The sequence below is a fragment of the Pseudaminobacter soli (ex Zhang et al. 2022) genome (genome assembly GCF_014595955.1).
In the GTDB taxonomy this organism is placed as follows: domain Bacteria; phylum Pseudomonadota; class Alphaproteobacteria; order Rhizobiales; family Rhizobiaceae; genus Kumtagia; species Kumtagia pseudosoli.
In genome coordinates this window covers 1-115,343 of sequence record NZ_JABVCF010000015.1, presented here as the reverse complement: position 1 = coordinate 115,343, position 115,343 = coordinate 1, and the positions used below count along the sequence as shown (strand labels likewise).

General features: G+C 62.0%; 91 protein-coding genes, 1 pseudogene and 1 riboswitch (1 of these 93 running past the window's edge). Of the genes and pseudogenes, 65 read left to right on the top strand and 27 right to left on the bottom strand.

Features of this window, described 5'->3' with window-relative positions:
- The 3 genes in view from ggt to HUI96_RS24075 are tightly spaced (each overlapping or abutting the next) and all read right to left on the bottom strand, a layout consistent with a single transcriptional unit that may run on beyond the window.
- Positions 1-1,427 carry the 5' portion of a gamma-glutamyltransferase gene (gene ggt / locus HUI96_RS24085; protein WP_188257255.1) on the bottom strand. 163 nt of this gene lie to the left of the window's left edge, so 1,427 of the gene's 1,590 nt are visible here — the first part of the coding sequence; it begins with the start codon at positions 1,425-1,427; its stop codon lies off the left edge, out of view.
- On the bottom strand, positions 1,420-1,629 hold the full coding sequence (locus HUI96_RS24080) for a hypothetical protein (protein WP_188257254.1): 210 nt from the start codon (positions 1,627-1,629) through the stop codon (positions 1,420-1,422). The genes ggt and HUI96_RS24080 overlap by 8 nt, the downstream gene beginning before the upstream one ends.
- Positions 1,626-2,831 carry an ROK family transcriptional regulator gene (locus HUI96_RS24075; RefSeq protein WP_188257253.1) on the bottom strand — a complete coding sequence of 402 codons (1,206 nt, stop codon included), beginning with the start codon at positions 2,829-2,831 and terminating at the stop codon, positions 1,626-1,628. Before HUI96_RS24075 ends, HUI96_RS24080 begins: the two co-directional genes overlap by 4 nt.
- Before the next feature lie 234 nt (positions 2,832-3,065).
- Between HUI96_RS24075 and HUI96_RS24070 the strand changes: the two genes are divergently transcribed.
- The 17 genes from HUI96_RS24070 to HUI96_RS23990 all read left to right on the top strand — a co-directional run bounded on the left by HUI96_RS24070 (position 3,066) and on the right by HUI96_RS23990 (position 23,307).
- Entirely contained in the window at positions 3,066-4,571 is a 1,506-nt protein-coding gene (locus HUI96_RS24070; RefSeq protein WP_188257252.1) for an ABC transporter substrate-binding protein, read from the top strand.
- 68 nt (positions 4,572-4,639) lie between these two features.
- Positions 4,640-5,581 (top strand): ABC transporter permease, encoded by a 942-nt coding sequence (locus HUI96_RS24065; RefSeq protein WP_188257251.1) that lies wholly within the window; start codon positions 4,640-4,642, stop codon positions 5,579-5,581.
- Complete coding sequence (locus HUI96_RS24060) at positions 5,578-6,456, top strand: ABC transporter permease (RefSeq protein WP_188257250.1); 879 nt, start codon at positions 5,578-5,580, stop codon at positions 6,454-6,456. Before HUI96_RS24065 ends, HUI96_RS24060 begins: the two co-directional genes overlap by 4 nt.
- Positions 6,457-6,769: 313 nt before the next feature.
- Positions 6,770-7,327 (top strand): heme NO-binding domain-containing protein, encoded by a 558-nt coding sequence (locus HUI96_RS24055; RefSeq protein WP_188257249.1) that lies wholly within the window; start codon positions 6,770-6,772, stop codon positions 7,325-7,327.
- Complete coding sequence (locus HUI96_RS24050) at positions 7,320-9,053, top strand: response regulator (protein WP_188257248.1); 1,734 nt, start codon at positions 7,320-7,322, stop codon at positions 9,051-9,053. Before HUI96_RS24055 ends, HUI96_RS24050 begins: the two co-directional genes overlap by 8 nt.
- On the top strand, positions 9,050-9,418 hold the full coding sequence (locus HUI96_RS24045) for a response regulator (RefSeq protein WP_188257247.1): 369 nt from the start codon (positions 9,050-9,052) through the stop codon (positions 9,416-9,418). Before HUI96_RS24050 ends, HUI96_RS24045 begins: the two co-directional genes overlap by 4 nt.
- Before the next feature lie 32 nt (positions 9,419-9,450).
- On the top strand, positions 9,451-11,082 hold the full coding sequence (locus tag HUI96_RS24040; protein ID WP_188257246.1) for an adenylate/guanylate cyclase domain-containing protein: 1,632 nt from the start codon (positions 9,451-9,453) through the stop codon (positions 11,080-11,082).
- Between the two features lie 864 nt (positions 11,083-11,946).
- Positions 11,947-13,215: an O-antigen ligase family protein gene (locus HUI96_RS24035; protein WP_188257245.1), complete on the top strand. Its 1,269-nt coding sequence runs from the start codon at positions 11,947-11,949 to the stop codon at positions 13,213-13,215.
- 62 nt (positions 13,216-13,277) lie between these two features.
- Positions 13,278-14,087, top strand: a complete 810-nt coding sequence (locus HUI96_RS24030) for an AAA family ATPase (RefSeq protein WP_188257244.1) — start codon at positions 13,278-13,280, stop codon at positions 14,085-14,087.
- A gap of 89 nt (positions 14,088-14,176) precedes the next feature.
- The gene (locus HUI96_RS24025) at positions 14,177-15,115 is read left to right on the top strand and encodes a hypothetical protein (RefSeq protein WP_237684335.1); all 939 of its coding nucleotides are present in this window, start codon (positions 14,177-14,179) and stop codon (positions 15,113-15,115) included.
- 127 nt (positions 15,116-15,242) lie between these two features.
- Positions 15,243-17,423 carry a pyruvate kinase gene (locus tag HUI96_RS24020; protein ID WP_188257242.1) on the top strand — a complete coding sequence of 727 codons (2,181 nt, stop codon included), beginning with the start codon at positions 15,243-15,245 and terminating at the stop codon, positions 17,421-17,423.
- Between the two features lie 88 nt (positions 17,424-17,511).
- Positions 17,512-18,036, top strand: a complete 525-nt coding sequence (locus HUI96_RS24015) for an adenylyl-sulfate kinase (RefSeq protein ID WP_337918606.1) — start codon at positions 17,512-17,514, stop codon at positions 18,034-18,036.
- Positions 18,037-18,074: 38 nt separating this feature from the next.
- Positions 18,075-19,400 carry a cation:proton antiporter gene (locus HUI96_RS24010; RefSeq protein WP_188257241.1) on the top strand — a complete coding sequence of 442 codons (1,326 nt, stop codon included), beginning with the start codon at positions 18,075-18,077 and terminating at the stop codon, positions 19,398-19,400.
- Positions 19,378-20,532 (top strand): PqqD family protein, encoded by a 1,155-nt coding sequence (locus HUI96_RS24005; protein ID WP_188257240.1) that lies wholly within the window; start codon positions 19,378-19,380, stop codon positions 20,530-20,532. Before HUI96_RS24010 ends, HUI96_RS24005 begins: the two co-directional genes overlap by 23 nt.
- Complete coding sequence (locus HUI96_RS24000) at positions 20,529-21,530, top strand: nucleotidyltransferase family protein (protein ID WP_188257239.1); 1,002 nt, start codon at positions 20,529-20,531, stop codon at positions 21,528-21,530. The genes HUI96_RS24005 and HUI96_RS24000 overlap by 4 nt, the downstream gene beginning before the upstream one ends.
- 518 nt (positions 21,531-22,048) lie before the next feature.
- Positions 22,049-22,351: a hypothetical protein gene (locus HUI96_RS23995; protein WP_188257238.1), complete on the top strand. Its 303-nt coding sequence runs from the start codon at positions 22,049-22,051 to the stop codon at positions 22,349-22,351.
- A gap of 104 nt (positions 22,352-22,455) precedes the next feature.
- A complete protein-coding gene (locus HUI96_RS23990) occupies positions 22,456-23,307 on the top strand; it encodes a sugar transferase (protein ID WP_237684334.1) in 852 nt (283 codons plus the stop codon).
- Positions 23,308-23,811: 504 nt separating this feature from the next.
- Here HUI96_RS23990 and HUI96_RS23985 read toward each other — a convergent pair.
- The gene (locus HUI96_RS23985; protein WP_188257237.1) at positions 23,812-24,192 is read right to left on the bottom strand and encodes a hypothetical protein; all 381 of its coding nucleotides are present in this window, start codon (positions 24,190-24,192) and stop codon (positions 23,812-23,814) included.
- Between the two features lie 470 nt (positions 24,193-24,662).
- On the opposite strand from HUI96_RS23985, the gene HUI96_RS23980 reads away from it, so the two are divergent.
- The 10 genes from HUI96_RS23980 to HUI96_RS29945 all read left to right on the top strand — a co-directional run bounded on the left by HUI96_RS23980 (position 24,663) and on the right by HUI96_RS29945 (position 42,759).
- Entirely contained in the window at positions 24,663-26,762 is a 2,100-nt protein-coding gene (locus HUI96_RS23980) for a GumC family protein (RefSeq protein WP_188257236.1), read from the top strand.
- Between the two features lie 42 nt (positions 26,763-26,804).
- Positions 26,805-27,365 carry a transcription termination/antitermination protein NusG gene (gene nusG, locus HUI96_RS23975; protein WP_237684333.1) on the top strand — a complete coding sequence of 187 codons (561 nt, stop codon included), beginning with the start codon at positions 26,805-26,807 and terminating at the stop codon, positions 27,363-27,365.
- 229 nt (positions 27,366-27,594) lie between these two features.
- A complete protein-coding gene (locus tag HUI96_RS23970) occupies positions 27,595-29,424 on the top strand; it encodes a transposase (protein WP_337918605.1) in 1,830 nt (609 codons plus the stop codon).
- A 191-nt stretch (positions 29,425-29,615) separates the two neighbouring features.
- Entirely contained in the window at positions 29,616-30,767 is a 1,152-nt protein-coding gene (locus HUI96_RS23965) for a glycosyltransferase (protein ID WP_188257234.1), read from the top strand.
- A 257-nt stretch (positions 30,768-31,024) separates the two neighbouring features.
- The gene (locus HUI96_RS23960) at positions 31,025-32,278 is read left to right on the top strand and encodes a polysaccharide biosynthesis/export family protein (protein WP_237684331.1); all 1,254 of its coding nucleotides are present in this window, start codon (positions 31,025-31,027) and stop codon (positions 32,276-32,278) included.
- A 554-nt stretch (positions 32,279-32,832) separates the two neighbouring features.
- The gene (locus HUI96_RS23955) at positions 32,833-34,599 is read left to right on the top strand and encodes a type I secretion system permease/ATPase (protein WP_237684344.1); all 1,767 of its coding nucleotides are present in this window, start codon (positions 32,833-32,835) and stop codon (positions 34,597-34,599) included.
- Positions 34,600-34,628: 29 nt separating this feature from the next.
- Complete coding sequence (locus HUI96_RS23950) at positions 34,629-35,951, top strand: HlyD family type I secretion periplasmic adaptor subunit (protein WP_237684330.1); 1,323 nt, start codon at positions 34,629-34,631, stop codon at positions 35,949-35,951.
- Positions 35,952-36,025: 74 nt separating this feature from the next.
- The gene (locus HUI96_RS23945) at positions 36,026-36,904 is read left to right on the top strand and encodes a sulfotransferase family protein (protein WP_188257232.1); all 879 of its coding nucleotides are present in this window, start codon (positions 36,026-36,028) and stop codon (positions 36,902-36,904) included.
- A 113-nt stretch (positions 36,905-37,017) separates the two neighbouring features.
- Positions 37,018-38,538, top strand: coding sequence for a lipopolysaccharide biosynthesis protein (locus HUI96_RS23940; RefSeq protein WP_237684329.1), 1,521 nt, complete (start codon positions 37,018-37,020; stop codon positions 38,536-38,538).
- 171 nt (positions 38,539-38,709) lie between these two features.
- Complete coding sequence (locus HUI96_RS29945) at positions 38,710-42,759, top strand: putative Ig domain-containing protein (protein WP_273033211.1); 4,050 nt, start codon at positions 38,710-38,712, stop codon at positions 42,757-42,759.
- Positions 42,760-42,958: 199 nt separating this feature from the next.
- On the opposite strand, the gene HUI96_RS23930 is transcribed toward HUI96_RS29945, so the two are convergent.
- Positions 42,959-43,810, bottom strand: coding sequence for a LysR family transcriptional regulator (locus HUI96_RS23930; protein WP_188257231.1), 852 nt, complete (start codon positions 43,808-43,810; stop codon positions 42,959-42,961).
- 102 nt (positions 43,811-43,912) lie between these two features.
- Between HUI96_RS23930 and HUI96_RS23925 the strand changes: the two genes are divergently transcribed.
- The gene (locus HUI96_RS23925; RefSeq protein ID WP_188257230.1) at positions 43,913-44,842 is read left to right on the top strand and encodes an NAD(P)-dependent oxidoreductase; all 930 of its coding nucleotides are present in this window, start codon (positions 43,913-43,915) and stop codon (positions 44,840-44,842) included.
- A 264-nt stretch (positions 44,843-45,106) separates the two neighbouring features.
- Here HUI96_RS23925 and HUI96_RS23920 read toward each other — a convergent pair whose 3' ends face one another.
- The 5 genes from HUI96_RS23920 to HUI96_RS23900 form a co-directional block, all read right to left on the bottom strand.
- Positions 45,107-47,428, bottom strand: a complete 2,322-nt coding sequence (locus HUI96_RS23920; RefSeq protein ID WP_188257229.1) for a Tex family protein — start codon at positions 47,426-47,428, stop codon at positions 45,107-45,109.
- A 219-nt stretch (positions 47,429-47,647) separates the two neighbouring features.
- Entirely contained in the window at positions 47,648-49,237 is a 1,590-nt protein-coding gene (locus tag HUI96_RS23915) for a tetratricopeptide repeat protein (RefSeq protein WP_237684328.1), read from the bottom strand.
- Between the two features lie 119 nt (positions 49,238-49,356).
- Positions 49,357-50,757, bottom strand: a complete 1,401-nt coding sequence (locus HUI96_RS23910) for an HlyD family type I secretion periplasmic adaptor subunit (protein ID WP_188257227.1) — start codon at positions 50,755-50,757, stop codon at positions 49,357-49,359.
- Entirely contained in the window at positions 50,726-53,035 is a 2,310-nt protein-coding gene (locus tag HUI96_RS23905; protein ID WP_337918604.1) for a peptidase domain-containing ABC transporter, read from the bottom strand. The genes HUI96_RS23910 and HUI96_RS23905 overlap by 32 nt, the downstream gene beginning before the upstream one ends.
- A gap of 34 nt (positions 53,036-53,069) precedes the next feature.
- Positions 53,070-54,164 (bottom strand): TIGR03118 family protein, encoded by a 1,095-nt coding sequence (locus tag HUI96_RS23900; RefSeq protein ID WP_188257226.1) that lies wholly within the window; start codon positions 54,162-54,164, stop codon positions 53,070-53,072.
- Positions 54,165-54,846: 682 nt separating this feature from the next.
- Positions 54,847-55,038, top strand: a riboswitch (cobalamin riboswitch).
- A 150-nt stretch (positions 55,039-55,188) separates the two neighbouring features.
- Here HUI96_RS23900 and HUI96_RS23895 point away from each other — a divergent pair.
- The 4 genes and pseudogenes from HUI96_RS23895 to HUI96_RS29580 form a co-directional block, all read left to right on the top strand.
- On the top strand, positions 55,189-56,205 hold the full coding sequence (locus tag HUI96_RS23895; protein WP_188257225.1) for an ABC transporter substrate-binding protein: 1,017 nt from the start codon (positions 55,189-55,191) through the stop codon (positions 56,203-56,205).
- 47 nt (positions 56,206-56,252) lie between these two features.
- On the top strand, positions 56,253-57,254 hold the full coding sequence (locus tag HUI96_RS23890) for a FecCD family ABC transporter permease (protein ID WP_188257280.1): 1,002 nt from the start codon (positions 56,253-56,255) through the stop codon (positions 57,252-57,254).
- Positions 57,251-58,042 carry an ABC transporter ATP-binding protein gene (locus HUI96_RS23885; protein ID WP_188257224.1) on the top strand — a complete coding sequence of 264 codons (792 nt, stop codon included), beginning with the start codon at positions 57,251-57,253 and terminating at the stop codon, positions 58,040-58,042. Before HUI96_RS23890 ends, HUI96_RS23885 begins: the two co-directional genes overlap by 4 nt.
- Before the next feature lie 65 nt (positions 58,043-58,107).
- A pseudogene (locus tag HUI96_RS29580) lies at positions 58,108-58,356 on the top strand (transposase); the annotation flags it as partial.
- A 20-nt stretch (positions 58,357-58,376) separates the two neighbouring features.
- Here HUI96_RS29580 and HUI96_RS23875 read toward each other — a convergent pair.
- From HUI96_RS23875 to HUI96_RS23850, 7 genes are all read right to left on the bottom strand, one after another.
- A complete protein-coding gene (locus HUI96_RS23875) occupies positions 58,377-59,141 on the bottom strand; it encodes a slipin family protein (protein WP_188257223.1) in 765 nt (254 codons plus the stop codon).
- Positions 59,138-60,547 carry an NfeD family protein gene (locus HUI96_RS23870; protein WP_337918603.1) on the bottom strand — a complete coding sequence of 470 codons (1,410 nt, stop codon included), beginning with the start codon at positions 60,545-60,547 and terminating at the stop codon, positions 59,138-59,140. Before HUI96_RS23870 ends, HUI96_RS23875 begins: the two co-directional genes overlap by 4 nt.
- Before the next feature lie 295 nt (positions 60,548-60,842).
- Positions 60,843-61,856: a 2Fe-2S iron-sulfur cluster-binding protein gene (locus HUI96_RS23865; protein WP_188257222.1), complete on the bottom strand. Its 1,014-nt coding sequence runs from the start codon at positions 61,854-61,856 to the stop codon at positions 60,843-60,845.
- Positions 61,857-61,927: 71 nt separating this feature from the next.
- Positions 61,928-63,067: an aromatic ring-hydroxylating oxygenase subunit alpha gene (locus tag HUI96_RS23860; RefSeq protein WP_188257221.1), complete on the bottom strand. Its 1,140-nt coding sequence runs from the start codon at positions 63,065-63,067 to the stop codon at positions 61,928-61,930.
- A 219-nt stretch (positions 63,068-63,286) separates the two neighbouring features.
- Positions 63,287-64,711 carry a cytosine permease gene (locus tag HUI96_RS23855; protein ID WP_188257220.1) on the bottom strand — a complete coding sequence of 475 codons (1,425 nt, stop codon included), beginning with the start codon at positions 64,709-64,711 and terminating at the stop codon, positions 63,287-63,289.
- A complete protein-coding gene (locus HUI96_RS29140; RefSeq protein ID WP_210320301.1) occupies positions 64,708-64,884 on the bottom strand; it encodes a hypothetical protein in 177 nt (58 codons plus the stop codon). Before HUI96_RS29140 ends, HUI96_RS23855 begins: the two co-directional genes overlap by 4 nt.
- A 443-nt stretch (positions 64,885-65,327) precedes the next feature.
- The gene (locus tag HUI96_RS23850) at positions 65,328-66,110 is read right to left on the bottom strand and encodes a helix-turn-helix transcriptional regulator (protein WP_188257219.1); all 783 of its coding nucleotides are present in this window, start codon (positions 66,108-66,110) and stop codon (positions 65,328-65,330) included.
- A 15-nt stretch (positions 66,111-66,125) separates the two neighbouring features.
- On the opposite strand from HUI96_RS23850, the gene HUI96_RS23845 reads away from it, so the two are divergent.
- Positions 66,126-66,404: a hypothetical protein gene (locus HUI96_RS23845; RefSeq protein ID WP_188257218.1), complete on the top strand. Its 279-nt coding sequence runs from the start codon at positions 66,126-66,128 to the stop codon at positions 66,402-66,404.
- A gap of 152 nt (positions 66,405-66,556) precedes the next feature.
- Here HUI96_RS23845 and HUI96_RS23840 read toward each other — a convergent pair whose 3' ends face one another.
- Positions 66,557-67,948, bottom strand: a complete 1,392-nt coding sequence (locus tag HUI96_RS23840; RefSeq protein WP_188257217.1) for an NAD(P)-binding domain-containing protein — start codon at positions 67,946-67,948, stop codon at positions 66,557-66,559.
- A 548-nt stretch (positions 67,949-68,496) separates the two neighbouring features.
- On the opposite strand from HUI96_RS23840, the gene HUI96_RS23835 reads away from it, so the two are divergent.
- The gene (locus HUI96_RS23835; protein ID WP_188257216.1) at positions 68,497-69,237 is read left to right on the top strand and encodes an MBL fold metallo-hydrolase; all 741 of its coding nucleotides are present in this window, start codon (positions 68,497-68,499) and stop codon (positions 69,235-69,237) included.
- A 182-nt stretch (positions 69,238-69,419) separates the two neighbouring features.
- On the opposite strand, the gene glyA is transcribed toward HUI96_RS23835, so the two are convergent.
- Positions 69,420-70,724, bottom strand: a complete 1,305-nt coding sequence (gene glyA, locus HUI96_RS23830; RefSeq protein ID WP_188257215.1) for a serine hydroxymethyltransferase — start codon at positions 70,722-70,724, stop codon at positions 69,420-69,422.
- Between the two features lie 43 nt (positions 70,725-70,767).
- Positions 70,768-73,368 (bottom strand): phosphoenolpyruvate carboxylase, encoded by a 2,601-nt coding sequence (locus HUI96_RS23825; RefSeq protein WP_237684326.1) that lies wholly within the window; start codon positions 73,366-73,368, stop codon positions 70,768-70,770.
- 425 nt (positions 73,369-73,793) lie between these two features.
- Between HUI96_RS23825 and HUI96_RS23820 the strand changes: the two genes are divergently transcribed.
- From HUI96_RS23820 to HUI96_RS23785, 8 genes are all read left to right on the top strand, one after another.
- Positions 73,794-74,984, top strand: a complete 1,191-nt coding sequence (locus HUI96_RS23820; protein ID WP_188257213.1) for an aminotransferase class V-fold PLP-dependent enzyme — start codon at positions 73,794-73,796, stop codon at positions 74,982-74,984.
- 53 nt (positions 74,985-75,037) lie between these two features.
- Entirely contained in the window at positions 75,038-76,000 is a 963-nt protein-coding gene (locus HUI96_RS23815) for an HpcH/HpaI aldolase/citrate lyase family protein (protein WP_188257212.1), read from the top strand.
- A gap of 13 nt (positions 76,001-76,013) precedes the next feature.
- Positions 76,014-77,198, top strand: coding sequence for a malate--CoA ligase subunit beta (locus HUI96_RS23810; RefSeq protein ID WP_188257211.1), 1,185 nt, complete (start codon positions 76,014-76,016; stop codon positions 77,196-77,198).
- Between the two features lie 11 nt (positions 77,199-77,209).
- Complete coding sequence (gene sucD, locus HUI96_RS23805) at positions 77,210-78,109, top strand: succinate--CoA ligase subunit alpha (RefSeq protein ID WP_188257210.1); 900 nt, start codon at positions 77,210-77,212, stop codon at positions 78,107-78,109.
- A 51-nt stretch (positions 78,110-78,160) separates the two neighbouring features.
- Positions 78,161-79,138, top strand: coding sequence for a 2-hydroxyacid dehydrogenase (locus tag HUI96_RS23800; protein ID WP_188257209.1), 978 nt, complete (start codon positions 78,161-78,163; stop codon positions 79,136-79,138).
- Positions 79,138-80,439 carry a glycerate kinase type-2 family protein gene (locus HUI96_RS23795; protein ID WP_188257208.1) on the top strand — a complete coding sequence of 434 codons (1,302 nt, stop codon included), beginning with the start codon at positions 79,138-79,140 and terminating at the stop codon, positions 80,437-80,439. The genes HUI96_RS23800 and HUI96_RS23795 overlap by 1 nt, the downstream gene beginning before the upstream one ends.
- A gap of 120 nt (positions 80,440-80,559) precedes the next feature.
- On the top strand, positions 80,560-80,745 hold the full coding sequence (locus HUI96_RS23790; RefSeq protein WP_188257207.1) for a hypothetical protein: 186 nt from the start codon (positions 80,560-80,562) through the stop codon (positions 80,743-80,745).
- Positions 80,746-80,850: 105 nt separating this feature from the next.
- Positions 80,851-81,501 carry a response regulator transcription factor gene (locus HUI96_RS23785; RefSeq protein WP_188257206.1) on the top strand — a complete coding sequence of 217 codons (651 nt, stop codon included), beginning with the start codon at positions 80,851-80,853 and terminating at the stop codon, positions 81,499-81,501.
- A gap of 75 nt (positions 81,502-81,576) precedes the next feature.
- On the opposite strand, the gene guaD is transcribed toward HUI96_RS23785, so the two are convergent.
- The gene (gene guaD, locus HUI96_RS23780) at positions 81,577-82,971 is read right to left on the bottom strand and encodes a guanine deaminase (protein ID WP_237684325.1); all 1,395 of its coding nucleotides are present in this window, start codon (positions 82,969-82,971) and stop codon (positions 81,577-81,579) included.
- Between the two features lie 163 nt (positions 82,972-83,134).
- Here guaD and HUI96_RS23775 point away from each other — a divergent pair, with 163 nt between their 5' ends.
- Complete coding sequence (locus tag HUI96_RS23775; protein ID WP_188257205.1) at positions 83,135-84,490, top strand: uracil-xanthine permease family protein; 1,356 nt, start codon at positions 83,135-83,137, stop codon at positions 84,488-84,490.
- A 1,079-nt stretch (positions 84,491-85,569) separates the two neighbouring features.
- The gene (locus HUI96_RS23770) at positions 85,570-86,253 is read left to right on the top strand and encodes a TetR/AcrR family transcriptional regulator (RefSeq protein WP_188257204.1); all 684 of its coding nucleotides are present in this window, start codon (positions 85,570-85,572) and stop codon (positions 86,251-86,253) included.
- A gap of 16 nt (positions 86,254-86,269) precedes the next feature.
- Here HUI96_RS23770 and HUI96_RS23765 read toward each other — a convergent pair whose 3' ends face one another.
- The gene (locus HUI96_RS23765) at positions 86,270-87,895 is read right to left on the bottom strand and encodes an AMP-binding protein (RefSeq protein WP_188257203.1); all 1,626 of its coding nucleotides are present in this window, start codon (positions 87,893-87,895) and stop codon (positions 86,270-86,272) included.
- A gap of 186 nt (positions 87,896-88,081) precedes the next feature.
- Between HUI96_RS23765 and HUI96_RS23760 the strand changes: the two genes are divergently transcribed.
- From HUI96_RS23760 to HUI96_RS23710, 11 genes are all read left to right on the top strand, one after another.
- Positions 88,082-89,230 (top strand): ABC transporter substrate-binding protein, encoded by a 1,149-nt coding sequence (locus HUI96_RS23760; protein ID WP_188257202.1) that lies wholly within the window; start codon positions 88,082-88,084, stop codon positions 89,228-89,230.
- A gap of 93 nt (positions 89,231-89,323) precedes the next feature.
- Positions 89,324-90,196 (top strand): branched-chain amino acid ABC transporter permease, encoded by an 873-nt coding sequence (locus HUI96_RS23755; protein ID WP_188257201.1) that lies wholly within the window; start codon positions 89,324-89,326, stop codon positions 90,194-90,196.
- Positions 90,193-91,245 carry a branched-chain amino acid ABC transporter permease gene (locus tag HUI96_RS23750; RefSeq protein WP_188257200.1) on the top strand — a complete coding sequence of 351 codons (1,053 nt, stop codon included), beginning with the start codon at positions 90,193-90,195 and terminating at the stop codon, positions 91,243-91,245. The genes HUI96_RS23755 and HUI96_RS23750 overlap by 4 nt, the downstream gene beginning before the upstream one ends.
- Entirely contained in the window at positions 91,242-92,039 is a 798-nt protein-coding gene (locus tag HUI96_RS23745; protein ID WP_188257199.1) for an ABC transporter ATP-binding protein, read from the top strand. Before HUI96_RS23750 ends, HUI96_RS23745 begins: the two co-directional genes overlap by 4 nt.
- Positions 92,032-92,742: an ABC transporter ATP-binding protein gene (locus HUI96_RS23740; protein WP_188257198.1), complete on the top strand. Its 711-nt coding sequence runs from the start codon at positions 92,032-92,034 to the stop codon at positions 92,740-92,742. The genes HUI96_RS23745 and HUI96_RS23740 overlap by 8 nt, the downstream gene beginning before the upstream one ends.
- Positions 92,743-92,947: 205 nt before the next feature.
- The gene (locus HUI96_RS23735; protein ID WP_188257197.1) at positions 92,948-93,778 is read left to right on the top strand and encodes a putative hydro-lyase; all 831 of its coding nucleotides are present in this window, start codon (positions 92,948-92,950) and stop codon (positions 93,776-93,778) included.
- A gap of 39 nt (positions 93,779-93,817) precedes the next feature.
- Positions 93,818-94,849: a zinc-binding dehydrogenase gene (locus HUI96_RS23730; protein ID WP_188257196.1), complete on the top strand. Its 1,032-nt coding sequence runs from the start codon at positions 93,818-93,820 to the stop codon at positions 94,847-94,849.
- A gap of 69 nt (positions 94,850-94,918) precedes the next feature.
- The gene (locus tag HUI96_RS23725) at positions 94,919-96,148 is read left to right on the top strand and encodes a diaminopropionate ammonia-lyase (protein ID WP_188257195.1); all 1,230 of its coding nucleotides are present in this window, start codon (positions 94,919-94,921) and stop codon (positions 96,146-96,148) included.
- Positions 96,149-96,192: 44 nt separating this feature from the next.
- Positions 96,193-98,556 (top strand): xanthine dehydrogenase family protein molybdopterin-binding subunit, encoded by a 2,364-nt coding sequence (locus tag HUI96_RS23720; protein WP_188257194.1) that lies wholly within the window; start codon positions 96,193-96,195, stop codon positions 98,554-98,556.
- On the top strand, positions 98,553-99,392 hold the full coding sequence (locus HUI96_RS23715; RefSeq protein ID WP_188257193.1) for an FAD binding domain-containing protein: 840 nt from the start codon (positions 98,553-98,555) through the stop codon (positions 99,390-99,392). The genes HUI96_RS23720 and HUI96_RS23715 overlap by 4 nt, the downstream gene beginning before the upstream one ends.
- The gene (locus HUI96_RS23710) at positions 99,389-100,576 is read left to right on the top strand and encodes a xanthine dehydrogenase family Fe-S subunit (RefSeq protein WP_188257192.1); all 1,188 of its coding nucleotides are present in this window, start codon (positions 99,389-99,391) and stop codon (positions 100,574-100,576) included. The genes HUI96_RS23715 and HUI96_RS23710 overlap by 4 nt, the downstream gene beginning before the upstream one ends.
- Before the next feature lie 63 nt (positions 100,577-100,639).
- On the opposite strand, the gene HUI96_RS23705 is transcribed toward HUI96_RS23710, so the two are convergent.
- Positions 100,640-101,791 carry an ABC transporter substrate-binding protein gene (locus tag HUI96_RS23705; protein WP_188257191.1) on the bottom strand — a complete coding sequence of 384 codons (1,152 nt, stop codon included), beginning with the start codon at positions 101,789-101,791 and terminating at the stop codon, positions 100,640-100,642.
- A 314-nt stretch (positions 101,792-102,105) separates the two neighbouring features.
- On the opposite strand from HUI96_RS23705, the gene HUI96_RS23700 reads away from it, so the two are divergent.
- From HUI96_RS23700 to HUI96_RS23685, 4 genes are read left to right on the top strand one after another with little or no spacing between them, the layout of a single operon-like run.
- On the top strand, positions 102,106-103,893 hold the full coding sequence (locus tag HUI96_RS23700) for a hydantoinase B/oxoprolinase family protein (RefSeq protein WP_188257190.1): 1,788 nt from the start codon (positions 102,106-102,108) through the stop codon (positions 103,891-103,893).
- A gap of 28 nt (positions 103,894-103,921) precedes the next feature.
- Positions 103,922-106,030, top strand: coding sequence for a hydantoinase/oxoprolinase family protein (locus tag HUI96_RS23695; protein WP_188257189.1), 2,109 nt, complete (start codon positions 103,922-103,924; stop codon positions 106,028-106,030).
- Positions 106,031-106,060: 30 nt separating this feature from the next.
- Positions 106,061-107,008 carry a CoA transferase subunit A gene (locus HUI96_RS23690; RefSeq protein WP_188257188.1) on the top strand — a complete coding sequence of 316 codons (948 nt, stop codon included), beginning with the start codon at positions 106,061-106,063 and terminating at the stop codon, positions 107,006-107,008.
- 19 nt (positions 107,009-107,027) lie between these two features.
- Positions 107,028-107,798, top strand: coding sequence for a CoA-transferase subunit beta (locus HUI96_RS23685; protein ID WP_188257277.1), 771 nt, complete (start codon positions 107,028-107,030; stop codon positions 107,796-107,798).
- A 160-nt stretch (positions 107,799-107,958) separates the two neighbouring features.
- Here the strand turns inward: HUI96_RS23685 and HUI96_RS30320 are convergent, their stop codons facing one another.
- Positions 107,959-108,216, bottom strand: coding sequence for a DNA methyltransferase (locus tag HUI96_RS30320; RefSeq protein WP_188257187.1), 258 nt, complete (start codon positions 108,214-108,216; stop codon positions 107,959-107,961).
- 23 nt (positions 108,217-108,239) lie between these two features.
- Positions 108,240-108,449, bottom strand: a complete 210-nt coding sequence (locus tag HUI96_RS30315; protein WP_188257186.1) for a hypothetical protein — start codon at positions 108,447-108,449, stop codon at positions 108,240-108,242.
- A 359-nt stretch (positions 108,450-108,808) separates the two neighbouring features.
- On the opposite strand from HUI96_RS30315, the gene HUI96_RS23670 reads away from it, so the two are divergent.
- The 6 genes from HUI96_RS23670 (at position 108,809) to HUI96_RS23645 (ending at position 114,325) form a co-directional block, all read left to right on the top strand.
- Positions 108,809-110,092, top strand: a complete 1,284-nt coding sequence (locus HUI96_RS23670; RefSeq protein WP_188257185.1) for an ABC transporter substrate-binding protein — start codon at positions 108,809-108,811, stop codon at positions 110,090-110,092.
- 94 nt (positions 110,093-110,186) lie between these two features.
- Entirely contained in the window at positions 110,187-111,044 is an 858-nt protein-coding gene (locus HUI96_RS23665; protein ID WP_337918602.1) for a carbohydrate ABC transporter permease, read from the top strand.
- Between the two features lies 1 nt (position 111,045).
- Complete coding sequence (locus HUI96_RS23660) at positions 111,046-111,903, top strand: carbohydrate ABC transporter permease (protein ID WP_188257183.1); 858 nt, start codon at positions 111,046-111,048, stop codon at positions 111,901-111,903.
- Complete coding sequence (locus HUI96_RS23655; RefSeq protein ID WP_188257182.1) at positions 111,900-112,772, top strand: ROK family protein; 873 nt, start codon at positions 111,900-111,902, stop codon at positions 112,770-112,772. The genes HUI96_RS23660 and HUI96_RS23655 overlap by 4 nt, the downstream gene beginning before the upstream one ends.
- The gene (locus HUI96_RS23650) at positions 112,769-113,509 is read left to right on the top strand and encodes a GntR family transcriptional regulator (RefSeq protein ID WP_188257181.1); all 741 of its coding nucleotides are present in this window, start codon (positions 112,769-112,771) and stop codon (positions 113,507-113,509) included. Before HUI96_RS23655 ends, HUI96_RS23650 begins: the two co-directional genes overlap by 4 nt.
- 24 nt (positions 113,510-113,533) lie before the next feature.
- Positions 113,534-114,325 (top strand): sugar isomerase domain-containing protein, encoded by a 792-nt coding sequence (locus tag HUI96_RS23645; protein ID WP_188257180.1) that lies wholly within the window; start codon positions 113,534-113,536, stop codon positions 114,323-114,325.
- 133 nt (positions 114,326-114,458) lie between these two features.
- Here HUI96_RS23645 and HUI96_RS29575 read toward each other — a convergent pair whose 3' ends face one another.
- A complete protein-coding gene (locus HUI96_RS29575) occupies positions 114,459-114,902 on the bottom strand; it encodes a terminase gpA endonuclease subunit (RefSeq protein ID WP_337918608.1) in 444 nt (147 codons plus the stop codon).
- Complete coding sequence (locus HUI96_RS29570; protein ID WP_237684349.1) at positions 114,857-115,252, bottom strand: hypothetical protein; 396 nt, start codon at positions 115,250-115,252, stop codon at positions 114,857-114,859. Before HUI96_RS29570 ends, HUI96_RS29575 begins: the two co-directional genes overlap by 46 nt.
- Between the last annotated feature and the right edge of the window lie 91 nt (positions 115,253-115,343).

The window sequence follows — 115,343 nt, the reverse complement described above, 5'->3', positions numbered from 1 at the left end:
GTCGTCTCGAGGCTGATCGCGCCGTCAGTGAAGAAGCTGCGCGGCTGGTCCGAGGCGGCCTGGATGTCGAGCCCGCGGTCGAGCACCTGCGACAGGATATGGACGTGGCCGGTCGCCTGGTACTGGCCGCCCATGACGCCGAACGAGCCGACGGTGCGACCGTCCTTGCACACCAGCGCGGGGATGATCGTATGGAACGGCCGCTTGGCCGGCGCAATGGCGTTCGGATGCCCCCGTGAGAGCGAGAATCCGGTGCCGCGGTTCTGCATCAGCACGCCAGCCTTCTTTGCGTAGATGCCGCTGCCGAAGGCGAAGAACAGCGAGTTGATCAATGAGACCGCGTTGCCGTCTCGGTCTACGACGCTGACATAGACCGTGTCGCGGTGGACCGGCATGTCGGCGCGTGCGACCTGCGAGGCCTGGTCGCGGGAGATGCGTGAACGCAGCGTCTCGATGTTGGCGTCGGACAGCACCTCCTCGACGCTGACGGTCATGGCGGCGGGATCGGCGATCAGCGCGTCGCGCTGCCGATAGGCCTCCTTGGTGGATTCGGCCAGCAGGTGTATGCGATCGACCTCGGTCAGCGCCGGGTCGGCGAGATCGAAGCCGTCGAGCAGCCTGGCTACGATCAGTGCCGCCAGTCCCTGGCCGTTGGGCGGGGATTCCGCCAGCACGTGATCGCGGTAGCCGGCCGAGATCGGTCCGGTCGTCTCGCAGGCGAACGAGGCGAAATCGTCCGCGCTATGCAGTCCGCCCAGCGCTTTCAGCGTCGCCACCATGTCGTCGGCGACTTCTCCCTCGTAAAAGGCGTCGCGGCCCTCCTTGGCGATCCTGCGCAGCGTTCTGCCGAGCGTCGGGTTGCTCAGCCGGTCGCCGGTCACCGGCGACTGACCGCCGGGCAGGAACTGTGCGGCCGCATCGGCATGGGCGGCGACGCGGTTGGCGTAGCGCCGCCAGTCATGCGCCACGCGCGGCGTGATGGTGAAACCGTTTTCGGCGGCCTCGATCGCCGACGCCAGGATGCGGTCGAGTCCCAGCCGTCCGTGCTCAGTGTTCAGTCTGCACCAGGTGTCGACGGCGCCCGGAACCGTCACCGCATGCACGGAATTATCGGGGATCGCCGTCCAGCCCTTCGCCAGGTAGGCGTCCAGCGTCGCGGCCCGCGGCGACCGGCCCGATCCGTTGTAGGACACCATCTGGCCGCCGGCCGGCGCGTAGAGCGCGAAGCAGTCGCCGCCGATTCCGGTCATGTGCGGGTCGACAACGCATTGCAGCGCGACTGCGGCGATCGCCGCGTCGACGGCCGTGCCGCCGGCCTTCAGGACTTCGACCGCGGCCAGGGTCGCCTGCGGGTGCGAGGTTGCGGCCATGCCGTTCTCGGCGAGGGCCACCGATTTGCCGGGCACCATGAAATTGCGGTCATGCATGAGGTTTCTCGATCGTTGGGTTGTTGCGCTGGTCGGCCGCCGCCGCGCGGTTGCAGACGATGGTCACGTCGGAGTGCTTCTGCAGAAAAGGAGGCGGGGTTGTGCAGGCTGACTTCGCCTTCGAGGGGGCTGGCCAGCGCTTAGCCTTGACGTAGCGGAACAGCGGGAGCCGCTGCGGCACTGTCGCGGGCAGGGCGCTCATCCCCCTGCCTCCGCCGCGTCGGTACCCGGTAGGAGATCGTAGCCTGCGGTCTGGAACAGGTTTTCGTACAGCAGGTCGAGGCTGCTCGCGATGGTGCCGTAAAGCGCGGCGCGGCTGCCCAGCCGGCTGATCGTGCACTCGGGCGGCGTCGGCATGCAGAGCGGCAGAAAATGCCGGACGCGGTCGAGCAACTCGGTCCGCGCGCCGATGCTGCCGCCGAGCACCACGCGCTCAGGGTCGACGATCGCCGATACCGCCAGTATCGCTTCGGCAAGCGTGCGGGCCACCTCGTCGAGCGTGGCGCCGGCGATGCGGTCGCCGCCTTCGATGCGGTCGATGATCTGGCGGACGGTCAGGCCCGGCTGGCCGCCCGCACCTTCGTAGCGGTCACGGATCGCGGCGCTGCCGATCATCGTTTCGAGGACGCCGGAATGGAAGGTGCGGGCATCGTAGCCGCTCGCACCCACCGGCAGCGTCGCGATCTCGCCCGCCGCGCCGCGCGCGCCGCGCAGGATGCGGCGCTCGTTTATGATGCCCATTCCCACCCCGGTGCCGAGCGCGATGAACACGAAATTGTCGATGCCCTTGCCTTCGCCCATCCACAACTCGCCCTTGGCGGCCATGTTGACGTCGTTGCCGACCGCCACGTCGAAGGTCACCAGGGCTTCCAGTTCCTTGGCGAAGAAGGACCCTTCCAGGCCGGCGATGTTGGGCACCATGAACAGCCGCTTCGAGCGCAGGTCGAAAGCGCCGGGAATGCCCACGCTGCCGACCAGCACCCGGTCGGCCGGCAGCCCGGCGCGGCTGGCCAGCGTCGCATTGATGCGCGCCAACTGTTCGATAACGTGCCGTCCGCCCCTTGCGTCCGTCGGCTCGACCAGTTCCGAGACAATCCTGCCGCGCATGTCCGCCAGTGCCGCCTGGATCTTGGTGCCCCCGACATCGGCCCCGAAGACCAGCGCGCGGTCGGCGCATACCTCATAGATGGCCGCGCTGCGTCCAACCGCGCCCTGCGTCCGGCCGGCCATCTGCACCCAGCCGCCATCCTCGAGGTGACGGAAGACCTCCGACATCGTCTGCTTGGACAGTCCGGTCAGCCTCGCGAGTTCGGCGCGCGACACCGCGCCCCGGTCGAGCAGGATGCGGACGACCGTGCGGAGCGTGATCTGCCGGGACGTCGCAAGCGAGGATAGGTCGGCCATGAAGGGCGGAACTTAAATTAGTCAATGTATCGCACAAATGAGCCAACAAATCGTTCGGCGTCAAGCCGGTGGACTGTAAAATATACTGAGCTCTCCAGCGGAATCGAAACGGTTAGACTTCGGGGCCATGTTACATTCGTTCGCTATCTTTACAAAAAGATACGCGTGTGTTTGGCTGCCCGCGGAGGAGGAGACGGGTGCGTGGCGCATTCGTAAAAGGGAGGAAAACCAAACATGACGGTATCGACAAAGCTGACGATCCTGGCGGGGCTGATGGCGATCTCGATGGCATCGGCAAGCGCCGAGACGCTGCGCGTCGGCCTGCAGGACGACCCGGATACGTTGGATCCGGCGACCGGCGGCACCTATACCGGCCGCATCGTGTTCGCCGCACTATGCGACAAACTGGTCGACATCAACGAGAAGCTCGAGATTGTGCCCCAACTTGCAACCGAGTGGTCGTGGAACGACAGCAACACCGAATTGACGCTGAAGCTGCGCGAGGGCGTGACCTTCCACGACGGCACGCCGTTTGACGCCGCAGCCGTCAAGGCCAACATCGAGCGCATGCAGACGCTTAAGGAATCCAAGCGCCGCTCCGAACTGTCCCCCATCAAGCAGGTCGAGGTCGTCGATCCCACCACGGTAGTGCTGAAGCTCGAAACACCGTTTGCCCCGCTGCTCTCGGTCCTCACCGACCGCGCGGGGATGATGGTGTCGCCGTCGGCCGGGAGCTCGACCGACGAATTCTCTGCCAATCCCGTGTGTTCCGGTCCCTATCAGTTCGAGAGCCGCAGCGCGCGCGACAAGATCAGCATCAAGAAGTATCCCGGCTACTGGAACGCCGGCGAGATCGGCTACGACGCGATTGAATACCAGATCATTCCCGATTCCACCGTACGCCTGTCGCGCATCCAGGCCAGCGATCTCCAAGTGGCCGAGCGCATCGCACCCACTGATCTCGAGGCGATCCGTTCCAACGCCAATCTTGCGCTCCACACCTCGGCCGGCCTCGCTGTTTCGCACCTCTTCATCAATGTACGCCCGGACTCCAAGGGCGTGCTGGCCAACAAGCCGGAACTGCGCAAGGCGCTTGAGCTGTCGCTCGACCGCAACGCCATCAACAAGGTCGCCTTCAACGGTGAATTCACCGCCGACAACCAGATGATTCCTCCGTCCAGCGTCTATCACAGCGCCAAGCACCCGATGCCGGAGCGGGACGTCGATGCGGCCAAGAAGCTTATCGAGGAATCTGGCGTCTCGAATCCGACCGTTGAGATCACCTACGAGAACTCGCTGACCGACGGCCGCGTTGCGCAGATCATTCAGTCAATGGCGCAGGAGGCAGGCTTCACGGTCAATCTGCTTCCACTTGAGACGTCGTCCGCCATCGAGCGCTACCTTGCCGGCAATTTCGAGCTCTACATCGGCAACTGGAGCGGCCGCGCCGATCCGGACCCGACGCTCTACACCTTCTTCGGCACCGGCGGCTCCCAGAACCTGAATGGCTATTCGTCGCCGAAACTGGACGAGGTGCTGATCGCGGCGCGCAAGGAGCTCAACGCCGATCCACGCAAGGTTCTCTACGAGCAGGCGGCCGACATCTACCTGAACGATCGCCCGACCATTCCGCTGTACCACCCGACGTGGTTCTATGGCGCCCGGGCTTCGGTCAAGGGGATCTCGATCTATCCGGACGGTATCCTGCGCGTCACCGGCGTCAAGCCGGCATCGAACTAAGCCGACCGCCGCGCCCGATCGCCCGATCGGGCGCGGCCCCCGACAACTGCGGGCCCCTCCGGACCGACATGCTCAACTTCATCCTGCGGCGCATCCTGATCTCGGTCCCGACGCTCCTGTTCGTTTCGATCCTGGTCTTCGGCCTCTTGAAGCTACTGCCGGGTGATCCCGCCCTGGCGCTCGCCGGCCAGGAACCCGATCCTGCGGTGATCGAATTCCTGCGCGCCAAATACGGCCTCGATCAACCCTTCCCGGTGCAGTACGTGAAGTGGCTGGGCAGCATCCTGCAGGGCGATTTCGGCCTGTCGATCCGGACCCGGCTGCCGATCGGCGAGATGATCGTGCAGAAGCTGCCTGTCACCCTGCAACTGTCGCTCCAGGCCATGCTTATCGCCCTTCTCATCGGTATTCCGGCGGGCGTCTTCGCGGCGATCCGACGCGGCACCCCGGTCGACTATATCGTCAGCCTCATCGGGCTCGGCGGCCTGTCGATCCCGAGCTTCTGGCTCGGCATCATGCTGATCCTCCTCTTCGCGGTGTCGCTCGGCTGGCTCCCGAGCGGCGGCTATGTGGGCTTCTTCGAGTCGCCTCTCGACAATCTGCGCTACACCTTGATGCCGAGCCTCGTGCTCGGCACCGCGGCGGCGGCCATCGTTATGCGCCATACCCGCAGTTCGATGATCGCCGTCCTCAAGCAGGACTACGTGCGCACCGCACGCGCCAAGGGCCTGCGCGAGCGCATCGTGGTTACCCGCCATGCCCTGCGCAACGGCCTGATACCGGTCGTCACGACCAGCACGCTACACCTCGGCGAACTGCTGTCGGGCGCCGTGCTGACCGAACAGGTGTTCGGGATCCCCGGTTTCGGCAAGATGATCGTCGACGGCGTCTTCAGCCGCGACTATGCCGTGGTCCAGGCCGTGGTCCTGTGCTCGGCGCTGATCTTCCTGCTGCTCAGCCTGATCGCCGACATCGCCTATGTCATCCTGAGCCCGAGGCTGCGCTCATGAGCGGGCAGGCCTCCCCGACGCCAGCCGCGCACAGCGGAACGCGTCGCTCCGCCGTGCGTCGCGCCCTGTTGCACCCGAGTACAATGATTGGCGGCACGCTGGTCGCCTTCTTCGTACTGGTGGCGATTTTCGCCCCTCTCATCGCACCCTTCGACCCCAACGCGTCGGACTGGCTCGAGGTCAGGCAGGCGCCTTCGGCCCTGCACTGGTTCGGGACCGACGATCTCGGGCGCGACGTGCTCTCGCGCGTCATCTTCGGCGCTCGCGCGTCTCTAGCGGCCGGCATCATCGCCGTCATCATCGCCATTTCCATCGGCGTGCCGCTCGGTCTGGTTGCCGGCTATTTCGGCGGCGTCATCGACGCGGTGATATCACGCTTCACGGACGCTCTCCTGGCGGTGCCGTTCCTGGTCCTAGCCATCGCGCTGGCGGCGTTTCTCGGGCCTAGCCTGCAGAATGCGATGATAGCCATCGGCGTCTCGGCGATGCCGATCTTCATTAGGCTGACGCGCGGCCAGGTGCTGTCGATCAAGAACGAGGACTACATCACTGCGGTGCGCGCGCTCGGCGTGCGCGACCGCAACATCATCCTCGCGCATGTTCTGCCCAACGTGCTGGCGCCAATCGTCATTCAGGTCACCATCACCATGGCGGTCGCCGTCCTCGCCGAAGCCAGCCTTGCCTTTCTCGGGCTTGGCCAGCGCCCGCCAGCGCCGTCCTGGGGCAGCATGCTCGACATCGCTCGGCAATTCCTGACCGAGGCGCCTTGGATGGCGGTCTGGCCGGGACTGGCGATCATCGCCATCGTGCTCGGCTTCAACCTCCTGGGCGATGGCCTGAATGACACGTTCACGCCGCAGGCCGAGGACCACTGACGTCGGTGGGGCGACTTCCGATGCGCATATCCCAACTCGGTTGTCAGCAGTTGCTCCATAAGCTCCGATGAGTTGCTCGATAGGCGATCCGAACCCCACAATATCGACCGAGTTAACAATAGTTACAGAGCCGTATCGAGAAATCAGACCTATAAAGAGCGACAACTAACTTCTGACACGAAGCAGGCAGATTATAGCATCTCTTCTAAAAGAAGATGATCGGTGGCATCCTGCTCTCAATCCCGGAACGGAAACCTATCATTACGGACATGCAGAGATGAAATAATTTCTCGGAGCAACCGGCCGTCAGATCATGAAAGGAATTGTATTTACAGAATTTCTTGAAATGGTCGAGAGAGAGTTCTCTCCCGAAATCGCTGACCGATTGCTCGTAGGGACTGAACTTGCCTCATGTGGGATATACACCTCAGTCGGTACCTACGACCACGCTGAAATGATAGTACTCGTATCCCGCCTCAGCAGGGAAACAGGGATCGATTCTCACGATTTGATGATGGCGTTTGGCGAGTATTTGTTCAGAAGATTCAAGATTCTATATCCAAAGTATTTTGAAAGGATGAATTCTTCGTTCGCCTTCCTTACAAGGATAGAAGATTACATCCATGTTGAAGTGCACAAGCTTTACCCCGAGGCGGAATTACCAACTTTCACGTATGATGTGCCCCAGCCCGGACGTCTGGTTCTCACTTATCAGTCCACTCGACCGTTCGCGTCTCTTGCGGAGGGGTTGATCCGCGGGTGCCTCGCTCATTTCGGCGAGGATGCCGATATCCAAGTTGAAGACCTTTCTGACGGAGCGGGGACAGCGGCACGGTTCGTCATCACCCAACGAGATACTCTTCGTGAGTAATATCCAGCAATTAGAGCGTCGCCTGGAACGAGAGAGACAGGCTCGGAAGGCTGCAGAGGCCATCGCCGAGGAGAAGACGCGGGCGATTTACGAAGCGAACGTCAGTTTGCAGCAGCTCAACAACCGCCTGGAAGAGCTTGTGGAGCAGCGCACAGCCGAGCTTGCCGCGGCTCGTGACGAGGCCGTTAGGGCAAGCAAGGCGAAATCGGACTTCCTCGCCAGCATGAGCCACGAGCTCCGGACGCCGCTGAACGCGATCATCGGCTACAGCGAGATTCTCCTGGACGAGTCTGAGGATCAGGTCCAGCCTCAGGTCAGGCCCGATCTCGAAAAGATACGCGGCGCCGGCAGGCACCTGCTCGGCCTGATCAACGACATCCTTGACCTGTCCAAGATCGAGGCGGGCAAGATGGACTTGTTCCTCGAGACCTTTGATGTGGCCGCTCTGCTGGATGACGTACAGGCCACCGTCCGGCCTCTGATGGCAGAGAACGGCAACACTTTTGCGCTGCATCGCGAGACGCAACTGGGGATGCTGCGTTCGGACCAGACCAAGGTGCGGCAGATTTTGCTCAACCTGGTCAGCAACGCCGCGAAGTTCACGAAGGATGGGCAAATTACGCTCGCGGCAAGGCGAACGAGGTTGGGCGCCGGCTACGGGGTAGAGTTCGAGGTCTCGGACAGGGGGATCGGAATGACTCCGGAGCAGCTGAGCAGGCTTTTTCAGCCGTTCAGCCAAGCAGATGCATCAACGACCCGGAAGTACGGTGGTACAGGGCTAGGGCTGGCCATTACTCGGCATTTCTGCCGCATACTCGGCGGAGACGTAACCGTGGCCAGTGAATTCGGCGAGGGCTCGACCTTCAATGTCATCGTACCGGACAATGACTCCAATGCTGCTATCGCGGCTCCACAGCCGGTGTGGGAGCAGCGCGTCGTCGGCACAGTGCTGGTGGTGGAGGATGGCCGAGAGGGCGCAAAATCACTCGCCGAGCCGCTGACCCAGGAGGGCTATCGAGTGATTGCCGCTGCAGCCGGAGCGGATGGTTTGCGGCTGGCCCGAGAGCAGAAACCCGACGCCATCATCCTCGACGTGGTCAATCCGGAATTCGATGGGTGGACGATTTTGCGGTTGCTCAAGACCGATGCGGAACTCTGCGACATTCCGGTCATCCTTGTGACCGTATTGGGCGACCGCGACATGGGGTTTGCTCTCGGAGCCGCGGAGCACCTTACCAAACCCATCAATCCCAAAGAATTGCTGCGCCTCCTGGCCAGGGTGCAACGCCCCGAAATCACTCCGGACGTCCTTATCGTCGATGACGACCAGTCGACGCGCGGCATGCTCCGCCGGATGCTCGTCAAAGAGGGTTGGCGGGTGCGGGAGGCGGCCAATGGCGCCGAGGGTCTGGAGCAACTCGCGAGGGCAGTGCCTGCCGTGATGCTGCTTGACCTCATCATGCCCGAGGTGGACGGTTTTGAGGTCTTGCGGGCGGTACGCCAGACGGCAGCGTGGCGCGACATTCCAGTGGTCATCGTGACGTCCAAGGATCTCAGCAGAGACGAACTGGAATGGCTACGCGGACATGCCATGGATGTGTTCCAGAAAGGGGCCTACAGCCGCGCGGAACTCATCGCGGCCGTGCGCGCCATGGTCGATGCCGCGCGCCTCGCTTCCTCCAGAACAGTGCCGACTGACCGGGGGGAGGGTAAGGATGTCGCATGACGAAGATCCTGCTGGTCGAGGATAATGAGCTGAACAGGGATATGCTCTCCCGACGGTTGATCCGACATGGCTACGATGTTCTGGTCGCCTGCGACGGTGCCAGCGGCGTGGAATTGACCGGGACGGAGCAGCCGGATCTCGTACTCATGGACATGAGCTTGCCCGTGCTTGACGGATGGGAGGCGACCCAGCGCCTCAAGGCCAATCCAGAGACCCGGTCGATTCCTGTCATCGCTCTTACTGCTCACGCAATGACGGCGGACCGCGAGAGGGCGTTGGCTGCGGGCTGTGACGATTACGACACCAAGCCCATCGAGCTTTCCCGGCTCCTGGAGAAGATGGAGCGCCTGCTACATAGGCGGTGATCGCCGCGTCAGGGAGCAAGAAGGACCCAAGGATGGCGCGCACTATGGTGGATGCGGAGTTCGAGCGGCGCGCCGCCCTTGCGATCATATGGCAGGATCTCTTGATGCCGGTTCGCGCCATCCGCGGCTATCAGGAAATCATCGTCGAGGAGGGGCAACGCCTTCGGCTCGACGATGTGCTGCCGTACCTCCATCAGGTTCTTACCGCCGCCCGCGCACTCAGTGATCTCGTCGATCGGATCGTTGATATAAAGGCAGATGCGCAAGCAGGTTCTGATGACGGGGCTAGCTTCCAAGCCAGGCTCCGACACGATCTGCGCACATCGCTCAACGCCATCATCGGTTACAGCGAGATGGTCTTGGAGGATCTAGATGGCTCGAACGGTGCAGATGCATTGCGGGCCGACATTGAAAAGCTGCTGATCGCAGCGCGGCAGCTACTCAATCGAATCGACGCGATCGTGGACCTCAGCCGAGGAGATGCTGATCGCGGCGACATCGTCCGAAGCCACCCGGATGCTGCTGCCGAGGCGGCAATCGTCAGCCTCCTTCGTTCGCTGCGGCCAGGTAACGATCTTCCGAAGTACAATGAAGCCGGGCGCATACTGGTGGTGGATGACAATGCCACCAACCGGGATCTGCTGCGTCGGCGGTTGATGCACGAGGGTCACGAGGTCTTTAAAGCCTCCTCGGGCCGGGAAGCCATGTCGATCCTGAACCAGGACCGCTTCGACTTGATCCTGCTTGACCTGCTCATGCCCGACATGAACGGTATCGAGGTACTCGAGCAGCTAAAGCTGGATGAACGTTGGCACTCCATTCCGGTCATCATGATCTCGGGACTGAGTGAGACGGATGCCGTCATCCGCTGTATCGAGGCGGGCGCCGACGACTATCTGCCAAAACCCTTCGATCACGTCTTGCTGCGCGCCCGCATCAACACCTGTCTGGAGCGAAAGCGCTGGCACGACCGCGAGCAGTCGTACCTTGCCCAGTTGAAGGTGGAGAAGGACCGTTCGGAGGCTTTGCTTCGCAATATCCTTCCAGGCCCGGTAATGATGCGCCTCAATGCGGGCGAGACATTCATCGCCGACCGGTTCGAGAACGTTTCGATTCTTTTCGCCGATCTCGTCGAGTTCACGCCCACGGCGGCGCTGATGACACCGTCCCGGCTGGTGGATCGCCTTAACCGCGTGTTCTCCCACTTCGATAGGCTCGCCCTCCGGCTCGGGGTAGAGAAGATCAAGACGATCGGGGATGCCTATATGGCAGCGACAGGTCTGCCGGAGTCGCAGCCCGACCACACAGGGCTGATTGCGGAATTCGGACTTGGGATGCTGGCGGCATTGGAGCAGATCAACGGAACCGGCGAGCACAGCCCGCTCCAGATTCGAATTGGCATCCACACAGGGCCTGTGGTCGCAGGGATCATCGGTCACCACAAGTTCACCTATGATGTGTGGGGCGATACGGTGAATGTGGCAAGCCGGCTCGAGGCAGGCAGCCTGCCTGGCCGGATTCAGGTCTCGAAGGCGGCGCGTCAAGTTCTCGCTGGCCGTTACAACTTCGAATCTCGCGGGCGGATCAATCTGAAAGGAAGAGGGTCCATGGAAGCCTTCCTTTTGATCCCGCCAGATATCCAAGATTTGGATCAGCTTACTTAAGGGAGGCGGGCTGTCCCGGGGTGGCCGATCGGCCCGATCGGCTACGTCGTGCCGTCAACGCTGAGGCGAAAATCTGTTCGGTGGACTCCACGACTTCTGGTTCAATCCTGGACGAGAAGGAGAGGCTCAGATTGTAGGGCCATAGCTTGAACAGCGAGCCCGGCATCGCCACGATGAGGATGCTCAGGATCGCCACGACGACGACCGGAAGCAGGCTAGGTCGCGCGCCCGGCCCTTCGCCTACGCTGCGGCCGCGCTGGAGCAGGTGGCCGGCGACGCTGATTTGGGAATCCCGATTCAATAGGTCGGGTCTAACAAAATTTCTCCTGAAGACCGGCTCGGCCTCTTGAGTGCCGCCAACGTTCCCAAGCCGCCCGGCTACTGTCCGAACGTTGTAACCACGGTGATAAAGTATATACTTGAGCTAGGCAGCTCGGACATCATCGAATACTCAAGTAACATGATATTGGTTGGGTGTCTCTCTATTGGTTGGTGATATATTGTCGACTAAGTCCAGATGTAGAGGCAAATTTCAGTCTTATTACATTTCAAGTTTGATCAATATCCTGTAATATGTTCGCCGCTAGTCAGACTCCCGTTGAGGGGCTAAGAGCACATCAAACAGGATTTCGGGATGAGTTTCACCCGAACTGCGGCAGCCTTTCTCATGAGAAAGATACTCTGCGCTTTCCGTCCATACGGAATCCTGGCTTAGGAACTACCTCAATCGCGGTTTGATGGTTGGTATCGCATGTGGGCCGCGAGAGATATGAGCGCCCTGGGCATGTAACTCGGCGGCGCGTGAGTGACTCCCCGCAGTCGATCTTCGGTGTCTCCAGTAGCTTGGCGTCCACGGACCACCCTATGCTGCAAGCTTCCGTCCTCCTGCTCGTCGTGTCGATATGGTTCCCCGGTGCCACGCGGATTGCCGGAACTGATGGCTCGATTTCATTTTTCCTGGGTTTGTATTGCGCCGTGGTGAGCGTCGTCTTCTATGGCCAACTGACAACGCGCCTTCATCGGACCGAGGCTGCCTTTGCGACTGCCGTGCTGACGACATCTACCGCAATCATCGTTCTTTCGCTCTTATCTATGCTTCATGCCGATAATCCGATCAGGACCATGCGCGCGGTTTTTGCCCAGGTGTTTGGCTTCGCCCTGATTCCAGCGGTCTTGGTGATTTCAATGAGGCCTGACGGTTTTGAGGCAGTTGATAGGATTGTGTTGGCAGTCATCGTCATGAGCGTCGTGACATCCTGCCTCGTGATGCTCGGCATGGGCGACGCCAGATTCTCCGACCGGGCTGAAGGTTACTTCAAGCATGCGAACCAACTGGGCATTGCCTTGTCGGCCGGCCTGCCGCTTGTTGCTGCCGTGCTGGTCATCTCCCGCAAGTATCGGGTTCTTCTTTGGGGCTGCCTGGCTGCTGTCGTCCTCGGCCTGGTTAAGTCGGGCTCGAAAACCAACTTCATCGTTGGCATTTCAGGGCTTGGCATTTTCTTCGGGCTATACGGAATCTATCTCACAATAAGGAGACAGCGCCCGCTTTCGATAATTGCCGGAGTACTCACGGCTCCCTTGCTGCTTGGGGCAAGTGTCCTGACTTTGCAATTCCTAAATCCACGCGCCTACAGGCTGTTGACAGTCCAGCTTACCGGTGGCGAGGCGCATTCCATTGTGTCGCGAGAGCGACTGTGGTCGATTTCGATCGATTTGGGCCTCTTGCATCCGTTCACGGGAGTGGGCGCAGGACAGCCGGTGGGCGATATAGCCCCCCATAGTCACAACTTGCTTATTGAATACTTCAGAACGCTGGGGGTGCCCGGCCTCGCACTGATCATCGTCATGGTTCTGCTGGTCGCAACCTACCTGATCAGCGCGATCCTTCTCACGCTGAACGCCAAGGGGGCGAGCGAGCACACGGGGAAAGCCGATGTGATGGTTCTCGGATCAGCGGTATCCGTGCTGAACTATGTCGTCGCAAACCAGATGAGCGATTCCTTCGGTCCGTCGACCGCCCCGTTCTTTTGGCTGCCGCTGGCGCTGTTGATGTTCTACCGTGGCCTGCAGCGATCAGTCAGATCCGGCCTTGGTGCGAATGCTGAGCTGAAGATGCCAGCGGCGCATGCTTGAATGCTGAGCACCTGAGGAAGCCAGCCGTTTCGCTTTCTGGGAACCGCACGGACTCAAATCGAATGACTTTGCAGAAGCTTCTCGACCCTTTGACGGACGCCGAAGCGCGCGTCCAAACAAACGTTCGTTTTGTGGAATTCTTCGGCCTTCCCGGCATTGGAAAGACGACGGTCGCCAATCTGCTCGGCAACAAATTGCAACAGTGCAACCTAGCGGTAGACGAGGATCGATCTGCCTACGAGAAGCGAACCTTTGTTGGAAGGCAGCTTTATCGATTTGGCATCATCAGTTCGCGACTGGCGGATCGTGAGTTTCGCCGGCTAAGCGTGAGAATTGCACGGTTCGTTGCAGAGGGCGGACAAGCGACGGCGATCGATCTGGTCAGAGAGATATGGCACTTGTGCTATCTGTCGGCATATATCCTCGACAAGAGATCCAGCAGCGCCTCCATTCTCGTTCTGGATCAGGGACTGTTACAGGGGTTCTGGTCTGTATTCCTGAAGAGCAGACGCAGAAGAACCTCCGAGAATTGGCTCGACATTCTATCTTCCATCGGCGTGGATGACGTTGTCTTTCTGCATCTGCGCGGCGATATCGTCACTGCCCAGGGGCGTCTCCTCAAGAGAGGCGACCAATCCTCGCGTATGCAAAAGGCATCTCCCGATGGCGATCTTGAGGTCTGGGTTGCGGCAGATCGTGCATGCCGCGAGATGGCAGCCGACTTAAAAACAGGGACGCGAGCAGCAAATCGGGCAGGAGTGCTGGCGGCCGTCGACGTCGGGCCGTTGGCATCGCCCGACGAGGTGGCCGAGCGGGCGCTGAGGGGGCTGTTGCTCGCCTGCCGCGACAGGCTCCCGCCAGTAGGAGGCTAGGAATGGACCGTCGATCATTCATCCGCGTCGCTGGCCTTTGCCCTGTGTTCCCGCTGTTGCCGCAGCCTGCCCGGGCACGCAGCCAGTCGATGCCCGATCAGTCGGATGCCAACGGGAAAGGGGCGCGAATCGTTTTAAGCGGAGAGTACGGCTACAAACCATGGGTAGCTCGCGATCTCCCGATGGGAGCGACAATCGACGCGCAACATGCCTCCTTCATCGTCTCGAACAGCAGGAACAGCGATCCGGGACTCGTCTTGAGCTGCGAAGTCGGGACGCTGCCAACGAATTCCTATCCAGTGGTCATTCGCAACTGTCCTGGAGTGCGCTTCATCGGCGGACGCTTCGATGGCCAGGTGCCGCTGACGTCGGACTGGCGGCCAACATATTGCAATAGTGCGGCTCTTCTTGTCAGGGACGGAACGACTGGCGCAACAATCGAGGGGGTTCGGGCACGCCGCTGCTGGGACGGCATTCGCTTTGCCAATCGAGCCGATGGCTTTCGCCTGAAGGGAAGCTGGCTGAGCGAAATCAGGGATGACGCGGTCGAAAACGACTATCTCCTCAGCGGCGCCATTGAAGATTGCCTATTCGACGGCTGTTTCTCGGGGATCAGCCTGGATCCAGCGTCCAATAATCGGGACGGAATGGATCAGACGGTCGCGATCGACCGAACGCTGATCCGCATGCAGCCCTATCTCGCCAAGGGAGAATTTACCCACCAGGCGCCGATCAAGGCCACTGAGGTGTCTCCCAGCCTCAAAATCACTGGCTCGATCTTCGCGCTGGCCTCCGCAAAGATGCGCGGCTTTCCCCGGCTACGGCGAACTTGGCAAAAATTGATCGAAAGCCGCGACAACATGCTGCTGTGGCTCCCTGACGAGCCAATACCGTCGGAGCTTCCATTGCCGCCGCCCGGCTTTGGGCTGATGACGGGCGCTGACGCTCGTGCATGTTGGGCCGCGGCCCGCCGGCGGTGGGTCGCCTCGCATCCGGGTGTGAGCCGATTCCCGGACGAGACGCCGTGACCGGGCAGTTGGGCGGGGTCGACAGAACGCAACCCGTCACCGCAGCAACAACTCGCATGCCGCCCGCCGGAGTGCGCGCCGGCGCCGGCTGAATTTCAGAGCACATCACGAACCAAAGGTGGCTGCCATGAATGACAGGCAAGTCGAACTCCTGTGCACGCTGGGTCCGGCATCCCTCAATGACAGGGTCATCCACTGGCTGGAACGTGCCGGCACCTCGCTGTTGCGCCTCAATCTGTCACACACGAAGATCGAGGATCTCGAGCGGATCGTGAATTTCATCCAGAGGCGGACGTCCGTTCCGATTTGTCTCGATACAGAAGGTGCGCAAATCCGCACGGGCCCGCTGGCCGACGGCAAGGTCACGGTGCGGGAAAGCCGGTTCCTGACCGCCCGTGCGCGGCCGGCAGCGGGCGGCCAGTTCAGCATCAGCCTCTACCCGGCCTACATCGTCGGCAAACTGCAAGTCGGCGATTTCATCAGCATCGACTTCAATGCGGTCCTGGCTCAGGTCGTAGAGAAAGACGACGACGAAGTCGTGCTGAGAGTACTGAATGGCGGAGAGGTCGGTCAGAACAAGGCAGTCACCGTGCAACGCGAGATTGAGATGCCGCCCACGACCGAAAAGGATCTTGCGGCCATCTCGATCGGCGCCAGGATGGGCATCCGTCATTTCGCGCTTTCCTTCGCCCGTCGTGCGTCGGACGTCGACGCGATCCGGGCTCATGCCGGCGCCGGCGCAACCGTGATCTCCAAGATCGAGTGCCTGAGCGGCTTGCGCAATCTGGGTGCAATTGCCGAGAAATCGGATGCGATCCTGATCGACCGCGGCGACCTGTCTCGGGAAGTCCCGATCGAGCAGATCCCCGAGGTTCAGAAAAGTATCATTCAACAGGCCAAGGCGCATGGCGCCAAGGTCTATGTCGCGACCAACCTGCTCGAGTCGATGACCAGTGCGCCAACGCCGACGCGGGCGGAAGTCAACGATATCTACAACACCCTCGTGGACGGCGCCGATGGGCTTGTGCTCGCGGCAGAAACGGCCATCGGCCAATATCCAGTGAACTGTGCCAGGATGGTGGTGAAGGTCGTCCAGCAGTTCCAGCAGAATGTGAGTGGCGGCGCGCGCGCCATAGAAGTGCGCCCCTCAGACCTCACGTCCGGGATCGAGCCTCATGGTGGGCGCCTGGTCTCCCGAACGCTCGGACCGGCCGAGGATCTGGCAATCCAGGACATGCCCGTGATCACGGTCAGCGACGATGAATTGACCGACGTCGAACAGATCGCCCGCGGCACTTTCTCACCCCTGTGCGGTTTCATGGACAAAGCGTGCCTGGAGAGCGTGCTCGAACACAACCGGCTTCCTTCCGGCCTGGCCTGGACGATGCCGATCGTGCTGCCTGTGCCCAAGGAAAGCGCAAGCCGTTTTGCGACGGGCGACCGCGTTCTGCTTACAAGCACGAGCGGGTTGCCGCATTCCGTTCTCGACATATCCGAAACTCACCAGCTCGAGCCGGAGGTTCTGGCGCGCAAATGGTTCGGCACCGACTCGCGCGAGCATCCCGGCGTGGCCCGGGTGCTCGCGCGCGGCGGACACTTCCTGGCCGGTAACGTGACCCTCATCCAGCCGCTGCCTGTGCCGTACCGGCGCTACGACCTGACGCCGGTCCAACTGCGCATGCTCTTCGGGCACAAAGGCTGGAGCCGCGTGGTGGCCTTCCACGGGCGCAACCTGGTCCATCGCGGCCACGAGGCGATCCAGATCGCCGCCCTGGACCGCACCTACGCCGACGGCCTGTTGATCAGCCCGGTAATCGGACACGCCAAGAGCGGAGATTTCGTGCCGCATCTTATTCTCGACGGCTACCAGGCCATGCTGGACTACGGCATTTATCCTCCCGGCAAGGTGGTGCTCGCAAGCTTCATCACCTACCCGCGATTTGCCGGCCCTCGCGAGGCAGTCTTCACAGCCCTTTGCCGCAAGAACATGGGCTGCAGCCATTTCATCGTCGGGCGGGACCACACCGGCGTCGGAGGTTTTTACGGCGCGAACGCCAATAGGGAACTGTTCGACGAACTCGGCGATCTCGGCATAGAGCCGATCTTCTTCGATGCAGTCGGCTACGACACCCAGTCCGAGCGCTATGTCGACATCAACGCCTGCACGACTGCCAGGTCGATCAGCGGCACGGAGATCCGGCGAGCCTTGAAGGCCGGAGAGGCGCTGCCAAACTGGATGATGCGGTCCGAGGTGCAGGATGTGGTGCGCGCGGAGTTGATGATGAAACACGCCGTATTCCAGGATTAGGCCCAGGTGGGGATAGATGATGGTGAGCGGAGCGAAGCATTTCGGAACGGCACCCTTGCAAGACGTTGAGCTCCCGCGACCGGGAACCGTGCTATGGCTGCTCGGGCCAACCTCGGCCGGCAAGACGACCCTCGCGACCCGCGTCGTTGCCGACCTCCGCAAGGAGGGGATTCCCGCCATTCTGTTTGACGGGGATGAGGTTCGTGATTTCTTTGGAGCCGACTTCGGATTTGGCGCGGACAACCGTCTGCGCGTGGTCTCCATCCTGGTGCATCTTGCCAACAAGGCGGCGGACGCCGGCTTCCATGTCGTGGTCGCCGCCCTTACCGCTGGTCAGGATGCTCGCGAGCACGTTCGCGCGCACGTCAGAAACCTGACGATCGGCTATGTCGCCTGCTCCACGCAGACCTGCGCGCAAAGAGATCCGAAGGGGTTGTATGGCAAGGCGATGCGCGGCGAGATCGACACCCTCATCGGCTATAACAGTACCTATCAGCCGCCGGACAGACCGGACCTCGTCCTCGACACCGAATCGCATTCCCTGGACGAACTGGCAGCACGCATCGCCGCTTCCTACGGTTCCGGCCGACGGGCCGCGCCGCAGCCGGATTGATCCCAGCAACCTTCAGACGTGTCAGCAGAGTCAGGGCCATGACTGATTCCGAACTCGCGCGCTTCTTTCTGTCCCTCGTGCTGCTGCTTGCCGGCGCACTGTGCGGTGGTCACGTGTTCGAACGACTGAAGATGCCGCGGGTGATTGGCGAGATCGTCGGCGGGATCGTGCTCGGTCCGTCGGTACTGGGCCTGGTCTCGCCCGAAGCGCAGAAATGGCTGTTTTCCGGGTTTCCGGCGCAGGGTGCCCTGCTATCGGCCTTCTATTGGTTCGGCCTCGTGCTGCTGATGTTCACCGCCGGCTTCAAAATGCAGGCTGAAGGCGCGGAAGGATCGGGACGCATGGTCGCGGCGCAGGTCGTGGGTGGGCTCATGATTCCATTCGCGCTCGGCTATGCAGGCGCGTCGCTCTTTACGCAGGCACGGCTCGGCGACCCTTTGGCCTTCCAACTGGTGATGGGCATTGCGGTGGCCGTCACGTCGATCCCGGTCATCTCGCGCATTTTCCTCGACCTTGGCCTGATGAATACTCCTTTCGCGCGCAACGTCATTGGCGCCGCGACGATCCAGGATGTCATTCTCTGGACCGTGCTTGCCATCGCTACTGCAGTTCAGCACGGCGACTCGGCCGATGCGGCGGGCATCGGGCGTGTGATTGCAGTTACGCTCGCCTTCGTGCTTGTCGCGCTTTTCGTTGCGCCTGCAGTCGTGCGTGCGCTCCGTCGAAGGGTCTTCGGGAAATTCAGCGAAGCGTCGCTTACCGGATACACATTGCTGCTGTGCCTGGTCTTCGTCGCCACTGCCAGCCTCCTAAATGTCAATATCGTTTTCGCCGCGCTGGTGGCCGGTCTCGTCATGGCGCGGTTTTCCTCACGCCATCTCGCCGCGGTGCGACAACACATCGCCGACATTTCGATATGGTTCTTCGTGCCGATCTACTTCGCGCTCGTCGGCTTGCGGCTCGATCTGGCGCATCAGTTCGACGGCTCGCTCACGCTCTTCTTCATCGGTGCGAGCACTGCCGTAAAACTGCTGAGCTCAACCATTGCCGCCAGGTTTGCCGGCGTCGCCTGGGCTCGCGCTTTTGACTACGGCGTCGCCATGAACACGCGCGGCGGGCCTGGAATCGTGCTGGCAAGCGTGGCGTATGCTGCCGGCATCATCGACGAGCGCATGTTCACAGCGCTGGTGCTCGCCTCGATCCTGACCTCCCTGGCCACGGGCCTGTGGCTGCGCTGGCGGCTCGTGCGCAGTCCAAATGTGTTCGAACTCGCCGGCAATGTCGGCAGCACGGGCTACGAACGGCCATCTCGCCAACCCGCAAATGCAAGGACGACGATCAATGAAGCCGCAGCGGCTGACTGATCTAACTGGTGCGTCCTGCTCTGCCGAAGACGCACCGTTGGTGACCCAGGGTCGGTTGGTGCGCATCAGGGGGCAGAATATCCTGTTCAGCGCATCGCGGCGCGCCATCTTTGCGCTCAGCGACACCTCCGCAGACATCTGGCACGCGCTGGAAGACGGCCTGCCGCTCGAAGCAATCGCGGTCCGGATTGCGAACGACAGCGTTGACGCGCACGAGGCGCGCGGCCAGGTCGAGGTCGCGCTCTCGGACTGGGAGCGGCTTGACCTGATCCGGCCGCGTGCCCCCTCCCAAATTCCATCGCACGGGCATGTAAGCCAATTGGTTGCGGTGCGCGGGCTTTGTGTACGCATCGTCTATCCCGCTGCCCTGGCCTTTCCCACGATGACGATATTTCGGCATCTCGAGGTTCGACGGGAACGAATAGCCGACATACGGATCGAGGTCGTCGAAGGCGGTGACAGGGTCCATCTGTTCCGGAATGGCGACTGGATCCACTCCTGCTCTCCCGACGAGCTGGCCACCGTGCTGAAGGGGCAGTTGTTGACGGATGCGCTCGAGCACGGCGCCTATGAGCTTGCGCTCCATGCGGCAGCCCTCATCAAGAACGACCGCATGCTGCTCCTTTGCGGCAGCCCGGGCGCCGGCAAGACGACGCTGACGCTCGCTCTGGCCCATGCGGGGTTCGGCTTTGCCGCGGACGACGTGACAGTCCTGGATTCAATGGGGCACGGCCTTGGCCTGCCGTTTGCTCCGGCCGTCAAGGCGGGAGCATGGCCACTTCTGGCGGAATACTGCCCCGATCTCGGTGCCGCTCCGGTCTTTCGCCGCCCAGACCGCAAACGCGTACGCTACGTTGTGCCGAGCGGGTTATCAGCCGCCACGTCCTCACCCACGCCGGTCGGCTGGATAGTCCTGCTGCGGCGTGACCATGACTCGCCTGCATGTCTGGAGCCCATAGACTCAGTCGGCGCCTTGCACGGTCTTCTCAACGGTGCGTTTGCGCCTGGCCGCGAACTGGGTGGCAGCGGGTTCGAGGCTTTGGCCCAGGTCATCGGATCGGCAGAGGCCTATTGCCTGACCTATTCCGGGCTCGACGACGCGGTAAGGCTGATCAGGAAAACGTGCCGATGATACGCGCTGGTAACGCGCTCGAGGCCTTGATCGCCGGACTTCGCGGCGGCCCTATTGCCACGCCTGATGTGCGAGCAGTGATTGCGCTGGCAAATCACACCTTGCTTACACCTGCATTGTTTTCATCTCTCGCGCGCACCGGCGAGATCGATCGGCTCCCGCAGGACGCGCGGGAGTACCTCTCGTTCATTCATGAATCCAATCGACAGCGGAACTTGCGCTTGCGTGCTCAGCTGAATGAGGCCGTCGCGGCCCTCAACCGCTGCGGCATCACTCCGGTCCTGCTCAAGGGGGCCGTTCCCCTGTTCCTATCCCCTGTCGACCGTCTTCCCAGCCGAATGGCGAGCGATCTGGACGTCAGTGTCGAGGCAGCCGACGAGCTGCGCGCCCGAGCCTGCCTCGAGAGGCTGGGTTATGTGCAGGTAACTGGCGCGCGCGGCATGGCGCGTCCGCAGGATGTCGGAATCCTGGAACTCCGTCAAAGTCGCGCCGGCGGCTTCGAGACCCCAAACCTGGTCGAGCGAAACGGCCTTCTGGCAAAGATCCCCTCGGTGCAGTCGCGTGCTTTGCACTGGATTCTGCATGATCTTCTCAAGGAGGGAGATTACTGGCGCGGAAGGATCGATCTCAGGCACCTTCATGATCTGGCGGAATTGGCAGAAGCCGAAGGCGTCGACTGGAAGGCACTGCGCGCATCGTTGCCGGATCAGACTGCACGCAATGCGCTCGATGCCCAACTCCTGGCCCTGCACCAATTCTTTGACATCAGGATCCCGGCGGAATGGGCAAGGCGCCCGATTGTTCGCCTTCAGCACTGGCGGCGCGTTTTCACGGCGAAGCATCCTGTCATGGGCGCTCCGTTGCGCCTGGCCGGGAACGTGGCGTGGGGTGTAAGGCGGGTTTCGCGCGGCGATGGTTTGACCCGGCGTAGGCCAGTCGATCTTGCACGCCGCATCGTCCGCACTTTATTTGATCTAGATATTCGAGCAAAGGTATAAAGAACAGTTCCTACTGTTATCATTAAATTTCACAGAATTGTTGCTTTTTTATCTGGAGTACATTACAATAATATGACAATGATTTATTGGAGGGAATCATGTCTGGTAAGGTTCGAGGCGGAAATAATGTTCCTGAATCCGAGGCGCGCCGCGATTTTATCAAGAAGACTGGGCGTTTCGCTGCAGTGACACCGCCAGCCATAACTCTGCTGCTCGGAACAAGCCTGAACTCGCGAGCAATCGCCAAGTCAGGCGGTTCGCGTCCCGGAAACGGATGGGGAGACAAGAACCACCACCACTCCGGACCTCCCGGCAAGAGCAAGCCCAACTCTCCCCCGGCCCCCCCTAAGAAGGGCAAATAGCGGCGTCAAAGTTGGTGGGCGCTACCCGGCTTGGATAGGCAGTGCGGTCGTAGCCGTTGGTGCTTTGTGAGGCACCATTAGCCGCTTTGCGGTTCGGCGGACGTGCGATCTTGGTGTTGAGATTCTGTCCGAGGAACTCAGAGAGGTGGCCGGGACATGCAGATGTTCAGCATCGGCGTTGCCGTGGAGAGACGGCAGCCATGCAGGCCGCTTCGAGCGTTTGCGGCGTCTGCTCGATGCTTGCCGACCAATAACCAGAACGCCGTCACTAATGTCGCGTTTGCGTTCGCGACGGTGGAAAACGGCGAGAACCCGCAAAGCATGTCCGAAAAGATCGACACGCTGGCAGCGTCGGTCAACCGATTCCGGCGACTTCGTTCATTGGAGCATGAGGCCCACTTTATCGAGGCAACCAGGCAGCAACTCGCTTTGGTGTTGAGCGCAAGGGATCGACGCTGAAGCGATGGCGAGCAGACCGAATGCAGACATGGCGAGTTGCCCTTTCTTTCGGGTGGGGAGCGCTGGGAAGCTAGGGAATGAATAGCCAAAAGGCGGACACCCCTATGATGACCAATGTCTTCGGCAGAGAAAGTCCCCGCAGAAATTTCAGCCTTACTCGGAAGGCGTCAAGCCGGGTGTCTAAGGACGTCAAGCCGCACTACGATCTGGGCGTGCGTCTTGGCTGGCGGAGTGCAACCCCGGCGGCGCTCCCAGCCGTCGACACGGCGGGCGAGACCACCCAGGCGACCGTGAGCGACCCGCATAATGCGGCAAGACAAACAGACACGGCGGCGCCGGCGCCGCTCGGTGGTCGGACCAAGAGGCTCGCGGATGTGGTGATCGCCCTGTGCGCTCTGGCACTGGCCTCTCCCATCATGCTCATGGTCTTCCTGCTGATAAGGGCGACAATGGGAGGTCCGGCCGTGTATGCGCACACTCGGGTCGGCTTCGATGGAAAGCCCTTCAGCTGCCGCAAGTTTCGAACGATGGTGGCCAATTCGGACGAGGTGCTGCGTGAGTTTCTTGCGCGCGATCCGGAGGCTGCCCGCCAGTGGGCAGAGATCAGAAAGCTCAAGAACGATCCCCGCATCACTTTCCTTGGCAAAATTCTGAGAAAGTCGAGCCTCGACGAACTTCCCCAGTTGTTCAATGTCCTCAGGGGTGAAATGAGCTGTGTCGGGCCGCGGCCAATCGTTGCCGACGAGCTCAGCCGTTATGAAGACTTTGTCGCAGACTATCTTGCTGCGAGGCCAGGTATCACCGGGCTGTGGCAGGTGACGGGAAGAAGCAGCACCGATTATTCGAGCCGCGTTGCGCTTGACAGCCAGTATGTGCGGAATTGGTCGCTATGGAGCGATCTCGTCATACTTTCCCGTACGGTCTTCGCGGTCGTGCGATTTGACGAAGCCTCGTAAGGCAATGCAAGCCACCTCATCGGTCTCCGTGGGCGAAGCGTTTCCACAAATTCGCAAGCACAGCTCCCACAAGGTAACCACATTGCAGGCCAAGCACGGGAACCAGAACCCTCGGGAGCAGCGGACCGTCGAACAGCAGGCCGGTCACAGCAATGGTGACGGCCGTGGCGGCCAATAGGGTGGGGGCGCGGAAACTCAACCCGAGTACGACGCCAAGCGCAAAGACCGAAACGACGTTCCAGAGCACGCTTCGCTAGCTCCCTCAGGGGGTTGGTGACTCGTTGCGAGGCACAGCACTGCAATGAAACACTTCACTTGCCAACTGAACAGGTTTTTTTCAGGTTTTCCGACGGCGGCATCGGTACCTTGCGCCCTCCGCGGCCGATTATCTGGCGCGATGCCGGCTTGCGCTGTGCCGCCCGCTTCGAGCGCGTCGGCACCGATCGTGTCGCGGCGCAGGTCGAAGAGCCGAACCTTAGTCGTCAGCCAACGGCCATATCACCTTCAGGTAGACCGTGCCGTCCGGGAGCGCCTTGCGCTAAAGGTCTGCCGTCGTTCCTCGGCAAGCTCCAGTTCTCGAATTGCAGATGTAATTGCTTCGAGGCGATCCTCGGTCTGCACCAATCGTTTACGGATGGTAATCGCGGCAAAGGTAACCAGCAAAGAATTCAGAATTGTGACAACGACCGCCCCTGCGAGGCTGTCGCTGCCGAACCGGATCCATGCGAGCGCGACGAAAAATACAGCAAGGGCGCCGTATCGCAGCAACTGCCCTCCATTCAGGAGGAAAACAGATGGCAACGCCGCCGCCAGGAGAAGTACAGCATTGGAGTTGCTCGCTATCCATTCGATGAACCTCGATCCGGATTCAATCATCGTCTCCATTCTACCCTCTATCTCTCTGGTTTAATAATGTTTCTGTCAGTAAATTTCATAGAAATCTAGATGCTATTTTAGTGCAACCCTGAGATGTTGATGAATATTTGCTGCTATCTTGTCGGTAAAGATTCCGTCTAGATCTCAGTTATTGACGGGGATAATTTGATATGTTATTGTAAATATTCTTAGGGGATCGTGGGAAATCAGAAGGTATATACACAAATATACCTTGAAGGCGACGCAGTCGCTCGTCTCTTCTGCACCACCCCAATGCTTGTGCGCGGGATTCCGGCCGGCTTGTTATAGTTGCCGTCTGCTGGCGAAATCTTCCAATCCGCGAACAAGAGACATGCAAAAATCGTGGCTCGCACGAGGACATCCTCTTCGGCTTGCGCGTGAACAGGCCTGGAAGTTCGGGGGCATCCGGGTGGGAGCAGGCCGGCACATCGTGATCCACCAGTCGGAAAGACGCAAAAATGCACGCTTCATCTGACAATGAGTTCAAAATACCGGGACATGAATCGCTCGACGTTCGAGATATACTTGATTTTATTCGTCGACGATGGAAGCTAATTTCGTTAATTGCAGCAAGCACCTTCCTTATGCTTGTTACAATTTCATATGCGATTCCTCCGCTGTACACATCATATGTGCAAATATTGCTTGATTCACCTAAAGATTATACGGCGCAACAGCAGGATTATAGTAACGCGGGAACTGGAGAAAACTCAACTTTCATTGAAAGTCAACTCGCAGTTCTGAGTTCAGCCGTGCTTCTTCAGAAGGTCGTCGATAGTAAAAATCTGGAGGAAGATCCCAATCTAGGCGCTGGAGCCCTGGAATGGCTCAAGAAAGCTGTGGGCGTTTCCCGCGTTAGCCTGTCAGACGTTCTTGAACTTTCCGTGACGTCCCGCGATCCAGAACAAGCAATGTCGCTCGCAGACGCAATCGCCGAGGCCTATGTCGCTGATCGAATAGAGTCCCGCTATGAGAGTGCCAAAAAAGCGGCCACCTGGCTCAGCGAACGGGCAGACGTTCTCCGATTGCAACTAAGCCAATCGGAAGATGATGTGGAGAAATTTCGCGCTGAGCACAACCTTCTGGCGACCAAGTCAGGAAGTGTGACCGAACAGCAGCTTTCTGAGCTGAATATCGCATTGATCAATGCGCGCGCAGAGCTCGCATCCCGACGTGCAAAATATCAGCAGGCGGAGAAGCTGGTTAGGACGGGGGGAGACGCTCAATCGATACCGGATGTATTGCAATCCGCTGTCGTCAGTGCGCTTCGAGCTCAGCAGGCTACGGTGACCCGACGGGTAGCCGACCTTTCGTTGCGATATGGCGAACGTCATCCGGAGGTGATGACCGCCCAAGCGGAGCTTCACGACATAGAGGCGCAGATCAGCGCCGAGGTCCAGCGTCTTGTCGGGAACCTGAAGAATGAAGCCGAAGCGGCCGAAGCCCGCGAAGCCGCTCTGACGCAGGCTCTGGCGTCGGTGTCCAGCCGGTCCGAGACCGAGGATCGGGTTGGCGTGCGGTTGCGTGATCTGGGAAGAATTGCTGCGGCGAACAAGGAACTCTTTGAGACATTCCTGTCACGCGCCAAAATTGCCGAAGAAAGATCGACGCTTCTTAGCAGCGGCGTGCGTGTGATCGCGCCGGCGAATGTTCCAGATGGCCCAAGCTTCCCGAACCGGCCACTTTTTGCGGCACTCGGTCTGGTCTTCGGCATTTTCCTTGGCGGCGGGGGTGCCCTGCTTCGCGAACTTTTCGCTTCCGGCTTTATGGCGACGCGCCAGGTGGAAGAGACGTTGGCCGTTCCGGTCCTTGCCTCCATGCCGAGAATGACGAACTGGTCAGGAACTGACAAGTCCCAAGCTCAACCGGTTGCCTATCTCGAGCGCAAGCCTCTCTCCAGATATAGCGAAGCCGTGCGGCGACTGCGCTTGGCGATCGAGAGGGTGCCGGAATCCGAGCGTCCACTACGCGTGATGTTGGTGACATCAGCGATGCCGGGCGAGGGAAAGACCACACTGGTGTTGAGCCTTGCCCGTTCCGCCGCGGCCGACAGCGAGCGGGTTCTGGTGATCGACGCCGACTTGCGGCTTTCGTCTGCGACAAACTTCTTTGGGATGACGGAGAAGGCCGGATTGGTCGATCTCCTGACCTTGCCGATACAGGCGAAAGACGCAATTCACCTGGACGAACGGTCGGGAATTTACGTCCTGCCTGCTGGTACAAGGACGATGAACCCGCCAGCCCTGCTTGCCTCGAAGCGAATGCGGGCGCTGCTCGAGAAGCTTCAGAAGACGTTCGATACAGTGATCATCGATGCACCGCCGGTGGGCCCGGCGGCCGACGCCTCGATCCTAGCGCCGTATGTCGACAGGGTGGTCTTTGTGGTGAAGTGGCGCGAAACCTCGCGCGAGGTCGTTGCCGAGGGAATTCGGCATCTCGGTGGCCGCTCCAAGATTGCCGGCATCGCGCTGACCATGGTCGACGAACCGAAGCTCCCGAAATATGGCCGTTACACGTCGCTCGAAGGCAGCGTCTCCAACACCTACTACCGCAATTAGGGAAATGTAGAGGCAGGCGCGGCTGGGGGATTGGAGGGGATGATGTTGATAGCTGACACACGCAACTCGGTATCGGAACCGCTTGAGGGATTTGACGATGGATGGAATGCGCGTTGGTACGCGGTCCAGACACGTCAGCATTCCGAGGACATGGCCGAGAGGCATCTGCTGGCGCAAGACTTTCGAACCTATCTGCCCAAGCGCAAGCGAACTGTTCGGCATGCGCGTAGGATCACAACCGTCTGCAGCGCGTATTTTGATGGCTATCTCTTCGTTTCATTGGACATCCAGAAACAGAGATGGCCTGCAATCAATTCGACCATCGGCGTGCGGCGGCTTCTGATGAGTGATGGCGCACCTATCCCGGCGCCCACCGGTGTCGTAGAAGCTTTCCTGCTGTCTACCGACAAAGATGGGATACTTCACCCAGAAAGATCGCTGCAATCCGGTCAAAAAGTTCGTGTATTGCACGGTCCATTCGCAGACCAACTTGGTATACTCGACCATGTTGACCGAGTTGGCGCGGTTAGAGTTCTTCTTCAAATCATGAATAGGTCGGTTCCAGTATATATTGATCGAGAAAAGCTAACGCAATCTGCGTAATACTGAGTACTTGTCTTTTTAATCCTCTTTGTCAGCATAGATCGGCATTGTCGGCAGCGCGGGATGGAGCAATTCACCCTCAGTGCGGCAGCTTGCCGAAAAGGAATAAGCCTCGCGCTGGCCGGGAAAGGGGAGGGGATGCTCCGGCTGCAGCTGATCGGCATCAGCCAGACCAGAATTCGAACAAGCATCTTTCCGGGCCAACCCCGACTGTTTCGAGCGCAAATGAATGGCATTCAAGAACGGGATGTCCTTGGAACGCAATTCGAGACCTAAGCCCGGGGGGACAAATCAAGGCGGGCGCCGGCATCAGAGCGGCTCACCTCGGCAGCAGCGCCGTAATTGGTCTACCGAGGCCAAGGCAGGAATTGTGGCGGAAGCGCTAATGCCGGGCGTAAATGTTTCAGCGATCGCGCGGGCGCATGGGATAGCTCCGCAGCAGGTATTCGCGTGGCGACGCAGGGCTGTTCAGGAGGGCACGGTCCCTGGGAACCCGGAAAGCCGGGAGAACGCCAGCCCGCTTCAAGCAGACGCAAACGCGCCTCTCAGCACTTCCCTAACCGTCCTTTCGCTGCCGGTCGCGGCCGCGCTGTTTCAAGCACTGGACGAGGCTGGCGTGCGATACGGAATAGTCCGGAACCTCGCGACCCTGCCGGATGCGCTCGCCGGACGCGACGATGTAGATCTGCTTGTGGACAAGCAGGACTATCCGGCGTTTTGCGCGATCGTGAACCGGTTCCATGGTCTCCGCGGCGTGAGCCTGTCCTGCCATGACAATGTTTGTGCCGGCCGCGAAGACTGGTTCGTGCCCGACTTTTCGTGTGGCGGATATCTTCATCTCGACACACATATCGGGGTGCGTGTCGGCTGGAAGTTCCGCAAGCGCTATCTGGCATTCGACTATTCGGCCATCACCGGCTGGCAGCGGACTTCCGTGAACGGAGTGTCCGTCCCTGTCGTTTCTCCCGAAGACGAGATCCGGATCGCCATTGCCCGCTTTGCTTTCCGCGCCTGGGCACTTCCCTGGAGGCGGTGGGTCGCCATATCAGGTGACTGGAAGGATCAGCTTGCAAAACTGCCTGCCGTGCCCGGCGAGCAAGGTGTGCATGTCGCGGAATGCAGGTTTGGCCGCACCGGCATGGTGAGTTGCAGAATCCGCCAGGAAGGGGACGGCCTTGCCGTTGACCGCCGAGATCTCACTAGGCTGCGGCATTCGATCCGGCAAATGTCAGGGTTCACCGGAAGTGGCGGGATTGCGGATCCGGCTGTCCATCTCGTCCGCAAGATTTCGTATCGTGCCGTGAGCGTTCTGGGGCGCCTGATGCCCCGTGCCGTTCCGGCGAAAAGGCGGCTTGGATCGGGCGGAATCGTGGTGGCCTTGGTCGGCCCGGACGGGCTGGGAAAGAGCACTCAGGTCGATCGGCTGACGAAGCTGTTCCGCTGGAAGTTCGGCTGTGCGAAGGCATATCTCGGGACCGGAGAAGGCACCGGATGGTGGCTTCGCAAGGTGCTGCAACGTCTTGTTTTCCGCCACAGGCGTCAGCTCAAGGCCGCAGCGGTCCAGAGCGACAACGAGGCGGCATCCCAGCGACGTGGGGCAAAGCAGGGAATTCTTGGGGCCGGGCTGGCGGTCTGGGGCGTTCTGATTGCGATTGAGAGATATGCCGTCGTCAAGCGTGCCCATCGATGGGCGACACGCGGCCTGATCGTCATTTGCGACCGGTGGCCGCAAGCGCGGCGCAGCGGCTATCTCGACGGCCCAATGATCCCCCCAAAGCTGTCTTTAGTCCGCGGCCTGGCACCGCTGGCCCGGCTCGAACAGAAACTCTACCAAAAAATGGAAGAATTCCGGCCACATCTGACACTTCACCTCGTTTCCGATCATGCCGTGTCCGACAGCCGGAAGCCGGGAGAGATCAGCAAGGAAGCATTCGATGCGCGGTTGTCGCTGATGGCGGAGTTGCGGGCCTTGGACAAGGACATCCGCGTCGTTGATGCGAGTTCCGGCATAGAGGCGGTCAACCGAGAGCTGTTCAGGCGGATCTGGTTGTCCTTGTAGGAAAGGGCAGAGGTTCAGCCGCCGATCTTCATCCCCACGACGTAACGGCGAGGCGTTCGGCCGTCCCGAACCCTTCCATGGACGAGCCGGTCCCGGTGACGGGGAAGACCAATCCTGAAGACAGTTGCGGTTCCGCTTCCGGCCTCTCCAGCCCGGATTCACGATCTGTCGGTATCACGAGACCCAGTCTCATGAAAATCGTCCATGTTCTGACTCGACTGCTTCGGGCGGGCTCCGAGGAGAACACGTTGTCGTGCTGCTTCGCTCAAGTGCGAAACGGCCACGAGGTAACGCTGGTTCACGGTCGGGAGTATGACCCGATTTTGAGAGCGTCCATTACCGGGGTCCTTCGGGTGGTAACGCTCGACGCGCTCGTTCACCCGTTATCACCGCCCCATGACATTTCGGCCTTTGGGCAACTGAAAGGCCTCATGCGCGAAAGGCGGCCTGACATCGTGCATACCCATCAAAGCAAAGCCGGCATCATTGGCCGCCTCGCCGCCGGGCAAGCGAGTATTCCAGGCATCATCCATGGCGTGCACATCCTGCCGTTCGTGCATGTTGGCAATGTGCGGAAGATGACATTCCTGGCCGCTGAACGTCTGGCGGCGAGACCCACGCAAGCTTTCATTCATGTCAGCCAGGCGATGCGCGACATCTGTCTGGCCCATCAAATCGGCAGCCCCGATCAGCACCATATCGTCCACTCCGGTTTCGATCTGTCCCGATTCTCGCAAGCCCGCTGGCCGGAGGAACCGCATCGGCTCCTAGAGACGGCAGCCGGTGCGCCAAAGCCGCCAGTGGTCCTGATGCTGGCTGCGCTGGAACCAAGAAAGCGCCATATCGAGTTGATCGAAGCATTCACGCAGGTGGTCGACCGGATTCCGAACGTGCGGCTGCTCCTGGCCGGCGAGGGCCCGGCGCGACCCGCCGTGGAGCAGGCGATCGCACGGTCGCCCGTGGCGCGCAGCATTCGTCTGATTGGCTATCATTCCCAGCCCGAACGCCTGATCAGCCTGGCTGACGTCTGTGTGCTGACGTCGATGCGGGAGGGATTGCCTCGCGTCGTGATGCAGTACCTGGCGGGCGGCCGCCCCTGTGTCGCATCGCGTTTGCCCGGAATCGAAGAGGTTGTGCGGCATGGGGTCAATGGAATCCTGACGCCGGCAGACGACGTGAGTGCCGCGGCGGCGGCCATCGCCGATCTTCTCGAGAACGAGACATTTCGCGCCCGGCTGGCCGACGGCGCAAGGCGCACCGACCTTTCGTCCTGGGGGTTGGACGCGATGTGCGAACACGTCGAGATGGTTTACCGGTCGGTGCTCGCGTCGAGGCTCCAGTGAGTCCTCCTTCACGAGACACCGCGACCGCAAGCACGGCAGATCTTCCCGAGGCGCGACCTTGATCGCCCTCATTCATGACGATGCACTTTGAAGAGCGCCCCTTCGACCAACACTACTCATGCGTGGCAGCCGGAGTACGAGGGATGAACCGTTGTTCCGATCAGAATCTCCTGTCCGCGTCTTGGTGCCGATGGTTGTTTGCAAGGCTTCGGGATGCGTCCAGTTGTGCGTGCGCAATCTGCAGCAGTCTCGTTGTATTGCTTGCCTTGCTCACCGCCGACATTTCCTATGCCGAGGGGTACACTCTCGACACCGGCGACGTCCTTCGCGTCTCCGTGCTCGGTGAGCCGTCCTATCCGTTGGAAGTCGTCATCGACGATGCGGGCTCGATATCGCTTCCCCTATTGGGCGAGATTCCGGCACGCGGCTTCACTCCCGGTGCTCTTTCCCAGGCCATTCAGCTGGCATTTCAGCAGCAGAAGCTGATCCTGGAACCCTTCGTGAAAGTCGAGATTGGCCAGCATCGGCCGTTCTTCATTGCCGGAGCCGTGGCGAATCCCGGATCGTACCCGTTTCAGCCGGGAATTACCGTTCGCCATGCCCTTGCCATAGCCGGCGGTTTCCGGCCCAGCGCGACGAGGGGGGGCGTACCGGCCCTGGAAATCGCGGATCTGCGCAGTTCGCGCGCAAACCTGACGCTCGAGGAATATCGGCTGAACGTTCAACTGGCCCGTCTGAATGCCGAAAATCGGCAGGACAAGTCCTTTGTTGCCCCATCTGACCCGCCGATCGAACTTGGCCCAAGCCTGATCCGAGAGATCGTCGCGTCCGAGCAGGCGCAACTGGAGGCGCGACTGGCCGCGTTCAAGGACGAGATTTCCTATTTCGAGGCCTCGCTGGTTCGGGCCAGGAAAGAAGCAGACATGATCGCAGTGGCTCGGGAGGAGCGTGAAAAGACCGCGACCATCCAGCTCAAGGAACTGGAAGCCCTCCGAGCTATGCGGAAACAGGGCTTGATCACAAATACAAACATCCTGACGATGGAAAGGGCGCAGACCAGCTACCGCGCTGACCTTGCGCAGTCTGAGCTTCAGCAGACGCAGAAGCAGCAGGATATGATGAACCTGGAGAGTGAAATACGACGAAAGCGCCAGAGCCATGAAATCGAGCTGATCGCTAAGATCCAGGACACGCAAGTGGAGTTGGGAAAGGTTCAGAGCCAGATCAGGTCCGTGGCCGACAAGCTCCTGTTCCTCTTCTCTTACGGTGAACAGAGGACCTTTGACGATCTGCAAGGCTCCGTGCGGATTTCGATCTTCCGGCGCGACCAGAAATCGGCTCACACCCTCTTGGCCAGTGAAAATACGGAAGTGAAGCCAGGGGATGTGATCGAGGTCTCGGTTGAGGCGAACAAGGCGTTTTACGCTCCGGAGACACTCAATTCCTCAACCATGGCTGCTCCAGATGGAACCGGCCCGGGAATGCAGCCGAGTGCTGTTATCGGACAGTAGCTTAGGGCGCCCGGCAAAAGAACAACGTTTGCCCTCATAGCTTGATCGCAACACGCTGCCGACACCGGACGCAGGACCTTAATCCCGTGGACAGGAAATACTCGGTATCCATGGCGGCCAGGGCGAACCATCAGGCCCTCCGGCGTACGTTGTCGGCGCTCAACGGGGGCGCGCCTCGGGGGATTGCACGCCGGCTCCAGCGCCGTCGCCGCGCCTTCGGCCGATTGCGTATCGTTGGTGCGGTCCTGATCCTCGTCGTGCTGGCTCGTGCGGGAATTGAGTTTCTGCCGCGCTTCGTCGATTACGGAAGGCTGGCGTCGCCGAACTGGGTTTCAGCCGGCGTTCTGCCGGACTGGATCGGCATGCACGGTGGCGGCCGACCGGCCTTGGCAGCGGACCAGTCGCTCAGCCTGAGGCCCTATCGCCAGCTTTTGACTTCAGTGGACACTGTACCGGTCTGGCTATCAGCCGGAGCCGTAGGGCTGCTCCTCATGGCTGCCGATCGCCGGCCAAGACGGCGAGGCGGAGGCTACTCTGCGATCGGCTTGCCGCAACTGCGTGCCGAAGCCCCTGTCGCGGTCACCAAGCCGATCCCCGGTTCGGAACTGGCCGGCGCCTTGGGATCCTGCAAGGGAGCGCTGGCGGGCGTCGCGCTTTTCAGCGCGGCGAGCAACATCCTCATGCTGACGGGCGCCATGTATATGCTGCAGGTCTATGACCGCGTGCTGCCGAGCCGTAGCGTTCCGACCCTGGTCGGCATATCGATACTTGCAAGCGTCCTGTTCATCGGGCAGGCAGTGATCGACCTTGTGCGCGGCCGCATAATGACAAGGATCGGCGCCGAAATGGACGAGGCGGTCGGGGGGCGCGTATTCACCGCCATTACGCGGCTGCCATTGGTTGCTGGCCAGCAGGGGGACGGGCTGCAGCCGCAACGTGATCTCGACATTATCCGGACATTTCTCTCCAGCGCCGGACCCACCGCGCTCTTCGATCTGCCATGGTTGCCCTTCTATCTCGCGATCATATGGAGCTTCCATCCGACGCTCGGGGTGACTGCCGTTTGTGGGACTATCGTGCTGGTCACGCTGACGGCCGCAACCGAAGTCTTCACGCGCAAACCGATGGGAGGTGCGGTTTTGAGCAGCGTCCGGCGCAATAGCCTGGTCGAGGCGAGCCGCCGTAACGCCGAGGTGCTTGCCGCGATGGGCATGGGCAGGCGCCTGCACGACCATTGGCGGTATGCTAGCCGGCAGTATCTCGCCCAGCAACAGCGCGTCAGCGATATCGCGGGCGGCTTCGGCAGCGTTGCCAAGGTCCTGCGGCTGATGCTCCAGTCAGCAATGTTAGGGGTGGGCGCCTGGTTGGTGATCCATGGCGAAGCCACGGCCGGAATCATCATCGCCGGCTCGATTCTGTCGGGTCGCGCGCTCGCGCCCGTCGATCTTGCCATTGCCCATTGGCGCAATTTCGTAGGCGCACGCCAAAGCTGGCGCAGGTTGAGCCAATTGCTTGCCCGCCTGCCTCAGGATGCCCAACCAATGGCACTTCCGGCGCCCCGATCGAACTTGACGGTCGAGCGCATCACGCTCGGAGCGCCGGGCGCACAACGGATCATCGTGCAGGGCGTCGAGCTCCGTCTCGAGGCGGGCTCGGTACTGGGCATCATCGGACCAAGCGGCTCCGGCAAATCGAGCCTCGTTCGCGGGCTGGTCGGCGCCTGGCGGCCGCTGGCGGGCCGCATCAAGCTCGATGGTGCCGCGCTCGATCAGTGGTCGTCAGAGCGCCTCGGCCGATATGTCGGCTATCTGCCCCAAGATGTCGAATTGTTTGCGGGGACAGTTGCCGCCAACATCGCCCGCTTCGATCCGGAGCCAGACGCAAACGCCATTGTTGCTGCCGCGCGCTCAGCGGGCATCCACGACCTGATTGTCAGTCTCGGCAATGGCTACGAGACACAGATCGGCGAGGGCGGAGCAGCGCTTTCCGCCGGGCAGCGCCAGCGTGTCGCCCTCGCGCGCGCGCTCTACGGCGACCCCTTCCTGGTGGTCCTCGACGAGCCGAACTCCAATCTTGACATCGAAGGCGACATCGCGCTTGGCGCGGCAATCCTCGGGGTCAAGGCACGCGGAGGAATCGTGGTTATGGTGGCGCACCGGCAGAACATCCTCACTGCCGCGGACTTTGTCCTGTCGATGAAGGACGGGCAGATGAGCATGTTCGGCCCGAGGGAGCGTGTACTGCCGCAGATCTTCAATGCCTCGGTCGCAATGCCGAGGGGCCGAGACACGGTCCCAAGTTCGGTCCAGCTAGCGAATTGAAGACGGTTGAGCCACGGGTAGCCACGACCTTGTCGACAGACATCGTCATGAACTGGACGCCTCCCAGCCGGCACTCCATCCGTCGCAATCTGCTGGGCGGGACGAGCGTCATCGCGCTGCTTTTCGGCCTGATTGGAATCTGGGCGGGGACGGTAGACATTTCGGGAGCGATCATTGCGCATGGCGCGGTGGTCGTCGAGACCAGCGAAAAGGTGGTGCAGCATCCGACCGGCGGCATCATCGTCAAGATATTCGTGCGCGACGGCGACCACGTGGAGGCCGGAGATCTGCTGGTGCAACTCAGCGACACGATTGCGCGCGCCAACCTCGCCTTCGTGACGAAGAGTCTGGACGAGCTTTATGTGCGCAAATCCCGCCTCCAGGCCGAGCGCGACGGAGTGGAGCCGATGACGCTTCCTCCGATGCTGGTCTCCCGGATGAACGAGCCTGAGGTCGCGGCCATGGTTGCCAGCGAGGAGCGGCTGTTCAAGCTCCGCCGGATCGCACTGTCCGGCAACAAGGCCCGGCTTCGCGAGCGCATGGACCAGTTCCAGAAGCAGATCGAAGGCTATTCAGCTCAAGAGTTCGCCAAGACCCAGGAGATCCGGCTGATTCACAGCGAACTCGACGGCCTCCGAACTCTCTTTGAGAAGAAGCTTACACCCATGTCCACGGTGACGGCCAACGAACGCGAGGCGACCCGTATCATCGGCGAGCGGGCACAGCTTGGTTCAAGCATCGCCCAGGCAAGGGGTGCAATTGCCGAAGTCGAACTCCAGATTCTGCAACTCGACAAGGAATTCGCGAGCGACACCGGCAGGGAACTGCGCGAAGTCGAGGGTAAGATCGCCGAGTTCGAGGAGCGCAGGGTTACCGCGGAAGACCAGTTGTCACGCGTCAACATTCGCGCTCCCGCCAGCGGCACCATTCATCAGTCGATAGTCCACACCGTGAACGGAGTGATCGGCGCAGGGGAGCCGATCATGCTGATCGTGCCCGACACCGATACCCTTACGGTCGAAGTGAAGGTCGCTCCGCAGGACATCGACCAGCTTCTGATCGGCCAACGCGCCCTGCTTCGCTTCGCCGCCTTCAACCAGCGCACCACGCCCGAGGTAGCCGGCGTCGTGTCCATGATCGCGGCCGATGTCACGCGCGACCAGCGCACCAACGAGAGCTACTATGTGGCGCGCCTTGCTCTCACCAAGAAGGAGGTGGCGAGCCTTGGGCCTGTCACACTCATCCCTGGCATGCCGGTGGAAGCATTCATCAAGACCCAAGATCGCAAAGTGATTTCCTATCTGATGAAGCCTCTGACCGACCAGATGATGCGCGCATTCCGCGACGATTAGTTCGGGATCGCCGCGGTTAGTCACATCCACTGCATTTCCAACCCGAGTTCACGTGTCTGAGATGGATGGTCGAGATGACGGCAGCAAAGCTCAAGCCGCCGATTTTCCTGATAGGAAACTATCGGTCCGGCACCACCATCACCCAAAAGCTGATTGGGCTGCATCCGAGCATCGTGACCTGGTACGAACCAAGGACTCTGTGGCTATATGCCGACCCGGCCCGACGCCATGACGAATTCGGCGAACGCGATGCCACGGAAAAGGTCGTCCGCTACATCCGTAAGCGGTTCCTCAGTTTCCAATCCGCGAATGGCGGTCAGCAGATCATGGAGAATACACCATCGAACGTCCTACGGGTTCCCTACGTCCACAAGATCTTTCCGGAGGCGATATTTCTCTACATTACGAGAAATCCGTTCTCCTTCATCAGTTCCATGGAGATCAAGTGGCAGCGGACCAAAACGTTGCGTGGGCTGAAGAGGACCCTTCAAGCAACGCCGGTGACTCAGCTTCACCACTATGCGGGGAACTTCATCAAGCAGTTGCTGGTCAAGAGGGTTCTTCGAAGGAACTACATACCGATCTATGGGCCGCGATACATTGGGATCAATGAAGACCTGAAGAAACTCGGCACACTGAGGGTGATTGCGCGTCAGTGGGCGCGCGGTAACCGAAGCGCGCGCGAGGACCTGGCAAGGCTCGGAGAGGGCCGCGTCCTGACGATACGCTATGAGGATCTGATGCAGGATCCCGAGCCGGTCTTGCGGCGCATCTATGACCATTGTGGGCTCGAGTGCAGCGACCAAATCGTCCGCGCTGCCAAGCAGATGGTCGACCCCACTCGGCAGGAGAAATGGCTCCGCCTTGATCCGGAGAAGCTCAAGGCCATCCTGCCTGAGATCCAGGAGGAGATGCGGTTCTACGGCTATGAGGTCCCGCCGGCTCTTCGATGACGCTAGCGCGGACCGGCCACCTTGGGCGGCGGTACGCATTTCATCCAGTTCAGTGGCAGGTGGGAAGTTGCGGCGGCCAACTGCCTGGATCGGCCGAGCGGAAGGAGCATAGCATGACCGACAGCCGACGCGGCTTGGCAAAACGCAGTGTCGTGGGCATGTTCTGGACGGCCCTGTCCATGGGCGTGCTGGCCGTGGCGGAGCTCATTGCGCTCCTCGTTCTGGCCCGGCTCCTGTCGCCCCACGAACTCGGCCTGTATGCCGCGGCCCTGGTCATCATCAAGCTTTCGGCTATCTTCGAGGGCCTTGGCGTTGCCCCCGCGATCGTACAGCGGCCCGTGCTCGAGGAGCGCCATCTGCGGGTCGGGTTCACCCTGTCGCTCCTCCTTAGCGTCGTCGCCGCCGCGCTGGTCTGGACTTTGGCGCCCACCATCGCGCAGGCAATACGGCTTGCCGAACTGGCACCGGTGGTGCGCGCCGCCTGCGTCGTGCTCCTTTGCGAAGGGCTTTCCACGGTGGCGCTGGCCACGGCCCAGCGCGCGCTGCGCTTCCGCTGGCTCGCAGCCATCGACGCAGCCGCCTTTGCCGTCGGCTTCGTCATCGCCGGGACGACGCTGGCCTGGCTCGGCTTCGGCATCTGGGCGCTCGTCGGCGCGCTGGTGACTCAGTACGCGCTGCGCACGTCAGTGCTGCTCCTCGGCCAACCGCACCCCAAGCGCCTCATGCTGGAGCGGCGCGCGATCGGCGAATTGCTCTATTTCGGCGGCGGCTTCACCCTTGCCCGGATCTGCAACTACCTTGCTGCCCAAGTCGACAGGCTTGTCGTGGGGCGCTGGCTCGGCGCCGAGGCGCTGGGCATCTACTCCTTGTCCTCGCAACTCATGACGACGCCGGCCGTCATTGTCGGGCAGGTTCTCGACCGCGTGCTGTTCCCGACCATGGCGCTGGTTCAGGAGGAGCCCGTACGCCTCGCCCGGGCCTACCGAAGCGCTGTGGCGGGCTGCGCGCTGCTCGTCCTGCCGGCCAGCGTGGTCGTGGCAATCGTGGCGCCAGAAGTCGTGCGGGTGCTGCTCGGACGGGGATGGGAGGAGGCCATCGTCCCGCTCCAGGTCCTGGCGTTCGGGATGCTGTTCAGGACGAGCTACAAGCTCAGCGATTCCGTGTCGCGTGCCACCGGCACAGTCTACGCCAGGGCCTGGCGGCAGGCCATCTTCACTGGCGGCGTCGCCATAGGCTCGATCGTAGGACAGCACTGGGGCGTGGCCGGCGTGGCGCTTGGCGTTGTCGTGGCCATTGCGGCCAACTTCCTGCTCATGGCGCAACTGAGCCTCCGCGTCACCGAGATGCGCTGGTCGGAATTCGGCACGGCACACCTGCCCGGCATGGCGCTCGCAGGCGTAATCGGAGCGGCCGTCTGGGTACTGACCGATCAACTGCGCGAATTCCAAGTGCCGCCGCTCGCCCTGCTCATCTACGTGGCATCGGTGGCGAGTGCCGGAGGACTCCTGCTGACCTGGCTCATGCCGTCGCTGTTCCTTGGCCGGGACGGGCGGTCGCTGCTGCGAATAGTCGCGGAGTTGGTCCCTGTCGGGTTTCAACTGGGTCCTCTGCGATTGAGGACGCGGCCTGACTAGCAGCCGGTTGCTGGCGCCTCGTCGGTAAACGGTCCCTTACGGCCATTGGCAGAGAGCTGCCCGCAAGCTTGCCGTCCTCGGCGTCTCCCCCGACCGGATTTCGAACGGCTGGCGCGGGTCGAGACTACATCGAGTTTCTGAGCCCAGAAAGTTGCGGAAAGGAGATCCAAGATGACCCGACTGCCTTGGCCTCCCGCCAGCGGGAGCAGCGCGAACCATCTCAAGACGGAGACTAGCCTCGACTTGGATACGGTCGACAGTGGGCTGACCGACAATTGGTCCCTGCCGATCGAAACCGCCGTTCCCGACGCCGCCGCGCGTTCCCATGCCTACGGCATGCTGCCTGGGACGACGTCGGACGAGAGCGGTGTCCACGGCACGTCCGCCACGACCTCAGATCATGCCGACATCCTGGTCGTGGGAGCCGGCGAGGACAATCACGCGCGGGGCCCGGGATCGGCCGTGAGCAGTGACCGCGGCTTCGTATCCTCCAGGAGCACCCTCGCCGATGCGGCATCCGCAGGTGATGTCGGCGGCGGAACCTTGTCCGACACCATGACTGCGAATGCCTCGGGTCTCGGGCATTACATGGGAACGAGTCAGGGGTCCAACGCTGACGTCACGCCTCCGCCAGTCATGACGGCCAAGGTGGACGCCGCGGCCGCCGCAAGCGGGCCCCTTTCCGCCAGCCCCACCCCGATGATTGTCGAGCGCCGCGTGGCGAGTGCCGGCGACGACGTCGAGCAGAGGACGACATCGGGTGGGATGTCCGCCAACGTCACCGATCTGGAACTGGGCTATGACGGCACGCTGGCCCACACTGTCGGGCTTCGCTTCACCGGCGTCGACATCCCACAGGGCGCCATCATCACCAATGCCTATATCCAGTTCCGCACCGACGAGCCCGGCTCTGTCGCAACCTCGCTGCTGATCCAGGGTGAAGACGCCGATGACGCCAATCCCTTCACCGCGGCCAAATTCGACGTGTCGGCGCGCGCCAGGACGGATGCGTCGGCGGCCTGGACACCCGATCCGTGGATCAAGGTGGGCGATGCCGGCCTCGCCCAGCGCACCCCGGACCTGACGGCGATCGTGCAGGAGATCGTCAACCGCTCCGGCTGGGCAGCCCTCAACGACATGGCCTTCCTCGTCACCGGCACCGGGACGCGCACCGCCACGTCCTACGAAAAACTCGCCACTGGGGCGCCGCTGCTGCACATCGAGTACCAGATGCCCGGTCCGGCCGGCTCGCCAGTGGCCTTCAACGTGCCGGCCGATGCCGACGCGACCGCCAACCAGATCGCCGAACTCGCCACTGCGGGCACGACGCTGGGCATCATTGCTTCGGCCAGCGATCCGGACGCCGGCTCGACGGTCACCTACAGCATCGACGACGCGCGCTTCGCCATCAATTCCAGTACCGGCGTCATCACCCGCTCGGGCACCGGCACGCTCGACTTCGAGACCCAGACGTCGATCAACCTGACGGTGACGGCGACCTCGTCGGACGGGAGCCAGGCCAACCAGACCTTCACCCTCGGCATACTCGACAGCCCGGAACCGGTCGCCTTCAACCCCCAGCCGGATGCCGATGCGGCCACCAACCGGATCGCCCAGAACGCTGCTGCCGGAACCGCCGTCGGTATCACCGCCTCGGCCAGGGACCCCGATGCCGGTTCGACCGTCACCTACAGTATCAGCGACAACCGCTTCGTCATCGACCCATCCACCGGCGTCATCACCCGCTCGGCCACCGGCACCCTCAACGCCCAGACCGAGCCGACGGTCACCCTCAACGTCACCGCCACCTCTTCCGACGGAAGCACCGCCGCCCACGCATATAGCCTGAGCATCAGCGGCGCACCCAGCGCCACCCCGACGATCCTTGAGAAGCGGGTCGCCTCCAGCGCCGACGATGTGGAGCAGCGCGTGTCGTCGGGCGCGATGTCCTTCACCAGCTCCGACCTCGAGCTGACCTTTGATGGCAGCACGCAGCAGACCGTCGGCATGCGCTTTACCGGCCTCGACATCCCCAAGGGCGCGGTCATCACCAACGCCTATATCCAGTTCACTGTCGACACGGTGACCACCGGCGCCTCGCAGTTGCAGATTCGCGGCGAGGACGCCGACGATGCGGCCGCCTTCACCAGTGCCGCCTTCAATGCCTCGTCGCGCCCGCTCACCGACGCCTTGGTGAACTGGGCGCCACCGGACTGGAGCGTGCGCGGCGCGGCCGGCGCCGGCCAGCGCACGCCGGACCTGACCCAAATCGTGCAGGAGATCGTCAGCCGCGGCGGCTGGGCGCCAACCAACGACATGGTGTTCCTCGTCAGCGGCACCGGCACCCGCAACGCGCGCGCCTATGACAGCCGGCCCGACGCGGCGCCACTGCTGCATGTCGAGTATTACGTGCCCGGTGGGGGCAGCGGCAGTCCGGTTGCGTTCCACAACCCGGCCGATGCCAACCCCGCCGTCAACCAGATCGCCGAACTTGCCGCCGCCGGCACGGCCGTCGGGATCACCGCCGCGGCCAGCGATCCGGACGCCGGCTCGACGGTCACCTACAGCATCGACGACGCGCGCTTCGCCATCAATTCCAGCACCGGCGTCATCACCCGCTCGAGCACCGGCACGCTCGATTTCGAGACCCAGCCGTCGGTCAACCTGACCGTGACGGCGACCTCATCGGATGGCAGCAAGGCGAACCAGACCTACACCCTCGGCATCCTCGACAGCCCGGAACCGGTCGCCTTCAACCCCCAACCGGATGCCGATGCGGCCACCAACCGGATCGCCCAGAACGCCGCCGCCGGAACCGTCATCGGCATCACCGCTTCAGCCAGGGACCCGGACGCCGGTTCGACCGTCACCTACAGCATCGACGACGCGCGCTTTGCCATCAACCCCAGCACCGGCGTCATCACCCGCTCGGCCACCGGCACCCTAAACGCCCAGGCCGAGCCGACCGTCACCCTCAACGTCACCGCCACCTCCTCCGACGGAAGCACCGACAAGCATGCCTATACGGCCAGCGTCGTTCCGACATCGGGGCCACAGACTCTGTTCCGCTTCGCGATCTTCGGCGACTATGGCGATACCGATCTGTCGGGCGAAAAAGCCGTTTCGGCGCTCGTCCACAGTTGGAACGTTGATTTCGTCCTCACCGTGGGAGACAACGTCTATGCGCCGCAGTCCCTCGATGCTGCCATCGGCCAGCAGTACCACGACTACATCGGCAACTATCAGGGCGCGTACGGGAGCGGAAGCGCCATCAACCGCTTCTTCCCCTCGCTTGGCAATCACGAATACAGCGAAGGCAATGTTCCCGCCTACCTGAATTATTTCACACTGCCCGACAACGAGAGGTATTACGACTTCCAGGTTGGGCCGGTCCACCTGTTCGCTCTCAACAGCAACAAGGAGGAACCCGATGGTCGCAGTCCCACGTCGGTACAGGGCAAGTGGATGCAATCGGTCCTTGCGGATTCCGACGCAAGCTTCAACCTTGCCTATTACCACCACACGGCGTTCAACCCGAGCGGCGGCACTGGCACCATGGCATGGCCGTTCGAACAATGGGGCGTGGACGCGGTGTTTGCCGGCCACCAGCACAATTACTATCGGGAAAACAGGGACGACAACGGCGATGGTGTCGCTCTGCCCTACATCACCACGGGCCTTGGCGGCGGCGGCCGCACCGTCCCCAATGTCGGCGCGAACCTGGTGACGATCACCGACGCCGGCATGCTGATCGAGTTCTATACGGTCAGCAGTTTCAACGGCAGCACGGTAACCAGCCTCCTCAAGGATTCATATTTCATCCCGACGCCAGCCGGCCGTTCGCCAACCATCGTCGACGGGGCATATGTCATGAATGGCACCGCGGGCGCTGACTATCTGTGGGGTCTCGGCGCCAACGCCACGCTCAACGGCGGCCGCGGAAACGACATGCTGGTCGGTGGCCATGGCCGGAATCAGTTCGTGTTCCACTCCGGCGACGGTCAGGACACCATCGCCAATTTCGTGCCTGGCGCAAGCATCGGCGATGTCCTTGATCTCAGGGCATTCGGTATCGACAGCGCAAGCAGATTTGCGCAGGTCGCCACAAACCAGGGAGCCAATGTCGTGGCAGATCTGGGTGGCGGCGACCGGCTCACGCTGCTTGGTGTCCAGGTGGCGCAGTTCCACGACAACGACTTCCGAACCGACCTCCTGGTCTAGTCGGTGTCCTTGGCGCCGTAGCACGCGGGTCTCGGCATCTTGGGTGGAGGCGCGGGGCTCCCTCGGCTTCTTGCCGTTGCCGCGCTTTTCTGCGCGCGCCTGGCGCCGACGCTTGATCTCTGCAAGCGCCGACGATGGGGACAATTTTGTAATGTCATGCCGACAATGTCGTCGAGAGTGGAAGCGCGCCCGCGCCGGATCAGGCACCTAGAAGCTTCATGATGGAGACCTTCAACCGTTGAGCCGCCTTCGACAGACCGTCCGCACGCTCCAGCAGTTGGATGCAGGTGTTCGGGAGTTCCGGCAGTCCCGAGTCCTTGGGCAGTGCGATGAACCCGTGGGGAATCGTGCCTTCGGCCATGACGGTGACAGCCGTCCCCGAGCTAACCGCGCACTTGATCACTTCGCCGCTCGCGCTGTTCAGGAACTCGCGGAACTTCACGCCTTCGCGCCCCAGCGCGCCCATGGCGGCCGCTCGGAACACGCATCCTTCCGGATAGAAGGCCAATGGCCACGGCTTCGTTCTGTCGATGACGAAATCCTCGGCCGCGACCCACACTAGCCTCGGACAACTGAGCACGGTCGAGTGGCTTTTCTGGGTAGGAAGCGTCACGATCGCTAGGTCGAGGTTTCTCGCCTCGACCATATTAGCGAGCTTAGCGCTGAGCATCGACGTGATGCTGAGTTCGACGCCGGGAAGAGAGGTTTCGACCACTCTCATCAACCGCGACAGGATCGGTTGGACGTAGTCCTCGGCGACGCCGAGTTTGACGGTGCCCGTTATCTTGCCGCGCTTCATCCCGTCGAACAGCATGTCGTGGTGGTCGACGATGATCTGCACCTGGGGAAGAAGATCTCGGCCAGCCTGGCTCAATTCGACCAGATGGTAGCCTCGATCGAACAGCTTCCGACCGAGGGTCCCTTCCAGATTCTTTATGCGGAGCGACACGGTAGCCTGCGAGCAACCAAGGCGATCCGCCGCCCTGGAGAAATTCCTCTCCGTCGCGACGGACAGAAAGGAGCGCAGGAGCTTCATGTCGATATCGGCCATGCCCTATTAAGAATCCTAATTGTGGCGATAGATTCTTCTTGTTTTATCGATAGTCAGCAAACCGTCTAGGTTCCCGCACACCTGATAACTGCAGAGGTTGGAATGAAGGTCGGTTTCATCGGTCTCGGGACCATGGGCGGCAACGCCGCCAAGAATATCATCCGCGCGGGTTTCGAAACCTATGTCTTCGATCTGCGCCCGGAAGCGGCGACGGATCACATCGCCATGGGAGCGAAGTGGGTCGACAGCCCTCGCGACATGATTGGGCAGGTGGATTGTGTGGTATCCATGGTGTTCGGTCCGCCTCATCTGGATGCCGTCCTGAACGGGCCAGAAGGACTGCTGAAGGGCGATTGCCAGGGCAAGTTGTGGATCGACATGACGACCTCCTCGCCTCGGTTCATGCGTGAACTCGTCAAGCCATTCGTGGCGGCCGGGGGCAGGCCGGTTGATGCCCCGGTCACCGGTTCGGTCGACGCGGCGATCCGCGGTGACATGCCAATGTTCGTGGGCGGGGAAGATGCCGACGTGGAGGCCGCGCGTCCCGTTATCGAGGCGATGGGTGAACTCAGAAAAGTTGGCAAGTATGGCAACGGCTACGTCGCTAAACTGGTCAACAATCAGCTCTGGAAGGTGCATGCGGCGGCCATTGGCGAGGCCATGGTGTGCGCCAAGAAGGCTGGTCTCGAGCCGGATGTCTGGTGGGAGGTGATGAAGGGCGGGGCTGCGGACAGTTTCGTGATGCAGCACGATGTCCCGTCGATTTTCGCGGGTCACTACGATCCTTCCTTCCCGATCAAGCTATGCCTGAAGGACTTGGGCCTGATCAAGGAACTGCTCGAGGAAACTGGAACCCGCTCGGAAATGCTCGACGCCTGCTATGCGCGCTTCCGTGAAGCCGGCGATCGCTATGGCGCCGAAGCGGGCGAAATGACCGTCTGCAAAGTCGTGGAAGATGACGCGGGCGTCGAGCTACGCGTCAGCGGCGACTGGGTGGCTCCGTGGGAAGTGATCCATCAGGCAGCCGAATAGGCTCATATCAAAGCGGGGGATGCTGCGAGCGTTCCCCCTTGTCCCAACGTGGAACTTCACCGGATGCCCCGCGAGTGAGCGTCCATCCGGTTCCAATGGATCGCTCCTTCCCGCTTGTTTCTCGCCATACGTCGCTCGGCGGACAGGGTAGGGCAGAGGCGGCCGGATACGCGTCCCTTACACCAGGCGGACGCCGCGGGTCCACGGCGCTTTGGGCAACATCGCGTGAGCATTTGGAGGCCGCAGGTTGCCCTGCTCGGCAGCTCAACGCTTCCTCAGGGCCTCAGTAATCGCAGCACCCAAGGAGCCCTGCTGCGCAGACCGCTCCGGCCTGCTCTGACTATTCCGGGGCGGGTTCTGCTTTCCGTTGTCTCGCGGTGCGGGTTTGGCAGGAGCCGCGCTCGCGTCCCGGCGCATGGACAAGGAGATTCGCTTTCGCGCGATGTCGACATCGAGCACACGCACTTTGACGACGTCGCCGGCCTTCACCACCTCATGCGCGTCCTTCACAAACCGATCCGCCAATTGCGACACATGGACCAGCCCGTCCTGGTGCACGCCGATGTCGACGAACGCGCCGAAAGCCGCGACATTGGTGACCGTGCCTTCAAGGAGCATGCCCGGTTTGAGATCCTTGATGTCGTCCACACCTTCCGCGAAGGTCGCGGTCTTGAAGCCCGGACGTGGGTCGCGGCCGGGCTTCTCCAGTTCCGCGATGATGTCGCGCACCGTAGGTAAGCCGAAGCGCTCATCGACGAACATGCGCGGGTCGAGCGTCTTGAGGATCAAGCTGTCTCCCATCAGCGAGCGCACATCGCGGCCGCAGGCAGCGACGATCTTCTTCGCCACGCCATAGGCTTCCGGGTGCACGGCTGAAGCGTCCAGCGGCTCTAGGCCGTTGGGAACGCGCAGGAAGCCGGCGCACTGCTCGAAGGTGCGCTGACCGAGCCTTGGAACCTTGAGCAGTTCCTTACGGCTGGGAAACGGCCCGTTGGCGTTGCGGTGTTCCACGATCGCTTCCGCCAACGAGGTCCCGAGACCGGACACGCGCGCCAGAAGCGAGGCAGAAGCCGTATTGAGATCGACGCCGACCGCGTTCACCGCGTCTTCCACCACCGCATCCAGCGAACGGGCAAGGCGATACTGGTCGACGTCATGCTGGTATTGTCCAACGCCGATGGATTTCGGGTCTATCTTCACCAGTTCGGCCAGCGGGTCCTGGAGGCGACGTGCGATTGACACCGCACCACGCAGTGACACGTCGAGGTCCGGGAACTCGGCGGCGGCCGTTTCCGAGGCGGAATAGACCGACGCTCCTGCCTCGCTCACGATCACCTTGATTGGTTTCGGTGCGGGCATGTCGGAGAGCATCTCGGCCACCAGTTTCTCCGTTTCACGGCTGCCCGTGCCGTTGCCGATGGCAACCAGTTCGACATTGTGCCGGCGGATCAGGCCGGCAAGCTCCGCCTGGGTACCTCTTACGTCATTCCTTGGTGGGAACGGATAGACGGTCGTCGTCGCCACCAGCTTGCCGGTGCCGTCCACCACCGCGACCTTTACGCCCGTCCTGATGCCAGGATCGAGCCCCATCGTCGCACGGGAGCCGGCCGGCGCGGCCAGCAGAAGATCCTTCAAGTTGCGGGCAAAGACCTGGATCGCCTCTTCCTCGGCACGCTCGCGCAGGTCGCGCATCAGGTCGAGGGAAAGATGCAATGACAGCTTGACCCGCCATGTCCAGCCGACGACCTCCATCAGCCACCGGTCGCCCGGAAGCTCCCTGCCGATTGCATAGGTTTGCGCGACCATGCGCTCCACCGGCTTCACCGGCGAGGCGTCATCGGCATCCACCTCGATATCGAGAGACAGCACTTCTTCGTTACGGCCGCGCAGCATGGCGAGTGCACGGTGGCTAGGCACGCCCGACCAGCGCTCGACGTGGTCGAAATAGTCGGAGAACTTTGCGCCGGCTTCCTGCTTGCCCGCCACGACGCGCGACCGCAAGAAGGCCCGCTCCTTCATGTAAGTACGCAGTTGCCCGACGAGATCAGCGTTTTGCGCGAACTGCTCGGATAGAATATCACGCGCGCCTTCGAGCGCTGCTTTCGCATCCGGTATTTCATCGGTGAGATACGAAGCCGCGAGTTCCGCTGGTGCCGCTGCGCGGTTGGTCAGGATCGCCTCGGCCAGCGGTCCCAGCCCGCGTTCCCGCGCGATCTCGGCCTTTGTCCGACGCTTCGGCTTGTAAGGCAGGTAAATGTCTTCCAGTTCCGCCTTGGTGGTGGCGGCGGCAATCTTGGCCTCCAATTCATCCGTCAGCTTGCCCTGCTCGCGGATCGAAGCGAGGATCGTCGCGCGCCGCGCATCGAACTCACGCAGGTAGGCAAGCCGCTCGGCCAACAGGCGCAATTGCGTATCGTCGAGTCCGCCAGTCGCTTCCTTGCGGTAGCGTGCGACGAACGGAACCGTGGCATCCTCATCCAGGAGCACTATGGCGGCGGCCACCTGCTCCGGACGAGCGCCAATTTCCGACGCGATGGTCGACGCTATCCGTGCGGTCCCAAGGCTGGCTTGTGCTGTAGCGTTCATGCGCTCCTCGTCCGAAAAGATGAGTCGCGCACCATATTGAAGGCTGGACAGGATCGCCATTGCCCCTGACTGGGTCAAGGCGCTTCCCCACAACGACGGCGGGTTGGAAAATGCCTACCTCAGCGCTGGGTCGATTGGACCGGCCGAATTCGAGCTGAACCCGGTTGGGGGTGCCCTTGCTGCCATCACTGGGCTGCTCAGGCACCGCCCACGTAAATCCTAGCGATCGTCGCGCACGTTCTGTTGCGGGGAGTGGCCGACGATGTGCTGGGCAGCCTCGTGCCCTCGCTCTGCCGCGGCCTCGAACCAGCGCAATGCCGCAGCGTGGTCCGAAGCGACATCGAATCCGCCGTCCCTCATCATTCCGAGCGCGTACATGGCGCCGACGTGGCCCTTTGCGGCCGCCCTTTCGAACAGATCCAGCGCGGCACCATGATCCTTCGGGCCGCCGCGCCCGTTCACCATCATCTCCGCCAGGGCGGCTTCCGCATCGGCCATGCCGGCAGCCGCAGCGCGTGCAACCCAGGCACGGCCTAAACTCGGGTCGGCCTCGATTCCGCGCCCCTCGGAAAGCGCCCGACCATACCAATACTGTGCGCTCACGACTTCGCGCGCGGCCTGGTGCAGCCATTGGAGCGCCAATCGCTCCTCGCGGTCCATGCCGATGCCTTCCAGCAGGCAAACGCCCAAATGGGATGCAGCCAGCAGGTTTCCCGACGCGGCGGCCCGTTCGAGCCAGTCACGCGCCTTCGCGAGGTCTCCAGGATGGCTTGCCCCATCATTCAGCAGCAGGCTGGCAAGATCCACTTGTGCCGACCGATCGCCCGCTTCGGCGGCAATGCCAAGCCAATTCATTGCCTCCCTCGGGTCGCGCCCTACTCCTGTCCCCGACAGATAGAGCAGGCCCAGCGTCCGCGCTGCCGCAGCATGGCCCGCCTCTGCCGCGCGGCGATACCAGATCGCGGCTTCCGCATAGTTTGGAGGAAGCGCACCGGCTTCGGCGTAGATGTCGCCGATCAATGCAGCCGCGTCCGCATCGCCGGCCAGCGCTGCCCGGCGAAGCCAGGACTCGCCCTCGATCCGATCGGGTTCGACCCCCACCCCCCACATCAGCGCACGCCCCCAACTCGTCTGGGCCGAGCGATTACCAATTACGGCTGCTCGCCTGTAGAGTTGCACGGCCGCAGACTGGTCCCGTTCAATCCCCCATCCGCGTTCCGTGAGCATACCAAGCAGATAGATTGCTGGGGAAAGGCCCGCCTGGGCCGCGAGGCGGATGTAGTCGGCCGCCCGAACCTCATCGCCTTCACTGTCCCCCGATTGCACCAGCGACGATCCGTAGCCGTAGGCACCCTGCGGACAGCCGGCTTCGGCGGAAAGCTTGTACCAGTGTTGCGCCTCTTCAAGGTCGCGCATGGATTTCGGGCCGAAGGTGAGGACGTATCCCAGCAATGCCTGTCCATCGGCGGATCCGTGTTCTGCCGCACGACGCGCCCATTTCTCCGCTGCCGCGAAGTCTGGTTCAGGAGCCACATCGAACGAAAAGAGATCGAGCGGAGAACCGGAAGAGTCCTGCCTGTCGCAACATGGCGCGACGCCGTCGACATACAGCGCCGCAAGAATCCATTCGGCTTCGGCATGTCCTCGTGCAGCAGCGCGTTCGATCCAGCGGAATCCATCGGCGCGGCTCACCGGGACGCCAGCGCCATTCAAGTAGCACCGCCCGACCTGGTATTCAGCCTCCGCGCTACCTGCGCGTGCGGCACGGGCGAAGAGCCCGAAAGCCCTGATCGCCTGTCCTCCTGCCATCAGCCTCGTCGCGCGATGAAGCGCCATTGATGGCCACAAGCTGCCCACGACGCGATCAAGCAGCCGCGATCGCCTCGTTCTAGTGTCATTCGATGCTGCAGCAGCGCTCTCTGAAGGGGTCATGGCTCGCGCATCCCCTCGGACGCCACCGGCAGGATCCGGCCGAGGAGATAGGCGAGCACGGTGCCTTGGCCCACCTTGATGTCTGCAGTGACGGGCATGCCGGGCACGACATGGAAGCCGGCCGGAACGCCATGCAGGTTCACCTCATCAAGGGTGATGCGCGAGCGATAGAACGGCTCTGAACTGCCGGGACTCGCCGGAGCGGCGCCGGGGCGAGTTTTCACGTCATCCGTACCGACAAAGCTGTCGGCACTGACGGTGCGGACCGTCCCATGTGCCAACCCATATTGCGAGGCCGGAAAAGTGTCGAACTTGACCGCGACCGGAGCACCGGCCTGGACGAAACCATTGTCGTGCCCGGCGATGTTCACTTCCGCCTCGAGGGGCGCGTCGGCAGGAACCAGTGTGATGAGTTGCTCGCCCGACTGCAGCACCGACCCCACGGAAACCTTGGCGACCGTGAGAACGGTTGCATCCCGGTCAGCGCGCAGTTCGACCAGTTGGCGCCGGCGTTGCGCCTTGCTCAATTGCTCCCTGGCGTCGTTAAGCTTGTGTCTCTGTTCCGCCAACCTTTGCGAAACCTCGGCGCGCCAGTTCTGATCGTAGGCATCGCGCTCCGCCTGGGCTGCTTCGAGATCGTGGCGCGCACCTTCCGCGCTCTGCGCCGCGTTGGAAAGGCTGCGGGTGATTTCCAGTTGATTATCCAAGGCAGCCAGTGAATTGACTAGGCTGCCGACCTGCTTGCGCTCCAATTCCTTACGGATGGAGAGGATCTTGTCGGCCACCTTCTGTCTCGCCTGGAAGGTCTGCACATCTTCGGCGCTGCGCGTGAGGACAGCGTTTAGGCTATCGACGCGCTGCCGATACATCTCCTCCTTGAGCTTACGCTCCGACAACCGCTGGGCGGCAATCGCCGCCTGTAGCATCAGGTTCGCATCGGATCCGGCATAGGTGAACAAGCGACCGTCGGCCTCCGCCTGGAGACGCGCGACTTCCGCTTCCAGCATGGAAACCTGTGAGGCCAGACCGCCGACATCCGCGGCCGTGAAGGTGGAGTCGAGTTCGGCTAGGGTATCGCCTGCATGGACCTGTTGGCCTTCTGTGACGCCGATCGAGCGCACGATCGAGGTCTCCAGCGGCTGCACGACCGATATAGGCATCCGAGAGACGACCCGTCCACGAGCCGTCACCACTTTGTCGACCGGAATCAACCCCATCGCCAGGACCGAGATCGCGAGCATGAGCGCAATTGCCCAGACAGATCCACGTGCCAACCATGGGACCGGAGCAGTGACGATCGCCGCGGATGGAGATTGAAACTCCAGGAGCGCCCGGTCGGCCGCATCCTTTGTACCAATGACCGGCCTACCGGCTTCCGACAAAGGCAGGAGCGACATGGATGTGACCCTGGTGGTCTTGAGAGCGGTTCTGCTGCGACCAAAGCTGGCGGTAAATGGCGCAGCGGTCGAGGAGAACGTCGTGAGGAGCGATGTCGACTGCTCTTCCGTTGTCCAACACAAGGATCTGATCGCTATCGACCAAAGATGACAGCCGGTGCGAGACGATCACCATGGTCCGGCCGCTAGCGATGCGAAGCAGATTGGCGTTCAGCAGCGCCTCGCTCTCCGGATCGAGTGCGTTCGTGGCTTCGTCCAGGATCAGAATGCGCGGATCGGTGATCAAGGCACGAGCGATTGCCAGCCGCTGCCGCTGGCCGCCCGAAAGATTCGGCGAACCTTCCTCGATCAGCGACTCGTAGCCGTTCGGCATCCGCTCGATGAACTCCTCGGCACCGGCGAGGCGAGATGCGTTCACGACATCGCTAAGGACCAGCCCAGAGCGGCCGGCGATGATGTTGTCACGGATCGAACCCCGGAAGAGGAAATTCTCTTGCAAGACTACGCCGAAGCTCTGCCGGAGATGGCGCAGATTGATCTCCCGCACGTCGTTGCCGTCGATCTTCAGAGAACCGGTGTAATCCCGGTTTATCCCCTGCAGGAGCCGGGTCAGCGTCGACTTTCCAGACCCGCTGCGCCCGACGATGCCCAGCATCGTGCCGGCCGGTATTTCGAAGGCGACGCGATCGAGGGCGGGAAGTCGGGTGCCAGCATAGGTGAAGCTTACATCCTCGAAAGAGACCGCACCTGCGAACCGGGGTCGCAATCCTCCGGATACCGCATCCGCCTCCGGCGGCCGGTTGAGCACCGAGGCGGCCTCGACGATTGCGAGAGCCACTCCCTCGTAATCCTCGATGAGGCGCGCAAGTGCCACCAAGGGCTGCGCCACCCGCATGCTGAGCATCATGAAGGCGAACAGCGCGCCGACCGCGTAGCCCGTGCTGTCCTCGAGCGCCATGTAAGCGCCAATCAGCACAAGCCCGATAGACATGAACCGCTCGAGCGGGGTGATGAGGGTCTGGGGCCAATTTGCCAGCTTGCCGAAGGCCAGGCGCGACGTCCCGACATCGGCGACCCGATCGTCCCACAAAGCGTTCCGCTGCGGTTCAAGCGCCAGAGACTTTATCGTCTTGATACCGAACACGGTCTCGCCGAGCACGGAAGCCTTCTCGGTCTCAGCGAAGATCACCTCGGCAAAGCTGCTGCGCATCGGGCGCAGAAAGGCCAGGATGACAAGCATGATCAAGGCCGAGCAGGCCAGCACCAATCCGGCGAGGAAGGGGTTGAGGAAGAACAGGAAGGGCAGAAGCACGACCAGGGTCATGAGATCCAGGAACGTGGTCAGAAGCTTGCCTGTAAGGAATTCCCGAACTTTGTAGACCTGAGCGATCTTGTGCATGGTCTCGCCGGCCGGATGGCGCTCGAAATAGTCGAGCGGCAGTCGCAGCAAGCGGTTGAAGACGTGGAGATTGAGCTTGGCATCAAGCCGCGTGCCCACGATCAACACGATCAGCCGCCGGGCATAGCCGAGGAATGTCTCGAACACCGTTGCTATGGCAAGGAGCGCCCCAAGAAGGACAAGCGTCGAATAGCTGTGGTGGGTCAGCACCCTGTCCACGACCGTCATGACCAGCAAGGGCGGGAAGATCGTCAGAAAGCTCAATGTCAGCGAGGCTACCCCTATGTCCCGGAGCAATCGCCGCTCCCGCAAGACGAGAGAAGCCAGCCAGCCAAGCGTGAACGGCGCCTCGGCCGACGATCGAGCACGTTTGCTCCGCAACAGCAGAGCATCGCCCGACCAGACCTGCTCCAGGCGCAATTGATCGACGGCGATGGCCTCCGCGCCTGCAGGCCAATCCGGACTTTTGACGCCGACGAGATTTCGTGCCGGGTCTGCCCCAACCATCAGGGCGGCCCCGCCGTCCCTTAGGAACAGGACGACAGGACCGGTTTCGCGGAGACCAATGAGATCTCGCCAGCGCAACCGCACCGCCTTTGCCCACAGACCCGCATCCTGGAGCCATGCGGACAACGCCGCGGCGGACGGCGCCGCCGCCTCACGGTTACCGGCATAGTCGCGGGGATCGAGCTCTATGCCGTGAAAATGGGCCGCTGCGATCACGGCCCGAAGACGCGGTTGAAGCCCGTCCCGGGCCGATCGGACGTGCTGACTGGAAGCAGCCGCCGCCAATTGTTCCGGCTCCGCGGTGAAGGCGGAGCCTTCAAGCTGCGGAACCTGGCTCCCCGCGTCCGAACGCCGTCGGGCGAAGAACGCCACGAGAGATACTCCTTACATGAGCCTCTTCGTGATGTCAGCCAAACGAATGCGAACCGTGTACCGCTACTGTCGGGTGTTTGTGATCGTTGATTGCGCTCAATGTGCCGAAGAGACCATGCTCCTCGTTCTCTACGCCAGCGGTGAAGTAGATCTTCTTCGGGTTGCCGTTCGGCCGGCTACTGCCGGGAACGAGCGCCCACAGGTCGCCGATCGTTATCGGCTTACCATCGGCCCCGCGCAGCTTGCCCTCGAACTTGTCGGTCTTCCGATCGAAGGCATTGATCGTGCCGTCACCGAAATTCCCGACCAGAAGATCACGCGAGAACTTTCCAAAGTCCTTCGGCGCGGTCGCGAGCCCCCACGGAGAATTGAGCGGTCCGCGGGATGCCACGCGGTTCAGCAAATTCCCCTTGAGATCGAATTCGTCGACGAAGCCGTTCCCGGCGCCGGCGACATCGTCCTTCTTGTCGGCATCCTGCAAGGCGAAGCTGACGAACAGCCGGTTGTCGAGAACCTGCACGTTGAAGGGCGCAAAGCCCTTTGGGAGATGACGGTCGGTGAAACGTCGCACCAAGTCGAAATTCTGGTCGTAGGCCTCCACCTTCCCGCTTCTGAAATTGGCGGCATAGAGCCTGGCACCGTGCTTGGTGTCAGCAATCGCAAGCCCCTTGTACACGGCCCCTTCACCGCCGTTGGAGTTGTCGACAGCCAATACGGAACTGCCGCTGTTCACATTCGGGTTCCAGCCCGAGATCGTCCCGTCTTCCGTTGCGAACATGAAGACCGACGAACCTGTCTTGCCTCCGCTGGAAATTTTGAAGCCGTGTCCTGATTTGTTGAACACCTGTCCGGTCGGGCTCGACGGCTCCGTTTGTCCTGGAGGCGCGGCAATCGTGATGGCAGTATGACCGGCCACCGTCTGGGGATTTCCCCTACCGTCATAGATCGTCGTCACGCCTGTGCCGTTATCCGACACCCAGAACCGATTAGGGGCGGGCGTTGAGACTCCCCAGGGATTGATGAGGTTCGGGTCGATCACCGGTGCTTGGACAAACCCGTCCGAGACGAGGTTCGTCTGGGCGAAGGTTGTCTTTTGCGCATGGGGGCGAGAATGAGCAACGGTATCCATTGAACTTCTCCTGTTGTCTTGGCCGCATGACGCAGAACTGATCGCTCTGCCGCCTTTCGAGAGGCGTCATGCGGCGCCCGCAGGGCGGGTCCATTGGTCCTTGGCAGGCGGTGTGCTTCAATCCCTAGCTCGTCCGAAGTTTGCATCCTTCGGTGGCGCTGGCGGCCGGTCGCGGCCAAGGGAGAATCCGCGACCAAATTTGACAATGCTACAGAGATCAAGGCGCTGCATTGACGAGGATCAATGTACTGGCTGGCGCGATACTCGGCTCGGCCGCGGCGCTGGCCGCGTGGGATCGATGGTCGAGCACCCGCGCTTGCAGCAGGGGCGGTCCTGGTCGGTCGCAGTAGGTTGAACGTCTGCAATTTTCGTCGCGGAGCCAGAAACTGCCAGACCGCTTTGCGGCCCAGATACGAATCGAGGGTTGGCGACGACCGCGCCTGGCCGGTGCGAATCCTTCATCCAGGAGCGGATCGATCATGGAGTCCTTGCGCCAATTCGAAAAGCTCATCCTTTGGGAAAGTACATTTCCCGGACGCTAGAAGGCGGCTTCGTGATCTCGCCAAAGACCTGCACAGCAAATTGGATGCGCGGAACAACCGGCTCTGCTGGAGCCTCCTCGTTTACCTAAGGCGATTGTCCGGCGCTTGGCGCATGCGGCTTGATCCGATCGGCGCAATTGGCTACGAACCCCAACGTCGGTTTCCGCAAGGAAGTAACAGGGAATTCGCCGCGGCTTGCCGCGAACCGAAACTGCCCCCGCAACTGTAGGCGGCCAGTCCCTCTCGAACATGCCACTGGGCTGCACTCCCGGGAAGGCCGAGAGAGACGATGACCCGTCAGTCAGGAGACCTACCGACGTCCGTAACTCAACAAGCCGGCGGGGCGTCCGGGGGGGTGTCGATGATGCAAGGCACGTTTGGTGCGCAATAGGTCCACGTTCTTTCGGGCGTGTCGCCGGTCATTGCCGTCCTGACTCGTACCTCCGAAGTCTGGCTAACTACCGATCGGAGATCTGTGCACCATGACCGTTTCACCTGTTGCCCTGGCCGTGGGCAGTCTGGGGCTTCTCACCGCCGTCGCGGCGGCTGAGCCAACGAAATACCCCCTTGCCCTCGAAAACTGCGGAGAGACGCTCACCTTCCAAAACGCGCCTGCCTCGACCGTGACGGTCGGCCAGGCTGCTACCGAAGTGCTCTATTCGCTGGGGCTCGGAGACAGGGTGACCGGTACCTCGGTCTGGTTCAACGAGGTCCTGCCCGAGTTCAAGGAGGTCAACGACAAGGTGGAGCGGCTCGCAGACAACGACCCGAGCTTCGAGAGCGTCGTGGCCAAGAAGCCGGAACTGGTGACAGTGCAGTTCATCTGGCACGTCGGTCCGGACGGGATTGTCGCCAGCCGTACGCAGTTCCACGACGTCGGCATCCCGACCTATGTCCTGCCCGCCGACTGCGTCGCCAAGGATAACACGATCGGCGTCGATGGCACGCGCAGTGAGCTGTTCTCGACCAGGACCATTCATCAGGGCGTGCGCGAACTGGCAGAGATCTTCGACGTCCAGGACAAGGGCGAGGAACTGGTCGCCAGCCTCACCGAACGCGAGAATGCGGCGATCGAGGAGGCCAAAGCGCTCAATCTCGAGGGTGTCTCGGCCGTGTTCTGGTTTTCCAGCGCCGAAATGGACATCGACCCGTATGTGGCCGGCCGCAAGGGCGCTCCCGCCTACATGATGGACAAGCTCGGCATCAGGAACGTCGTCGAATCCGATGAGGAGTGGCCGGTGGTCGGCTGGGAGACGATCGCCAAGGCGAACCCGACGCTGATCGTTATCGCCAAGATGGATCGCCGCCGCTTTCCCGCCGACGATTACGAGAAGAAGCTGGAGTTCCTGAAATCCGATCCGGTGGCCAGCCAGATGGATGCGGTGAAGAACAGCCGCATCGTCGTGATGGATGCGCATGCCATGGGTGCGACCATCCGCACGGTCGCCGGCATCGAGATGCTGTCCAAGTCGCTCAAGGGCTGCGGATTGGCCAAGTGAGCGGCACGTCTTCGCAAGCCATCCACGTCTCCCGTCTCGGCCGGGGGATGCTGGGAATCATGGCGCTGGCCGTCGCGGTGCTCGCAGGCACCTGCATAGGCGAGACGCCGATCGCGGTCGGTACAGTGCTGCAGACACTGTCCAACAAGATCCTCGGCTCGACCTACGCCATCGACCCGATCGACATGGGGATCATCTGGAACTATCGCCTGCCGCGCGCGATCGTCGCGGCCTGCTGCGGATCGGGCCTTGCGATCTCCGGCATGGTCCTACAATCGCTGCTGCGCAACGCGCTTGCCGATCCTTACCTCCTTGGCATCTCCGCGGGCGCCTCGACGGGCGCGGTGGCGGTGACCGTCGCCGGGCTCGGCGCCGGCGCGATCTCGATGTCGCTCGGCGCCTTCGCCGGTGCGGTCGCCGCGTTCCTGATGGTGGCCGTGTTGGCGCGGGCGGCGGGCGGCGGCGCGACGCTGCATGGCACCACGCAGATCGTGCTTGCTGGCATTGCCGGCTCGCAGCTCTTCAATGCCCTGACCTCCTTCATCATCACCAAGTCGGCCAATGCCGAACAGGCGCGCGGCATCATGTTCTGGCTGCTCGGAAACCTGAGCGGCGCGCGCTGGCCGGACGTCTGGCTGGCGGTCCCTATCGCGCTTGTCGGACTGTCGGCCTGCATCTGGTACGCCCGGGCGCTCGATGCCTTCGCCTTCGGTGCGGAGTCGGCATCATCGCTGGGCGTTCCGGTGCGCCGGGTGCAGATCGTGCTGATCGGCCTCACCGCACTGGTGACGGCCGTCATGGTCAGCATCGTCGGGTCGATCGGGTTTGTCGGACTGGTCATCCCGCATGCGGCACGGTTCCTGGTCGGCGTACGCCACGGCAGGCTCGGGCCGGCGGCTGCACTCATCGGCGCTGCATTCCTTATCGCGGCGGACGTTCTGTCGCGCACCATCATACCGGGGCAGGTCCTGCCGATCGGCGTCATCACCGCGCTTGTCGGCGCGCCGGCCTTCGCGCTGATCCTTCTCCGCGGTCGTCGCGCCCCATGATCCTGGAGGCGCGCAATCTCGGCTGGTCGGCGCGCGGCAAGCCGATCGTGACGGCCGTGGACCTTGTCGTGAACGCGGGGGAAACACTCGGCCTTGTCGGTCCGAACGGCTCCGGAAAATCCACCTTGATGAAGCTGCTGGCCGGCATTCGGCAGCCGACCTCGGGCAGTGTGCTTGTCAAAGGCAAAGCCTTGGAAGCAATGCCGCGACGTGAGGCGGCGCAACTGATTGCCTTTCTCGAGCAGCAGTCCGAAACAACAGAGGCGATCACCGTTAGGGACGCGGTAGAACTCGGCCGAACACCGTGGCTGACGCCACTGCAGCCCTGGTCCGCCGAGGACGATCGGATCGTGGCACAGGCGCTCGCCGATGCCGACATGTCCGGGTTCGAGCGGCGCTCCTGGACCACGTTGTCCGGCGGCGAACGTCAGCGCGCGCACCTAGCCCGCGCGCTCGCGCAGCGCCCAAAAATCCTGCTTCTCGACGAGCCGACGAACCACCTCGACATCCAGCATCAGCTCTCGATCCTCGACCTCGTCGCCAGCTTGCCCGTCACGTCCGTGGTCGCTCTGCACGATCTCAACCAGGCGCTTTCCTGCGACCGGATCGGCGTGATGTCGGGCGGAAGGCTGGTCGCGGTGGGTGCGCCGCACGATGTGCTGACGGCCGAGCGCGTCAGTTCGGTTTTCGGCGTCCGCGCCAGCATCATCACCGATCCCGCCGATGGCGCGAGGATCTTCCGGTTCCATCCCGCTTCTTCTGGCTGCAGCGCCCGCGGTCAATGTTGAGACACATGAGGTCAAGATGCTGAACCGCAATGCGTCCGGTACGATGGTGTACGAGCCCCGCCAAGGCCCCGGACAGCAAATGGCCCACGCTCACCTTCCTGGCTGCCCTGCGCCATGACCGCATCGACGCGCCCTGCGTCGTCGACGGCCGATCAACGGAACCAGCTTTGCAGCCTGGGTGGAGCAGTTCCTCGCATCTGCTCTCCAACCGGGCGACGTCGTGGTGATGGACAATCTCGGCTCCCACAAGGGGCCCTCGATCCGCCGTGCCATCCGGGGGGGCGGACGCCAAGCTCTTCTACCTGACGCCATACAAGATCTTTCGAAAGTGAACTCACTTCGTATCGCGAGGTGTCTTGTCGAATAGACCGAGCAGGTCGATGGGCAGCGGAAACACGACGGTCGACGAGCGTTCGCCGGAGATGTCGTGCAGCGCCTCGAAATAGCGCAACTGCATCGCCTGCGGCTCCTTGGCCAGCATCTTGCCGGCCTCGACCAGCTTTTGCGCCGCCTGCTGTTCGCCGTCGGCATTGATGACCTTGGCGCGGCGCAGTCGCTCGGCCTCGGCCTGCTTGGCAATCGCCCGGATCATGCTTTCATTGAGGTCGACATGCTTAATCTCGACATTCGTCACCTTGATGCCCCAGGCATCGGTCTGCTGGTCGAGAATCTCCTGGATGTCTGCATTGAGCTTATCGCGTTCGGCCAGCATCTCATCGAGTTCATGCTTGCCGAGCACCGAGCGCACCGTCGTCTGCGCAAGCTGGCTGGTCGCAGCCATGTAGTCCTCAACCTTGATGATCGCCCGTTCGGGATCGACGATGCGGAAATAAAGCACCGCATTGACCTTCACCGACACGTTGTCGCGCGAGATCACGTCCTGCGGCGGCACGTCCTGCACCACCACGCGGAGATCAACCCTTACCATCTGCTGGACGAAGGGAATGAGGATGATCAGCCCCGGTCCCTTCACGCCCGTGAAGCGGCCGAGCGTGAACACGACGCCGCGCTCATATTCCCTCAGGATGCGGATGGTGGCGAACAGGAACAGGGCAACAACCGCAGCGAGTACCAGGTAGGCCACATAGGCAATGGTCATTGCGGTCCTCCATTGCTTGTTTGTCGCGTCGCTCGGCGTCGGATCAGCAGGACGAGATCCTTGACACCCACCACCTCGGCGCTGTCTCCAGGACCAAGAGGTTCGTCGGCTTTCGCCCGCCAGCGCTCGCCCTGCGCGAACACATGGCCTTGATCGCCCGACCAGTCGATGACCTCGACCGGCAACCCGTTCATCGCCTGCGCGCCGACCCGCGAGGGCCTCTTGCGCGCCGCCCACAGATAGCTGCCCGACAGCAATGCCAAGCCAAGCGTCAAGGCGGCGGCAATGCTGATGACGACCCACGACATTTCATATCCAGGACCCTGCACCCTGAGCAGCATGGCAGCCCCCAGGAGGAACGCCGCGACACCTCCGAGGCCAAGCACCGCCGTCGGGTTGAAGGCCTCCATGACGAGGAAGGCGATGCCGAGCAGCATCAGCGCCAGGCCGGCATAGTTGATCGGCAGAAGATCCAGCGCATAAAGCGCAAGCAACAGGGCCAGGGTGCCGACGACACCAGGCGCCACCATGCCGGGGCTCGAAAACTCGAAGACGAGGCCGTAGACGCCCACCAGCAACAGGATGATTGCGACATTCGGGTCGGTGATGATGGACAAGAGCCGGATCAGCCCGCCGGCTTCCAGCGTCTCGACCGTCAGGTCGTTCGTCGCCAGCACGTCCTGCCTGCCGGCCACCTCGACCGTGCGCCCGTTTGCCTGTTGCAGCAGATCGGCGGGATCCTTGGCAATGATCTCGATGACGTGCTGCTGCAGGGCAGCAGTGGCGGAGAGACTGGCCGCCTCACGCACCGCCTTTTCCGCCCAGTCAGCGTTGCGCCCGCGCAGTTCGGCCAATGACCGGATAAAGGCAACCGCATCATTGGTCACCTTGGCCGTCATCGCGTCGCTCGACGGATTGGGCTCGGTCGCGTTCTTCTGGTTTTCGCCGTTGCCGCCCTTGTCGCCGCCGCCGCCAGGCAAGGGGGACGGCGGCCCGCCAAGTTCGACCGGCGTCGCAGCACCCAGATTGGTGCCCGGCGCCATAGCAGCCAGATGGGTTGCATAGAGGATATAGGTGCCGGCGCTTGCCGCATGGGCGCCTGACGGCGCGACATAGCCGATGACGGGAATTGGCGATGCCACGATATCGGCGATCATCTCGCGCATGGAGGTGGCCAGCCCGCCTGGCGTGTTCAACTCGAGGATGACCACCTCGGCGTTGCGCGCAACCGCCGTCGCCAGGCCTTCCGTCAGTTGCCGTGCGCTGGCTGGGCCGATGGCCCCGTCGATGTCGATGGTCAACGCCAGCTTCGCCCGGCCGCTCGCCTTTTCGGTTGAGGAGAGGGGAGCAAAGGCCGCAGCGGCCACGAGAGCCACAGCAAGAAGGGCCATACGCGCGATTTTCACGCTCAAAGCTCCATATACAGAGATATGGGCTCGATTTTGCCGAATTCCATGACGCGTCACTTGCCTGCCCCAAGCGGGCTGACGCGTCTCGTCACGCCCCACCGAAGCAGCCATCGACTGGAGTTGGAGACTCGTTGACAGCTAAAGGCTCAATTGGTCGCGCGACATGGGTAGAGGGCAGAGGACTGGAGTCTAACCTTTTTTCCTGGTCAAATATCCAGCTTGGCTCAGAAGATGGCCCAATTGTTCCAGGCAGACGGCATTGCGGCCGGGGCGGTCGTGTTCTGATGCCGCATCAACTCGCGATTTTTTCCTCCTGGCTAACGAAGGAGTCCGCATGGCAATTCTCGGGCAAGGTGCCCATCCGCGTGACGAACCTCTGACAGGCGCTCACCAGTCCCGGTGGGCCGCAGGTATACACTTTGGCTGAGCGGAAGTTCAGGGAGATATTTTCCATGAATTCGAGGACATTCCCCCGATATTGAGCATATCCGCTGACCGGATCGTATATCACCGGATAGAACGTGAAATTCGAGTGCTCTTCGGACATGCGCCTCAGCAATTCGCCGAAATATAAATCGCCCTCCTGCCTTACCGAAAAGAAGAGCTTTATCTCGCGTCCGGGCAGTGTCGCCAGGCACTCCCGCAGGATGGACATCGCGGGGGCCAATCCGGTCCCGCCGACGACAAGAATGATCGGTCCCGAGTGTTCCTTGCGCAGATAGGCGTTGCCGAAGGGTCCATTGAGCAGGAAGTGATCGCCGACCCTACTGCGCTCGAATATGTGCGAGCTGACATGTCCCCCCTGGCGGGAGCGGACGTGGAACTCCAGCTCAAGCGAACCAGGTCGACTGGCGAAGGAATACTCGCGTGGCGGCAGGCCGGGCAGTGTCAGCATGGCAAACTGTCCGGCCGCGAATTGTAGTGCCGTACCATCGCGCGCGACGGCCCGTACGACTGCAATGTCGTGAGTGGCGTGCTCGATATGCGAGATCCTGCATTCCACCTTTCGTGGCGTGTATTCGAGAGCATCGTCCTCGAGAAACGCCACTTCGCAATTGGAAACAGGACTGGCGCGGCAGGCCAGGATGATGCCGGCCGCCCGTTCTATCTCGCTTAACGCAAGCGCGTCGTAGGCCCGGTGCTTGACATCACCCGAAAGAAGTTCGGTCTTGCAGGCAGAACAGGTGCCTGAACGGCACGCATAAGGATAATCCAGCCCCGCCTTCAGCGCTGCATCCAGAATGGATTGGCCATCCTTCACATCGATCGCGCAGTCGAACTGACGTATCGAGACCTTATGGGCCATATGGTCGTCCCAATTTGTCGCGGGTTGAGATACTGGCGGCGAGCGCCGCCGGCATGTCGAGCAATCGTCTGTCAGCGGTTTGCGGTCATTGCCTTGTAGTAGATCGACTGGAAATGATGGATGCCGTGCTCGCTGTTGGAGGTGCGATCATTGTCTATGACCAGCCGGCCCTGGCTGTAGGCCTTCGAATGAAGACCGCGCTGGACGCTTTCGACCAAGCCGATATCCTCCGGCTGAAGAACGTTCTTGATGTAGTCCATCGCCGCGACCTCCTCCTCGTTGGGGGTCTCGTCTTCAAGGAAGAAGTCCCAGTGCTCGAAGGTCGTCTCCGGGCCAGTCGGCATGATGTGCATGAAGGACAGGTTTCGGCGGCCGGGGAAGGCGTTGAAGGTCAGGTTCGGCCACAGGAACCAGGCGGCATACATCAGCTGATTGCCCTTCTTGCTGGCGTCGAACTTGTAGGCTGAGTTGTCTTCGCGCGCCGGCGCAATGTGGCTCGAACAGATGCCGTAGTTTTTCGTCCGGTAGATCCCGTGGTCGAAAAGCTCGACCAGCGCCGGATGGGCGGGCGGGCAGTGGTAGCACTCCTGGAAATTCTCGACGACATTCTTCCAGTTGGCCTTGATTTCAAAAGTGAGCCGGCCAGCGAACTTCAAGGTTTCGGGGGTATCGACATAGCGGCGCACGTCATCCCCGAAGCCCCCCGACTGCTCGACGAGCGGAACCGCATCGAGATCAAGGTTGATCCACACGAAGCCGAGGAAGATCTCCACCTTGACAGGCTTGAGGCAGAACTCCTCCTTGGCAAAACCGTCCACCGTCTCCAGGATCGAGTTTGACCGCAGGCTGCCATCCAGGTCGTAGGTCCAGGCGTGATAGGGGCAGACGATCATCCGCGTCTTGCCCTCGCCACTCAGGAGTTGGTGGGCGCGGTGGGAACAGACATTGTGGAACGCGCGGATCTCGCCATCGCGACCGCGCACGATGGCGATGTTCTGGTCGCCGACCCGTGTTGTCGTGTAGGAGCCCGGTGCCTCAAGCTGATTGGCGGCACACACAAAATTCCAGGCTTTGTAGAAAATCGCCTCCTTTTCGACCTCAAAGATCTCTGGGTCGTAATAAAGATTGCCGGGAAGAGTGTAGGAGCGGCTCGCATCATCGGGGTTGAAGCGTTCCAATCCGAAGAGTTCCTGATCGTTTTTCTTCAACATTGGGTTCTCCTCCTGTTCAAGTTTGTGGGCCGGGGAAGCGGGCGGCGCGCCTCTGCGCTGTCTGAAGTGTGGGTGCATTGCCGGACCCGTCGCAATGGTGCCCTTTGGCACCAACGAACGGGCTGTAGAAGGTGATGTGATTGAGGCGCCGCGCCCGGGTATCGGTCCGGACGCGGCGGGATGTCGGATAATCTCAGCGCCCGAGAAGCGCTCGGCGCCCTAGCGGGCCCGCTTGGCCTCGGGGTTGATGTCGCCGAACAATCTCATGCCCAGATAATAGACCACAGCGCCGACCAGCGCCGACGGTAGCGTAGCCGTCGTATACTGGACCATTTCCAGGTTCGGGACGAACGAGACAGGGTCGAGCAGCGCGATATAGGTCAGGGCTCCCAAGACCAATGCCACTATTCCAGGCGGATTGATGCCGCCCTTGTACCAGTAGCATGATCGCTGATCGTGCCTGAACAGGGAGGGAACATGAAGCGTATCGATGCGCCTGAAGGCGAACCAGTCGACAATCTGCACCCCGACCAGCGGCGCGATGAAGATGCCGATGAAGGCCATGAACGTACCGATGTTGTCGTAGAAGGCGCTCGGGAAAAAGATGTCCACGATGAACATCGGCAGCAGAACCAGGAATGTCTTCAGCGGCCAGGACAGGAGCTTGTTCAATATCGGCACCTGACCGACACCGAGCGCCGCTGCGTGAGAGGCAACGACCGCAGACCCGAGATTCGCCATGATAACGAAAAGCAGCACCCCGACACCGGCCACAGGGCCGGCAACTTCCACGATCCAGATCGCCGGATCCGGTTGGCCTACGATTAGGCCCGAATAGAGACCGATCAGACCGATGGCGGCCCAGCCAAATCCGAGCGATCCCATGGATGGATAGACCGCCCTGCCGGCTTTATTCACCAGCCTGAACATGCTGCCCATATAGGCCCACCAACCGATCGATGAGACCAGCAACACCTCCATTGCAATCGTGTAGTTCATGAGGCGCCCTTGCGGAAGCGGAGCAAGTGGCTTCGCCTCGACTATGGCTGCCAGGCCATAGGTTTGAAACAGCAGAACGTACATCCACGTCCCGATGATGAATATTCCGGCTGCCACGATCACGCCGGTATATTTCAACCCCTCTGCTCCGAGCAGCAAAAGCACCCAGATACTGAAGGTGGCAAGCACCGAAGCGACGATCGCCACGCTGCCGTGCATGTCTCCCGTTATGAGTCCCAGTTGTAGCAATGTCGAGGAAACGGCACGTCCAAGGAAGATGATGAGGACGCAATTCCAGCCAATCAGGGTCAGGTATTGGATGAACAGGGCGAAGGCCGAACCGCGCGTGCCCAACTGCGGTTTGGTCGTACTGACAGTCTCCAGGCCATATTTGGTGACAGCCGGAATTTGAGCCAGACTGACCAGGAATTGGGAGATCAGACCTCCCGCCAGCATCGCGGCGGTGCCTGCGCGAGCATCTACATAATTGGCCGCGAAGCCCCCAACAACGAAAGACCAGGTTGCCACACCCGCTGTGAGCGATACCGCTCCAGCATGCCAGCCTCCCCAGGTGCGTTGAGCCAATGGCACCGGCCAACTTTCCACCGACTGATCGATCACATCGCCGGAAATGCCGCCTTTCATGCCCATCCCCAGATCAGCAGGAGTGCAGGTGCCACAATGCCGCTAAGACATAGAACGATCACATCCTTGCGCGTGAGCGGCTCGCCTGTGGGCATGAACTCCAGCAAGTCGATTCTATCGTCCGGACTCTCCGTAATGGCATCCGCCGTGAAATCCATCTGAGTTGCTTGCATTGGCTTCCCCTTGTTGTCGTGAATTGGGCTCACCTGCTGGCGTGTAAACGTTTCGCAGCCGCCCGTTCCGAAGCGGCTTGAAAGGCGCTTACGAGCCGGATCCGGCGGATACCGAGCCTCCTTTCTGAATCTGGCGCCGGTGCTGACGGCTATCGGCGGTCGAGGCCGGCAGGGTCTTGCGCTAGGGAACTCTCGGCAGTCCCGAGTAGTGCCGCAATAGTGCCGGATGGCACTACGCTCGGTCGGGAAAGTTCCAGTCCGCCAAGACCTGCAACAGCAGCGCTCGACGAAGATCGACGCTTTCTTTCACAATGTCGGACTATCAGTCGGGCGTGCCGGATACGGATCAGGTCTGCAGGTGATGGCGTTTCGGAAGGCCGGAGCGGCACGTGTCGGGGTGAAAGAGCACCGTTTCGCCGCGGTAGCCTGGCTGTCGAGGTTCCTTAGCGTGAATTGCGTTCGCCGGCCTCGAGCCGTGCCTTCAACTGACTGGTGAAGGGCATGACCGCGGAGATCATCGCGCGTTCGGACGTCACGCCGAACTTACGATACATGCGCAAACGGCAGTTCTTGATCGAACCCTTGGCGATTCCGAGCCTTTGGGCGATCGCGCCGGTGCTCAGCCCCTCAAGGGTGAAAAGCATGATGTCGCGTTCGCGCGGTGTGAGTTGATCGATTACTGCCGATGCAGCCTCGCCATTCTTCGCATCGGCGAAGCTGGTCTCCTCGGCGGCATAGATCAGTACGCCGCCGGGAGCTATCGGGTTCATCTCGTCCAGGGGAAGCAGGCGAAACGGTAATGCGATGTTGGCAACGATTTCGGCGGCATCGTGAGAAGAAGTTGCGTCCAGCAATGCCATCATACGGCGATCACGTGCCTCGAGCTCCCTCCAGCCCGGCGTGGAAAAGACGATCCGCCCCGAACGGTCGAGCACGCTGATGGCGCAATCTTCAATTGCGCGCCGATCCGCCATTTCGTGCGAGAGGTTGGCAAAGAGCAAACGCATATGGGTTTGGTGAAAGTCGAGCATGGCCGGGAACAGCCGCTGGACCTGATTGACATCGTCGCAGCTGAAGCAGCGATCGCGCCTTTCGAGAAAAAGGGAAATGCAGGATGCGCCTGGCACGGGCAGGAAGACGGCCAACTCGTCCGTGAACTCGGCCTTACGCCTGAATTCCTGGGCATAGAAATCCCGATCGATCGCCAGCGGCAACGCGGCGTCCATCGTTTCAACCCTCGCATGCGAATTGCTGCGCCAGGAACAGAGATAGGGGTCGCCCGAGTTGGGCTTCATCTGGAGATAGTAGTCGACCAGGGTGGCTTCTATGGCCTTGGTGTAGAGGACGTCCGGCTCCGAACCGGCACGATAACGAACTATCCAGCCCATGTCGTGCGGCAGTACGGCGCCGACGAGTTCGAGAAGGCGAAGGTGAAAATTGGGTTCGCCGATATCCCTTGCCAGATTGGTGAGCGCGACGAGGGTCTGTTCTTCATCAATCATCCCAGGTTCCTCGGCTAAGCGGGGATCCCAACATCTGAAAGGCGAACATGGCCACTCGAAGCTCGACCTCCAAAGCGGAGTTTGACAGCTTCTTTGAACGGGTCAACTCCTCGCATGAATATGCTTCCCCGAAAATCTCGAATGATTTCGGGGAGGTACGGAAAGCAGCGTCAACAAACCTCCTTCTGGTTGCCGTGGACCAGTTTTGCTTCAGCGGGCCTGAGAAGCTGCAGGTACGCCTCCATGGAATCGTCGAGGGCTTTGAGCCAGGGGGTATGGTGTTTGGGGGCCATGGTGCCGGTGAGTACGGAGCGGTAACCGTGGTTGCGGAAGCCCATAATGTCCTCCATCTTGTGGTGCTCCCACTCCATGAAGGTCTCGTTGACCTTGTCGATATCGAAGGAGGGGTAGTCAGTCCTGTCGATCAGCTCCTTCACATAGTCGCCCTGGAACCAGATCATCTGCTCGGCGTTCTCCAGTCCTTCCTCGCGCTCGCGCCAGGCCTGGCTGTGGGCGGCCATCTCGACCTGCGACGGCAGCGCGATGCGGCCCAGCATGACGTCGCGCGCGAACCAGGCCTGCGCGTCGAACATGTTGAAGGTGTAGAACTGGTCCTGCATGCCGAGATAGAACAGCTTCGGGTTCTTCTCCGAAACGACGCCCTCGTAGAGTCCGAGCGGCCACAGCCGGTTGTCGGTCTTCAGCCGCAGGTCCTCGGTCAGGAAAGGGAAGTAGTGCAGGTAGCCCGTGCACATTATGATGGCGTCGAAGTCGCGTGAGCTGCCATCCTTGAAGTGGCAGGTCTTGCCTTCCACCCGCATCAACAGCGGCTTCTCTTCCCAGTTCTCCGGCCATTTGAAGCCCATCGGCTTGGTGCGGTAACTGTTGGCGATGAAGCGGGCGCCGTACTTGTAGCATTGCGAGCCGATGTCCTCGGCCGAGTAGCTGCGGCCGATCAAAAGCACGTCCTTGTCCTTGAACTCCAGCGCGTCGCGGAAGTCGTGCGAATGCATGACGCGGCCGCCGAACTTCTCGATGCCCTCGAAATGCGGCACGTTCGGCGTCGAGAAATGGCCCGAGGCGACGACGACATGGTCGAATTCCTCGGCATAGACCACGTCCTTGGTGCGGTCGTGCACGGTGACGGTGAACCTGCCGGTGGCCTCCGAATAGGTGACCATGCGCACGGCGGTGTTGAAGCGCACCCATTTGCGCACGTCCGCCTTCTCCACCCGCCCCTTGATATAGTCCCACAGCACGGCGCGCGGCGGATAGGAGGCGATCGGCCGGCCGAAATGCTCCTCAAAGGAATAGTCTGCGAACTCCAGGCATTCCTTCGGCCCGTTCGACCACAGATAACGGTACATCGAGCCATGCACCGGATCACCGTGCTCGTCGGTGCCGGTGCGCCAGGTGTAGTTCCACAGGCCGCCCCAGTCCGACTGCTTCTCGAAGCAGACAATTTCCGGGATGTCTGCGCCCTTCTTCGCGGCGGATTGAAATGCTCTCAGTTGTGCAAGACCCGACGGGCCCGCGCCGATGACTGCTACCCTTTTGTCCATACAGTCTCCTCCGAAGTCTTTTCTCGCGTGAAAAGGCTTAGAGGAGGCGACTTGGCAATAATGCCATTGGTCACCACAGCGCCTCGACAAGGCGTCTGGAACCGCTCGTGACACCAGCGATAGGGTTGGCTGAAGGTCAGCCCGGCAAACCCTCCAGCGCGATGCGGATCTTCTGTCCCGCACCATATTGCCTGCGCATGGCACTGCAGCCGATCTCGTCTCTTCGGGCTGACGCCGGACACGCGGAGCATATGCCTTTTGGCACCATCGCTCCCGAAGTGCCGGGGGTATAAAGCTCAACAAATCATAAGAATGCGAGGCCGCGATGAATTCCCTAGTCCCTGATTACGGGAGGCTAACGGATTAGCCGGCGCGATCATACACCCTGCCTTTTAATCCGACGGCAAGATCAGACAACGAGAGAAGCGCGACAGTCTTTCGCCCGTGGAATCACCGAACCGCGGCCGCGAACCTGCCGGAGCCGGGCAGCTATATTTCGAAGGGCCCCGCCAATTTCAAGTTCTCGCATCATGTAGGGAGAAGCATTCGTGCAAAAGCCGGTCGCTGAATTCTGGTACGGCATCGAGGCCTGCCATCACAATGTCCTGCGTTTGCGCGAGACTTGGATCGACCCCTATCTCGCAGGAAACATCTGGCTCGTTCGGGGTTCGGAGCGTGATCTCGTCATCGACGCCGGAACCGGCATCGTGTCGCCGCGTCTGGTAATCGATTCCATGGTCAACAAGCCGGTCCTCGCGGTGGCATGCGCCTGCTACTACGATCACGCGGGCGGACTTCATTATTTCGCAGAGCGAGGATGTCATCGCTTGGATGCAGACCAGATCGCGAATCCTACCGATGAATCATCTGTCGTTTCGACCTACGTCAGTGAGGCTATGCTAACTGCTCTGCCCTACGATGGGTTTGAGGCCGCGAACTATCGCATGCAGGGTGCTCCGCCGACTGTATGCTTCGATGACGGCGACATCATCGATTTGGGAGATCGACGGCTGGAAGTTCTCCACGTCCCGGGAGTGACGCCGGGTAGTATGGTGCTTTGGGAAGCCGCGACTGGCAGTCTGTTCACCTGCGACACACTTTACGATGATCCTGTGCTGGAGCGAGATTTTGCGGTTGGCGACCCGATCACATTTGCCGACACTCTAGAGCGGCTTCGCGGATTGCCGGTCAATACGGTGTTCGCCGGGCATTATCAGTCTTTCGGACGCGAAAGGATGCTGGAACTCATCGATCGCATTCTTCGTGCGAAGCGCGCTCAAATTCAGTGAATTTGCCTCCAAGCTCAGGAGGAGCGGCTGCATCAGGCAAACGAGCGTTCAGGCATCTCGCTTCCCCGGTTAAGCTCCGCGCAAGAACCCTAAGTTCGCTTGAGGCATGTCCGGCGGCAAATCGTGCCGGACGCAGCCTACGTCCCGATCTTCAGGCAGTGCCTGCACTCCAGTGACGGGAACTAGTCGTAGATTGGGAACCGGGCGACCAATTCGCGTGCTTCTTCGCGAACGCTTGCCTCGGTTGCGGCGTTGCCTTCCTCGCCGTGAGCCGCCAGCCCGTCGATCACCCGCATCGTCATGCGGCCCACCTGACGGAACTCGTCGGTGAGGAAGCCGCGTGTCGTGCAGGCGGGCGTGCCAAGCCGAATGCCCGAGGTGACCATCGGTCCCTGCGGGTCGAACGGAATGCCGTTCTTGTTGCAGGTAATGTGGGCCCGACCGAGGGCCGCTTCCACAGCCTTGCCGGTAAGGTTCTTGCGACGCAGGTCGACCAGCATCAGATGCGTGTCCGTACCGCCCGAAACGATGTCGACGCCGCCGTCGGCGAGTGTTTCGGCCAGCACTTTGGCATTGGCGACGATGTTGGCGGCATAGACCTTGAAGTCGGGGGCCAGCGCCTCGCCAAATGCGACCGCCTTGGCAGCGATGATATGCATCAGCGGTCCGCCCTGCAGGCCGGGAAACACCGCCGAATTGATTTTCTTGCCGATCTCCTCGTCATTGGACAGCACCATGCCACCGCGCGGGCCGCGCAAGGTCTTGTGGGTTGTGGTGGTCACGACATGGGCGTGCTCAAGCGGGTTGGGATGGACGCCGCCGGCGACCAGACCGGCGAAATGCGCCATGTCGACGAACAGCTTGGCGCCAACCTCGTCGGCGATTTCGCGGAACGCCTTGAAGTCGATGATGCGCGGATAGGCCGAGCCGCCGGCGAGAATCACCTTCGGTTGATGCTTTCGCGCCAGGTCGCGCACTTCGTCGAGGTCGATGCGATGAGTGTCAGGTTGGACTCCATAGGAAACGACGTTGAACCACTTGCCGGACTGGTTGACCGGCGCCCCATGCGTGAGATGCCCGCCCGCAGCGAGGTTGAGACCGAGGAACGTGTCGCCCGGCTGCATCAGCGCCATGAACACTGACTGGTTGGCCTGGCTGCCGGAGTTGGGCTGGACGTTTGCGAAGGTGCAGCCGAACAACGCCTTGGCGCGCTCACGCGCCAGATCCTCGACCTCGTCGACGAACTGGCAGCCGCCATAGTAGCGGCGGCCGGGATAGCCTTCCGCATATTTGTTTGTCAGCACCGAGCCCTGCGCCTCGAGAACCGCCTTGGAGACGATGTTTTCGGAGGCGATCAACTCGATCTCGTCGCGCTGGCGATTGAGTTCGCGCTGCATGGCATCGCTGACGGCGGGATCCGCGTGCGCCACTCCGGTGCGGAAGAAACGATGTGCGCCGCCGATGCCAGGTCTGGTGGTAATATTCATGAGGCTCCTCCCTTGGGCGCCATGCGGCGCCATGAATTGTCGTTTACCCAGTCCAGCCGAGGCCGGCGGAAATGCAGTTGATGGACAGCAGAAGCGCAGTGACCGCCCGGTTGGATTTTGCGGCCGCGCCGTCCTGCGCCCGGACCTCGCGCAGGAGCTGAACCTGCAGCCGATGTATGCTGTCCATCTGCGGGCGGATGCGGTCGAAATGCCGCTTGAAGGCAGGGAAACGCTCCGAAAGCTTCGCGCCGCCATTGACCTGGGCGATCATCTTCCGGGTCAGCGCAAATTCCGCGGCGATCTTGCGATAGATACGGTCGCTCGCCTGGCAATCCTGCACCAGACCGGCATAGAGCGCGCCGATTTCCATATCAGTCTGGTAAAGCCCCTTGTCGACCTCGTCGACGATGAGACGGAAGAAGCGCGAACGCTCGAACATCTGCCTCAGCAATTCCAGCCCGGCGTCGCCTCGAACATTGACGAACGAATTGAGCGCACTGCCGATGCCGTACCAGTTGGTCAGAAGGTGACGGTTCTGGCTCCAGGCAAAAACCCACGGGATGGCGCGGAGATCGGAGATGTCGCGGCAACCGAAACGGCGCGCCGGGCGCGAACCGATCTTGAGCAGCGACAATTCCTCGACCGGGCTTGCCTGGTTGAAATAGTCGATGAAGCCCGGCTCATTGATGAGGCCGGAATAGGAGGCCTGGGACATGCCGGTCAGCGCTTCCAGCGCCTCGCTGAACTCGGGGTTGTCCTTGAGCTCCGCTTCGTTCGGCGACTTGACGCTATGGGCAAAGACACTCGCGGCGAGGATTTCGAGTTGGTAGTGCCCGGTGCCGCGGTTGGCGAATTTCGACGACACCACCTCGCCCTGCTCGGTGACGCGCATGGCGCCGCCCACCGTGCCGGCAGGCTGGGCGGCGATCGCCCGGCCGGTCGGTGCACCGCCGCGGCTCACCGAACCGCCACGGCCATGGAAGAAGCTGATCTTGACCTTGCGCTTTCGGCCGAGGGCGGCAATCCGCCTCTGCGCCTTGTTTAGCTCCCAGTTCGAGGCGAGGAAGCCACCGTCCTTGTTGGAGTCGGAATAGCCGAGCATGACTTCCTGCCGGTTGCCGAAATCGCGCACCGAGCGGCGCACGATGGAGACGCTGAACAGTTGGTCGAGGATGTCTGGCGCAGCGCGCAGATCGGCAATGGTCTCGAACAGCGGCACGACGCGGAGCGCAACGGTTCCGCTGCCGTCCATCGCCGTCGCCAGACCGGAATATTGCGCAAGCAGGTAGACGGCCAGAAGGTCATCGCTCGACCGGGTCATCGAGAGGATGAAGGCGCCGATGCCGCCGTCGTTCGGTCCAGCCGACGCTTTGCGGATGACGTCGAACAGGTCGAGAAGCTCCTGCGCTTCTTCGGAGAGAGCCAGCCGGTCGACCTCCAACTGTTCGCCGGAATTCAGCGCCGCTCGGATACGCGATGTCCATTGCGGTGTGTCGGGCGCGGGTGCGCCGGCCGGGTCGGCGAGCTTGAAAAGCTCGGCCAGAACGCGATTGACGACGGTGGAGTTCTGGCGAATGTCGAGCGAAACGGTGCGGAAGCCGAAAGTCTCGACCTGTTGACGCAGGGGCCGGACGAAACGCTTGGCGATCTGCTTGCCGCCGATCTGGACCAGCACGTCTTCAAGCTCACGGAGGTCGGCCAGAAGGGCGTCCGAACGGGCATAGGGCTTGGCCGACGCCTCGCCGCGCATCGCCTCCAGGCGGTCGAGCATCGCGGCCGCGAACTGGCGCAGCGGCTCGTTGGGATTGCGCGCAACGATCTCCGAGGCGTTGCCGCTGCGATGCAGCGCTTGACCAAGCGCCTTGGTGAAGGCTTCCGGGAGGTCGACAACCTTGGCGCTGACGCTGAGCACTGTGACCAGCCGGCGCACCTGCTGGACATACCAGCCGATGATCGCCTGGCGGCACTCGTTGAGCGCATAGGCGGTGGTCCTTGCCGTCACATTCGGATTGCCGTCACGGTCACCGCCGATCCATGACGCATAGCGCATGAAGGACGGCACCCTGAGATCATATTCCGGGTAGTGGCGTGCCAAGGCTTCTTCGACGCTGTCATAGAGCTTGGGCGTCGCCTCGAAGATCACCTCGCGGAAGAAGTGCAGCCCCCACGCAATCTCGCGTTCGACCGACGGCCGTTCGAGCCGCAGTTCGCCCGTCATCCACAAAAGCTCGATTTCGCTCTTGAGGTCGTCGATGAGGCGCTCGCGCTCGCGCGGCGCCCAGCGCTGCTGTTCGAGTTCGGTCAGCTTGCGGTAGATTCGGCGATGGATCTCGAGAACGGTGACCCGCTTGGCTTCGGTCGGATGCGCGGTCATGGTCGGTCCGACGCAGAGGTCATCCAGGGTGGCCTGGATCTGCTCGGCCGGGTAGCCGCCGGCTGCTATTTCACTCATGACATTGGAGAAGGAGCCGACCACCTCGTCGGCACCGCCCATCTGCTCAAGCTCACGGCGTGAGCGCATGGCAAGCAACTCATTGGCAATGGCGATGAGTTGGAACCAGATGCCGGTCGCTTGCAGCGCTGCGATGCGCTGTTCGCTGGCCAGCGCATCGAGGCTCACCCGGCCGGAAAGCACCTCCGCCATATTGGGCTCACGTTCGCTGACAACGGCCAGAAGCAGCCTGAAAAGCAGGCTGCGGACGTCTTCGCGAAAGCTGAGTGGTCTGCTTTCCTCCAAGCGACACCCATTCATCCCGTGTTGTCCGGAATCTCGAACCGCTGAGGCGGCCATCCGAAACCCCGTTTTCAGAAGAGCAAGCAGACCGGTTTTGCGCGCCGGTGAAAACGCCCGGACGGGTAGAATTCCCGTTTCGTTCGGGTGGCTCCGGCGGGTAGGATCGACCTATCCGGAAGTGACTGTCTTTCCCCTTCCAGGCAGCTTCCTCAAACCCTCGGTGGTAGCGGTTTCTATCTGGAAAGGTGTTGTGAGAGATTGGCGCAATCCCGATCCTCCTCCCGTACGCCAAAGGTGGGCATCTCGCCCGCCGCAGTCTTCGGGAGGATTTTTCTATGGCCGGCTTCACCCACCTCTTCGTTCCGGGACCGACCAATGTTCCGGAGGTCGTCCGGCAGGCGATGAACATGCCGATGGAGGACATGCGCGCGCCGGATTATCCGAGCTTCACGCGCGGTCTCTTCACCGACCTGATGAAGGTGTTCCGCAACGAGACCGGCCGGGTCTTTATCTTCCCGTCCTCGGGCACGGGTGCCTGGGAATCGGCGATCGCCAACACGTTGAGCCCCGGTGATCGCGTGCTGATGTCGCGTTTCGGCCAGTTCTCACATCTGTGGGTCGACATGGCCGAGAGGTTCGGCCTCGATGTCGACGTGGTCGATGTCGAGTGGGGGAGGGGCGTTCCCGTCGAGATCTATGCCGAGCGCCTCGCCGCGGACAAGGAGCACCGCATCAAGGCGGTGTTCGTCACCCACAACGAGACGGCGACGGGCGTGACCAGCGACGTCGGCGCGGTACGTGCGGCGCTGAACGCCGCCAATCACCCGGCGCTTCTGTTTGTCGACGGCGTATCCTCGGTCGGCTCGATCGATTTCCGCCAGGAAGAGTGGGGTGTCGACTGTGCCGTGTCCGGTTCGCAGAAGGGCTTCATGCTGCCGCCCGGCCTCGGCTTCCTGTCGGTCAGCCAGAAGGCGCTGGCAGCCGCGAGGACGGCAAAGCACAATCGCTGCTACTTCTCCTTCGAGGACCAGATCCGGGCCAATGACACCGGCTACTTCCCCTACACGCCGGCGGTGCAGTTGCTGCGCGGCCTGCGGGCAGCGCTCGACCTGATCCAGGAGGAAGGCCTCGACAACATCTTCGAGCGCCACAACCGGCTTGCCACCGGTGTGCGCAAGGCGGCCGCGGCGTGGGGCCTCAAGCTCTGCGCTAAGGAAGCCAAGTGGCACTCCGACACCGTCAGCGCGATCCAGGTACCGGAGGGCATCGATAGCGCCGAGGTCGTTCGCCGCGCTTTTCACGGCTACCAGACCTCGCTCGGCGTCGGCCTCAACAAGGTCGCCGGCAAGGTGTTCCGCATCGGTCATCTCGGCTGGGTCAACGAGGTGATGATGTGCGGCGCCATCTCGGCGGCCGAAATGGCGCTGCGCGATTGCGGCGTGAAGGTCCAGCCGGGGTCGGGCGTCGGCGCAGCCCTCGAGCACTACCGCCTATCCACGCAGCCGGCCATCGCCAAGGCGGCCTGAGGCTCGGTGCCGCGTTTTGCCTGATGCGCGGCGCTCCAATGGGAGGAGAAATCATGAGCCACACCATCCACCACCTGCGCAAGCTGCGCCTGCAACGCAGCGAGCTCGCGGTGCCGGGCTCCAATCCGGATATGATCCGCAAGGCTGCGGACGGAGCCGCCGACTACATCTTCCTCGATATCGAGGACGCCGTCGCGCCGCCGGACAAGGAGCGGGCCCGCAGGAACATCATCGAAGCGCTCAACGGGATCGACTGGCGCGCCCGCGGCAAGACGATCTCGGTGCGCATCAACGGGCTCGACACCCACTACATGTACCGGGACGTGGTCGACGTGATGGAGCAGGCCGGCGACCGGCTGGACACCATCCTGGTGCCCAAGGTCGGCGTGCCGGCCGACCTCTATATGGTCGAGGCCATGGTCAACCAGATCGAGACCGCCAGGGGCTTCACGACACGCGTCGGCCTTGAAGCGCTGATCGAGACCGCGCTGGGCATGGCCAATGTGGAGGCGATCGCGGCCTATGGCGGCCGGCTCGAGGCCATGCATTTCGGTGTCGCCGACTATGCAGCGAGCTGCAAGGCGCGCACCGTCAACATCGGCGGCCTCAACCCCGATTATCCGGGCGACCAGTGGCATGCAGCGCTGTCGCGCATGACGGTCGCCTGCCGCGCCTACGGCCTGCGCGCCATCGACGGACCGTTCGGCGACTTCTCCGATCCGGATGCCTACATCGCTGCAGCCAAGCGCGCAGCGGCCCTCGGCATCGAAGGCAAGTGGGCCATCCACCCCTCGCAGATCGAGCTGGCGAACGCCGTGTTCTCGCCGCCGGAGAAGGAGGTCACCCGCGCCCGCCGCATCATCGAAGTGCTCAAGGAAGCCGAGGAGCAAGGCAAGGGGGCCGCCGCCCTGGATGGCAAGATGATCGACGCCGCATCCGAACGCATGGCGCGCAATGTGCTGGTCATGCACGAGGCGATCGAGTCGGCACGGTCGCGCACGGGCCTGCCAAACTGAGGAGGAGTTCGACATGGATATTCATGAATATCAGGCCAAAGAACTGCTCTCGCGCTATTCCGTGCAAATTCCCCGCGGCGGCCTCGCCTACAGCCCCGAGCAGGCGACCTACCGCGCCAGCGAGATCGGCGGCGGCAAGTGGGTGGTGAAGGCGCAGATCCATTCCGGTGCGCGCGGCAAGGCCGGCGGCATCCGCATCTGCAAGTCGGACAGCGAGGTGTCGCAAGCCGCCGAATCCATGCTCGGCCGCAAGCTGGTGACTCACCAGACCGGGCCGAAGGGCAAGCTGGTGTCGCGGCTCTACGTCGAGGAGACCGTCGACATCCGCCAGGAGCTTTATCTTGGCATGGTGCTCGACCGTAAGTCCGAACGGGTGATGATCGTGGCCTCCGCCTCCGGTGGCATGGAGATCGAGGAGATTGCGGAAAAGCAGCCCGACTCGATCATCCGCGCCATCGTCGATCCGGGCGCCGGCATGCAGCAGTTCCAGGCCCGCGAGATCGCCTTCGGGCTCGGGCTGGAAAACAGCCTGATCGGCAGAGCGGTGGACACGCTGCTCGGCTGCTACCGCGTGTTCCGCGATTTCGACGCCTCGATGCTCGAGATCAATCCGCTGGTCGTCACCAAGGACGGCAACCTGATCGCGCTCGACGCCAAGATGTCGTTCGACGAAAACGCGCTGTTCCGCCGCCCGGAGATCTCGGAGCTGCGCGACAAGTCGCAGGAAGACCCGCGCGAGACCTTCGCGAGCGACCGCGGCCTCTCTTATGTCGGGCTCGACGGCAACATCGGCTGCATCATCAACGGTGCCGGCCTCGCCATGGCCACCATGGACATGATCAAGCTGTCCGGAGGCGAGCCGGCGAATTTCCTCGACATCGGCGGCGGCGCCTCGCCCGAGCGCGTGGCCAAGGCTTTTCGCGCGGTGCTCGCCGACAAGAACGTCGAGACGATCCTGGTCAACATCTTCGCCGGCATCAACCGCTGCGACTGGGTGGCCGAGGGCGTCATCAAGGCGATCCGTGAGGTAGGCGTAAACGTGCCGCTGGTGGTCCGTCTTGCCGGCACCAATGTCGACGAGGGCAGGCGGATCCTCGCCGAGTCCGGGGAGAAGGTCATCGTCGCCGACACGCTGGCGGAAGCCGCCGAAAGGTCGGTCGAGGCAATGCGCGCCTTCGCCAAGTCAAAAAAGAACTGAGGGAGGCAGAAATGGCAGTTCTCTTGAATCGCAGGACGCGCGTCATCGTCCAGGGCCTCACCGGCAAGATCGGCTCGTTCCACGCCGACGACATGAAGCGCTACGGCACCAACGTGGTCGGCGGCGTCACCCCCGGCAAGGGCGGTCAGGTTCACCAGGGCATCCCGGTCTTCAACACGGTCAAGGGCGCGGTACGCGAGACCGGCGCCGAGGCATCGATCGTCTTCGTGCCGCCGCCCTTCGCGGCCGACTCGATCATGGAGGCCGCCGAAGCTGGTCTCAAGCTCTGCGTCTGCATCACCGACGGCATTCCCTCGCAGGACATGATGCGGGTCAAGCGTTACATGCTCCGCTTCCGCTACGAGGAACGCATGCGCCTGATCGGCCCGAACTGTGCCGGCGTCATCACTCCCGGCCAGGCGCTGATGGGCATCATGCCGGGCAACATCTACCTGCCGGGCCGTGTCGGCATCGTCGGCCGCTCCGGCACGCTGGGCTACGAGGCGGCCTCGCAGATGAAGGCACTCGGCATCGGTGTGTCCACCAGCGTCGGCATCGGCGGCGACCCGATCAATGGCTCGTCGTTCAAGGACATCCTCAAGCTGTTCGAAGACGATCCCGATACCGACGCCGTGGTGATGATCGGCGAGATCGGCGGTCCGCAGGAGGCCGAAGCCGCCGAATGGGCCAAGCATTCCATGCGCAAGCCGCTGATCGCCTATGTCGCCGGCCTTTCGGCGCCAAAGGGCAAGCGCATGGGCCACGCCGGTGCCATCATCTCGGCATTCGGCGAGTCGGCACAGGAGAAGGTCGAGATCCTCCGCGACGCCGGCGTGACGATCGTACCGACGCCGTCGGCATTTGGCACGACCGTCATGGGCGTGCTGGAGCAGCAGAAGAAGGCCGCCTGACCCGGCCTTCCGAAGCGGTGCCGAACGGCACCATCATACCAGACCGCGGAAATGAGAAAAATGAAACCACGCGTTATCGTCACGCGGCGCTGGCCGGCGGCCGTCGAACAAATCCTGGCGGAGCGGTTCGACGCCACCTTCAACGAGGGCGACGCGCCGCTGAGCCCGACCCAGCTCAAGGCCGCGTTCCTTAACTTCGACGCGATCCTGCCGACCGTCAGCGACAAGCTGCCGGCCGGCATCTTCCCGGATGCGGACATCCGTACCCGGCTGCTCGCCAATTTCGGCGTCGGCTTCAGCCATATCGACATCGACTTGGCCAAGGCCCGCGGTATCACCGTGACTATTACGCCGGGCGTGCTGACCGACTGCACCGCCGACATCGCGATGAGCCTGCTGCTCTCGGTGGCCCGCAGGACGGGGGAGGGCGAACGCCAGTTGCGCGCCGGCGGGTGGGCCGGCTGGTGCCCCACCCACATGATCGGCACCAAGGTGACCGGCAAGACACTCGGCATCATCGGCATGGGCCGCATCGGCAAGGCAATGGCCCGGCGGGCGCATTTCGGCTTCGGCATGGACGTCGTTTTCTACAACCGGTCCAAGGTCGATGACGGGGAAACCCGGGCGATGGGTGCCCGCCAACTCGCCAGCATCGACGACGTGCTGGCCGAGGCCGATTTCGTTTCGCTGCACTGCCCCGGCGGTGCAGAGAACCGTCATCTCATCAATGCCGAGCGGCTGGGCGCGATGAAGCGTGGGGCCTTCCTCATCAACACGGCCCGCGGCGACGTGGTCGACCAGAAGGCTCTGGTGGCCGCGCTTCGGGAAGGCAAGATCGCTGGTGCGGGTCTCGACGTCTATGACGGCGAGCCTGCCGTGCCGGCCGCACTGATCGAAACGGAGAATGTGGTGCTGCTGCCGCATCTTGGCAGCGCTTCCGAGGAAACACGCGTTGCGATGGGCATGAGGGCGGTCGAAAACCTCGTCGCGTTCTTCGAAGGGCGTCCCGTGCCGGACCGAGTGGTGTGATGGCCCTCGGCGGCTCGGCCTCGGATCTGCTCAAGCTTCGCGCGCAGGCAGTCGAACTGTTTCGGGAAGGCGTCGCCGCGTCCGATCCCGAGTCGGCAGTCGCCTCGGCCCTGAGAGCACGGATGGACACCATAGCTGCGGCTCGGCGCGTCATCCTCGTCGCTTTCGGCAAGGCGGCCTGCACGATGGCGCGGGCGGCCCTGCCTTTTGTCGGCGACAAGCTGCAGACGGCCTGTGTGGTGACCAATCGTGAAAACCTGGTCGAGGTCCCCGGCGTCGAGGTTATTGCCGGCGGCCATCCGCTGCCCGACGAGGGAAGCGTCCGAGGTGCCGACGCAATTGAAAGCGCCGCGCGTTCGGCAACGCCCGGCGACCTGCTGCTCGTTCTGGTCAGCGGCGGCGGTTCGGCGCTCACCTGCGCGCCGGTGCCCGGTGTTTCTCTCGCCGACAAGATCGCACTCAATCAAGCGCTGATCCGCAGCGGCGCCGACATTACTGAGGTAAACGCCGTCAGGCAGAAATTCTCGAGGCTGAAGGGCGGACGTCTCGCCCAGCTCGCTTCGGGCGCAAAAGTGCTGTCGCTGTTTCTCTCTGACGTGCCCGGCGACGATGTCGCCACCATCGCCAGCGGCCCCACCGCAAAACCCGTGACCTGCGCGGCGGACGCTACCGCCATCCTCGAGCGGTACGACCTCCTTGGGACTTTGCCCCCGACCCTGTGCGCGTATTTCAACGGCTCAGCCGCTCGGGCGGAGCCCGACGCCGCGTGCTTCGACCATGTCGAGAATGTCGTCATCGGCAGCAACGCGATCAGCCTGCAACGCGTGATGAGCAGCGCCGGCTCGCAATATGCCGTAGTCGTCAAGGCCGATGACTGGCTGGATGGCGACGTATCGGAGGCGGCCGCGATGCTCCACCGCCTGACTGTGTCCGCGGCGAGACGAGCCCCGGTCGCCATCGTCGCCGGAGGAGAACCGACGGTCAGGGTGCGTGGCAGCGGCAGGGGCGGGCGCAACCAGGAACTGGCGCTTCGCTTCGCGTTGCTAAATGAGCGGACCTCGATCAGAAGACCGTGGGTCTTTCTGAGCGGTGGCACCGACGGTCGGGACGGCCCGACTGATGCGGCGGGCGGCCTTGTCGATGCCGGCTCGACAAGCTGGATGCGGCAACTGGGCTGCAGTCCAGAAAGGTGTCTGAACAACAATGACTCCTACCACGCGCTGGCGCTTTCGGGCGACTTGTTGATGACAGGCCCGACCGGCACCAATGTCGCCGACCTGCAGATACTGTTGATGCAATAAGTTGGCGCCGTTCCGATGCCCTGACCGTCCGGTGCTTCAGTGCCGGCAAGGCGCACGTGCGGCGGGGCGCCTTGACGGCCGTCTGGCTCAGTCGTTTCTCCCACGAGGAAAAAAACATTCATGGCAGTTGAGTTCCGCGAGGGCTGTGCTAGCGTTCCCGCAGTGGCTGCCGTAATCCGACATCTTGCATTGTCGAACTACGGCATCAACCGCATCCACGGCGGTGCCAGCGGCAATTCGAGGCTGCTCGGCGGCGTCGACTATTTGATGGGACGCGGAGCAGGCGATCGCCATCGTGGCGGTTAAGGGCGGGGCGTGGCGATGAATGTTGCGCTGCTCATGGCAAACACGGTTTCCTTGGCCCGCCGCGCCGCGGACCGGGCGTTTCCCCTCGAAGGTTGTGATTGATCGATGCATGGCGGTCTCGTCAAAAACCCGTCGCGGCCCAAAAGACTGCTGATTGCGGAGCGCAATCAACTGGTGGTTTCGGCGTTGCGCGACATGATAAGCCGGGACGAACGATTTGACTTTGCTGCCGGCATCCACAGCGGCAAAGCGTTCCTGAAAGCCACGGAGGAGCCACAGGCAGGCTTTGACCTCGCAATCGTCGGCTGGAAACTATCCGATATGAACGCCGCCGAACTGCTGGTCGAACTTCGTCGTCGGGAGAGCACGACGCGTGTGGTCATCTTCTGTGCTGATCATGACGTAGGTATCCTGAAGCAGTGCGTGCGCCTCGGTGCACATGGTTTCTGCTATCAGTTCGACGATCTTGGCATTCTGTTCGACACTCTTGCTGCAGTCGCAAATGGCCGCATCTGCATACCCTACATGGATGTCTCGAAGATCAATGAAACGCCACTGTCTGCCTTGACGACGCGCGAACTGGAACTGCTCGCTGTGCTCGCCAACGGCTGGACCAATCTGCAGATTGCCACCAGGACGGGTATTTCGGAGAATACGGTCAAGTATCATCTGAAGAACTTGTACGACAAGCTCGGTGTCCGCAATCGTGCAATGGCGGTTGCGCTCTATGCAGCTACCAAACATGGACGGAGTTGAGTGTGACGACGGCTCGCCGAGGCGAGCGGGCCAAGGACTGAAAAGCGTTTCGGCTACTTTTCGACCGGCCATGAGCTAAACTTGTGCCGCATATACCAGCTTACCGTTCACCCAAGTCCGCATGACATTTGCGCGGTTCGCGTTCAGCACGATCTTCTGAAATACATCGTCCAGTCCGTCGAGCGTCGGCCAATGACGCAAATTGGAACCGGGCGCATCAAGGTCAATCAATATCGCGTCGAATTTGTAGCCGGGCTCGAACTTACCAATCGGCAGGCCGAGCGCCTCGCCGCCACCGGCAGTCGCCAGCCAGAACGCGTCGGCAACCCCGATGGCCGAATTCGCAACGCCCCGTTCGGCCGCCGCCAATGATGGGTCCACACCGCCCTCCCGTGCACGCGCGGCCGACAATGCGTGGCGGCAACCGTCAAGGATCGAGGGGCTGTGACCACCCGACACGTCGCTCCCCAGACCGACATGCACATTGCGGTCAAGCGCAGCGCGCAACGGGAAAACGGCACGGGCAAAGTAGACGTTGGACAAGGGGCAATGAGCGATTGCCGCGCCCGCCTTTCCGATCAAACTCAGATCTTCGTCGCTGACGAAATTGGAATGGGCAAGCACGGTGCTTTGCCGCAGCAGGCCGAAGCCCCTAAGAACCTCGGTATCAGTTTTGCCAAAGCGCGCCTCTACAAAGTCTCGCTCCCAATCGCTTTCCGAGCAATGCGTTTGGACGAGACAGCCGGTCTCCGCAGCAAGCTCGCCCAAGCCTTGGAGCAGCGCATCGGTGCAACTGGGGATGAATCTTGGCGTAATGATCGGCTGGACCAGCGCATTCGCGCCGCCAGAGAATTCCCTCACGCGTTGGATGAACGCCCTCATTTCGCTGACCGCAGTCGCCGCATCGCTGTCGCGGTAGATCTCCGGACACTGATCAGGATCATCCATTGCGACTTTGCCGACAAAGGCACGTTGGCCTTTTTGCTGGCAGATTTCGGCCAACGCCAGCGAAGCTTCCATGTGGATCGTCGCAAAATACACCGCGGTCGTCGTTCCATTTGCCAACAGGGCATCGACGAGGTCGCCGTAGACCTCGCGCGCGAAATCGATGTCGGCGTATTTGGCCTCGAGCGGAAAGGTGTATTTCTGAAGCCAGACTTCGAGCGGGACATCGAGCGCCTTCCCAAGCTGCGGCCATTGCGGAGCGTGGATGTGAAGGTCGACAAGACCCGGCAAGAGAAACTGGCTGTCGGCCAGTTCAGTCAGACGACCTTCACGGTCAGCCGCAGCCTTGATTTCGCCGAAGCGAGGCTCATTGTTCCGGACGATCTGGGAAATGCTCCCTGTCTCATCGACGGCAATCAGCACCTCGTCCAGTACTTCGAGCACACCGCGTTGCGGCGTGTGGAAGGCGGTGCCACAGATCCATTTGTCGTTCACCTTGCCCATCCTTTGCACAATGTCGTCCATGAATTGTTGCGACCCAGTATCGGACCGACGCTCTCTCTGCGACCCGCACTGCCGCTCACCTCGATGCAAAAATGTTGAAAGTCTTTCAAGGCAAGCCAAGGCTGGGTACCGCAAGGTCAGCCGGTTAGGTTAGAAACTGCACCATCGCGTTTTGGAGGGGGACATGGAGCATCAAGCATTCGAAGGGACACTTGTGTCGCAGCCGGACGATCCGTTGCCCGTTGGTCGCGCGGCGTTCCTGGGACTGCAGCACGTCCTGGCGATGGACGTTTATATCGTCCCCTTCATCATTGCTTCGGTACTCGCCTTCAGTTTTGCCGATTCAGCCGCCTTCATCCAATCGGCATTCGTTGCCGCAGGTGTGGCGACGCTGATCCAGTCGCAGGTCTTGATGCGCCTGCCGGTCGTGCAGGGTCCGTCCTACGTGCCAATCGGGGCCATACTGGCCATCGCCTTTGGCGCCGGTGGCGGCCTTGAAGGGCTCTCCGACGTCATCGGTGCCCTCATCCCGGGGGCGATCCTGATTGCGCTGCTCGGCTCGCCGACCAAGCTGTTCCACCGCATCGTTGGTCGCCTCGTGCCACCGATCGTTGGGGGTGCCATCATTATCGTCGTCGGTATTGCGCTTATGCCGGTCGCGCTCAAGGAGAGCGTCTTTGCGGTGCATGGGACAGGTACGGTCGGCGGCAATATCTTGCTTGCCACAGTGACAGCGGTTCTGCTCGTCGGCTGCATGATGGCTGGCATTCGAATGGGTGTGAAAGGCACATGGCTCCGGCTCTCCTCGGTCATCATCGCGCTTGTCGGCGGCTGCATCACGGCGAGTCTGATGGGGCAGTTCAGCCTGCGTGGCGTGGCTGAAGCCGGCTGGCTCACCTTGCCCCGAATCGCCTTCATTACCTTCGATGTCACGTTCTCCGTACCGGCAATCCTGACGATGGTGCTGGTCTATCTCGTGGTTCTGGCCGAGACGACTGGAACCTGGTTTGCCGTGGGTGCGGTGATCGACCGGCCGGTGACGGAAGACCAGTTGGATCGCGGCGCGACCGGGGAGGGACTGGGCTGCCTGATCAGCGCCCTTTTGTGCAGCACGCCGGTGACCGGCTATTCTTCCAATGCTGGCATTATCGCCATCACGGGCGTGGCCAGCCGCGCAGCTTTCGCCGCGGCCGGCATATTGCTCGTTTGCTTTGGGCTGGTTGGGAAGCTTGCGGCGCTGATCGCCGCGATCCCCGGGCCGGTGATCGGCGGTGTCTTCGCTGTGCTGTGCGCGGTGATCGCGATGAATGGCTTTCGTGTAGTGCGCAGCGCCCAACTCACCGAGCGCAACATGTTCGTGGTCGGGTTGCCGATCCTGATGGCTCTGTTCGCGACCTTGGTGCCGCCCGACTATGTGAAAGCTTTGCCGGACCTGGTGCAATATTTGCTTGGTTCGTCGATCGCTTTCGGGGCGGTCTGGGCGATCCTGCTCAACCAGATCCTGCCGGCTGATGCGCGCTCGGCAGGCACACCGCGCTGAGCCGGCAGCAGCAATCGCCAACACTCTGCCGGCGCTACCTGGTCAAGTCCGAGACGGAAACTCGATTCGGGAGCATGGGCGCGGTCATTGTCGCCCGAGATCTTGTGGCGGCGATTTGGGGCGCGTTCGGCCTTGTCGGTCCCCAATCGAAGCCCATCGGAGCCTAGTTCACTCGACAAAGCGGGGCGCCCGAATGCCGGCGCCCCGAAGCCAACCGACACAAGATGCCGACCAAAAAAGATGAACAAAATCTATGCTAGAAAACCTTGTGTCGGATTTGCCTCGTCACAAGGTTTGGAGAAAATCGGCCCGGAGAGAGCAAATCGGCGCCAAAAGCGAGACCCGTCAGCAAAAGGCCTTGTCTAAAAACCCAGAAATCCTGGGCTTCTGAGGCTGATAGTCCGGAGCGGAGACGATTTGGCAGGTTGGGGTTGGTAGAGGGGAGGGGACCGGAATATAACCTTCTCCGTGCGTCCCGAAAGACCTGCGGGGAACCGGGAAGTCCCTTGGACGACCAACGTCATGGTTGGCGCGGCGGTCCGCGTCAAAAAGCGCGCACCCGCGACCCGAGGATGAACGTCCAGGCGAAATCGGACCTGCTCATAGTGACCTGCGAAGTTGCCGAACAACGCAGCCCATGCTGCCGGGGAAGCGATGGAGGGAGGGGGAATGCGCGCCGGAGCAGCACGCGCCAGGCACAGCGTGGGAAAGTGTCACCCCCACTGGAGCGCATACGCTGCAAGACAACACAAGCGAACCGGATCATGGCACTCCTGGCCCAGATCACGTCGATTTTTCTGCGCGTTTTCGCACTCCAACTAGACTAGAGCTGGTGGCGCCGCCGCCGGGTTATGCCGCGCCTTAAGGAAGACCCTGGGAGCAACCCCCATGACCTGTAACACGGGCAAGGTGCTTGGCCAGCGACGCCGTTCGGAGGCAGTTCAGCCCCGCACGTTTGCCTCACTGCTTTGGAGACCTACGAGAATGACACTCGACGCGCGCTAAGTAAGGGATTACTTCAGTCGTGCTCGTTGCTGCGATCAGGCACGACTGAACATTAGGAACGCGATATGACCGATATGCCTGAAAGGCGCAAAGAAGCAAAGCGAAGCAGGGCAGGCCGAAAATACGATTACATCCCGCGCGATCCCGCGGCCACTAAAAAGCGAATCCTGGACGCAGCTGTCGCCGAATTTGCTGAAAAGGGATTTAGTGGTGCCCGGGTCGAATCGATCGCCAAGACTGCAAATGCCAACATGCGGCTGCTCTACCACTATTTCCACGACAAGGAGCAACTCTACATCGCGGTCATCGAAGAGGTGTACCGCGACGTGCGCTCGGCCGAGCAGGACCTCCATATAGAGGAAGACGATCCCAAGAAGGGGCTCGAGCGCTTAGTCGACTTCACATTCACCCATTTTGCCGAGCATCCGGACCTGATCAGGATCGTGATGAACGAAAACATCCAGCGTGCCACCTATTTGAAGAAGTCTGATCTGGTCCCAATGATGACCACGAAGCTCTCGAGTTCCGTTAAGTCGTTACTAGACAACGGCTACGAAACAGGTGTTTTCCGCCGGAAGCCGGATCCGATACAGCTTTGGCTGTCGATCTTTTCCTTGTGCTGGGTTCATCTCGCCAACAAACACACCATGTCCTGGACATTGCAGGTCGACTTGACCGACACGCAATGGCTCGAGAGCCGCAGGCGTCACGTGCTTGAGGTCATCATGTGCTATCTCTGCGCGCCGACGACGTCCTGACGCACTGCTGTCCGTCTTAAGTCAGTGCCTGCGCCTGTCGCCGCAGCAGGAACTTTTGGATCTTGCCGGTCGAGGTTTTGGGTAACGTACCGAATACGAAGGTTTTCGGCACTTTGAACCGGGCTAGATTGGCGCGGCAATATTCTGTCAGTTCTTCAGACCCGGGCGGCGTTGCGCCTTCCTTGAAGCTGACGAAGGCGCAAGGGTGCTCGCCCCATTTCGGATCCGGCCGTGAAACCACAGCGGCCTCCAAGATCGCGGGATGCCTATAGAGAATTTCCTCGATCTCAACTGAGGAGATGTTCTCGCCGCCCGAGATGATGACGTCCTTGGCGCGGTCCTTGATCTCGATGTAACCGTCGGGATGACGCACGGCAAGGTCGCCAGTATGGAACCAGCCGCCGGCGAACGCCTTGGCGCTGGCTGACGGGTTCTTCAGATAGCCCATCATGATTGTGCTGCCGCGTAGCATGATCTCGCCCATCGTAGCGCCGTCGGACGGTACTTCGCTGCAACTGTCGGGATCGGCTACCATCGCGTCTTCGAGCGTGACCAGATTGACGCCCTGCCGTGCGTTCAACTGCATACGTGCTTGCAGAGGCAGGCCGTTCCAGTCTTGGTGCCATTCACAGATCAAGCTCGGTCCAGTGCTCTCTGTCAGGCCATAAATGTGCATGACGTTGAAGCCGGCACCTTCCATTGCCGTCATCACCGCGGTCGGCGGCGCCGATCCGCCCGTCAAGATGTTTATTCCCCAGTCAAAACGAAGGCCTGCGATCTCGGGGGCGTGAGCCAGCATATTGAGCACAACCGGAGCGGCGCTCATATGGGTCACCTTCTCGCGCTCAATCAACTCGAAGATGCGAACTGGCTCGACCTTGCGCAGGCATACATGTGTACCGCCGACCGCCGTGACAGCCCATGTGTGGCTCCAACCGTTGCAGTGAAACATCGGAAGGGTCCAGAGGTAGACCGCTTCCGGCTCCAAGCGCGCGGCTAGTGCATTGCCGAGTGCATTTAGATAGGCTCCGCGGTGGTGGCAGACGACCCCCTTGGGATCGCCTGTGGTGCCAGACGTATAGCCGAGTGTGATCGCCGTCCACTCATCCGCAATTTGAGTTCGCGGGCCCGCCGGATCACCGGTCATGAGAAATGCTTCGTAGTCGGCTTGACTAGCGGAGCTTGTTGGTTCGAGTGCAATAACTACGACCGGAATCGACAAACCGGCTGCGGCCAAGGCGGCATCAATCAAGCCAACGAATTCGGCATCGACCAAGACTATCTTGGCTTCGCCATGGCCGAGGCAGAAGGCAATGGACGCGGCGTCGAGGCGTGTGTTCAGGGCGTTCAGTACTGCGCCCAGCATGGGTACGCCATAGTGGGCTTCAAGCAGAGCTGTCACGTTCGGAGCGAGAACGGCAACCGTATCGCCCTCCTGTACGCCTGACCGTTCCAGTGCTGAGGCCAGCCTCAGGCATCGTTGCTGAAATTCGCGATACGTGAACCGCCGATCGCCATCAACGACCGCAATCTTCTCGGGGAAGGCCCGAGCCGAACGCGCGAGAAACGAAACGGGGCTAAGTGGGACATAGTTGGCAGAATTCTGGTCAAGGTCTTGGCGGTAGGAGGCTTTTTTTGACACGGTCAAAGAACCTGAGAAAATGCGCCGAGCGGGCCTATGGGCTGGCCCAATTCGCGTTGAAGTGACTTCTTACTTGTCCAATGTCAAGCTGCCCGAACGGGTGCTCCCTCTGTCCCCAGGCCAAACGACCTGTTGACAGGATTCCCTTGTAAGTGTTTTATTACTTACGTCAGGGAGGACATCAATATGAAGGCATTCAATTCTACGCTTGCCGCGTTCGCGCTGGTGTTGGCGGCCAGCAGCGCGTCGGCAGACCCGATCAAAATCGGCATTAATCAGCCTCTAACAGGCTCCGTCGCCGCGTCAGGCAACTTCATAACCGACGGCGCGAAGCTAGCAGCCGAGGCCATCAATGCCAATGGTGGCGTGCTGGGCGAGCAGATCGAGTTGGTCGTCGAGGACAACAAGAGCAACCCCAGCGAAGCCGCTGCCGCTGCCGAAAAGCTGATCACGCGCGACGAGGTTTCAGCGATGGTGGGCGCTTGGGGCTCGAGCTTCACGCTCGCGGTCATGCCCAAGCTGGAAGAGTATGGCGTGCCGATGGTCGTGGAGACCGCCTCGTCCAGCAAGGTCACCAGCGCAGGCAACCCGTGGGTCTTCCGCATTTCCGCGACTTCGGAGATGGAGGCAAAGGCCTTCTCGCCGATGGTCGGCCAAATCGGAGTCAAGAAAGCCGATTTCCTGGTCGTCAACAACGATTGGGGGCTCGGTGCTTCCGCCGAGTTCAAAAAAATGCTGGAAGCGAGCGGCGTTGCTACCGGCATGGTAGAAACCATGGATCCGGCTGCGCAGGATGTCTCCGCGCAACTCGCAAAGATCAAGAGCTCGGACGCGGACACGCTGTTCGTGACCACCGGGTTCGAGCAACTCAGCCTGGTGCTGAAGCAGGCCAAGGCGCAGGGTCTGGATAGGCGCATTATCACGACCGGAGGGTCTCAGTTCCCCGATCGACTTGTCGAACAGCTTGGATCCGCTGCCGAAGGCAGCCTGCATATTCTGTTCTTCGCCCCTTGGTTCCCTGATGCCGCGGCAAATCCGGAGGTCGCCAAGCGCTACATCGATGCCTGGAACGGCAAGGGTTATGATGCCTCCGGCCTCTCCGACGGGTTCCGGGGCTATGACGCTGTCACGGCGCTTGCCGCCGCCATCGAGAAGGCGGGAGCGCCGGACCGGGAGGCCATACGCAAGGCATTGTGGGAGATCGACGTCAAGGGCGTGAACGGCAACATCAAGTTCGAGAAGGCCGGCGTCGAGGGCAGCGAAAGCGGCCAGAACCTGCCAAACGTGTACGTCGTCCAGATCAAGGACGGAAAGCTGTCCCTTCCTAACCTCTAAGCGAACTCAAGCTTCGTGCGCGAAGGTCTCTCCGGAGCCGAGAAGGCTCCGGAGAGCATTCTCAACTGACCGGCCTCTACAGGGAACGTAAGCTTGGAACAGCTCCTGCAGCATCTCGTCAATGCCATCATATTAGGGTCCACTTACGCCCTGCTAGGGATAGGCCTGACGTTCATCTTCGGCATCATGCGTGTCGTGAACTTCGCTCATGGCGAGCTCTACACGTTCGGCGCCTACATGGTTTATCTGTTTTCGGTGATCCTCGGCGTCAACTTTCTGCTGGCGATCGCCATAGCCATCGTTCTCGGGGTGCTGCTCGGCGCGGCCATCGAATACACGCTCCTGCGGAAGCTGCGCGGCGCCGACGTCGACACCACGATGCTGGTGATGATCGGCGCCTGGATCATCATGCAGAATGGCGAGCAACTCATCTGGAGCGGAGTTGCCAAGTCGATACCCACGCCATTCCCCGAAGAGCCGCTTTCGTTGGGCCTGGTCTCGGTTGCCTGGTCTCGCGTCTTTGTCTTCGTCGTCGCCATTGCGCTGATAATCCTGGCGCAGACGATCATCCAGCGCACGCGACTGGGCAAGGCCATGCGTGCGACCTTCCAGGACCGCGATACCGCAGCCCTCATGGGTATCAATATCAACGTGATCTATCTCGCCACCTTCGCACTGGGTTCGGGCCTTGCGTCTGCAGCCGGCGCCCTGCTCGGCCCGATCTTCATCGTCATGCCGACGATGGGCAATTTGGCGGTGCTGAAGGCGTTCGCCATCGTGATTCTGGGCGGTCTCGGCAACATGAAGGGAGCCGCCATTGGCGGGTTTGTCCTTGCCCTGGTCGAGGAGTTCGGTGCCGGCTACGTCTCGTCGGGCTATCGCGACGCCATGGGCTTCCTGCTCATCATCCTGGTCCTGATGGTCAAGCCCACCGGACTGTTCGCAAGATCGGAGCGCATCGGATGACCACGACCATGCAATGGCTCTTCGTGGCCGCACTCGCTGGCCTGCCCCTCGTCATGCACGACCAGTATTTCTTCCATGTCCTGATCATGATGGGGATCTTCACCATCGGAGCAATGAGCCTGAACCTGCTGCTCGGCTATACGGGGCAACTCAGCCTGGGCCACGTCGCCTTCTTCGGGATCGGTGCCTATACGAGTGCGCTGGTCTCGCTCGGCTTCGATATTCAGATCACCGAAACCTACACCTTCGTACTAGCGCCGAAGCCGGCCTGGTTTTCCTTGATATGCAGCGTTACGCTGGCCGGCCTGTGCGGCTGGTTCATCGGCAAGCTTTCGTTCCGGGTCCGTGGCGCATATTTCGTCATCGTCACCATCAGCTTCGCGGAAGTGGTGCGGCTGGTCGCGCTGAACTGGGTCGACCTGACCGAAGGTCCGATGGCGCTGAACAACATACCGCCTCTCGCGACTGCATTGCCCGGGTTCGATAGCGGACCGCTGCAGCGCAAGATCGTCAACTACTACATCGTGCTGGGCGTCGCCGTATTCTCCTTCTTGGTCATCAAGCGGATCATCCAGTCCCGGCTTGGCCGGGCCATGGTGGCGCTGCGGGAAAACGAGGCATTGGCCAAGTCCGTCGGTATCGATGTGACCCGCTATCTGGTTCTCGCGGCGATCGCGTCTGCCGCGATCGCCGGCGCAGCCGGTGGTCTGTACGCCCACTACGTCCGTATCGTCGATCCCGACGTCTTCCTGTTCATCTACACGGTTACCATGGTCATCATGGTGGTGTCCGGCGGCAAGGGGACATTGGCTGGGCCGGTGGTCGGCGGCGTGATCTTCGGCTTGCTGCCCGAATTCCTGCGGGGGCACACGGTGCCGGAAGTGCAATGGATGATCTATGGCGCGCTCATGATCCTGATCGTCTACTTCTTGCCCCAGGGCATCGTGCCGGCGGTCAACAAGTGGTGGACGGCATACCGTAGCAAGCGCGACCAGGTTGTGGCGACGAACGTGTCGCTCGGCCGCAATCCCCAGGAGCAGGAGGGATGAACACGCACAGCATGGCTGGCTCGCCTGTTCTTGCCGTCAATAACCTCGCCGTGCATTTCGGCGGTCTGGTAGCCATCTCCGATGCCAGCTTCGCCGTCGATGAAGGCGAGATCGTAAGCCTGATCGGACCGAACGGCGCCGGCAAGACCACGGCATTCAACGTCATCTCGGGCTTTCTTCGCGCCACGCAGGGCGAGATCGTCTACAGGGGGCAGCGCCTCAATGGCCTGCGTCCGCACGAGATCGCCGAGGCGGGATTGGTGCGGACGTTCCAGAAAACCAGCATCTTCGGCAACAACACAGTATTCGAGAACGTCCTGATCGGCTTGCATCGGGTCAGCGCCGCCTCGACATGGGAGACCTTGCTGGCCCTTCCCAAGGTCCGGCGCAGGGAAAGGCAGTTGCGGGATGAAGTCCGCGAAATCCTTGATTTCGTTGGGCTCGGGCATAGGGGAGAGGAACTCGCCGGTTCGCTGGCCTATGGCGAGCAGCGGCTGCTGGAGATTGCCGTCGCCCTTGCCGCCAAGCCGTCGCTTCTGCTGCTGGACGAACCGGCCTGCGGCATGAACCCGACCGAGGCGCTTAGCTTCCGCAAACTTCTGTCAAGCATCAGCGAGCGGCGGATCACCATCCTCCTGGTCGAACACAACATGAGGATGGTGATGGGCGTCTCCGATCGCGTGGTCGTCCTCAACCACGGCAAGATCATCGCGAACGGCCCGCCTGCCGAAATCCAGAAGAACCCGGAAGTGGTGCGGGCCTATCTCGGCCATGGAGCGCAAAAGCATGCTTGAGGTCGAGAACATCGAGTGCCGCTACGGCAAGGCCAATGTCCTTCACAAAGTCTCGGTAGACGTGAAGCAAGGCGAACTTGTCACGCTGATCGGCGCCAACGGTGCCGGAAAGAGCAGCACTCTGCGCGCCATTTCCGGCCTCCTTCCGCCCGTCTCCGGCCGAATCTCCTTCCTCGGGGAGGACATCACCAATGCATCGCCGCGTCGCATCCTCGAAATGGGCATCGCCCATTGCCCGGAAGGCCGCAGGATCTTCCCCTTCATGACCGTGGAGGAGAACCTGGAAATCGGCGCCTATCGTCGTAACGACCGGAAGCAGATCGCCGATGACATGGACGGCGTCTATCATCGCTTCCCGGTTCTCGGCGAACGGCGCGGCCAGGCCGCCGGAACTCTTTCCGGCGGAGAACAGCAGATGCTCGCCATCGGGCGCGCCCTGATGTCACGGCCGAAGCTGGTCATATTCGACGAGCCATCGCTCGGTCTGGCTCCCAACAACGTGCAGAAGACCTTCGACTACATCATGGAGATCAATCGACAGGGTACAACGGTCCTCATGGTCGAGCAGAATGCCTACGCCGCGCTCGAGATGTGCGATCGTTCCTTCCTGCTGGAGTCCGGGCAGATTGCGCTTCACGGCAGGGGCGAGGATCTGATCCGCGACCAGCATGTCCGGCGAGCCTATCTCGGTGACGAGGGCTGACGCGGGGGGCCTCTCTTCAATCACCCGCGTAGCGGGGGAACCACCGATGGCGCCCCTCGTGGCGCCATCGGCCGACCGCGACTGAGCCGCAAACGCGGCGCAACCTAAAGTTTTTTGCTCGCACGCTTGACATTGTGTTGACGGCCGGCACGCAAGTAAGTAACTTATTACTTAGAACGGATGAGCATCCCAGGGAGGGTCGAGCATGACAGTGCAATCGAAGATCAAGGCTGCGGACACGGTCACGAAAGAGGATCTGGAGGGGTTGTCGCCCCAGCAGCTGCGGGCGGTCTTCCGTGAGGGTCGCTGGAGCGGCGGCACCGAAGGCCTGGCGCGCGGCTATGCGCAGGCCAATCTGATCATCCTCCCGAAGGACGTCGCGCTTGAGTTCCTCATCTTCTGCCAGCGCAATCCGCAGCCTTGCCCGATCGTCGAGGTGACCGATCCCGGCAGCCCGATGATCACTCAGTGGGCGAAGGCCGACCTGCGTACCGACCTGCCGCGTTACAGCGTCTACAAGGAAGGCGTTCTGGTCGACCAGCCGACCGACATCTCGGAATACTGGCGCGACGATCTCGTGGGCTTCCTGATCGGCTGCAGCTACTCCTTCGAGCAGGCTCTGCTGAACGCCGGCATTCCGCTGCGCCACCAGGACGAAAACAAGATCGTCTCGGTCTACACGACCAACGTGCAGTGCGTTCCGGCCGGCCGATTCGCCGGACCGATGGTCGTCTCGATGCGACCGGTCAAGCGCGATCAGGTCGTCCGCGCAGTGCAGGTTACGTCACGCTTCCCGGCCACGCACGGTGCGCCCGTCCATATCGGCGACCCCACGCTGATCGGCGTGGATCTGAACCGAACCGACTTCGACACCGGCGTCTTCGAATTGGCCGAGGACGACGTACCCGTCTTCTGGGGATGCGGTGGCACACCACAGGCCGTCGCGCTGGCCTCGAAGATCGATTTCATGATCACCCACAAGGTGGGCCACCTGTTCGTTACCGACAAGCTTTCCGAGGCGGTCGCGGCGATCTGACCGCGCTGTCCGTCTGAGATTTATCTGGAGATTAGTTAAATGAAGGCTGCACTCTATCACGAGTACGGTACCCCGGACGTTCTGAAGTACGAGGACGTCGATCCAATTCCGCTCGGCCGCACGGATGCGCTGATCAAGGTGAAGGCGACGTCTGTAAACTGGTTCGACATCATCGGACGCAAGGGCGAGTACCGTCCCAACAAGGGCTTTCCGCATATTGCTGGCGGCGACATCGCCGGCGAGGTCGCCGAGATCGGCTCCGACGTCACCAATGTCAAAGTCGGCGATCCAGTCGTCGTCTATGCCACCGTCGGCTGCGGAACTTGCGAGTCGTGCCGTCGCGGCGAGCCGAATGTCTGCCTGAATTACAAGTACTATGGCTCGGCCCTCTGGGGTGGGTATGCCCAGTATTGCACGGTGCGGGCGCAGAACCTGATCCCGATGTACAAGGGCCTCGATTTCGCCGAGTGCGCCGCCACCAACATCACGTTCCTGACCGCGTGGCACAAGTTGGCCCGCGCCAATATCCGTGCGGGCGAGGACATCCTGATCCATGCGGTCGGAAGCGGTATCGGCCTGGCAGCGCTCCAGATCGCCAAGCTGCACGGCCTGCGGGTAATCGGGACTGCAAGTAGCGACGAGAAATGCGAGAAGGGTCTCGAACTCGGCGCCGACTACATGATCAACTACAAGAAGCAGAACTTCCGTGAGGAAGTGCGCAGGCTGACCGACAAGCGCGGTGTCGACGTGGTCTTCGAACACATCGGTGCCGACGTGTGGGAAGACAGCATCATGAGCCTGACCCGCTTCGGCCGTCTGGTCACCTGCGGCGCCTCGTCGGGCTATCGGGTCACCATGAACGCCGCCCATGTCTGGCACAAGCAACTCACCATCATCGGCTCGAATCATGGAACCATGAACGAGCTTTCGACGATCATCAAACTGCTGGAAGCCAAGAAGCTCCGCCCGATCATTGGCGCCAAGCTGCCGCTCAAGGATGCAGCCGAAGCACATCGGATGGCAGAGGGCCGTGGCGTCTTCGGCAAGATCGTCCTGGAACCCGAGCACTGATCTGACACAACATCGACGCCTTGCCGGAGGACCCGGCAAGGCAGACTCGCGAAGGCGCACGAGGGGAACATGGCGGAAGAACGAATTCTGCAACTGGCCGGACAATTCAAGGGCTCCGCGATGCTCAACGCGCGGATCGACGCGAACTCATCGCGGCTGGCGGATCTCAGCGGCTTTACCGCCGACGATTCGCGTAAGGCAAAGGCCCGGATCGGCGGATGGCCACAGTATCAGGTCACGCCGCTGCACCGGCTTCCTGGAGCAGCCGCGCGACTGGGACTTGGTGCCCTTGTCTGCAAGGACGAGAGCCGGCGGCTCGGCCTTGCGAGCTTCAAGGCGCTCGGCGCGGTGTTCGCGGCGGTCAGCGAAGTTTTGGACCTGCTGGCTGGCCGCCTCGACACGCCGGTATCGGACCTCGACCTTCTGCAGGGCAAATACCGCGAAGCCTTGGCCGATGTCAGCCTGGTCTGCGCAACCGACGGCAATCACGGGTTCTCGGTTGCCAGCGCGGCGCGCCGGATGGGTTGCCACGCGCGCATCTACATCCCCGCCGGCGTCAGCCCGGGCCGGGAGCAGGCACTGCGGGACGAAGGCGCCGAGGTGGTCCGGATCGACGGAATCTACGACGAGGCGTACGAGGCCGCGGAGCAGGACGCGAACGTCAATCCCGGCGCGATGATGATCTCGGATTCCGCCACTCCCCACTACACTAAGATTCCGGCGCTTTGCATGACCGGTTACTCGGTGATGGCGCAGGAGTTCGTAGCCCAATTGGGCGATGACCTGCCCACCCACATGATGTTGACGGCGGGGTGCGGCGGCCTTGCCGCGGCGATGATCTCTTCGCTCCATCAGTTGCTCGGAAACCGGGCGCCGAAATTCATCATCGTGGAGCCGATCAAGGCCGACTGCGTGTTCGCCAGCGCCGTCGAAGGAAACTCGACGGTCGTTGGCGGCGACCTGGAGACCATCATGGGCGGCCTGTCCTGTGCTGCCGTGTCGCATCTCGCATGGCCGACGATCGATTCCGGTGCATTCGGCTTCGTGCGCATCGAGGACGATGCGGCAGTCGCGGCCATGCGCCTCCTCGCGAAGCCTCTGGATGGCGATCCAGCAATCACTGCCGGTGAAACCGGAGGTGCGGGCCTGGCCGGTCTTCTTGCCCTGTGCGACGACCCGAAGGCGCGTCAGCTTTTCGGCCTTGACCATACGGCGAAGGTTCTGGTCATCAATTGCGAAGGCGCCACCGACCCCGAACAGTATCGCAAGCTGGTTTTGGCGGAGCACGAAGAGGCGTAAGTGCGCCGGTCAAGGCTGACCGCTGAGGAGGGGAGGCGGCAACAATGAACGAGAGAGCCAATGTCGGCATTGGCGCACGCCTTCCTCGCAAGGAAGACGATCGGCTGATGCGCGGCCGCGGCCTTTTCGTCGGAGACATCTCCATGCCGGGCCTCCAGGACGTTGCATTCCTGCGCAGTCCGCTGGCACATGGCAGGATCGTCTCGGTCGATGTGCCCGAAGACTGCGCCGGCCGGGTTTTCACCTCGGCCGATATGGCCGGGGTGAAGCCGATCCGGGCCGTTTCGGGATTGCCCGGCTTCAAGCCCTCCAGCCAGCCGCCGCTGGCGACAGGCACGGTCCGCTTTGCAGGCGAACTGGTGGCGATGTGCGTCGATGAGAACCGGGCGCAGGCGGAAGACCTGGTCAGCCGGGTCAACGTGGACATCGAAGCGCTGCCGGTACTCGCCGATACCGGCACGGCCCAGGCGGTGGACGCCGTCCGCGTGCACGAGGATTGGGCCGACAACATCTATCTCGAGACAAAGATCGAAAAGGGCGACCGCGCCGTCCTCGACAATGCAGCGATCAAGGTGGAGCGGGAGATAAGGCTGAGCCGTCAGTGCATGGCTCCGCTGGAGGGGAAGGGCACGGTGGCGTGGTGGGATTCACGTCTCGACCAACTCGTCGTCTACACCTCGACCCAGTTGCCGCACATGATGCGGACCGGACTCGCCGAATGCCTCGGTCTCGAGGAACGGCAGATCCATGTCGTTGCGCCGGATGTCGGCGGCGCGTTCGGGTTCAAATGTATCCTGCAGCCGGAGGAAGTCTGTATCGCATGGCTGGCGATGACGCGCAGGCGTCCGTTTCGCTGGCTCGAAGATCGCCGCGAGCACCTGGTTGCCGCCGCGAACACGCGCGAGCATCACTACCGGATCACTGGCTATGCTGACGCCGAGGGCCGGCTGCTCGGCATTGAAGCCGACGTCGCCGTCGATGTCGGCGCATACTCCGTCTGGCCGTTCTCGGCCTGCCTGGAATCGGCGCAGATCGCCAGCATCCTGCCGGGCCCCTATGTGATGCCTTACTACGCCTGCCGTACGGTTTCGGTCGCCACCAACAAGCCGCCCTTCACGCCCTACCGCGGTGTAGCCCGCACGGGTGTGTGCTTTGCGATCGAGCTGATCGTGGATGCGATCGCGCGTGAAGCCGGGCGCGAGCCATCGCAGGTGCGGCTGGACAACCTGGTCCGGCCCGAACAGATGCCGTTCACCAACATCACCGGAAAGCTGTTCGACAGCGGTGACTATCCCGAAAGCGTGCGCAAGGCCGTCGAAGCGATCGACCTGCCCGCATTGCGCGCCCGCCAAGGGAGCGCTGGGGATGACGGGCGTCTGCTGGGCATTGGCTTTGCCACCTATTGCGAGCAGGCAGCCCACGGCACCACGGTCTACTCGGGCTGGGGGATACCGATGGTGCCCGGCTTCGAGCAGGCAACGGCAAGGGTAACGCCGGACGGTGGACTGGAGCTGCGTATCGGCGTCCATTCTCATGGACAAGGCATGGAAACCTCGATGGCGCAGGTCGCCAACGAAATCCTCGGCATAGATCCCGCGCAGATCAACCTGGTGCATGGCGACACCGCGCTGACACCGTATTCCACCGGCACCTGGGGGTCGCGGTCCATGGTCATGGCAGGCGGGGCGGTGTCGCGCGCGTGCGAGATCATCGCGGAACGGGCCAAGGTGATCGGAGCGCATCTGCTCCAGTCTTCGCCGGACCAGGTCACGGTTTCCGATGGCAAGGTCATGGCGGCGGGAGGCAGCGTCACCTTCGCCGAGATCGCTAATGCCTGGTACAAGCGGCCGGAGACCCTGCCGGCCGACGTGGCTCCCGAGGGGCTGGAGGTCACCGCCGGTTACAAGCCCAAGGTCGACAGCGGTACCTTCAGCTATGCCACCCATGCGGCCGTCGTGGCGGTGGATCCCGAGTTCGGCGCCGTCGATATCCTCGATTACGTCGTGGTGGAAGACGGCGGCACGTTGGTCAACCCGCTCATCGTGGACGGCCAGATCCTGGGTGGCGTAGCCCAGGGGATCGGCACCGCCCTGTATGAGGAATCGCCTTATAACGCCGACGGTCAGCCGCTGGCTTCGACCTTCATGGACTATATCATTCCGGGTCCATGCGAGGTGCCGGATATCAGGATTGTTCACATGGAGACGCCTTCGCCATTCACGGCGCATGGCGTCAAGGGCATCGGCGAAGGCGGCGCCATCGCACCGCCGGCTGCGATCGCCAATGCAATCAATGACGCGTTGCGGCCATTGGGCGCCGAGGTCGCGACCACGCCGGTAACACCCCACCGGCTGCTTTCGGCAATCGCCGAGGCTCGGGCGAAAGCCGCTGGAGCCGTCGCGCAATGAAGCCCGTTGATTTTCGTTATAGCCGCCCGGGAACCATCCCGGAGGCGATCGAACTGCTGAACGAGGGTGCGGGTGGCGCCAAGATCATGGCCGGGGGCCAATCGCTCGGGCCAATGCTCAACCTTCGCTTGGCGCAGCCGGAGCAGATCGTCGACATCACTGCAATTCCGGCTCTGACGATGGTTACAGAGGAACGCGATGCTGTGGTCTTCGGCGCCTGCATCACCCATGCCGCGTTCGAAGATGGCCGGGTGCCGGATCCAGCCAACGGATTCCTGCGCCGGGTCGCGGGCGGCATCGCCTATCGCGCTGTACGGAACCGCGGTACGATCGGTGGCAGCCTGGTCCACGCCGACCCCGCCGCGGACTGGATCACGACGCTAACTGCGCTCGACGCGGAACTTATCGTGGCAACGGCGCAGGGCGAACGCCGCGTCGCGCTGGAAGCCTTCATGATGATGGCTTTCGGCGTTCATCTCGACGATGGTGAGTTCCTGGCCGGCATTCGGATCCGGAAGTTTTCGCCGGCTGCCCGATTTGGCTATTACAAGTTCTGCCGCAAGCGCGGTGAGTTCGCCGAGGCGATGGCAGCCGTAGTTATCGATCCCGCGCTGAACATCTACCGCGGTGTCATCGGCGCAACCCAGTCCAGGCCTCTCGTTCTCGATGATATCCGCGATCTTCTTCGCGGAGGCGGGGAGTCTTCAGCGCCGAATGGAGCGGCTCTCGCGCGCGCCCGCGATCGTGTGGCTGACCTCGGCATCGACGACGACCCGATCACGGACGCCATGCATGGCAATGCCTTTGCGCGCGCTCTGGAACAGGTGATTGCATGAACGGCCTCCGGCTCACCGTGAATGGCTTGCCGGTAGCGGAGCATGTCGAGCCGCGAACCAGCCTGGCCGATCTGCTGCGCGAAAACCTGAATCTGACAGGCACTCATCTGGGCTGCGAACAAGGTGTCTGCGGCGCCTGCACTGTGTTTGTCGATGGCGTCCCGGTGCGCTCCTGCATCAGCACCGCCGTGTCCTGCAGCGGCGCCGACGTGCGTACCATCGAGAGTTTCGACGCCGATCCGTTGATGGGCGAACTGCGCGAGGCGTTCAACAAACATCACGCCCTGCAATGTGGCTTCTGTACGCCTGGCATGCTGGTCATGGCGCGAGACATCGTCGAGCGGCTCGGAGACGCTGACGAGGAACGCATCCGGCTCGAGCTGGCAGGAAATCTTTGCCGCTGCACAGGCTACGCCGGGATCGTAAAGGCGATCCGCTCCGTCGTGCTTGCGCGCCAAGCCGCCGGCACGGCCCCCTCTCTAGGCGCTCCTCAGGGTCTTGGCCCGGCAGGCTCCGGGCACGGCCAGGTGACGGAGGCCAAGCCGCGTCAGGCAATGACGCCGCCGATTCCTGCCTCGAGTCCCAAGTCTGCCAAGCTGGGCAAGCTTGCGGCCACGGCACCCTCCGTGAAGCAATCCTTCGTCATCGAATTTCCGCCCGAGACGGTCTGGAGCCGATTCGGCGACGTGCCCGCGATGGTGCCCTGCATCCCCGGCGCCTCCCTGGTCGGCCGCACCGATGACGGAAACTTCCAGGTCAGCATGCGCGTCAAAATGGGGCCGATCGGCGCGCAATTCGCTGGCACGGCCAACCAGCAGCGGAATGACGACATGCTGACCGGCGTCATTCACGGATCGGGCCGCGACGAGCGTAGTGGCTCGCTGGCGCGAGGTGAGCTCAGCTATGCGTTGCATGAGATGAATGGCGGCGCAGCGACGCGGGTCGATCTTGAGGTCACCTACTCGTTGTCGGGCGCACTCGGCCAATTTGCCCGGGGCGGCATCGTAACCCACTTCATCGCGGCGATCACCGCGCAGTTCGCCGACAATCTGAAGCGCTCGCTGTCGCCAGAGGAAGCGCCAAATGCAACTCAGCAGCCGAGGGAACTGCGTCTTGCGGGAAGCATGGCCACAGCCCTGAAATCGTGGCTGGGCGCGACCATTCGGAAGCTGTTCTCACGCTGATCTGCGGGAGCGCGGCTGCTGCGCGTGCCGCCGGCCCGCGCAGCAGCCCATACTCCACTCCGTTCAGAACTCCGGCTTCACCACCTTGCCGTCCTTGACCTGGACGACAAAGATGTTGGCATTGTTCTGGCCGCTCTCCTGGCCTTCGGGGCCTTCCTTGAAAAACTTCACATTGCTGTTGACGCCTTTCACCTCCACCTCCCATAGGGCCTTGCGGATGGCGTCAGGCTCGGCCTTGCCGGCTTTCTGAATCGCTGCGGCGATCGTGAGGATGGCGTCGTAGCCGCGCTGGCCTTCTATGCGTCCTGCAAAGACGTAGTCCCGCTTCTCCCATTCCTCCGCGAAGCCGCGCGCGATGTCGGGGTTCGGCGCCATTTCCGGGAACCAGGGCGCAAACAGCACGGTAAAGAAGGCGCCGTCGGCGGCCGAGCCAGCATGGTCGATCGCCTGGTCCGGCGTGGAGGAGGTGGTCGTGGCGATGATGCGCTGCGGCAGCTTAAGCGCCTGAGCCTGCTTGAAGATCAGCGTGAGCTGTTCGATCTCGGTGGTTACCAGCAGGGTGTCGGCGTCCGAGGCCTTGATCTTGGCAAGCTGCGAGGAGACATCGACGGCAGTGGCGTCCATCGTCTCGCGCAATTCGGTGGGCACGCCCTGCTCGGTCAGCATGTCCGAATAGGCGTTGGTGTTGCTGAGACCCCAGTCATTGTTGACGGCCAGGAACGCGGCCTTCTTCATCCCGAACTTCTGGACGAACGGTGCGAACGAGGCGGCAAGCATCTTGCTGGTCGGGGCGATCCGGAAGACCCATGGATTGCCCGACGTGGTGATCTTGCCGGACGACGACGTCTCGACCACCATCGGAACCTCATACTCCATCAGCTTGGGCATCACCGCCAGCGTATGGGTCGAACCCCATGCTCCCATCATGGCTGGAACCTCGTCACGCACGATGAGCTTCTCGGCAACGGCGGCCGCTTCGGTCGGATTGCTCTTGTTGTCCTCGATCACCAGCTCGATCTGCTGCCCCAGGACGCCGCCGGCGGCGTTAATCTGGTCAGCGGCAATCCTGGCGCCGTTCGTCACGTAATTGCCGGACGCCGCGACCGCCCCGGTAAGGGGCTGATTCACCCCTATCTTGATGGTGTCGGCGTAACTGGTGGAACAGGACAGCGCCAGCGCCAAGGCTGATGCGGCCAATACGATGCGGTTCTTCATGCGCTCACTCCCGATGGACGAAGGCCCTCATGCGACGCCGCAAAACTGGGCATGGCTCCGCCGCTTCCGGTGAACCGTTGCGCGGCGCATCGGAGAGTGGGCTTCACAGCTCATAATTTCACAGCGCCCGCAGCGGTGATGCTGCGTAAGTAATAGGATACTTACAAGAGCGAGCTGTCAAGCGCCGGTGATGCCAGGGCTCCGCCAGTTCAGCAGGGGTGTGAAGAGTCGCATGCCGAGGCGAAGGGCCATTGACAACGTCCGTTGTAAAAGAATACTTACTTAGACAACAACGTGATCGGTGTGAGGACGCGATGACAGCCTTGCCTGTGGGGCAGCCAAAGGGCGACGATTTCATCAATTTCGAGCTGTTCAAGAACGAGCTGTTCTCGATCGCGGATGAGATGGCAGTCACGATCTGCCGGACGACATATTCCGGCGTCCTGCGTGACAACATGGATTTCTCGACCGGAATTGCTGATGCGCAGGGCAGGCTGGTTGCCCAAGGGCTCACCCTGCCGGTGCACCTCGGCTCCATCCGCACCGCTCTGGAAGCCGTGATGAACAAGTACGCCGGCGATATTGGCGATGGCGACGTGTTCATCCTGAACGACCCGTTCGAGGGCGGGATGCACCTGCCGGACATCTTCATCCTCAAGCCGATCTTTTCAGGCGGCGAGTTGATCGCCTTCGCTGCCACGACAGCGCACCACGTCGATGTCGGCGGTCATGTTCCCGGTTCGAATTCAGTCAATTCCACCGAGATCTTCCAGGAAGGCCTTCGCATCCCCCCGTTGAAACTGGTCAACGGCGGGAAGCACGACGTCGCGCTCTGGGGCCTCATCCAGTCGAATGTGCGCCTGCCCATTCAGCTATTGGGCGATCTGCGGGCACAGCTTGCTGCCTGCGAAATCGCGCAGCGCAAGGTGCTCGCTCTTACCGATCGCTACGGGCTCGGAGCGGCCCGCTCCTACATGGCCGAGATCACCGATTACACCGAGCGCCTGGCGCGGGCCGCGTTGCGCGAACTGCCCGACGGCGAGTTCGACTTCGAGGACTGGATCGACGACGACGGCATGGATGTCGGCGTGCCGATCCGGCTGTTCGTCACTGTCCGGAAGAAGGGCGAGACGGTCGAATTCGATTGGACCGGCAGCGCGCCGCAGGTGCGAGGTGCGATCAATTGCACGCTCTCGGTCACGGAAGCAGCTTCCTACACGGCGCTGCGTTCGATCCTTCCGGGCGGCATTCCCAACAATGACGGCGTCTTTCGCGTCATACGGACGATCGCGCCGAAGGGCAGCATCGCCAATGTCGCCATGCCGGGCGCCTGCGCCGCGCGAGCCCTGACCGGCTTCCGCATGGTCGACTGCGCCTTCGGCGCATTGTCGAAGATGGTTCCGGACCGGGTATTCGCAGCTTCGGACGGAGGCAATGTGGGTGTCACAGTCGCCGGTTTCGACCGCTCCGGCTCCCGCTTCGTTTATGTCGATTTCTCCTGCGGCACCTGGGGTGGCCGACCCTGGGCGGACGGGATCGACGGGATCTCCAATATTTTCGTGAACATGGCCTCGCAATCGGTCGAACAAATCGAATCCGAACACCCGATCGAGATCCTTGCCTACGAGTTCGCTCAGGATCGCTGTGGCGCAGGAAAATTTCGCGGTGGGGCGCCGTTCTATCGCGACTACCGCATCAAGGTGCCCGATGCCATTCTTCAGATCCGTGCCGACCGGCAGACGATCAGGCCCTACGGCCTCCATGGCGGCAAGGCAGGAAAACCGGGGTCAGTCAGCCTCAACCCGAACACGTCGAACGATCCGATCGGCTCGAAAGTCACGATCAATGTCAGGGAGGGCGACGAATTCCGTTATGTGCTTCCCGGCGGAGGAGGCTGGGGCGACCCGCTTCAGCGTGATCCTGTCGCCGTGTTGAAGGACGTCCGCAACGAGATCGTCAGCGCCTCCGCGGCCCGCCAGGAATATGGCGTGGTCCTGGACGAGGCCACCCTTTCTGTCGACCAGGCTGCGACCGAAAAACTGCGTGCTTCGCTTAGCGCTGAGCGCGGTAACGCGACTGAGTTCGTGAATTGGGTCAATTGATCCTCAACGACAATTTGTGGAACACAAGATGCTGGATAGACCCAAAGCAGCCGCGTGCCGTGTCGGCATCGATATTGGCGGAACCTTCACCGACCTCGTCGTCGTGAACGATCAAGGCGAAACCTTCACGAAGAAGGTCTCCTCGACTGCTGACAACTACGCCCGCGCCATTATCGAAGGCCTTGCCGGCGTCCTGGAGCCGGCCGGCCTCAGCGTCGACCGGATCAGCGAGTTTCTGCACGGCACGACCGTGGGATCGAATACCATTCTGGAGTTGAAGGGGGCACGTATCGGCCTGATCGGAACCAAGGGGTTCCGCGATATTCTGGAAATCCGCAATCTACGCATGCCCAGGCTCTATGATCTGCGCTGGGACAAGCCGGCTCCCCTCGTGGAGCGCTATCTGCGTCTTACCGTCAACGAACGCGTCGATGCCACGGGCGCCATTACCACGCCTCTGTCGCGGAGCGAGGTCGAGGCGGCGGTTCAGCGCCTGCTAGCAGAGAAGGTGGAGGGCATCGCCGTCTGCCTGCTGAACTCCTATGCCAACCCGTCGCATGAAAGGCTGATCGCCGAAGTCATCCGCGAACTGGCACCCGATCTGCCCTACAGCATCAGCTCCGACGTGCTGCCGCAGATGAAGGAATATGAAAGAACCTCGACGACGGTCGTCAACGCATACATCATGCCGATCGTCGCGTCCTATCTGAAGCATCTCGGCGACAGCCTTCGCAACGAAGGCATGAAGGCCCCGATCCTGCTGATGCAGTCCAACGGCGGTTTGACGACGGCCGAGGAGGCCTCCGAAAAGCCCGTCAACATCGTGGAATCCGGTCCGGCGGCCGGTGTCGTCGGCGCTGTGCGCCACGCGGTCAACAGCGGCCATAGCGACATCATCAGCTTCGACATGGGTGGAACCACGGCCAAGGCTTCGGTAGCCGAAAATGGTCAGTTCGTGCTTTCGCAGCAATACTCAGTAGGCGGCGGCATCATGATCTCGTCGCGCCTGCTCACCGGCGGCGGCTATCTGCTCGCCGTTCCGGCGATCGATGTGGCGGAGGTCGGCGCCGGGGGCGGATCCATCGTCTGGATCGATGCCGGCGGATCGATGCAGATCGGTCCCGAGAGCGCTGGCGCCAACCCCGGACCGGTATGCTACAACAAGGGCGGCGATCGTCCGACCGTCACCGATGCCAATGTCATCCTCGGCTACATCAATCCCGAGTACCTCGTCGGTGGCGAGCTGAAACTGGACGCCGCGCGCGCCAGGAACCACTTCGACCGCCTGCTGGCAAAGCCGCTGGGTGTCGATGTCACCACGGCCGCATATGGCGCGCGCCAGATCGCGATCTCCAACATGATCCGCGCCATCAAGGCGGTGACCTCTGAACGCGGCCGCGACCCGCGCGGCTTCACGCTGTTCGCGCTTGGCGGCAACGGCGCGCTGTTCGCCGCCGGCATGGCGAGAGAGCTCGGCATCAAGAGCATCCTGGTGCCACCTTCGGCTGGGCTGTTCTCGGCCTACGGACTGCTTCATGCCGACGTGGAGCACTATTACGGAGAGACCGTGCGCCGGCTGCTGCGCGACATCGAGCCCGATACCTGGCTGCGCAGCTGGTCTCGACTTGAGGACAAGGCGCGCGCCCAGCTGAGCCTCGACGGATTTTCGGAGGACGAAATCCACATTCGGCGCTTTGCCAACATGCGCTACAAGGGCCAGACCTTCGAGATGAACATCTCGCTTCCGGATGGTCCTTTGACCGAAGCGTCACTGGCTACCATCGAGGAGGCGTTCGGCACGGAGCATGAACGTACCTATGGACACCGCGCCTCGCTGGACGAGCCGGTTCAACTGATCAGCATCCAGATCGCTGGTCTCGCGGCACGGCCTGGCTCGGCAAAGCCTGGCAAACCGCAGGCGCATTCCGGCGATCTGCGCGCTGAGCAGCCGCCCCGCAAGGCCTATTTCGGTAGCGAGCATGGCTGGCTCGATACGGCAATAATCCCACGTTCGGCACTCACCGAGCCGCGTCGCGGACCGTGCATAGTCGAAGAATACGACACCACCTGCGTCATACCGCCGAACGCGACTGCGCGGCTCGACGCAATGAGCAACATCATCATCACGCTGGAATAGAAATCCTTGGCGCCGACCCGGAGACAGAGCATGTCCGCAGTTCCAGACGCGCAGAACTCATCTTCACCCTATCTAGCGATGCGCCGACGCCTGTCCGGCCGAGATCGCGGCCTGCGCGAGAAGGTGATGAGCCTTTCGGCGGCGGTGGCGACGATCAGCGATCACGACCACGTGGCGATTGGAGGCAACACGTTTTCACGGACCCCATTTGCACTGATCTGGGAACTGGTTCGGCAGCAGAAACGGCATCTGACTGTCTCACGCAGCATCACTTCTACAGAAGGCGACTTCCTGCTCGCAGGTGGTTGCGTCGACAAGTACATGACCAGCTGGTTCAGCCAGGGCATCATCTGGGGCCTCTCACGCGTGATGCGCGACTACGTAGAGAATGGAAAAGTTACATACGAAGAATGGAGTCATATGAGCCTCGGCATGATGTATCGGGCCGGGGCGATGGGGCTGCCGTTCATGCCGACCAGGGTGATGATGGGCTCCAGCATGCCAGCGGCCCTTGTCACGCATCTCGAGACCATGCGTTGTCCCTATACCGGCGACGAGTTGCTGCTGCTTCCAGCGCTGAACCCGAACGTCGCGCTTATTCACGTCCAGCGTGCGGATGTCTACGGCAACGCCCAGTATGACGGGCTGCCCTTCATGGATGCCGATATTGCGATGGCCGCGGATCGGGTCATCCTGACGACCGAGAAGATCGTTTCCAACGACGAGATCCGGGCGGCACCGGATCACACCAGAATTCCCTTCCTGGCCGTGGATGCTGTCGTCGAATGCCCGTTCGGCGCGGCGCCGCACGAATGCGCCGGGCTCTACGACGCCAATTACAAGCACATGAACGAATATTCTGATCGGCAGCGGACCGGAGGTGTGGAGGGCGCGCTCGGCTATATGCGCGAGCACATTTTCGAGCCGAAGGACTGGCGCTCGTTCGTCGACAAAATCGGCGTGAGCGGTCGGGCATAGGGAGGCGGCAATGAACAACATGAGCAACACGAGAGCCTACACCACGTCCGAACTCCTCTCCGTGATGTGTGGCCGCGCCATGTCCGATGGCCAGATCGTCTTCGCAGGTGTCGGCGTGCCGCTTCTCGGGGCGACGCTGGCGCAAAACCGTCATGCGCCTCATCTCACCATCCTTTTTGAGGGCGGAATTATCGGTCCGTTCATAAAACCAGGGAGGCTGCCGCCCTCCACCAATGAAATGCGAACGGCCGAAAAGGCTAACATGCTGCTGAACGTCACGGACGTCCTGTCCCTGCTGCAGCGCGGCTATGTCGATATCGGCTTTATCGGCGGGGCGCAGATCGACCAGTACGGCAACGTCAACAGCTCCTACCTCGGTGACGTCAGGCGGCCGACGACAAGGCTGCCGGGCAGCGGCGGCGGCAACGACATATCCAGCCTGGTCGAGACCATCGTGGTCATGCCGCACCAGACCAAGCGCTTCGTGGAGAACGTCGATTTCATTACCAGCCCTGGATATGTTTCCGGAGGAAAGTCCCGCGCCGAATCCGGCCTCATTGCTGGAGGGGTGCTAAAGGTCATCACTGATTTGTGTATTTTCGGGTTCCATCCCGAAACCCGGCGGCTTTCGGTCCAGTCTCTGCATCCCGGTGTGTCGCTTGACGACGTGCTGGCAAATATGAGCTTCAGGCCCGAAGTCGCTTCGAGTATCGAGACGAGCGAGCCGCCCCTGCCGGAGGAGTTGGAGTTTCTGCGCTACCTGGACCCAGAGCGGATGTATCTGCGGTAGATGAGCGGTCTATGGTTGACTCCGTCTCCGTCCATTGTGGTCTCGATGCTTAAAATCGGGACAACAATGCTCTGGATGAGCAAAGCAGTCGCAAAGCCGAGCGCGACGTTGGCAGCGTATCCGCAAAGGTAACTGTTCAAGACTGAGAGGAAAGGGGAAGTCATCTAGCCGCCCTCTCAACTGCCAGGCGCGCGGCCTTCATTTCGGCGAACGTGCGGCCTGATCCTTCCAGCACTGCCTCTTTCCCGGTGAAGGCTTGCCAGCGCTCCACCGCGACATCGACATAAACCGGGTTGAGCTCGATGGCGTGGCAGGCACGGCCGCTCATCTCGGCGGCGATGATGGTGGTGCCGGAGCCGGAGAAGGGCTCGTAGACGGCCTGCCCCGGTGAGGAGTTGTTCTCGAGCGGCCGCTTCATGCATTTCCACGGGCTTCTCGGTGCTATGGCCGGTGGAGGACTTGCGGGTGCGGGATCGCCCACACCGTGGTCTGCTTGCGGTCGCCGCACCAGTGGCCTTTCCGGCCCTTGCGCACCGCATACCAGGCCGGCTCATGCTGGAAATGATAGTCGCCGCGGCCGATGATCAGCCGGGCCTTGTCCCAGATGATTTGCAAGCGGATCACAAAGCCTGCCGCTTCCAGTCCCGCCACGAAGACCGCCGAATATTGGGCAACAACCAGACAATATGGGCACCGATCGGAATTCTCTGCAATGGGGGAGTTGATGATAGCGGTTCTGACAGAGGTGTGCTTGCTATTTCGCTTCACAGGTGCCGCTGACGCCAATCATTTGGCAGAGAATTGCGCAAGAGTAGACGTCGCGTTTGAACATCCAGGCGGGCGTTAGGTGACAGGTTTAATGCCACATGTGTGCCTCGTTCACGGCAGTCGTCTTCGCTTACGCTGCTCGCTTCAATGATTTACATGAAATAGATCATATTGTTATAACCTCTTGGGGAACATTCGTCCATAAGCCGTAAACATCACGGTCCCCTGGGAGGAGAACGATCATGAATGCAATTTCGAGACTCTGGATCGCCGCCGTCGCGACTGCGCTGTCACCGCTCGCGGCCCATGCGCAGGACGTGCAACTCACCTATCTGACCCACTGGGCGCCTGACACCGTCGCGCTGCTGGAAAAGGCCGCGGGCGCCTATAGCGCCAAGTACCCGGGCGTGGCGATTTCGGTGCGTGCCGTTCCCTTCGGCGACCTTTTGACCACGATCCGCTCTGGCGGGACCGACGGCCCGACAATTGCCAGCATCTACGATCTTTGGCTGCCCGCGCTGGTGAAGGACGGACTGGTGGCGCCGGCTCCCGAATCCGTGGCGGGGGATGTGACCGCCAACTGGCCTGCCGGCATTGCCGCAGCCGCGAGCGTAAACGGCAAGGTCTATGGCATTCCGAACGAGATCAACGTCTATGCGCTGAACTACAACAAGAAGCTGTTCGCTGAGGCCGGCATCGCGGCCCCACCGAAGACCTGGGACGAACTGAAGGACGCCGCCGCCAAGCTGACCGACGCGTCTGCCGGCCGGCAGGGATTCGGCATGATCAACTCCTGGGCCGCGGGCGTCGTTCACCCCTTCTCGTCGCTGCTCGTCTCCAACGGCGGCCAGCTGATCGCCGACGGCAAGCCGCAACTCGACAGCAAGCAGGCCCTGGAGACCTTCCAGCTCTACGCGACGATGGTCAAGGAAGGCTACTCCGTCGCCGCGATGGGCACCGCCGATGCCAACACTACAGGTCCCTTCCTCGACAATTTCGTCTCCGGCAAGACGGGCATGATCATCATGGCCAACTGGTGGGAAAGCGCGCTCAAGGGCGGTATGGGCGATGCGTTCGAGAACATCGCCACCGCGCCTATTCCGGTCGGGCCGAGCGGCGATAAGGCACGCTCCATCTCCTATTCGTGGCAGACCGTGGTGAATGCGGGCGCCGGTGAGGCGCAACAGAAGGCCGCATGGGAATTCCTCGCCTGGCTCAACGGTCCTGAATCCGGCAAGAACGGTGCTTCGGCCATGGCCGACATATTGCAGTCGATGGGCATCCTGCCGTCGCGCACCTCCGACGTCGAGGCCTACAAGGACGCGCTCGGCCGTCCGTTCCTCGAAGGCTATGTCGCCACGCTCGCCAATGCGCAGGGCTTCCCGATCGTGCTCGGCGGCCAGGAGTTCTCCGAGGCGCTGCAGCAGGTGGTCGAGCAGGTTCAGTACGGCAAGATCACCGCCGAAGAGGCGCAGGCCAACGCCCAGGCCGACGCCGCCTCGATCCTCGAGCGCGCGGCCCAGTAAGCAGGACTGGACGGCGCGTGTGTCGGCATGACGCGCGCGCCGGCCCGTCCTGACCAAACCAATGACAAGCTCCCGAACAGGCGCCACGTGGCTGATGCTGACACCGGCGGTCTCGCTGATCGCGGTGTTCATCTTTGTGCCTATCGTGCTGACGATTTGGCTGTCCTTCCATGAATGGTCGACGCAGACCGGTTTCGGAGCCGCCCGTTTCGTAGGGTTGCGCAACTATCAGGATCTGTTCGGGTCGATCTCGGTCGGCCGCGACTTCAAGCAGGCCTTCCTGAACACGGCGGTCTATACCGGCCTCTCGGTTGTCATCATCCTGCCGCTGTCGGTGATGCTCGGGCTCCTGGTCCACCAGACGCGGGTGGCCGGCGGACATGTGCTGCGCGCCGTACTCTTCTCGACCTACATGGTGCCGATGATCGCAGTGGCGCTGGTCTGGTCGAAGCTCTATTCACCGACCGAAGGGCCGATCAACCAGATCCTGTCCTGGGTCGGCATCGGGCCGCAGCTGTGGCTGTCGTCGCCCGACACTGCACTGTTCTCGATCGTGATCCTCAATGTCTGGCAGCAGGTCGGCTATTTCACCGTGCTGGTGATTGCGGGGCTGACGCAGATCCCGACTCCCCTCTACGAGGCCGCACGGATCGACGGGGCCAACCGCATCCAGGAGTTCTTCGGCGTGACGCTTCCGCTCTTGCGCCGCACGCTGCTGTTCAGCGCCGTCATCGCCGTCATCAACGCGGTGCAGGTGTTCGAGCCGGTGGCGCTGATCACGCAGGGCGGACCGGCAAACGCCACCAATGTGCTGACCTACCACATCCGCCGCGTGGGCATCGAGCGGGCGCAGGGCGGGCTCGGCTCGGCCATGGCGGTGATGCTGATGCTGTCGCTGATCGTCGTTATCGTGCTCATCTTCGCGATGGCCCGGCAGAAGGAGGAGCGCTGACATGAGCGGCGGTATCCTCTTCCGCGGTCCGCGCCCGAGCAAGGCCGACGCCCTGATCTTGCTCTTGATCATCGCGATTGCCGTGGCGGCCGCTTTCCCGCTGGTGTGGATGGTGGTGTCCAGCCTCAAGACGCCGGCCGAAAGCATGCAGACGCCGCCAGTCTGGGTACCCGCAACGCCGAACCTCTCAGCCTTTGGCGAGGTGGCTGGTGTGATCGACGCGCGGCGTTCGTTCTGGAACTCCTTCGTCATCGCCACGGCGACGACTGCCGGCATCCTCATCACCTCGCTGATGGCCGGCTACGCCTTCGCGAAATACCGATTCCGCGGCCGTGAGACGCTGTTTGCGGTCATGATCGCGACGATGTTCCTGCCGCCGATTGTGACGTTGATCCCGCTCTACCGGCTCGTCACCTATATGGGCTTCAACGCCAGCCTGATCGGGGTAATCGTCCCGAATCTGGCTAATGCGTTCGGCATCTTCCTGATGCGGCAGTTCATCGCCGTCGTGCCGGACGAACTGATCGACGCAGCCCGCGTCGACGGCGCGTCGGAGCTTCGCATCGTCTTTTCCATAGTGGCGCCCTCCGTCGTGCCGGCGATCGCGGCACTCGCGCTCTTCGCCTTCGTCTATCACTGGAATGCCTATCTGTGGCCGCTAACCGTGCTGCAGGGCAACACGGCCGAATATCCCATCGTGCTCAGCCTCGGGCGGCTGCTCTCCTACAATCGCGGCGCGATGAACACGGGGCTGGTGATGGCCGGCGCGACGCTCGCCGTGCTGCCGCCGCTGGTGCTGTTCGTGTTCCTGCAGCGTTTCTTCGTCGACAGCATTGTCAGCGCGGGGGTCAAGGGATGAGCGCGCTGGCGATCGACCTCGGCGGCACCAACCTGCGCGCGGGCCTCGTGCAAGGCGAAGCGATCGAGCCTAAGCCGCTCGGGCGCTGGAACGCGCCGGCGAACCTCGAGGAATTTCGCGCCCGCATCGATTCGCTGCTCGCCGAACATGGCGCCACCGAACTCGGCGTCGGCATTCCGGGGCTGGCGCGCGGCACCGTCTGTGCCTGGGTGCCGAACCTGCCTTTCTTGGACGGTGTCGATCTCGCAATGCTGTTCCCCGGCCTCCGCGTGGCGCTGGGCAACGACGCCCAACTCTCCCTACTGGCAGAGGCGGCCGGGGGCGCCGCATGCGAGACGTCTAACGCGATCCTGCTTGCAATCGGGACCGGAATCGGCTCCGCGGTGTTGGCGGACGGGCGCGTCCTGAGAGGCGAGGGCGGTGCCGCCGCCTCGTTTGGCTGGGCCTGCGCCGACCCCCACGATCGAGGCGACGACGCGCATGGCTGGCTGGAACGGAACGCCTCGGGCACCGCGCTCAACCGCATCGCAGCCGGCATGGGTGTAGCCGACGGCCCCGCACTCGTCGCGCTCGCCCGCAGCGGCGATCAGACAGCACGTGCTGCACTCGAACCGCCAATGGCGGCGCTGGGCGCAGCACTCGCAGGCGCCGTTGCGCTGACGGGTTCGCCTCTCGTCATCTTCGCTGGCGGGGTGGCTGACAGCCTCGACGCGCTTGCGCCCTTGATGAGACCGGCGCTTGTCCGTCAACTGCCGCCGCATCTGCGCGATATCCGGCTTGTCGCAGGGCACTTCGGCTCGCGCGCAGCCCTCGCGGGCGCGGGGCTTGCCGCACTCGGGCATTCGATCTGGCTGGAGAACAGGCCATGACGATCAATATCAGGCGTCCGGACCGCTCGCGTCCCGAACCGCTGTGGCATCAAGCCGAGCAGGCGCTACGCGCGCTGATCGCCGATGGCACATGGCCGGACGGCACCCAGCTTCCCAATGAGGGCAAGCTCGGCGAGATGCTGGGGGTGAGCCGCATTACCATCCGACACGCCCTGCGCAATATCGAGGAATCCGGCCTGCTTCTGCGGGAACACGGCCGCGGCACCTTCGTGCGGACGTCGACCGTGACGGCGGGCGTTCGTGGGCTGACCAGTTTTACCCAGGAGATGAGCGATCGCGGCCTCGTCGTAGGTTCGCGCGTGCTCGAAATGGTGGAACTGCCGGCCACGCCGGAAATGGCGAGCGCGCTGGAGATCGCCGAAGGCGAGACGGTTGTGAAGGTGCGGCGGCTGCGAGCCGGCAACAACCAGCCGATCGGCATCCAGACCGCCTTCATGCCGGCCGCACGCGTGCCGGGCTTCCTCGGCATCGGCGAGCCTGTGCCGTCGCTCTATGAAGTGCTGAAGAACCGGTTCGGTATTTCGCCGCAGGTGGCCCGCGAAATCTACCGCGTCGGAACTGTCTCCGCTGAAGACGCGGCATTGCTGGAGGTTGAGGCGGGCAGCCCCGCCTTCGTCGTGCAGCGCATCACGTCGGACGCCCGCGGGCCGTTCGAATACACCGTCTCGACCATGCGCGGCGACCGATACGAAATCCGGTCGCGGCTACAAGTGTAACCATCAAGGAAAGGCAAATTCACCATGTCATCCCTCTACATCAGCCGTCTCGTGCAACTCGCAGAACGGGCGGCGGCCGAGAACGAGGCGGCCTTCGAGCAGGCGGCCAATGCGCTGTCGGCAACTCTCCAGCAGGAGGGGCTCATCCATCTCTACGGATCGGGGCATTCGGTGCTCCCGGTGCAGGAAACTTATCCCCGCTACGGCAGCTACGTCGGCTTCAATCCGCTGACCGACCCACGCGTGATGTGGCACAACATACTCGGCGCGGGCGGCGTGCGCGAACTTCTGTGGCTTGAGCGCACCGAGCGCTATGCGGAAAAATTTCTCGACCACCAGCCGCTCAATCCCGGCGACAGCATTGTCATCTTCGGCCACAGCGGCCGCAACGCGTCGGGGATTGACGCCGCCATCTATGCGAAGAAGCGCGGCATCACGGTCGTGGCGATCACCGCCAAGGCAAATCTCGACAAGCCGGCGACGCATACCTCCGGCCTCAGACTGGCCGATGCTGCCGACATCGTCATAGACACCTGTGCACCGATCGAAGATGCCATCGTGTCTGTTGACGGCTGGTCGCGTCCGGTCGCCGGTTCCTCCACCGTGCTCGCCATGATGATGATGCACGAACTCGTCGCCCGCACGGCACAGAAGCTGGGCGAGAAGGGCATCGAACTGCCGACCTTCGCCTCGCCTACCATAGCCGGCGTCACACTGCACGACACCGATCAGATCTACGGGATCTATCGTGAGCGTATGATCAAGGCCCAGGAGAAACATCTCGGCTTTTTCAAGCAGCGCATGCGCGGCGAGTAGACATGACAAGGCGCGCGTCCACGTAAGCGCCCACCGCCGCAGTCAGAGAGGGGCCGGCATGGTAACCGGGAATGGCTTTCCTCGCGCCAGAGTCCGTAGGGGCTGAGGTCAAGAACCGCCGGGCAGACCCAACTTAGCTGTAGTGCTTGACACTCAGCCGACAGGAGCTTTCGGGTGGCAGGCCCACATGTTGCGTTGTCGACGGAGTTCGGTCGTCCCTGTGCGCCCTTATGCCATCCACGAGCTTGGTCGGATGCGCCGCATCTGCGGCCGCCTGCTTCGGAGCGTACCTGTCTGCGGTGGCGGCGTGGAAGGACTTGATGCCGCGGTAGTCTCTTCTGACGGTCCCGCTGCGTGGCTCTGGTAGCCGCCCGAACTCTGCCTCGAGATCGGCCCAGTACGATGGCGGCCAGCGGTCGGCGCCGATCAGCCAGGCGGCGGCGCGGGCATAGACGCGGCAGTCGAGGGCTTGGTTGCGTTCCCGCAGCTTCTGCCATTCCAGGCGCGAAAAGCCGCGTTTGGTTCTGACCGTCACCAGTTGCTCGCCGAGAAACTGCTTGCACCATTCGCTGTCGATCCAAGCGGGCAGATGGATGGTGCCGGCCGGATATCGTGTTGGCGGTGCGGGCCTGCAGGAAGGTGGGAGCCACCCACAGTTGGAGCCGACAGGCCCTGCTCGCGCAGCGTCTCTCCGACCGCAGATAGCGCCGCTTCTGGCACCGGCTTCAACCTCGCCCGGCTGGGGGGCGGGCGCTGCTTGGCGGGATCGGTCATCGCCGCCCGGCGCGCATCGGAGCCTGCCGCATCGATCGAGCCATCCGCAAACAGCACCAGCCGGCCGGCAATGCGCCCCTTCTGCACGGCGCCGCGCGAGACGCCGGCATGTCGCGCATAGTGCCGCTCGCTCATGCCCTGCATGGCAGCCATTACGATGCTGAACCCTGGCGCACCGCCTGCCGGCCGGTAAACCGCTGCCAGCGCTCCACCGCCACATCGCAGTAGCGCGGGTCGAGTTCCA

Excerpts from the sequence above, each read along its gene's own strand:
- HUI96_RS23940 (WP_237684329.1), top strand. The coding sequence starts at position 37,018 with ATGACCGACAGCCGACGCGGCTTGGCAAAACGCAGTGTCGTGGGCATG.
- HUI96_RS29945 (WP_273033211.1), top strand. The coding sequence starts at position 38,710 with ATGACCCGACTGCCTTGGCCTCCCGCCAGCGGGAGCAGCGCGAACCAT.
- HUI96_RS23690 (WP_188257188.1), top strand. The coding sequence starts at position 106,061 with ATGTCCGCAGTTCCAGACGCGCAGAACTCATCTTCACCCTATCTAGCG.
- HUI96_RS23785 (WP_188257206.1), top strand. The coding sequence starts at position 80,851 with ATGCATGGCGGTCTCGTCAAAAACCCGTCGCGGCCCAAAAGACTGCTG.
- HUI96_RS23985 (WP_188257237.1), bottom strand. The coding sequence starts at position 24,192 with ATGGAGACGATGATTGAATCCGGATCGAGGTTCATCGAATGGATAGCG.
- HUI96_RS24070 (WP_188257252.1), top strand. The coding sequence starts at position 3,066 with ATGACGGTATCGACAAAGCTGACGATCCTGGCGGGGCTGATGGCGATC.
- HUI96_RS23740 (WP_188257198.1), top strand. The coding sequence starts at position 92,032 with ATGCTTGAGGTCGAGAACATCGAGTGCCGCTACGGCAAGGCCAATGTC.
- HUI96_RS23760 (WP_188257202.1), top strand. The coding sequence starts at position 88,082 with ATGAAGGCATTCAATTCTACGCTTGCCGCGTTCGCGCTGGTGTTGGCG.
- HUI96_RS24025 (WP_237684335.1), top strand. The coding sequence starts at position 14,177 with ATGCCCGATCAGTCGGATGCCAACGGGAAAGGGGCGCGAATCGTTTTA.
- HUI96_RS23795 (WP_188257208.1), top strand. The coding sequence starts at position 79,138 with ATGGCCCTCGGCGGCTCGGCCTCGGATCTGCTCAAGCTTCGCGCGCAG.
- HUI96_RS23745 (WP_188257199.1), top strand. The coding sequence starts at position 91,242 with ATGAACACGCACAGCATGGCTGGCTCGCCTGTTCTTGCCGTCAATAAC.
- HUI96_RS24045 (WP_188257247.1), top strand. The coding sequence starts at position 9,050 with ATGACGAAGATCCTGCTGGTCGAGGATAATGAGCTGAACAGGGATATG.
- HUI96_RS23980 (WP_188257236.1), top strand. The coding sequence starts at position 24,663 with ATGCACGCTTCATCTGACAATGAGTTCAAAATACCGGGACATGAATCG.
- HUI96_RS23890 (WP_188257280.1), top strand. The coding sequence starts at position 56,253 with ATGCTGGGAATCATGGCGCTGGCCGTCGCGGTGCTCGCAGGCACCTGC.
- HUI96_RS23695 (WP_188257189.1), top strand. The coding sequence starts at position 103,922 with ATGCTGGATAGACCCAAAGCAGCCGCGTGCCGTGTCGGCATCGATATT.
- HUI96_RS23800 (WP_188257209.1), top strand. The coding sequence starts at position 78,161 with ATGAGAAAAATGAAACCACGCGTTATCGTCACGCGGCGCTGGCCGGCG.
- HUI96_RS23810 (WP_188257211.1), top strand. The coding sequence starts at position 76,014 with ATGGATATTCATGAATATCAGGCCAAAGAACTGCTCTCGCGCTATTCC.
- HUI96_RS23775 (WP_188257205.1), top strand. The coding sequence starts at position 83,135 with ATGGAGCATCAAGCATTCGAAGGGACACTTGTGTCGCAGCCGGACGAT.
- guaD (WP_237684325.1), bottom strand. The coding sequence starts at position 82,971 with ATGGACGACATTGTGCAAAGGATGGGCAAGGTGAACGACAAATGGATC.
- HUI96_RS24010 (WP_188257241.1), top strand. The coding sequence starts at position 18,075 with ATGACTGATTCCGAACTCGCGCGCTTCTTTCTGTCCCTCGTGCTGCTG.
- HUI96_RS23705 (WP_188257191.1), bottom strand. The coding sequence starts at position 101,791 with ATGAAGAACCGCATCGTATTGGCCGCATCAGCCTTGGCGCTGGCGCTG.
- HUI96_RS23715 (WP_188257193.1), top strand. The coding sequence starts at position 98,553 with ATGAAGCCCGTTGATTTTCGTTATAGCCGCCCGGGAACCATCCCGGAG.
- HUI96_RS23730 (WP_188257196.1), top strand. The coding sequence starts at position 93,818 with ATGAAGGCTGCACTCTATCACGAGTACGGTACCCCGGACGTTCTGAAG.
- HUI96_RS23945 (WP_188257232.1), top strand. The coding sequence starts at position 36,026 with ATGACGGCAGCAAAGCTCAAGCCGCCGATTTTCCTGATAGGAAACTAT.
- HUI96_RS24005 (WP_188257240.1), top strand. The coding sequence starts at position 19,378 with ATGAAGCCGCAGCGGCTGACTGATCTAACTGGTGCGTCCTGCTCTGCC.
- HUI96_RS24020 (WP_188257242.1), top strand. The coding sequence starts at position 15,243 with ATGAATGACAGGCAAGTCGAACTCCTGTGCACGCTGGGTCCGGCATCC.
- HUI96_RS24035 (WP_188257245.1), top strand. The coding sequence starts at position 11,947 with ATGCTGCAAGCTTCCGTCCTCCTGCTCGTCGTGTCGATATGGTTCCCC.
- HUI96_RS23965 (WP_188257234.1), top strand. The coding sequence starts at position 29,616 with ATGAAAATCGTCCATGTTCTGACTCGACTGCTTCGGGCGGGCTCCGAG.
- HUI96_RS23815 (WP_188257212.1), top strand. The coding sequence starts at position 75,038 with ATGAGCCACACCATCCACCACCTGCGCAAGCTGCGCCTGCAACGCAGC.
- HUI96_RS23840 (WP_188257217.1), bottom strand. The coding sequence starts at position 67,948 with ATGGACAAAAGGGTAGCAGTCATCGGCGCGGGCCCGTCGGGTCTTGCA.
- HUI96_RS23790 (WP_188257207.1), top strand. The coding sequence starts at position 80,560 with ATGGCAGTTGAGTTCCGCGAGGGCTGTGCTAGCGTTCCCGCAGTGGCT.
- HUI96_RS23925 (WP_188257230.1), top strand. The coding sequence starts at position 43,913 with ATGAAGGTCGGTTTCATCGGTCTCGGGACCATGGGCGGCAACGCCGCC.
- HUI96_RS23725 (WP_188257195.1), top strand. The coding sequence starts at position 94,919 with ATGGCGGAAGAACGAATTCTGCAACTGGCCGGACAATTCAAGGGCTCC.
- HUI96_RS24080 (WP_188257254.1), bottom strand. The coding sequence starts at position 1,629 with ATGAGCGCCCTGCCCGCGACAGTGCCGCAGCGGCTCCCGCTGTTCCGC.
- HUI96_RS23855 (WP_188257220.1), bottom strand. The coding sequence starts at position 64,711 with ATGAAAGGCGGCATTTCCGGCGATGTGATCGATCAGTCGGTGGAAAGT.
- HUI96_RS23820 (WP_188257213.1), top strand. The coding sequence starts at position 73,794 with ATGGCCGGCTTCACCCACCTCTTCGTTCCGGGACCGACCAATGTTCCG.
- HUI96_RS23885 (WP_188257224.1), top strand. The coding sequence starts at position 57,251 with ATGATCCTGGAGGCGCGCAATCTCGGCTGGTCGGCGCGCGGCAAGCCG.
- HUI96_RS24075 (WP_188257253.1), bottom strand. The coding sequence starts at position 2,831 with ATGGCCGACCTATCCTCGCTTGCGACGTCCCGGCAGATCACGCTCCGC.
- HUI96_RS23825 (WP_237684326.1), bottom strand. The coding sequence starts at position 73,368 with ATGGCGGAGGTGCTTTCCGGCCGGGTGAGCCTCGATGCGCTGGCCAGC.
- HUI96_RS24055 (WP_188257249.1), top strand. The coding sequence starts at position 6,770 with ATGAAAGGAATTGTATTTACAGAATTTCTTGAAATGGTCGAGAGAGAG.
- HUI96_RS29570 (WP_237684349.1), bottom strand. The coding sequence starts at position 115,252 with ATGGCTGCCATGCAGGGCATGAGCGAGCGGCACTATGCGCGACATGCC.
- HUI96_RS24040 (WP_188257246.1), top strand. The coding sequence starts at position 9,451 with ATGGCGCGCACTATGGTGGATGCGGAGTTCGAGCGGCGCGCCGCCCTT.
- HUI96_RS24030 (WP_188257244.1), top strand. The coding sequence starts at position 13,278 with ATGACTTTGCAGAAGCTTCTCGACCCTTTGACGGACGCCGAAGCGCGC.
- HUI96_RS24000 (WP_188257239.1), top strand. The coding sequence starts at position 20,529 with ATGATACGCGCTGGTAACGCGCTCGAGGCCTTGATCGCCGGACTTCGC.
- HUI96_RS23895 (WP_188257225.1), top strand. The coding sequence starts at position 55,189 with ATGACCGTTTCACCTGTTGCCCTGGCCGTGGGCAGTCTGGGGCTTCTC.
- HUI96_RS24060 (WP_188257250.1), top strand. The coding sequence starts at position 5,578 with ATGAGCGGGCAGGCCTCCCCGACGCCAGCCGCGCACAGCGGAACGCGT.
- HUI96_RS23750 (WP_188257200.1), top strand. The coding sequence starts at position 90,193 with ATGACCACGACCATGCAATGGCTCTTCGTGGCCGCACTCGCTGGCCTG.
- HUI96_RS23920 (WP_188257229.1), bottom strand. The coding sequence starts at position 47,428 with ATGAACGCTACAGCACAAGCCAGCCTTGGGACCGCACGGATAGCGTCG.
- HUI96_RS23650 (WP_188257181.1), top strand. The coding sequence starts at position 112,769 with ATGACGATCAATATCAGGCGTCCGGACCGCTCGCGTCCCGAACCGCTG.
- HUI96_RS23710 (WP_188257192.1), top strand. The coding sequence starts at position 99,389 with ATGAACGGCCTCCGGCTCACCGTGAATGGCTTGCCGGTAGCGGAGCAT.
- HUI96_RS23915 (WP_237684328.1), bottom strand. The coding sequence starts at position 49,237 with ATGGCAGGAGGACAGGCGATCAGGGCTTTCGGGCTCTTCGCCCGTGCC.
- HUI96_RS23660 (WP_188257183.1), top strand. The coding sequence starts at position 111,046 with ATGAGCGGCGGTATCCTCTTCCGCGGTCCGCGCCCGAGCAAGGCCGAC.
- HUI96_RS23770 (WP_188257204.1), top strand. The coding sequence starts at position 85,570 with ATGCCTGAAAGGCGCAAAGAAGCAAAGCGAAGCAGGGCAGGCCGAAAA.
- HUI96_RS23860 (WP_188257221.1), bottom strand. The coding sequence starts at position 63,067 with ATGTTGAAGAAAAACGATCAGGAACTCTTCGGATTGGAACGCTTCAAC.
- HUI96_RS23655 (WP_188257182.1), top strand. The coding sequence starts at position 111,900 with ATGAGCGCGCTGGCGATCGACCTCGGCGGCACCAACCTGCGCGCGGGC.
- HUI96_RS23900 (WP_188257226.1), bottom strand. The coding sequence starts at position 54,164 with ATGGATACCGTTGCTCATTCTCGCCCCCATGCGCAAAAGACAACCTTC.
- HUI96_RS23645 (WP_188257180.1), top strand. The coding sequence starts at position 113,534 with ATGTCATCCCTCTACATCAGCCGTCTCGTGCAACTCGCAGAACGGGCG.
- HUI96_RS29140 (WP_210320301.1), bottom strand. The coding sequence starts at position 64,884 with ATGCAAGCAACTCAGATGGATTTCACGGCGGATGCCATTACGGAGAGT.
- nusG (WP_237684333.1), top strand. The coding sequence starts at position 26,805 with ATGTTGATAGCTGACACACGCAACTCGGTATCGGAACCGCTTGAGGGA.
- glyA (WP_188257215.1), bottom strand. The coding sequence starts at position 70,724 with ATGAATATTACCACCAGACCTGGCATCGGCGGCGCACATCGTTTCTTC.
- HUI96_RS23930 (WP_188257231.1), bottom strand. The coding sequence starts at position 43,810 with ATGGCCGATATCGACATGAAGCTCCTGCGCTCCTTTCTGTCCGTCGCG.
- sucD (WP_188257210.1), top strand. The coding sequence starts at position 77,210 with ATGGCAGTTCTCTTGAATCGCAGGACGCGCGTCATCGTCCAGGGCCTC.
- HUI96_RS23700 (WP_188257190.1), top strand. The coding sequence starts at position 102,106 with ATGACAGCCTTGCCTGTGGGGCAGCCAAAGGGCGACGATTTCATCAAT.
- HUI96_RS23665 (WP_337918602.1), top strand. The coding sequence starts at position 110,187 with ATGCTGACACCGGCGGTCTCGCTGATCGCGGTGTTCATCTTTGTGCCT.
- HUI96_RS24065 (WP_188257251.1), top strand. The coding sequence starts at position 4,640 with ATGCTCAACTTCATCCTGCGGCGCATCCTGATCTCGGTCCCGACGCTC.
- HUI96_RS23910 (WP_188257227.1), bottom strand. The coding sequence starts at position 50,757 with ATGTCGCTCCTGCCTTTGTCGGAAGCCGGTAGGCCGGTCATTGGTACA.
- HUI96_RS23865 (WP_188257222.1), bottom strand. The coding sequence starts at position 61,856 with ATGGCCCATAAGGTCTCGATACGTCAGTTCGACTGCGCGATCGATGTG.
- HUI96_RS23720 (WP_188257194.1), top strand. The coding sequence starts at position 96,193 with ATGAACGAGAGAGCCAATGTCGGCATTGGCGCACGCCTTCCTCGCAAG.
- HUI96_RS30320 (WP_188257187.1), bottom strand. The coding sequence starts at position 108,216 with ATGAAGCGGCCGCTCGAGAACAACTCCTCACCGGGGCAGGCCGTCTAC.
- HUI96_RS23875 (WP_188257223.1), bottom strand. The coding sequence starts at position 59,141 with ATGACCATTGCCTATGTGGCCTACCTGGTACTCGCTGCGGTTGTTGCC.
- HUI96_RS23995 (WP_188257238.1), top strand. The coding sequence starts at position 22,049 with ATGCAGATGTTCAGCATCGGCGTTGCCGTGGAGAGACGGCAGCCATGC.
- HUI96_RS23685 (WP_188257277.1), top strand. The coding sequence starts at position 107,028 with ATGAGCAACACGAGAGCCTACACCACGTCCGAACTCCTCTCCGTGATG.
- HUI96_RS23670 (WP_188257185.1), top strand. The coding sequence starts at position 108,809 with ATGAATGCAATTTCGAGACTCTGGATCGCCGCCGTCGCGACTGCGCTG.
- HUI96_RS23990 (WP_237684334.1), top strand. The coding sequence starts at position 22,456 with ATGATGACCAATGTCTTCGGCAGAGAAAGTCCCCGCAGAAATTTCAGC.
- HUI96_RS23735 (WP_188257197.1), top strand. The coding sequence starts at position 92,948 with ATGACAGTGCAATCGAAGATCAAGGCTGCGGACACGGTCACGAAAGAG.
- HUI96_RS23970 (WP_337918605.1), top strand. The coding sequence starts at position 27,595 with ATGGCATTCAAGAACGGGATGTCCTTGGAACGCAATTCGAGACCTAAG.
- HUI96_RS23850 (WP_188257219.1), bottom strand. The coding sequence starts at position 66,110 with ATGGACGCCGCGTTGCCGCTGGCGATCGATCGGGATTTCTATGCCCAG.
- HUI96_RS23845 (WP_188257218.1), top strand. The coding sequence starts at position 66,126 with ATGCGAATTGCTGCGCCAGGAACAGAGATAGGGGTCGCCCGAGTTGGG.